This window comes from Mycolicibacterium fallax (assembly GCF_010726955.1).
Taxonomy (GTDB): Bacteria; Actinomycetota; Actinomycetes; order Mycobacteriales; family Mycobacteriaceae; genus Mycobacterium; species Mycobacterium fallax.
Window position 1 is genome coordinate 3,131,464 of sequence record NZ_AP022603.1, and the last position, 115,343, is coordinate 3,246,806.

Genomic DNA, 115,343 nt, shown 5'->3' on the forward strand with positions numbered 1-115,343 from the left:
CGAACAGCTGCCCGAGCGCGTCGCGCAGATTCACCTGATCGGGGTCGGCGCCCTCGGTGATCTCGGTCCACGGCGGGGCGTCGATCTGCTCGGCGGCGGCCCGGCCGTCGTCGGTCAGCGCGAACAGCTTCCTCTTGCCGTGCGCCTCGACCGCAGCGATCAGGCCTTCGTCCTCAAGCATCGACAGGGTCGGGTAGACCGAGCCGGGGCTGGGCTTCCACAGCCCGTTGCTGCGCCCGGCGATCTCCTGGATCATCTCGTAGCCGTGCATGGGACGCTCGGCCAGCAGGCTCAGGATGGCGACGCGGACGTCGCCGCGCCGGCCCGGTCCGCGCCGGCCGCGATGCCCGCGGTGCGGTCCGCGACCGCCGCCGGGGCCGAAGCCGAAACCCGGACCGAAGCCCGGACCAAAGCCGGGACCGAAGCCGCCGCCCGGACCAAAGCCCGGACCAAATCCTCCGCCGCGGTGTTCGCGCAGGTGCTCGCGCATCTCGCGGCGCAGCTGGTGGCGGGCGTGCCGGTCGGCCGGGTCATGCCCGGGGCCGAAACCGAAGGGGGCGGGCCCGTCGAGCGGGCGGCCCGGGGGGTTGCAGGGGGTGTTCATTCGTGATTCTCATTTCTCGAAGGGAGGCGCCGACGCGCTCTCGATACTCCGACGATATATCGAGAAGTATCGTTGCGCAACCGTTGATTGCGACAAACCTCGCGGGCTGCGACGCCGCGGCGTGCTATTTCTAGCGGGTGACTCTGCGGGCGGGCCGGTGATGGCGGGCTTCGACTTCGGCACCCTGGCGCTGGTCGCGTTCATCGGGCTGGCCGGCCCGCTGCTGGCCGCACCGAAGCGGCTGCGGATCCCGGTGGTGGTCGGCGAACTGGCCGTCGGGCTGGCCGTCGGCCGCACCGGCCTGGGCATTCTCGACCCCGCCGACCCGACCTTCGCGCTGCTCGCCGACGTCGGGTTCGCGCTGGTGATGTTCGTCGTCGGCACCCACATCCCGATCCGGGACGGCACCCTGCGCTCCTCGCTGCCGGGCGCCGCGGCCCGCGCGGTGCTGGTCGGCGCGGTCGCGACGGCGCTGGCCGTCGTCATCACCGCAGCCTTTGGCACCGGGCACACGCCGCTGTTCGCGGTGCTGATCGCGTCGTCCTCCGCGGCGCTGGCGCTGCCGATGATCGACAACATCGCCGGCCGCGGACCGGCGGTGCTGTCGGTGACGGCGCAGATCGCCATCGCCGACACCGCCTCAATCGTGTTGCTGCCGCTGGTGATCGACCCGCCGCGGGCCGGCCGCGCGGCGCTGGGCGCGCTGGTCATCGGAGCCTGCGCGGTGCTGCTCTACTACCTGCTGCGCCACCTCGCCCACAACGGCAGGCGCAAGCGGCTGCACCGCTACTCCGAACGCCGCCGGCTGGCCCTGGAACTGCGGATCAGCCTGATCCTGCTGTTCGCGCTGGCCGCTCTGGCGGTCAGCACGCACGTCTCGGTCATGCTGGCCGGGTTTGCCCTCGGGCTGGTGCTCTCCGCGGTGGGCCAACCGCGCCGGCTGGGCCGCCAGCTGTTCGGCATCACCGAGGGCTTCTTCGGCCCGCTGTTCTTCGTCTGGCTGGGCGCCTCGCTGCAGGTCCGCGAGCTGGGCGCGGATCCGCGGCTGATCCTGCTCGGGCTGGCGCTGGGCGGCGCCGCGGTGCTGGCGCACCTGGTCGGGGCGCTGACCCGGCAGCCGGCGGCGCTGGCGGTGCTGTCCTCGGCGCAGCTCGGCGTGCCGGTGGCCGCGGCCGCGCTGGGCACCGAGACCGGACTGCTGGCTCCCGGCGAGCCGTCGGCGTTGATCCTCGGCGCGCTGGTGACGGTGGTCGCCACCGCCGTCGCGGCCGCTGCCCTGGAGCGGGCCCGGCCGGCCGATCAGTCCGGCGGGGTGAACCCGCCCGGGTCGGGCTGAGCCGGACGGGCGGACGCCGGCCGCTGCCACTGCGGCGCCGGAGCCGGCGGCATGGGCGCCGGCATCGGAGCGGGGGGCATCGGCGCCGGCATCGGGGCCGGAGGCCAGGCCTGGCCGGGGTGGCCGGCCGTCGGGACCGGGCCGACGGGCGTGACGCGCAGCCGGGCGAGTTCGCGACGGTGCCGCTCGGCCAGCACCGCGGCCAGCAGATACTGCGGCGGGGTCCCCGGCGGAGGCGGCGGCGAGATCCGGGCGGCCACCTCGGCGGCGATCCGGTTCGCCATGTCCTCGCGCACCCACGGCTGCAGGCTCGGCGCCCGGGACAGGAACTGCCGGGCCATCTCGGCCTGCTCGGGCCCCAGCCCGGACAACTGCAGCGATGAGGCCCAGCCGGCCAGCTGCGGCGGCATCGGCGGCGGCGGGGACAGCTTCGGGCCGCGTTCGCTGATCACCATGGTGCCGGCGAAGATGTCGCCGAGCCGCTTGCCCTTGGCCGACAGCAGGCTGGTGATCACCGCCGGGCTGCCGGTCAGCGACCAGATCTCCACGATCGAGGCCAGCCCGCGAAACAGTGCCTGGCGGAACCGTTCCGGGCTGCCGTCGTCAGACACCACCCGCAGGCCCATCGCCAGCTTGCCCAGGCTGCGGCCCCGGGTCGCGGTCTCGAAGATCACCGGATAGCCGACGATCACCAGCGCGGTGAAGATGATCAGCACCGCGGCGCTGAACGCCGGATCCAGCCGCGACAGCGTCAGCGCCCACAGCAGGGTGCCGAGTATCAGACCCAGCCCCATCACCACGATGTCGATCAACGCGCTGACCGCGCGCACCGGCAGCTGGGCGATCTGCACGTCGAGCACCACGGCGTCGCCGGTGACGATGGAACCGGTGGGCGGCGCGGACATAGCGCGAACGGTACTAAACGACGGCGCCGCCCGCGATTAGGGTGGACGCGTGGATGTCGACGCTTTCGTGCTCGCCCACCGCGACACCTGGGACCGGCTGGAGGATCTGATCCGGCGCCGGCGCCGGCTGACGGGGGCGGAGGCCGACGAACTCGTCGACCTCTACCAGCGGGTCTCCACCCACCTGTCGATGGTGCGCAGCTCGGCCGGGGACTCGGCGCTGGTGGGACGGCTGTCCACGCTGGTGGCGCGGGCCCGGGCCGCGGTGACCGGCGCGCACGCCCCGCTGCGGCGCGAATTCGTTCGGTTCTGGACGGTGTCCTTCCCGGTGGTGGCCTACCGCGCCCGGTACTGGTGGCTGGGCACGACGGCGGCGTTCTTCGCGGTGGCGATCCTGATCGCGGTGTGGGTCTCGCACAATCCTGACGTGCAGGCCGCCATCGGCACCCCCGCCGAGATCGCCCAGATCGTCGACCACGACTTCGAGAGCTACTACTCCGACCATCCGGCCGGGCTGTTCGCGCTGCAGGTGTGGACGAACAACGCCTGGCTGGCGGTGATCTGCGTGGCGTTCTCGGTGCTGCTGGGCCTGCCGATTCCCTACGTGTTGTTCCTCAACGCGGCGAACCTCGGGGTGATGGCCGGGCTGATGGCCGGGGCGGGCAAGACGTCGTTCATGCTCGGGTTGCTGATTCCGCACGGTCTGCTGGAACTGTCGGCGGTGTTCCTGGCCGCCGCGGTCGGGATGCGGTTGGGCTGGTCGGTGATCGCCCCCGGCGACCGGCCGCGCGTTCAGGTGCTCGCCGAGCAGGGCCGCGCGGTGGTGGCGGTGGCCGCCGGGCTGGTGGTGATGCTGTTCATCTCCGGCCTGCTGGAGGCGCTGGTCACCCCGTCGCCGTTGCCGACGGCGATGCGCATCGCGATCGGCGTCGCCGCGGAGGCGTTGTTCATCGGCTACATCTGGCATTTCGGCCGGCGGGCCGAGCGGGCCGGGGACAGCGGGGACCTGGCCGACGCGCCGGACGTGGTTCCGACGGGCTGACGCAGGGGCGGTTCAGAGCCGGCCGGCGGCCTTCATCCCCAGGTACCGGTCGGCCAGCGCCGGGGCCAGCTCCTCCGGCGGCGCGTCGACGACCTCGACGCCCATCATCCGCAGCCGCGAGGCGATGCCGCGCCGCTCGTTGCGGGCCCGCTCGGCCGCGGCGGCGTCGTACACCGCGGCGGCGTCGGCCCGGCCGGCGGCCAGTTCCTGCACCCGGGGGTCGGCCACCGAGGCGATCAGCACCTGATGCCGCGCGCACAGCCGCGGCAGCACCGGCAGCAGGCCCTCCTCCAGCGCGGAGGCGTTCAGCTCGGTCAGCAGCACCACCAGCGCCCGGCCCCGGGTGCGGCGCAACACCGCCGAGACCGTGGCCGCCGCATCGCTTTCCAGCAGCGCCGGCTCCAGCGGGGCCATCGCGTCGACCACCCGGGACAGCAGCTCGGTGCGTCCGGCGCCGAACACCGCCGCCCGGGTCTCCCGGTCGTGGGCCAGGAAATCGACGTGGTCGCCGGCCCGGGCGGCCAGCGCGGCCAGCAGCAGCGCGGCGTCCATCGACCAGTCCAGTCGCGGCCAGCCGCCGGCGGCCGGCGAGTTGGAGATCGGATCGAGCCCGACCCGGCCGGCCGAGGTGCGGCCGGTGTCGAGCACCAGCACCACCCGCCGGTCGCGTTCCGGACGCCAGGTCCGCACCACCACGTCGTTGCGCCGGGCCGAGGCCCGCCAGTCGATGGAGCGGACGTCGTCGCCGACGACATACTCGCGCAGCGAATCGAATTCGGTGCCCTCACCGCGGACCAGTACCGGGATGGACCCGTCGATCTGGCGCAGCCGGGCCAGCCGCGACGGCAGGTGCTTGCGAGACAGGAAGGGCGGCAACACCCGAAGCTCGGCCGGCACCGGGCGGGATCGTTGCCGGCCGGCCAGCCCCAGCGGGCCGAGGCAGCGGGCGGTCACCGCCGCGGCGTGCTGATCCCCGCGGCGCACCGGATTCAGTTGCGTCACCAGGGTTTCCGACGCGCCGGGGGCAAGGGTCAGCCGGTGCTCGCGGGGCCGGGCCACCGCACTGGGCGCCCAGGCGTCGCGGATCAGCCCGCGGGCGGTTCGCGGGCCGTCGTTGCGGACCGTGAGGGTGAGCTCGGCGGTCTGGCCCAGCCGGATCGACGACGGCCCGGATCGGCGGTAGGACAACGCATCCGGGTGTGCGGCCAGGGTCAGGTCGGCCAGGATCGCGCACCCCAGCGCCGCCAGCAGCACCGCGAAGGTCGTCGCCGGCCACGGTGACACCGCGATGGGTGCCACCCCCAGCAGGGCGAGCAGCGCGGCCCGCGCGGTGAGCACCACTAGCGTGGCACCGGCACCGAGGCCAGGATCCCGTCGAGCACCGCGTCGGGCACCGCACCCTCCAGCTCGGCCTCCGGCCGCAGCGCGATCCGGTGCCGCAGGGTCGGTTTGGCCATCGCCTTCACGTCGTCGGGGGTGACGTAGTTGCGCCCCGACAGCCAGGCCCAGGCCCGCGCGGTGCCCAGCAGCGCGGTGGTGCCGCGCGGCGAAACGCCGAGGCTCAGGGCGGGTGAATGCCTTGTCGCGGTGGCGATTTCGACGATGTAGCCGAGGATCTCGTCGGCCACCATGACCCGGGCCACCGCCGCGCGGCCGGCAGCCAGCTCGGCCGGTCCGGCCACCGCGCGAATCGCGGACAGGTCGCGCGGGTCGAAGCCGTGCGCGTGCCGGCCCAGGATCGCGATCTCCTGATCCCGCGGCGGCAGCGGCACGTTCAGCTTCAGCAGGAACCGGTCGAGTTGGGCCTCGGGCAGCTGATAGGTGCCCTCGTACTCGATGGGGTTCTGGGTGGCCGCGACGATGAATGGGTCCGGCAGCGCCTTGGGCTCACCGTCGACGCTGACCTGGCGCTCCTCCATCGCCTCCAGCAGTGCGGCCTGGGTCTTGGGCGGGGTGCGGTTGATCTCGTCGGCCAGCAGCAGGTTGGTGAACACCGGGCCGGGCCGGAACTCGAAGGCGGCGGTCCGGGCGTCATAGACCAGCGAGCCGGTCACGTCGCCGGGCATCAGGTCCGGGGTGAACTGCACCCGCTTGAACTCCAGGTCCAGCGCGGCGGCCAGGGTGCGCACCAGCAGCGTCTTGGCCACCCCGGGCACGCCCTCGAGCAGCACGTGCCCGCGGCACAGCAGGGCGACGACGAGACCGCTGACCACCGCGTCCTGGCCGACGACGGCCTTGCCGATCTCGGCGCGCAGGGCGCGCAGCGCGTCGCGGGCGGCCTGCCCGGGGTCGGCCTGCGGGGGTGCCTGCGGGGGTGCCGGGTGCTGCGGGGTCTGCTCGGGGGAGAAGTGCGTCACGGGTGCGCGACCTTTCTTTCGATGTCGTCGAGTGCGTGGGCGAGCGCCTGCAGGTCCTCGTCGCCGGACGGAACCGGACCGTACAGCAGGTGTTCCAGGTGTCCGGGCGGCATTGCGGTCTGCGCGGCCAGCGCGCCGAGGATCTGGTCGGGGCCGGCAGTTCGGGTCAGCCCGAGTCGCGGTAGCAGGCGCTGGCGGGCGGCGGCGCGCAGCGCGTCGGCGGCCCGGTCCCGGGCCCGTCGTGACCGGTAGAGCCGGCCGCGGCCTTCCACCGTCTCCGAGGCCCGGACCACCACCGGAAGCCGCTCGGCGACCAGCGGCCCGAGCCGGCGGCCCTGCCACAGCGCCAGCAGCGCCACCACCACGATCAGCTGCCCGACGATCCAGTACACCCGCTGCGGGATCATCTGGAACACCGTCGCCGAGCCGGCGCCATCGTCCTCCGGCCGCTGCGGGGCGTACCACACCAGCCGGGGCTGCTCGCCGGCCAGATTCATTGCCAGCGCGGCGTTTCCGGCGTCGGTCAGGGCGCCGTTCTGCAGAAACTCCGAGGCCCCGACCACCGTGATGACCCGGTCGCCGTCGTGATAGCGGACGACCGCGCCGCCGTAGCAGGAGCTGAAGTCCCGCGGATCGTCCAGCGCCCGGAACGTGGTCGCCGACCTCAGGTCGATGGTGCCGGCCTGCCGGGCGGCCCGCAGCTCGCAGTTGGGCTGCGTCCGGGCCGGCCGGTGATCGCGCTGGACGCCGGGGGCGAGCAGCTCGCGGGTGGGGCTCGACGGCTGGATCAGCAGCAGGTCGGCGTCGACGTCGGCCAGCCTTGCCAGCAGGTCAGCGGCGGGCAGATACCGGGTCTGGGCGACCACCAGCAGGGTGTCGGGGCCGGCCGCGTCGGCGGCTTCGGCGACGGTGCCGGCGAGGTGCACCTGCACCCCCTGCTCGCGCAGCAGGCTGACCAGCGCGTGGGCCCCGTCGGCGGAGGTGGAGTCGCCGTCCAGCAATCCGCCGCTGCGCGGACTAGTCAGCAGGGCGGTCAGCGCGGCGGCGCCGAGGATGGCCAGCAGCGCGATTCCCACCGTGACCCAGGTGCGGGTGCGGCGGCGCCGGGGTTTGGCCGGTGCGGTCATCGGATGGCCGACCAGCCTTCGGCCGGCGCCGGCCCGGGTGGCCCGCCGACCGGTGCGCCGAGCAGGTGGTCGTCGAGGCCGGCGACCAGCCGGTAGCCGCCCTCGTCACCGGGCCGCTCGCCGTAGGTGACGTCGTTGAAAACCGCTGCCGCGGAATGGAATTCCCCGGACAGGCCGGGGAACGGCGCCGACGCGGCCTCGGCCAGCTCGGAGGCGGTGCGGCCCGGGACCAGCGCGAGCACCCCGGATTCCTCCAGCGCTCGGGCGACCGCGCGCAGCCGGTGCCGGATCGCCGCGGCCCAGTCGCCGCGGGCCGCACAGTCCTCCGCGCGACGGCGATGCTGCTCGGCGCTGAGCTCGGCGCCGGCGTAGAGCGGCGCCGCGGCGTCCTCGGTGTGCATGGTGCGCCGGATCAGCCGGACCGTCAGCACCACCGCGACCACCAGCAAGACCGTCAGGACCAGAATCGTCAGCCAACCGCCGGGCACGTCGGAGGCCTTCATCACGATCCGATCCAGCACGTCGGAAAGCCACTCGTTGAGCCGGTCGGTCAGGGTGGCGCGCGGGTAGCGGGGGTCGGCGAGTTCCTGGCGGGCCAGCTCGCGGGCCTGCTCGGCGCCGATGTCTACCGCCGGGTCAGCCACAGCAGATCCGTCGGGTCGGCGGACGGGTCGATCTGCGGGTGTTGGGCCCGCTGGGCGGCGCCGGTGCGCAGCACCAGGTCGAACGCCTCGGCGCGCATCCGGCGGTCGGTGTAGAGCAGCACGCTGACCCCGGCGCTGAACGGCGACGCGACGATCTGGCCGATCGACCCGCCGGCGGCGGTCAGCACCGCGCCCAGCACCATCAGGCCGGGCTGGTCGGCCATCGTGGTCACGAGGCCGCCGGCGAAGGTGAACGGGAAGCCCAACGCCGAGGCGATCATCCCGGTGATGATTCCGGTCAGCACCAGGATGCCCAGGATCCGCCAGAAGTCACCGCGCACCAGGGTGAGCGAGCGCCGGATGGCCGTCATGACCGGCAGCCGCTCCAGCACGATCGCGGTCGGGGCGAACGCCAGTTGCACCCACAGGAAGCCCAGCCCGACCAGCACCGCGAGCGCCAGCGGCAGGCCGACGGCCACGGCGACGACGGTGTTTGCCGCCGCGAGCGCGGTGATCAGGGCGATGACGACGGCCAGCACCAGCAGCACGCCGAAGAACTCCAGCGCGGCCAGCCCGATCAGCGCGGGCAGCCGGGGTCGGATGCGTTCCCAGGCTTCGGCAATGGTGATCGACGAGCCGAACACCGCCCGCCCGATCACCACCGTGAGCATGCCGCCGAGCAGGACGCCGGCCAGCAGTCCGGCCAGGGCGGCCGGGACCTGCAGCAGCGAGGAGACCACCAGGTCGACGTCGGGGTCCTGGAGCAGATCGAGTTTGCCGAGCAGCGCCAGCGGGCCCAGCTGCAGCACCAGCGCGAGCAGCTGGGTGCCGACGATCACGATGGTGGTGAGCCCCAGGGTTGCCTTGGGGCTGCGCCGGATGTAGCCGATCGCGCCGTTGTACAGCTCCGACAGGGTCAGCGGCCGCAGCGGGATGATGCCCGGCACGCCCTCGGGAACGAACGTCGGCAGCGGGGCGGGCGCGGGGTAGCCGGTCCGGCCGTACCCGGGCAGCGGGCCCGGTGCACCGCGGTACCCGGGAGGTGGACCGTAGCCGGGGGGCGGGCCTTGGGGAGGGCCGTAGCCGGGGGGCGGACCTTGGGGAGGTGGACCCTGGGGGTAACCCGGCGGCGGGCCGTACCCAGGCGGCGGGCCCTGGGGAGGTGGGCCCGCGGGGTACCCGGGCGGCGGGCTCTGAGGCGGCAGGCCATAGCCGGGGGGCGGGCCGGCGGGGGCGGTGTACCCGGGGGCGTTGTACGCGGGGGGCGGGCCGGCGGGAGCGGTGGGCCCGGGGGCGCTGTACCCCGGGGGCGCGTCGTATCCCGGCGGCGGGCCGGCGGCATCGTGTGCTGCTCCGGCAGGATCGGTCGGCGGGACCGGGGGGCCGTCGTATCCCGGCGCGGGCCCGGTGGCCGGATCGACCGGACCCGGGGGACCCGGCAGCGGGTGGTCCGGTGGTGTGGTCACCGGAGCCGGATCCGGTCGATGCTGAGCATGCCCCCTATCCTGTCGGTGGCTGCGGTTCTTGACAACGCGGCACCCCGTGCGGCCGCCGGATCGGCGGCGCATCCGCGGGTTCGGCGACCGCCCGCCGGTGACCGCGTACGGTGCTCTCATGAGCGAACTCAAGGACCGGTTGCGGTCGGATCTGACCGCGGCGATGAAGGCTCAGGACAAGCTCCGCGTCGCGACCTTGCGGATGCTGCTGGCGGCCCTGCAGGCCGAGGAGACCTCGGGCAAGGAACCCATCGAGCTGGACGATTCCGACGTGCTGCGGGTGCTGGCCCGCGAGGCCCGCAAGCGCGGCGAGGCGGCGCAGATCTACATCACCAACGGCCGCGGCGAACTGGCCGCCACCGAGCGCGCCGAGGCCAGCGTCATCGAGGAGTATCTGCCCTCGCCGCTGTCCGCCGACGAGATCGCCAGCATCGTCAACACCGCGATCGCCAATGTCGCCGAGGAGATCGGCGAGCGGCCGGGCCCGCGCAACATGGGCCGGGTGATGGCGATCGCCAAGGAGATCGCCGGCGACAAGGCCGACGGCGCCCGACTGTCCGCCGCGATCAAGGACCGACTGTAGGACGGCCCCGGAACGCCCGGATCACCACCGCGACGGCGATCAGCGTGAGCGCGATCGCGATGCCGGCCATCGGGGCGATACCCGAGTCGAACGCGGTGCGTGCCGAGTCCAGCAGTCGGGCAGCCATTTCCGGTGGCACCTCGTTCGCGACGGCCGTCGCGCCGCCGATGCTCTCGCCCGCCTGGGCGGCCGCCGGCTCGGAAAGTCCGTGCGGCAGTTCGATGTTCGAGCGGTACGACGCGGTCAGCACGGTGCCCAGGGTGGCGGTGCCGATCACCGCGCCCAGCTCGTAGGCGGTCTCCGACACCGCGGCGGCGGCCCCGGCCTTGGCCGGTGGTACCGCGGCGACGATGGTGTCGTTGGACACCGTCTGGGAAATCCCGACGCCGATCTCCAGGGTGACCAGCGACGCGATCACCGCGGCCACCGTCAGGTCGTTTCGGAACAGCAGGACCAGCGCGAAACCCGCTGCCACCAGAAGTAATCCGATGACGATCAGGCTGTGCGGGGCATACCGCTGGGCCAGCCGGACCACCGCGAGGCCGCCGATCACCGAGCACACCGCGCCCGGCAGCGTGACCAGTCCGGCCATCAGCGGCGGCAGACCGAGCACCAACTGCAGGTGCTGGGCGAGGAAGAACAGCAACCCGATCAGCCCGACCACCGACAGGAAGTTGGCCAGCACCGACGAACTGAACGGGGCGTAGCGGAACAGTCGCATCTCCAGCATCGGGGTCTCACTGCGGTTCTGCCGCCAGACGAACAGCGTCGTGGCGACCACACCGAGTCCGAAGGCGGCCAGTGCGATGCCGGTAAACCCTTCGTGGGCAACTGATTTGATCGCCCAGACGGATGGGGCCATGGCCAGCAGCGCCAGGGCGATGCTGATCGGGTCCAGCGGGCCCGGGTTCGGGTCGCGGGATTCGGGCACCAGCCGCGGCGCCAGCAGCAGCAGCGGCAGCAGGATCGGCACCGCCACCAGGAACACCGCACCCCAGTGGAAATGCTCCAGCAGGGCGCCGCCGGTGATCGGACCCAGTGCCGCACCCGCGGTGAAGCAGGACGCCCAGATGGCGATCGCCAACCGGCGGGCGGAGTCGTCGGTGAAGATGTTGCGGATCAGCGACAGCGTGGCGGGCATCAGCATCGCGCCGAATACCCCGAGCAGGGCCCGGGCGCCGACCAGCGCGCCCGCGGTGGGGGCGAACGCGGCGGCGGCCGAGACCGCGGCGAAGCCGGTCGCGCCGATCAGCAGCAACCGGCGGCGGCCGACGCGGTCGCCGAGGGCGCCCATCGGCACCAGCAGCGCGGCCAGCACCAGCGAGTAGGCGTCGACGATCCACAGCTGGGTGGTCGCCGACGGCCGGAAGTCCTCGGCGATCAGCGGCAGCGCGAACGCCAGCACGGTGTTGTCGATGGCGATCAACAGCACCGGCAGCATCAGCACCGCCAGGGCCAGCCAGGCTCTGGCGGGGGTTGTGGTGGGGGTTGAGCTGGTCGCCACGGAGTCGAGGCGGGGGGACATACAGAAATCCTCTGAACGGGCGCGCCGGGTGGTGCGCTTGAAAAAGCTGATCGGGCCGCAACGGGCGCTGGGTGGTTTGAGTGGGGCGGGGTCGAGCTAGGTGGGGTTGATGAGGCCCTCCGTGAGGGTCGTCATGATGGCGTCGACCACCTCATGACGCGGGGTGCCGTCCTGGCGGGCGGCCTCGAAACCGGCTTCCAGCAGAGCCCAGAAGACTCGTCGCGCCCAGCCCGACGGGACCTTGGTGCGGCCCTCGGCGGCCCGGTGCAGGGCCTCGATGATGGCGTCGTCACCGGTGTCGAGGTGGGTCATCAGCTCGGCGTCCGACAGCACCAGCGGGTCGCCGTAGATGTGCGACACGACCGGGCCCAGGTCGAGCTGGGACTCCACCACCCGGCGCAGTGCGGCGACCGGCGGGCCGTTGGTCGGATCGGCGGCGTCGACGGCGGCGGTGCTGATCGCGTGCACGTGCACCGCGAGTGCGCGGATCAGGTCCGCGCGCTCCGGGAAGTAGCGGTGCAGGGTGCTGCGGCCGACGTGCGCGGCGGCGGCGATGTCGGCCAGCGGAGCGGCCGGATCTGCCGACAGTGCGGACATCGCGGCGTCGAGGATCGCCCGCCTGGTCCGCCCACGGGCACCGGTCTCCGGAAAGTTCACGTATCGAAAAGTAGCACAACGTTGCTAAAATGGGACAGTAATACCCCATTATGACGGTGGCGTGGGTCACTATGCCGCCGTCCCCTCCCGGGGCCCGCCGCCCTTTCTGCGCCCAGCGCTCACCCTGGTACGCCGTCACCGGTGTGTCGTGTACGCAATTGCGCGCTGGGCGCGGGGTGGTTCGGCCAGCGCGCACTTCTGTACGCCGTCACCGGTGTGTCGTGTACGCAATTGCGCGCTGGGCACAGAAGGGGGCCCCACAAGGGGGGCGGGCGCAGAAGGGGGCCCACAAGGGGGGGCGGGCGCAGAAGACAGGGGCCGCAGGGGGCCGCAATACGGGTGCGGGAGGGGTCAGTGCGCGGCGCGCCTGGCCCGGGCGGCCTCGTGCTGCAGCACGCTGGAGTTGTCCAGCATGATCTCCAGCATCCGCCGGAAGAACCGGGCCGGGTCCAGTTCGGCGGGCACCAGGTCGTGGCGCAGCGTCACCACCGGCAGCGCGGCCAGCTCGGCGTCGACGTCGACGGCGTGCGCGGCGTGCACGTCCTCGATCTCCGGCAGGTCGAACAGCCCGCCCGAGCCCCAGCCGTCGGGCTCGGCGTCGGGAGCCTGGGGGACCTCGGGAACAGCGGTGGCCTCCGGCGCGTCGTCGTCCCACTCCGGGACGATCAGCGCGCAGGCATCGTAGGCGTCGTCCTCGCGGCCGAGCTTGACCAGCAGGTCGGTGATCCAGTCGAACTGCCGGCGTTCCTCGGTGTAGGCCGTCGAGCGCAGCGCGTAGACGAAGCCGAGCGCGGCCAGCGGGTGCCGCAGCGCCAGGTTCTTGGCGTCGCCGTAGGACTCCTCCACACGGTTGGCGGCGTTCTTGCCGAACGACGAGTCCATCCGCTTGGTCGAGATCAGCAGCTCGGGGCCGGTCTGCCAGCTCGACACGATCACGTCGACCTGCTTGAGGTAGTTCTTCCCGGCGATGCTCGCCGACGCCGTGCCGACCCCGCCGCTGCCGTCGCGCAGCCGGGCCAGCAGCTCGTCGCGGCCCATCCCCTTGGGGATGGCGCGGATGAACGCCAGCACGTCGCGGTCCACCACCCGGGGCGGTTCGGCGCGCGGCCACACCGCATCGGGGTCCAGGCCGGCGCGGCGCAGCTCGTGGGCCACCCAGACGTCGACGGCCAGCGCGGGCACCCCGGAGCGGGATTCGGCGCCGAGCCGGAGCGGGACCGCCAGCAGCCGGGCCAGCGTCGGGTAGTCGGGGGCGAAGCCGCCGTCGGGCTGCCACGGGTTGACCTCCCGCAACGTCGCGCGGGCCACGATGGCGTCGAACAGCGGCCAGGCCGCCGCCTTGGCGCTCGGTCTAGCCGCCACGGGACCGCCCGCGTGCCACCCGGCGGGCGGTCAGGTCGGCGTGGTCGGCGCGGATGGCCGCCAGCTGCCCCGCCGGCACCGCCGCCAGCAGCACCTCGTCGACGACGGCGACGGCCTCCAGTAGCCGGCCGGCCCGCAGCCGCGCGGCGACCCCGGGGCGCACCCGACGCAGCCCGGCGGCGTGCGCGCGCACCAACTCCGGGCCCGGAACCGGCAGGTGATCGGCCTCCCGCGGCTCGATCTTGAGCAGCCCGCCGCCGTAGGCCCGGCCGGCGGTCTCGGCGCCCAGCAGGGTGACCGAGTTCAGCGCGGCCAGCGGCAGCAGGTCTATCCCGTCGGCGCGCAGCTCGTCGCGCAAATACACCCCGTGCACCGAGTTGAGGTGATGGGCCCGCGCCCGGTTGCTGGTCAGCCGGGGGGTGTCGGCGTTCATGTAGGTCAGGAACAGGTCGGCCGGGCGCAGGTAGGGCACCCGCCACCACGGGCTGCGGACCCGGCACTTGTAGGCCCGGTGCACGTCGAGGTTCTCCCCGGCCCGGATGTACGACCGCGCCGCCGCCGACGGCTCCCCGGCGGGCCGGAACAGGTAGCCGGCCGCGCCGCCGTCGCCGAGCTCGCGCCACGTTCCCGCGGTCAGCGACAGTCCGCGCAGGTGCCGGGAGCCCGGCGGGGACAGCGCGACGACGTCGTCGTCGGCCAGCCCGAGCGCGTCGACGCGGTCCGGGGACAGCGCGAAGAACCGGTTGTTGCCGGTGACCATGCCCAGGGTGGTCTCGCCCCAGTGCTGCAGCGGCGCGAACCCGGCGCCCACCGCGTCGTCGAACGCCGCCTGCCCGGCCGCCGACATCAGCCCGCCCGACCACTTCGCGCCGCCGGCCGGCGGGGTCCAGCGCCGCGCGTCGCTGAGCCCGGTCAGGCCGTCGGCGTCGCGCACCTGCCACAGGTCCATGTGTCCGGCGCCGGGGCCGGCGGGGGTGTAGCCGTCGGCCAGCAGCAGCACGACCTCCTCCAACACGCCGGGGAACACCCGCTCCTGGAACAGCACCAGGCCGACCGCGGCGAAGTTGTCCATCAGAAACTGCCGCACCCCGGCGGCGTAGTTGACGCTGAGCAGCTCGGCTGGCAGCACCAGCGCCAACCGCCCGCCCGGCCGCAGCTGCCCGGCGGCGTGCACGGTGAACGCCGCCCACGACGACGCCAGCCGGGGCAGCGCCACCCCGGCGCGCAGCGCGGCCTCGCGGGACCGCGCCCGAGCCTCCCCGGTGAAGTCCTGGTAGCGGATATACGGCGGGTTGCCGACGACCGCGTCGTAGTCGCCGAATTCGTTGTGGCAGAAGAAGTCCCGGGCGACCACGGTGGCCGTTATGCCGGCGTCGCGCAGGCCGCGCTGGGCCCGTCGGGCCGAGGCCGGATGGATCTCCACCCCGGTCAGCCGGCCGGTGTGCCCGGGCCGGGCCTGGTGCAGGAACACCGCCTCCCCGCAGGACGGCTCCAGCACGTCGTCGCCGGGGCGGCGCACCGCCCAGTCAAACAGGAAGCGGGCCACCGGTTCCGGGGTGAAGAACGCGCCGCGGGCCTTGCGGCGGGCGTCGTCATCTCCGGTGGGCATGGCCAATATGGTGCCCGACGGGTGTGACAACCCCGCGTCGCCCCGCCGCCGGTTACTCCCGCGGACCGCGGCGGCGCTCCCAGCCGATCCAGACGATGCAGTAGAGCACCAGCCCGATGTTGATGACGATCCACAGCAGGTTGGATTGCAGCACCGCGGCGGTGAGCATGACCAGCACGGCGATCAGCGTGAACCCGGGAATCGCGTAGCGCAGCACGCCCCGGATCATACGAGACCGCGCTCGGTGGTCGTTCATCCCGAAATCTGCGCGCCCTCTCAGATCCAGCAAATGATCGGCGCGCAGCATCGTGGTTGATCGGCCGGTACCAGCCGGCCAGTCCCCCGGGGGTAGTGCGAAAGCTGACGAGATGTTTCTGGATGAACGGCCCGTCACGGTCGGCGACGGCGCGGGGGCCCCGCCGCGACGGCCGGATCGCCGGCCGCCGGAGGCCCGGGGCCGGATTGATCTGGGCAGCTTCGGCGGCGGCATCGCGCAGGTGCCGGCCCGGCTGCCGGCGCTGCGGCTGCGGCGGCGCTGGTTCGGCGCGCTGTGGCTGGTCGTGGCCGCGGTGATCGGGCTGCTGGTGCTGGTGCTGGTCGCCCGGCAGCTGCGCGACTACGCCTGGATGCAGGACTTCATCCGCCGCTATCCCGGCACCTCGACCAGCTACGCGCCCGCGGTGACGACCGGCTTCCCGGCCTGGCTGCGCTGGCAGCACTTCTTCAACGGGGTGCTGCTGATGTTCATCGTCCGCTCCGGGCTGCAGATCCTGGCCGACCATCCCCGGCTGTATCTGAACGCCGGCTGCCGCCCGGGCACCGAATGGCTGCGGCTGCGCGGGCCGGTGCCCGCGGACCGGATGGACAAGACCGACCCGGCGCGGGTGTGGACGTCCAAGGACGACGCCGTCGCGCTGCCGGGCTGGCTGGGCGTCCCGGGATTCCGGCATTCCATCGGCCTGGCCCGATGGTGGCATTTCACCTTCGACCTGCTGTGGCTGCTCAACGGCGCGGTGTTCTACGTGCTGCTGTTCGCCACCGGCCAGTGGCAGCGCATCGTCCCGCAGTCCTGGACCGTGCTGCCGAACGCGGCCTCGACGCTGGTGCAGTACGCGTCGCTGCAATTCCCGGTCAACGCCGGGTTCACCAACTACAACGGGCTGCAATTGCTGGGCTACTTCAGCACGGTGTTCATCGCGGCCCCGCTGGCGCTGATCACCGGGCTGCTGCAGGCCCCGGCCGTCGCCGCCCGGTTCGGCACCGCCCGCGGGCCGTTGAACCGGCAGGTGGCGCGCAGCGTGCACTTCGGGGTGCTGGTGTGGATGGTGGCCTTCGTCGCCGGCCACGTGACGATGGTGCTGTGCACCGGGGTGGTCGGCAACCTCAACCACATCGTGCTGGGCACCGACACCCAGGAGTACCGGGCGGTGATGCTGGCGGTGGCCGGGATCTGCACGGTGGCGCTGCTGTGGCTGCTGGCCACCCCGCTGACCGTGCGCTACCCGCGGCTGGTGCAGCGCACCGGCCGCGCCGTCGTCGGCCCGATCAAGGAGTGGATGGAGCGGATCCACCCGCGGGCGACCTACCGGGAGCGCGACATCACGCCCTACCACTGGTCCAACGGCCGGCTGCCGGACAGCCCGCACTACCGCAGGCTGCGGGCCGGCGGCTGGGCCGACTACCGGCTGACGGTCGGCGGCCTGGTCGCCCACCCGGTGCAGCTGTCCTACCGGGAACTGCTGGCACTGCCCAAGCACGAGCAGGTCACCGGCCACTACTGCATCCAGGGCTGGTCGGGCATCGCCAAGTGGGGCGGGGTGGCGATGGCCGACGTGCTGGACATCGTGCGGCCGTTGCCGACGGCGCGCTGGGTGGTGTTCACCTCGTTCGCCGACGGCGCCGAACCCGACACCGGCCGCTACTACGCCTGCCACCGCATCGCGCACATGCGCGAGCCGACCACGCTGCTGGCCTACGAGATGAACGGCGCCCCGCTCAGCGAGGTGCACGGCGCGCCGCTGCGGCTGCGCAACGAGCTGGAGCTCGGTTTCAAGATGGTGAAGTGGATCGAGTCGATCGAGTTCGTGGCGTCCATCGACGACGTCGGCTGGGGCCACGGCGGCTACAACGAGGACCACGAGTACTTCGGGTACCGGATGCCGATCTGACCGGGCGCCGGCGCGGGGATCCCGGGATGTGGGCCCAGAAACGAAAGAACCCGCCCTGTCCTGTTTGACCAGTTCAGAGCGGGTTCTTCACTGTCGGGGTGGCGGGATTCGAACCCACGACCTCTTCGTCCCGAACCACGCCACCTGGGGTTTTGATGACGTTGGGTACGTTGGCCCGCGTAAGTTTTCCCAGCTCAGCTGCATTGGGTGGGTTGGCGCGCGCAGGAGTCGCGAAAATCTACTGCGGACTGCCTGCGGACTGAGACACCTTGGTGGTCAAGGCCGCCTTTGATTTACCGAGAGCGGGAACCTTGAAATCAGGATGTCAGTTTGGACGCTTACTCGACGGGCTTGCAACACCAGATCACGACGGATCCGCAACCAAAGATCACGTCTGCGAATGGACCTCGCGTTCCTCGCATTCCTCGCTTCCACTAGTAGTGCGTTGCTCCTTATTTCTGCGTGGCGGTGTCAGCTACTGGGGTCCGCGTTGCTTTGGAAGGCCACCAGCTGGCTTCGCGTAGAAGTGTGGCGATGGCGGGCACGGTGAGGGTGCGCACGAGGAAGGTATCGAGCAGCAATCCGAAGCCGATGATGAGGCCGGCTTGGATCATGATGGCGACTGAGCCGACCATGAGGCCGAACATGCTGGCGGCGAATATCAGACCAGCTGAGGTGATGACGGCTCCGGTGTTTGCCACGGTGCGCAGGACGCCGACGCGGATGTTGGTCCCGGATTCTTCGCGGAGCCGTGAGACGAGCAGCATGTTGTAGTCGGCGCCGACGGCGACGAGGATGATGAATGCCAGTAATGGTACGGGCCAAGCGATTTCGTAGCCCAGTCCCCATTGGAATACCACAACGCCGATGCCGAGCGAGGCGAGGTAGTTGAGCACGACGGTGCCTAAGAGGTAGAGCGGCGCCAGGAGTGCGCGCAGCAGTAGGACCAGGATGACGCCGACGATGATTATGGTGGCGACGGCCAGTTGTGCGAAGTCGGCCCATAGGAATCGTTGGATATCGGAGTTGACGGCGGGGAAGCCGGCGACGGATACGGTGGCGTCGGCGAGCGACGTGTTGGGTCGTGCGGTGTTGGCGGTGTCGGTGATGCGGCTGGCGAGCTCCATGGCTTCGACGCTGTAAGGGTCGTGGCTGCTTTCGATCATGAACCGCGCGGTCTTGCCGTCCGGTGAGAGGAATTGCTTGGCAACATCGGTGAATTGCCGGTTCTCGAATGCATTAGCGGGCAAGTAGAAACCGCTCGAGGAGTCGGAGTCCGCCGCTGCGCGTGAGGAATTCTGTAGTTGGGTGGCGATCTGGCTCATACCGGACAGCATTTCGATGTTGCTGTCGGCGAGGGTGCGGACACCGGTCGCGAGTGCTTGAGCGCCGGAGGCCAGCTGTCCGATTCCCTCCTGTAGTCGGCGGAGGTTGGTGGCCAGGTCGTCGGGATCACCCAGGGCTCCGAATGCCTTGTCCAGCGAGGCGACTGCGTTCTGGACGTTGGCGAGGGTGCCACCAACGGTGGCATTGGTCGCGGGATCGTAGCGGTCCCCGAGGTCGGCGATCTGGTCGAAGAATCCGCTGTCGCGCAGGCTGACCAAAATCTTCACCTGGTCACGAATTTGGGCGCACTGCGGGGTGGCGGCACACCACGGTGAGGTGTTGAGCGCGCCCACGAGTGGATCGAGCTGGGTGATCGCGTTCTGCGCCTGGTTGGCCAGCGGTCGCAGTCCTGGGCCGGATTGGATGGCTTGGTCGACGGCGGGGGCGGTGGCGGAAAGTTGTTGCAGCAGCGGGCGGAACTGGTTGACCTGAGTTCCCGCGGATTGAGCTTGGGTGAGGATTCCGGCCAGTGGCGCGAGGGCGGTGCGCACCGTGCCATCGAGTTGGGCGAGGCCGTCGGCGAGCTGGTCGGCGCCGCCTGTGAGTTTGGCGAGGTCGTCTTTGCGTGAGTTGCCCTCGGCGACCGCGCCGGCCATTTTGTCGCCGATCTGGCCGTTCTGCCAGGCCAGTTCTGCTTGGTCGAGGCGCTCCCCGGTGGGGCGGGTGACTCCGGACACCCTGGTGACGCCGGGGATCTGGGAGACGCGAGAGGCCATCTCGTCGAGATCGGCCAGCCCCCTCCCGGTCCGCATGTCGGTCGGGTTCTCTACGACGAGGAACTCGCTGATGACGACGTCCTTGCGGAAGTGGCGGTCCAGAAGTTGGTAGCCCTGGTTGCTGGCCGTGGTGTCTGGTTGTCCCTTGCGGTCGTCGTAGCTGATTTTGATGGTCGCAGCGGCTGCCGATAGGGCGAGCAGGATGGCCAGGCTGACGATCAGCAGTGGCACCGGACGGCGGACCACGGCGACGGCGACGCTGTTCCAGTAGCGGCGGGTGCGATCGGATTTGGGTTCACCGATGCCGCGTTTGGCGGCTAGCGACAGCACGGGTGGCAGCAGGGTGACGGTCGCCAGAAATCCGAACAGCACGGCGATGGCGCACGCGGGGCCCAGGGCGGCGAAGACGCTGAGCCGCGCGAAGACCATGGCCAAGAACGCGAGTGCCACGGTGGCGGCGGACGCCAGGATGACGCGCCCGATGCTGGCGGTGGCGTGGATGATCGCCTGATCGGCGGGTACTTGGGCGCGGCGCTGCTCGTGGTACCGGCTGATCAGAAAAACTGTGTAATCAGTTCCGGCGCCGAGCAGGATCGCCGTCATGAATGCGACGGTGAACTGGGAGACCGGCATGCCCATCTCGCCGAGGGCGGATAGCACGCCGCGCCCAACCGCCAGGCTCAACCCGATTACCAGCAGTGGCAACAGCGCGGTGAACACTGACCGGTAGACGATCAGCAAGATCAGGGCGATCACGCCGGCGGTAGCGATCGAGATCAACAGCAGGTCGTGCTCGGCGGAGGCGATCATGTCGCTGAAGGTCGCCGGTGGTCCCGTCACTTGGACGGTCGTGGTCGATCCGGTGAACACCTCCGCGGCGATGTCGCGCACCGCGTTCAAGGATTCGGCTGCCGTGGGGTCTCCGAGGGTGCCGGTGACACCGACGGGCAGATACCAGGCTTTGCGGTCGGCGCTGACTGCCTGAGCTTCGGTAATCGGATCGGCCAGCAGGTCCTGCACCAGCAGGACGTGGTCGCCCTCGGCCTGCAACCGGCGCACGAGTTCGCCGTAGCGCTGCCGTGCAGTTGGAGTCAAGCCAGTGGGGTCTTCCATGGCGACGAACACCATGGTTTTCGAGCCTTCTTCGCCGAACGCGGCGCTCATGCGGTCAACCGTCTGCAAGGACGGGGCGTCGCGAGGAATGAGGTCCACCGACTGTTGGCGCACCACGGTTTCCAGCTGTGGGAACAGCAGCGCGAGAACCACCGCGGCGCCTAGCCATACCCCGATGACGAGCGCTTTGTGTCGGAGGGTGAACCGGGCCAGGGTCGCCAACCGTTCGCTGTACTCGCGAGTGTCGGCCGGATCGGTGGATCCGTTGGCGCGCCGACCAGGCCGCTTGGCCTGGCTTGGGGCATCTGCACTGCCGTCGGTCACTTGGCCTCCACTGGTAGCGATACTGCCGGTATCGGTACGCTACCGCACGTAGTGCAAGTGGTGACGGCGACCGGTGGGGGCCTCGCTCAAGAGCGTCATGAGTCGACTCCCTACGGGATTGCGGCGGGCCAGTCGGCCGCGAATACCTGCACGGCGTGCAGGGCGCCTCCTACCGCCACCGTCGCCAGTGCCGCACGATCACTGCTGGGGGCGGGAATGACGACAGCCGCTGCCACGTCTCTGAGAACTCGAAGTTTGAGCGTTCTGATCGTCAATCGCTGCCCTCCGCGGAGTCCTATGGTGGCACGCGCCCCCATTGGGGGCGGATGCTACCAAAGTGTTGCGACCTACTGTGGTTTGCCAAGATGGACATGTGCGGACGCGGTCGAAGAGATGGGGCGGGCGTACCGGTGCTGAACGCCGGGCGGAGCGCCGTCAGCGCCTCATTGATGCCGCGACGGAAATCTGGAGTGAAAGCGGTTGGGCAGCAGTCACGATGAGAGGAGTGTGCGCCAAAACCGGCCTGAACGACCGTTACTTCTACGAAGACTTCAAGACCCGCGACGAGTTACTTGTCGCTGCATGGGACGGCGTGCGCAACGAGATGCTCGGTGAGGTTTCTGCGACGCTCGCAGAACGCATCGGGCAGCCGCCGATGGAGACCATCCGCGTGACCATCGCCGCGGTGGTCGACCGGATTGCAGAGGATCCGGGCAGGGCGAAGATTCTACTGGCTCAACACGTGGGCAGTTCCCCGCTTCAGGATCGGCGCGCTGTCGCACTGCAGGAGGCGACACACCTGGTGATCGCAGCCAGTGAGCCACACCTGAGGCCGGAAGCCGATGAAACCGCCCTTCGGATGGACACACTGGTGGCCGTTGGTGGCTTCGTCGAATTGATCACCGCATGGCATGCAGGTTTGCTTGACGTCATCCAGGGGGAGATCGTGGAGCACACGAGTCGGCTTGCCGAGACGCTCGCCGAACGTTATTTGGTCGACGACGCTGGCCTCTAATGTTGTACAGCGGCGTTCATGTGTTCAGTCCGGAATGAAGCAAGCGGAGGCACCTCGACATTCGCGAAGCGCGGCCGGGAGGCGCCAGAAGCTAACTCTGAGGTTTGGCTTTGGTCGTGGCCGACTCGACTGCGTTCTGCAGCAGCACATAGCTGCCGAGGCTGCCCAGGAAACCTGCGCAGTGCTGAACGAGTTCATCGGTGGTGAACTCGAGTTCTCCGTCGAGCCAGCGGCGCAAGACTTCGAATAACCCACCCACACCCAATGTCGAGGCCAAATGGGCAACGCCCACTGCGGAGTCGGCGATGTCAAGGTGAAGTCTGGCCTCACGCAATACGAGGTCGGTGAAACCGGTCATCATGTCGCTGCGTAACTCCCGAAGCAGCGGCTCCGTTGCAGATTCCACGAACAAGATCCGACCCAGTCGAGGATCATTGTTGATCATGCTGACCAGCCCGCGGATCGGCGCGTACGCGAGCACCTCGCGTGGGGCGCCGGCATCGGGGATCGCGTCAACTATCACCTCCTGGAAGGTTGCGTAGAGCTGCTGGTAGACAGCTCGCAAGAGGGCGTCTCTGTCAGGGAAATGCTGATAGAAGTAGCGTGACGTCACGCCGGACTCAGCGCATACGGCAGTCACCGTGGCGGCGGCAACGCCGTGCGTGCCGATCAACTCCATCGCGGCCTCGATGAGACGCGTGCGCCTGTTCCGGTGACGCTCCTCGGCGGACATCCCGCTGTACACCCGCACCGATCGCACAACGCATAGCTTGCCATCTAATTCTGACTAGGCGTAAAGTCAGATCATCAGTGCCCATGACAACAGGAGAACAACATGAGCGACGATTCGTCCACACGGCCCACCACGCGGGTCGTCCCGAAGCCCCGCCGTGTCCGATTCGACATGCCTGCTGAGACCAGTCGGCAGCACTTCGTCGATGGCGACTTGGTGATGAGCCACTTTGTGTCCACCTTGTCGGCCACGTTCCCCGAAGGCGAAGACTTCTTCATCCGGTCAGTCCGCGAGTACCGGGACCACATCAGCGACGCTGACCTGAAGGAGGCGGTCAAGGGATTCATCGCTCAAGAGGCCACCCACCGGCACCAGCATCGGCTGCTCAACGATCGCCTTCAAGCGATGGGCTATCCCACCGAGGGGATCGATCGGCATATCAAGAAGTTGGTTGGCCGACTCGAGAAGCGTTTTTCTCCCAAGATGCGCCTGGCTGTGACGGCAGCCCTCGAGCACTACACGGCGACATTCGCCGAGATCATTCTCACCAGCGACGAAGCTCAAGAACTGATCGGCTACACCGAGGTGCGGCCGATTCTGCTTTGGCACGCACTGGAGGAATGCGAGCACAAGGCCGTCGCTTTCGATGTCTACGAGACGGTCGGTGGAAGCGAACGCACCAGGGTCTGGGGAATGCGGATCGCCAGTCTCCTATTGTTCACCGAGTTGGTCATCCAGACCACCCGCTCTCTGGCCGGCGATCGTGCCGCCTACAACCCGGTGCGGTTGCTGCGCAGCCTTCGAGCCTTCCGTCATAACCCGCTGTTCAGCCGAGCAGCGATTGAGCGCTTCCGTTCCTACACCCACGCCGGGTTCCATCCCGACGACTGGGATAGCGCAGAAATCCTCGAACGTTGGACCAAGGAACTCTTCGACGCCGATGGCGGCCAACAGCTACGGAGTAACGTGTAGGTCGACAAGTACTTTTGTGGTGAAAGCCGCCATATGGAACGACCTCTTCACGAAGAAGTGCGTTGCGCCGTGGCCGCATCGCGCGTTCAGGCATTCCGCTGATGCGGGCGGAAGGGCCATTACCGCCGTCCCGTCAGCGTCCGAAGACGTCCCGGCAAATCTGCACACAAGTTGGCGCCGTGTCAGCGAGCGCGCATGTCTTCTACGAATTGCTGTCCGGAGTTGCGATGCCGTTCGCGTCGGTGATTGGTCCGGTGCCGGCAGCGACGGGTTGGGGCATGAGCACCGCAGTAGTACTTCGCATGGCGGAACGTGCCGATAAGCGTCACGAGGCTGTCCTCGGTGTTGTGAACGGCCTGTTCCTGACGACCGTGTTGGCTCACTTCATACACTGGCCGAAGCGCTGGAGATTTGGTGTGCCAAGCCTGTCCGAGTGCGAAGGACTATGCGGCCCAATCCTGGTGCCTTACAACGGTATTCTTTACATTTCGGGGCTCAGTGCTGTAGCCGGATTGCTGGAGAATGGTCGCCGAGGTGCGGTCCGTGGTGCGATCGTCCCGCTGCTGGGTGTTCCAGTTCTCCTTCGACTGCAGCGGATGGAATTCCGTCGGCTCAGTCTTCAGGCCCGGCGCAATCCTCGGTGGTGGAATCGCCGTCTGCAGATGCAACCGCCCGACCGTTCGACATCGTCAGATCCCGACCAACAGGTGCTAGGGGCAGAGTCATAGCACGGAGTCGACATGGCGAGCCGATCACCCTTCAGTCAACGGAGGGTCGAACTCCGTCAGGGGGCCATCCTTCGAGGCCGTCTTCTAGCGGCACGTGCAAGGACCGCAGCAGCGCTGAGAACAATCTCCAATTCCCGATCGCGGCGACGAGTTCGACGAGGACGGCCGGGTCCCCGTGCAACGCGCGCTGACACTCAGCCCAGGTTTCATCCGAGATGGTGCCGTCACGCAACGTCTCGTCTGTCGCCGCCAGTACCGCCCGCTCGGCTTCGCCGAAGTGGCCGGCGTTCTGCCAGTCGCGCACCCCGAGCAGGTCGCGTTCGGGCACATCGAGCAAGCGGGCAACCCTCCAGTGTTGCGTCCACTCATAGACCGAATCAGTGACCCAGCCGATTCGCATGATGATCAGCTCCCGTAGCCGCGCATCCAGCGCGCCTTTCCACAGCAACGCCTCCAGCATTCCATGCAATGCGACGGCTACAGGGGGCTGATGAAGCGCGATCCTGAAAACAGACAGTTCAGCCATGGCGTCCGGAATCCCGCATTGAGCGGCGCGCTCGCGGGCATCTGTCAGGGCAAGCATGTCAACCCGGCTTTGGCTGCTCACGGTGGATCCTTCCGGTTGGGCGCTAGTTGGCGCTGTCAGGCGATCGGCACAAAGACGTTGTGCAGAGCGGGGACCCGGTCCGGCTCGTTGCCGGCCAGAAGGTCGAGCAGCCCGGGCAGGCCGGCGAAACCGGTGATCTCGCGGTGCAATTCTTCGAAGGGCCAACGCCTAGAGACCAGCAGCTCGATGGCGCTCTGGTAGGCGGGGTAGTCGACCCCCAACGAACCGAAGATGCGTAGTTCCTTGAATACGAGCAGGTCTGGCTCGAAGCCCGGCGCTCCGCCGCCGCCGCGTGTGCCCGCGACCACCACGCGTCCGCCGGGCTGCGCGAGTGCGACGGCGTCCGCGAATGCGGCTGGCGCCTTCGCGGTGACGTCGACGACGACATCTGCGAGCCGGCCGGTCGCCATTTGCAGGGCCTGCGCCGGGTCGTCTTCGGTGACGTCGATGGTCAGGTCCACGCCGAACTGGTGGGCTGCGGCTAGCCGAGTTCGGTCGCGAGGGCCGACCCCGGTCATCGCGACGAATGCCGCTCCGGCCTCCTTGGCGGCTACGGCAGCACAAATCCCGCGGATCCCTGGTCCGAGGACCGCGACGACGTCGCCCGGGCTTGTCTCGGGCAACATGGCAGCCCATTTGATCCCTGCCCCAAGCGGATTGAACAACGTCGCGACGATCGGGTCGAGTCCGTCCGGGACCGGCAACGGCATGGAATCGAACGGCAGATGCAGGTGGGTTGCATAGCCTCCCCACAGGCCGGGCGGGATGTTCACGTCGACGAAGCCGAACATGGTGGCGAGGCCGTTGCTCGAGCACCTGCGATACTCGCCGCGGCCGCACGAGTCGCACTCCCGACACGATCGGAACACCTCGACGGCGACTCGCTGACCCACCGAGACGCCCCAACGCTCGCGCGCGGCGTCACCGATTCCCTCGATGACGCCGATGATCTCGTGTCCGGGGATGAAGGCGAACCCCGTCGGCAGGTGTCCGCTGAACTGCTCGTGGTCGGTTCCGCAGAGCCCGCACGCCTCGATCCGCAGGAGACCGGACTCGTCGTCGATGCGCGGCACCGGAAGATGCCGCCGTTCAAGGGTGCGCGGCTTGGTCAGCACGAGCGCGTCGGCGTTCACGACAGTTCGAATTCGACGTGTCCGTCCGCCTGCCGCACGGCGACTTGGTGTCCGACGCACATGTCTCGTGACATTGCCACCGCCACCTCGGCATCGTCACTGCGCGCCGCGACGCGGCGGCCGTCGGTCATGCGCGCGAAAATCGGCACCCAGGAGGGGCCTTGGTCACGGTCGTGCACGACGGTGTATCCATCTATGGTCGCCTCTCCGGATGCGTCGGCGGGAGAAGCGACCGGGAGGGAGGTGCCGTCGATCGCAGACTGCGCATCGGCCATGTCCGGAGTCTGCCATCCCGTTGGCGGTGGAGTCGCCGACCACAGACCCAGCGAGTGCTTTGTGATGTACCAGCCCAGTCCGGACACGAGCCCGACGGCGTCCGGGTCGCTCCTGCAGCGTCGCACCATCTCGACGATCGAATGGCTGACATAGTTGTTACCCGGCCCTCCGTGGTAGGGCAGTCCGCCGGTCACCGTGAACCCGCGGTCATCCGCCGGGTCGAGATCCAAGGCGTCGATCGCCGCCTCGACCGCGGAAGGAAAGCAAGAGTAGAAATCAAACCATCTAATGTCGTCGATGTGAAGTCCACTGGCCGCCAATACCGCCTTGCCGGCGGCCCTTATTCCGGCGGAACGACCCAGATCAGGCCGCTGAACCGGGAAATACACGTCGTTGCATGTGGCCGACGACCACGGGAAGACCCAACGATCACTGGGCACTCCGAGTTCCTCGGCGACTTCGGCGGCCATGATCACGAAAGCGGCAGCCATATCCACGGCGATGATGCTGTTGAGCAGCTTCGGGTACGGCTCGCACACCATCCGGTTAGCCGGGGAGACCGTGCTGAGCTCGTCTGCGCTACGGGCACGCGGAAACCAGGCCTGCTCGAGATGTCGGGACGCCTCAACCGTGAACGGAGCCATCAAGTCACCCAGCCAGCGGCGCTGTTCGTCGAATGTGCGGCCTGATCGGGCCGCGATCGCGGATTCGAAGATCGGGTACACCTCGTGCGGCCAATGTAACCCGGCGCCCACCTCGGCTTCGCTCAGTCCCGGGCGGGTGTCACCGAGTGACTCGTCCTGTGCTGCGATGGGTTTGGGCTCCAAAAGTGCGCTACCGGATGCGACTTTGCGTGCTGACGCGCCGCTTTCCGCTCCGACGATCAGAGCCGCGTCGCTGACGCCGCGCCAAATGCGGCGGCCGAGGACCTCGACCAGATACTGGGGGGTGTTGCCGCCGACCGGACAACTGATGCGATGATCCGGCGTCAGCCCAGTCGCTTCGGCAATCCTCGACGCGGGGTTGTCGCGTGGGATCATCAAGATTCCGGGCGTCGCCACGGTATCGATGCGATGCCCGATCGCGGCCGAAGCATCATGCAGCGCTCGACGCGCGGCCTCGGCGGCCAAATCGATGGGATCGACGGTGCCTTCACCGCGATGTGTGAGTTCACCGACGCCGACGACAACCGGAGTGCGTGGTGGGATGGCCAACGGTCAGATCACGCTCATCGTCGAGGTCTTCTATGCGACACGACTGCGATATTGTCACATCCGTTTCCATGCGACAACCGCGGGTGTTCGACAGAGCGAGTCCCTTGACAGGGCATACTCGTACCCGTGACGAAGAGATCGTTGCGGCGGGGCGACGCGACTCCTGGGCGAAACCGCGATATGGCGCGCGATCGCCTACTCGACGCCGCCGAAACGTGCCTGCAAGGCAAGGGGCTGTCGGGCACCACGATGGAGGATATCGCCAGGCATGCGGGCGTATCGCGCGCCACGGTCTATCGCTACTTCGCTAGTCGCGAATCCGTCGTATCCGGTGTCATCGTCCGCGCAGCGGAACGCTACCTGCACCGCACCAGCGGACGGATCTTGGCGCACACCGACTTGGGCTCTGCCATATTGGACTTCGTTGCAGTCACGGTGCGCGCGGCACGCCGCGAACCGATAATCGGCATGCTCTTCGCCAGCGACGATGAACTCGCCGGCGTGGGACTGGCCGAGGGAACGTCGGTGGCGCTGTTCGAACTCGTCGCCGAGTTTCTGCGACCCGTGTTCGCCGCACACTGGCATCAACTCGAAGCCGGCGTTTCGGTCGATGACGCCGCCGAATGGATTTTGCGCATCATCCTCAGCTTGCTCGCGGTTCGCGGCCCCCGGCACCGCAGCCCCGAAGGAATCGATGCTTTCTTGCGCCGATTCCTGCTTCCCGCGCTACTGGCCGACACTCACAGTTGCATTGCTGCGACAACTGCGGAGTAGTGTCTCAGCGATGGCATCGGTATCGCTGAACGAAACGAGGCGCTGACCATGGACTTCCCCCAGTTCAACAAGCAAATAGCCGAGGAGCTCCAGCACGCGGGGGGAACCTCGGGAGGGCTCGCCAAGTACTTGGACTTCCGCCACATCGAGTTCTCCGCCGGGAGACTGGTAGTGGAAATGGACGCCCGAGCCGATTTGTTGACTCCTTTCGGCACTCTGCATGGCGGATGCCTGTCAGCGATGGTCGACCACTGCTTGGGCGTGGTGTTCTATCCGGTGATCCCACCTGGGTCATGGGTGGCCACAACCGAATTCAAACTGAACCTCCTACGTCCGGTGTCCAGTGGAGTCTGCGTTGCGGTCGCCGACATCATCGCGCTGGGGAAGCGTAGCGGCGTCGCCAGGATCGACATCACCAATACGGGACGCCCGGTATGCGCCGCACAGGGAACAGTGACCGTCGTCGCCCAGAGCGCCTCGTGATCCGGTCGCGGAACGAGAACGCTGCCCAAGGCGACCATCGAGGACACAGCAAATGACCTCAACGTTCGAGCGCGTCCGCAACGAAGACGGAACCGCCCTTGCAGCCGATGTCTACCGACACGAATCCGCCCGCGCGGTCGTCATACTGCTGCACGGCGGTGGACAGAACCGCCATGCCTGGGCGACTACGGCGCGCCGCTTACACGCGCGCGGGTATACCGTCGTCGCTTACGACGCCCGCGGTCACGGCGACAGCGAGTGGGACCCCGATGGTCGATACGATCTCGACCGACTTGCATCCGACCTGCTGTCGATTCGCCGATATGCCAGCGATGGCCGCCCGCCAGCTGTCGTTGGCGCATCCTTGGGCGGCATGACGGTGTTGGGAACGCATTTGGTGGCGCCTGCCGATCTGTGGGGAGCCGTCGTACTGGTCGACATAACTCCGCGAATGGAGTTTCACGGAGCACGCCGCGTCGTGTCTTTCATGGGCGCCCATCCCGACGGATTCGATACGCTCGACGCGGCCGCGGACGTCATTGCCCAGTACAACCGGCATCGCGCTCGGCCCAAGAACTTGGACGGTCTCCGAAAGGTCTTGCAGCAGCGCGACGACGGTCGGTGGATCTGGCGATGGGATCCGGCGTTCATAGCTTCCAACTTCGAGTTCCTGCAGGGCGACCCAGCAACTGGTGCCAAAGAATTCGGCGCCATAAGCGACCTTCTCATCGAAGGGGCCCGCCGCGTGCGAGCACCAACGCTTCTCATTCGCGGCGTTCACTCCGACGTGACGTCGCAGCAGTCGGTCGAGGAGTTCCTCGAAGTCGTACCGCACGCCGAGGCTGTCGACGTTTCGGGCACGGGCCACATGGTTGCGGGCGACGACAACGACGCCTTCACTTCGGCAGTCGCAGATTTTCTCGACCGCACGCTGAACGACTCGTCGGACTGAGCGTCTTTCAGGGCCTTGCGATGGCCGCGGCCCGGCGACGTCAGGTTGTCAAGGCCTCACGAACCGCTTCCGTGAACGCATTCCTCGGGGGGGTTGCACATCCGCGGGTACGAAGGCCTCGATGCCAAACGAAAATACCGACAACGCCAGACCGAGCAACGGCCAGACCGACGAAGATGAGCTTCCACGTCCACACCTCCAGCGGGGCCCGGAGCACAAGACGCCGACCACGGAACTCGACGCTGCACACCCGGATCCCAACACCCCGCGGCTGTCATATCCGGCCGAAAGGCGAGGAGGTAGTTCCGGGATGAGTTCTATCAACGTCGCAACTGGCCGGGTTTTCAACCGTCGTCAACATCGACAATGAGATCGGCTTGGGGAGACGAAGGCGAAGGCCTTGCTGGGCTCAGTGGCACGCTCTTTACGCGCTCAAAGCTGGCCCGAGGAACCGCTCAATGATCTCACGTTCTGTGCCAGGAACGCTTGCCGGCCAGTGCCACAGCGCAAGCACTGCGCGTACGAACCACTGGGCGGCGGCCTCGTCGTGACGGTCTGAGCCGATCATGCTTGTCGCGATGCCGGTGACGATGGGCGAGGTCTCGATCCATCGCCGGTTCTTCGGATTGGATCACCGAAGCAGTTGTTGGACAATGTGTTCCGTGCGGAGGTGGTGTAGGGCCACGCTGACGGCGACGACGATCCGCTCATGCCCTGTCAAATCGCAGATTGCGTCGTCCACGGCGTTTACGATGCGCGACGACAGCCTCACCACGACCGCTTCGCAAATCGCGGCTTTCCCACCCGCGTGACGGTAGATCGTTGCCGGCGAACAGTGGACCGACGCGGCGAGTTCGTGGATGGAGAAATCATCGAAGCCTCGGCGTCCGATCAAACTCGCGGCCGCCTGGAGAATCCTTTCAGTCGCAGCGGCCGCTCTGGGCTGCTCGAGTAGCCAGTCGTTGCCTGTCACTTCCAAGGCCTTCCGATGTTCGACACCCCTGGTCGGCTTGGGAGAATTCTCGGAATGAGAATTAATAGACTCTCCCAATCGCAGTATTAGCATTTCACAGCTCTATAGTGATAATCCAGACCCGCCGAGGGCAGACGATTTCCTATCAACTGTTGCCGCACCATTGACGCGGTGGATCGCCGTTGGCCAGCCTTGATGCCATGACATACTGCGCAGCGCGCTCAGGCACCAACCGTCCGGCGACCTTAGCGGGGACTACCGATGAGTAGATGGCGCTCGGATAGCGCGGTGCGGCAAATCGGGGCACCGGTGGTGGCGGCTGTCGGAATGAACATTGCTGCGGCCGTACGGGTCCGGCGCCGTGGCTATGCAGGATGGACCGGTGCGGTAAACACCGATTACGATCCACTCGATCCAGCGACCGCGGCGCAGCCATTCGATGCCTATCGCGCGCTGCACGCCGGAGGGCGGGTGCACTACAACCCCAAACGTGCGACCTTCATTCTGAGCCGACACGAAGACATCCGAGCAGCCCTACGCGACACCGACGCCGTCACAAGTAGCCAGGGCGTCACCCGAATGAAGATCTCGGCACCGATCTTGGTGCTCACCGACGGCGATGACCACACCCGGCTTCGCAAACAGGTTCAACCCGGGTTCACCAGGGGAGCTATGAGCGACTGGCAGGGGATGGCAGACCAACTCGCCAAAGAACTCGTCGCCGACGTCGTCGCCAACCCCGGTTGCGACGTTATGGAGCGCCTCGCCGTGCCTTTGCCCATCCGAATGATCGCGCACATAATCGGGATTCCGCCCGAAGATGTCCAGAACTTCCGATCATGGTCCGAAGACGGTGTCGGCGTCATCAATGCCGGCGTGAGCCCCGCCGGGCTGCGGCAGGGGCTCAAGGGGGTTCGGGCGATTGCGGCACTGCGCCGGTACTTCAAGGATCAGTTGGCCTCGGGCAAGCTCAAGGGGTCAGATACCGTACTGGGTCGGCTCGTCGATAACAACGAGGACGGCAAGCTCTCCGACGACGAGCTCTTCTTCATCGCGATGCTCCTGTTATTCGCTGGGAATGAAACCACCACCAACCTCATCGGCGGGATGTTCGACACCCTTGCCCACGCCCCCGATCAGTTCGCCATGATCCGAGACGATCCCGACCTGATCCCCAGCGCTGTCGAGGAACAGCTGCGGTACTCGGCGCCCATCCAAAACCTGTACCGCTACACTCGCACCGACTACAGGGTCGGCGAGGTGACTATCCCGAGCGGGTCGCGGCTCTTGTTGGCATTCGGCGCGGCCAATCGCGACCCTGAGGTCTTCGAGGATCCCGATACCTACCGCGCTGACCGAAATCCGCGCAATCACATCGCATTCGGCTACGGCGTTCACATGTGCATCGGAGCAACCCTCAGTCGCATGGAGGGCCAGGCGGTGCTCCGCGAACTCACTTCCCAAGCCTCGGCCATCGCAGCGGCCGGTTCGGCCACCTGGTCAACCAACAGCTCACTTCGGGGCACCACTTATCTGGCTCTTCCTGATTCAGAGTGCGTTGATCCGATCCTGAAGTTGGCCGGAGTGGATCAGGGCTCGGATGATGTAGTGGTTGAGGTTGCGGAATCCCAGGGCGATGCCGCGTAGGTGTTCCAGGCGGCCGTTGATGGCTTCGACGGGGCCGTTGGAGACGCCGACGTCGAAGTAGGCCAGGATCTCGCGACGGCGTTTCCATAGGCTGCGGCCCAGCTGCGCCAACTCCTCCAGACCCTTGGGTAGCCCGGATCGGATCCGTTTGAGGCACTTGAACATCGCCAACTTGCCCGCCCGCCGGTCGGGGTCGGCGTAGGCGCCGATCAAGTCCTGGTAGTAGCAGGCGGTGACCTCCACCGCTGCGTGCGCATCATGGGCGGCAAGGGCCTTGTCCAGCTTGGCTTTCTGCTTGTCGGTGAGCAGCTCAGTTCGGGTGAGCAGAATCCTCCGGATTCCGAACAGCGGGTCACCGGTGCGGCCGCGATGACCGCAGGTGTCCTGCTGGATGCGCTGGCGGCATACAGTGAGTTTGTCTGCTGCTAAGTGGATTACGTGAAATGGATCCATGACGGCCCGTGCTGCGGGCAGGGCATCGGCGGTGGCGGTGCGGTAGCCGGCGAACCCGTCCATCGCCACCACCGTGACTCGGCTGCGGAAGTTCGCCTCGCGGGCGTTGAGCCAGCCCGAGGACCTCGGCGGAGCGCCCTGCGACCATGTCGAGCAGCCGGGCGGGGCCGGTGCCGTCGATGACCGGGGTCAGATCGACCAGCACGGTCACGAAGTCCGGGTCGCCCTGGCCGCGGCGGTGTTTCCACTTGTGCTCATCGACCCCGAGGTAGCGGACTCCGGCGAGATGGGCCGGGGAGCCGAACACCAGCTCACGCGCCAACTCCGCTGCCACGATGTTGACGGTGTTCCAGCTCAAGCCCAGGGCTTTGGCGATCGCTGCCACTGACATCTTGTCGATCGCCAGCCGCTGCACAATCCAGCGGGCGCAGCGGCGGGTCGTCGACGCTTTCGGTGCGGCGACCCGGTCGGTGCGCTGCCGGAAGATCGTCACCGCGCAGCCGTCGTTGCCGCAGGTGAACCTCGGTACGCGGACCCGCAACCGGGTCGGATGCCCGACGACGGGTAGGTCGGTCAGGACTCGTTCAACGTGATCACGCAACCCACCGGGCTGGCCGCATTTCGGGCAGGTCGGATCGTGTTCGACCGGCCGGCAATCGATCCAGGTCAGCTCCTTGGCGATCGCCGCGCCGGTGATCGCCACCCCCAACTCGACCGTTCGGCAGATGGTGTCAGCAACAAGGCACGTAGGCTCAGACATTGGGTCCTGTGGGTGGTCGATAAGTGTGTAGGAACTCTCATCCTCACACCCCAGGGCCCGCCTACATCCCCAGCCTCACCGCGTCAGCGCCACACCCCGCCACGCACTCCCAAACCGGAAGAGCCACTTATCTGCCGATTCGGCTGACACCCGCGCGGTGATGAACGAGGACTGTCCGAGAAACCGATGCGTGAATCAACGCGTAATCGGTGACGGTGGATCTCAGCTGGGTGCGCCACGCCAGAGCGTGGGCTTGGCCGCAGTCGACCGCGGTACTCCTCGCAGCGTAGTAACACCGGTAGTCTCGGACGGATGGGTGTGGTGACCGACGGCGATCCGGATGTCTCGGGCCTCGTGGTCCGAGTCCGATTCATGTTTCGACGCTGCCACCGGGCTCTACTGCGGGAAGGCTGATCGGGTGGAGTCGTCGGTCGCCGCCGTACGACACTGAAGCACCCCCCTTTCGCCGAAGCTCATGGGCGTCAGGGACGCTCAAGCACCTATCGCAAGGTGACAGGCGAGCGCATGGCAAGACCCACCCGCAACACATGCCGGATGTCGTGTTCCTCCCGGTTGTCTCGGCCGACAAGTCCCAACCCTGCGCCTCTAAACGTTAGCGACAAATAACATCTTCAGCTATTTGCAGCGGTGACCTTGGCTACTCGTCGCGACAACACTTCCCAAACCCGAGCTCCGCCTCCGGTGTCGTGCCTCAGCGCTGGACGACGCCGCCCTCGACACCGGTGAATCGCCTGCGCAGCTCGGTCTTGAGGAGCTTGCCGGTGGCGTTGCGGGGCAGCTCGGCAAGGAAGTGCACCTCGCGCGGGCACTTGAAATGCGCCAGCCGTTCGCGGCACCAGGCGATCAGTTCGTCGGCGCCGGGTACCTGTTCGGCGGCTGGGTCGGCCACCACCACGGCGACGACGCGCTCACCCCACTTGTCGTCCGGACCGCCGACGACCGCGGCGTCGAGCACACCGGGGTGACGGAACAGCACCTGCTCGACCTCGATGGGGTAGACATTTTCCCCGCCCGAGATGACCATGTCCTTCTTGCGGTCGACGAGCGTGATGTAGCCGTCGACGTCGATCCGGCCGAGATCGCCGGTGTGGAACCAGCCGCCCCGGAAGGCCTCGGCGGTGGTCGCCGGCTTCATCCAGTACCCGACGAACACGTTGGGTCCGCGCACCAGGAGCTCGCCGACGGTGTCGGCCGGGACGTCCCGGTCGTCGGCGTCGACGATTCGGGCATCGACGTGCATGGCGACCCGGCCGATCGACCCGGCCCGCGTGGTGATGTTGGCGGCGTCCAAGACCGAGACCATGGGGGCGGTCTCGGTCATCCCGAATCCCTCGGTGAAGGGGACTCCGCGTTGGTGCATGAAGTCGATGACAGTCAGCGGCATCGGTGCGCCGCCGCCCATGGCCAGACGCAGCGCGGAGAGGTCGTAGGAGTCGAAGTCGGGCACCTGGGTCAGCGCCGACCACATCGCCGGCACCATGAACTGGACGGTGGCCCGGCTCTCGGCCATCGCCTTGAGCGTGCCCACCGGGTCGAACGACGGCAGGATCACGCTGGTCCCGCCGACGTAGAGCAACGGCAACGTATGTACCCCGAGCCCGCCGATGTGGAACATCGGGGCGACTGCGACAGTCACGTCGCTGCCGGTCAGGCCTTGTTCGGCGCCCAGCACGTTGATGGCGTTCCACAGTAGGTTGTCGTGGTTGAGGATGGCGCCCTTCGGGCGGCCGGTGGTGCCCGAGGTGTACATGATGAACGCGGGGTCGCGGCCCTCGACGTCGCTGTCGAGTGGCGCGGGCGCACCGTCGGAGAGCAGGTCGGTGTAGGGGATCTCGCCGTCGGCCGGGGCGCCCCCGGCCCGGAGGGTGTGGCGGACCCGGACCCCAGGCTCGGTCAGCGCGCTGACCGCCGCCGCTGCTAGCGGCGCGTGGAACACGAACACGTCGGCGCCGGAGTCGGCGAGGATGTAGCCGATCTCCGGGCCGGCGAGCCGGACGTTGATCGGGATGGTGATGGCGCCGATCTTCGCGCAGCCGAGGAGGACCTCCAGGAACTCGACCGAGTTCACCAGCAGTATGGCCACCCGGTCCCCCTTACGGACACCGAGACGCAACAGGCTCGAGGCCACCTGGTTGGTGCGCCGATCGAAGTCGGAGTACGTGAAGCTGGTGTCACCTTGGACGAGCGCTGTGCGCTGCCCGTTGAGGAAGGCCCGTTTGGTGACCCACTGACCGATACCGCGATCCATGTTGATTTGCCTCCTCGGCAGTTTTGGTTGACAAATGCTCGTTAAGGCAGGACCCGGCCCCGGCGGGCGACCGATCACCACTGTCCGTCTTGGTAGACGGAAGCGGACAGGAACGGATGAAGGATGCTCAGTACGATCGTGGCAGGTTGAGGCTGTGCTGTGCCACGTAGTTGAGGATCATCTCTCGGCTGATCGGCGCGGTCCGCATCAGCCGTGCCGGGCCCCAGAGAGTGGCCAGCCCGTACTCGGTGGCCAACCCGTTGCCGCCGTGGGTCTGGATCGCCTGGTCGAGGGCGAGGATGCCCGCCTCGGCCGCAGCGTATTTGGCCATGTTCGACGCCTCCGCGGAACCGGGATCGGCGGCGTCGTGCAATGAGGCCGCCCGCTGGGTCATCAGCCGGGCCAGCTCCAGCTGGATTTTAGCGTGCGCAAGCGGGTGGGACAGGCCCTGGTGGGCTCCGATCGGCACGTCCCAGACCTTGCGCTCGCGCGCGTAGGCAGAGGCCTTGTCCAGCGCGTAGCGGCCGATGCCGTTTCCCAGGGCGGCGCCCATGATGCGTTCGGGGTTGAGGCCCATGAATACCTGACGCAAACCGTCGTTTTCCGCGCCGATCAGGTTCTCGGCCGGCACCCGCACGTCGTCGAAGAACAGCGTGAACTGCTTTTCAGGTGTCACCGCCTGCACCGGGATGAGGGTCTTGGTCAGCCCGGGCGCGTCGGTCGGGACCACGAGCAGGCTCAGCCGTCCGCGTCCGCGGTCGTCGGTCGCGGTGCGGGTGACGACCAGGATGGCCTCCGCCTCGTCGACGCCGGAAATGTAGTACTTGGTGCCGTTGAGTATCCAATCCCCGCCGACGCGCTTGGCGTAGGTGGAGATGTTGTGCGAGTTCGAGCCCGCATCCGGCTCGGTGATCGCGAACGCCATGATGACCTCGCCGCTGGCGATGCCCGGCAGCCAGCGTGCCTTGAGTTCGTCGCTGCCGAAAGCCTGGATGATCGTGCCGCAGATGGTGGGGGAGACCACCGTCATCAGCAGCGGGCAGCCGGCCGCGGCCAGTTCCTCACCGACGATCTGCATGTCGTAGATGCCGCCGCCACCGCCGCCGTACTCCTCGGCGATGTTGATCCCGAGGAACCCCTGTTCCCCGACGGCGTGCCAGAGTTCCGAACTCTTTTCCCCGCCGAGCGACTTGGCCACGTAGTAGTCGTGCCCGAAGTCCTTGGCGATCTCGGACACGGCCTTGCGCAGCGCTCGCCGCTCCTCGGTCTCGTGCAGTTCCATACCGCTCTCCTACTTCGATGTCACCGGCCACCGGGGCCGGTGACGGGTCCGATGGTGCTCAATCCTGATCTGCACCGGCGGCCGCTCCGACCACCGCGAGGGCATCGCCGGTGGACACTTGCTGACCCACCTCGACCGAAAGCTCGGCGACGATCCCGTCGATTGGGCTGACGATGGTGTGTTCCATCTTCATCGCCTCCACCACCACCAGCGCCTGCCCGGCCGTCACGACGTCGCCCGCGGCGACGGGCAGCCGGATCACCGAACCCGGCATAGGCGCCGTCAGCGAGCCCGCCGGCTTTAGCGCGCTCGGGTCCAGGAACCGTGGTACCTGCGTAAACGCAGTGGACCCGGCAGGGCTGTCGACATAGGCAATGTCGGCGTCGAGGACGACGTCGTAGCCGCGCCGCACCCCGCCGGTCTCCAGGACCACCCGGTCCGGCCGCTGCACGAGCACGCTGACGTCTTCGACGGGCTTGCCGTCGACTTCGACCTCGACGCCGTCGCGGAGCAGCGCATAGCCCACCCGACGCTCGCGGCCGTCGGCGGTCAGCCATCCGGTGGACTGCAGTTGGGACGGGTTGTTGCGCCACCCGGCAGGCAGCGTCGGCTGGACGGGGGCCGCCGCGCGGCGTCCCGCGACCTGGGCGAGTGTGGCCGCGATGGCGTGCAAGCCCTCCCCGTCGCGGTCGATGAGGGCTGCGCCGAGGTCGGCCACGTCGTGGCGGTCGAGGAACCCGGTGTCGGTGCCGCGTCCGGCGAACTCGTCGTGGCGCAGAACGCGAACCAGCAGATCCCGGTTGGTGGTGAGTCCGTGGATCCGGGCGCCGGCGAGCGCGGCGGACAGCGCGCCGAGCGCCTCGGCGCGGGTGGGCGCCCAGGCGATCACCTTGGCCAGCATGGCGTCATAGTGGTGGCTGACCACCGAGCCGTCGCGCACGCCGGAGTCCACCCGGACCCCGACGTGGTCGGGGATCTGCATCGTGCGCAGCGTTCCGGTCTGCGGCAGGTAGCCCTTCGTGGGGTCCTCGGCGTAGAGCCGGGCCTCGACCGCGTGGCCGGTGATCCGCGGCTTGCTCACCTCGGCAGGCAGTGGCCGACCCATCGCCACCAGCAACTGCAGGCGCACGAGGTCGAGCCCGGTGACGAGTTCGGTGACCGGGTGCTCGACCTGCAGCCGGGTGTTCATCTCCAGGAAGGCGAACGTCCCGTCGTCATCGCCGCCGTTCGCGTCGAGGACGAACTCGACCGTTCCGGCCCCGACGTAACCCACGGCCTGTGCCGCCGCGACCGCCGCCGCGCCCATCCGGGCGCGCAGGTCGTCGTCGACGACGGGCGAGGGCGCCTCCTCGATGACCTTTTGGTGGCGGCGCTGCACCGAGCACTCCCGCTCGAACAGCGAGACAACCGTGCCGTGCATGTCGGCCAACAGCTGGATCTCAACGTGGCGGGGACGCTGCACGTACCGCTCGAGGAACACCGTGCCGTCCGAGAACGCCGACATCGCCTCGCGCGAGGCCGAGGCCACGGCTCCGTCGAGGTCGTCGGCCGACTCGACAACCCGCATGCCGCGCCCGCCGCCACCCGCGCTCGCCTTGACCAGCAGCGGGTAGCCGATCTCGGCGCCGAGCTTGCGCAGCTTGTCGGGGTCCAGGCCGGTCGCGTCGCCGCCCGGGAGAACCGGCACGCCCGCATCGGCCATCATCGCCTTGGCCGTCAGCTTGGAACCCATCGCGTCGATGGCATCCGGCGGCGGGCCGACGAACACGAGCCCGGCGTCGGCGCAGGCCCGCGCGAAGCCGGCGTTCTCCGACATGAAGCCGTAGCCGGGATGCACGGCGTCGGCGCCGGTGAGGAGGGCGGCGGCGATCACCCGGTCACCGTCGAGGTAGGTCTCCGCCGGCGAGGAACCCGGTAGCCGGACGGCCTCGTCGGCATCGTCCACGTGCCAGGCGTCGGCGTCGGCGTCGGAGTACACGGCGACGGTCGCGATGCCGAGTTCGCGACAGGTGCGAAACACGCGTCGGGCGATCTCTCCCCGGTTGGCCACCAGCAGCTTCTTGATCACGGGCATCGCCATCACATCCGGAACACGCCGTAGCCACGCTGGCCACGGATCTCGCTGTTGTGGACCACGGAAAGGCAGAACCCGAGAACGGTACGGGTGTCGCGCGGGTCGATGATCCCGTCGTCGTAGAGCCTGCCGCTGTTGGCCAGCGCCAACGACTCACGCTCGATCTGGCCCTCGACGGCAGCGCGCATCTGGGCGTCGGCCTCCTCGTCGAACGGGAGCCCCCGGTCGGCGGCCGACTCGCGGGCCACGATCGACAGCACGCCCGCGAGCTGGGCCGGGCCCATGACGGCCGAACGCGAGTTGGGCCAGGTGAACAGGAAGCGGGGAGAGTAGGACCGCCCGCACATCCCGTAATTGCCCGCACCGTAGGACGCGCCCATCACGATCGTCAGGTGTGGGACAGCGCTGTTGGAGACGGCGTTGATCATCTTCGCGCCGTCCTTGATGATGCCACCCTGCTCGTACTCCGCGCCGACCATGTAGCCGGTGGTGTTCTGCAGAAACACCAGTGGCGTGTCGATCTGGTTCGCCAGCTGAATAAACTGGGCGGCCTTCTCCGCCTCCTCGCTGAACAGGATTCCGCGCGCGTTGGCAAGGATCCCTACCGGGTATCCGTGGATCGAGGCCCAACCGGTGACCAGCGAGGTGCCGTATAGCGGCTTGAACTCGTCGAAGGCGGACCCGTCCACGATTCGGGCGATGACATCACGTGGGTCGAAGGGAACCTTCGGGTCCACCGAAGCGATCCCGAGGAGTTGGTCGGGGTCTCGCAGCGGGGGGGTCGGTGGCTGTGTCGGGCCGGGCCCGAGCTTGCGCCAGTTCAGTCTGGCCATGATGCGCCGCCCGATCCGGATGGCGTCCTGCTCGTCCTCGGCCATGTAGTCGGCCAGCCCGGAGGTGCGGGCGTGCATGTCGGCGCCGCCGAGCGACTCGTCGTCGGACACTTCGCCGGTCGCCATCTTCACCAGCGGCGGACCACCGAGGAAGACCTTGGACCGGTTGCGGACCATCACCACGTAATCACACATGCCGGGGATGTACGCGCCGCCTGCCGTCGAGTTACCGAATACCAGCGCCAGTGTCGGCAGGCCCTGCGCGCTGTGCTGGGTGAGGTCGTTGAATAGCTGGCCCCCGGGCACGAAGATCTCGGCCTGCGTGGGCAGGTCCGCCCCGCCCGACTCGACGACGTTGATGATGGGCAGCCGGTTCTCGCGGGCGACTGCCATGCCCCGGAACACTTTTCGGAAGGTGTAGGGGTTCGAGGCTCCGCCGCGCACGGTCGGGTCGTGCGCGATGATCATCGACTCGACGCCTTCGACGATGCCGATGCCGACCACAACGCTGCCGCCCACCGGAAACTTCGTGCCCCACGCCGCGAACGGACAGAGTTCCAGGAAGGCCGTGTCGGGGTCGATGAGCAGCTCGACGCGCTCCCGAGCCAGCATCTTGCCGCGGCTACGGTGCCGGGCGACGTACTTCTCGCCGCCGCCACCGTTGGCCAGCGCCAGCTGTTCGGCGAGCGCATGGAGCTGCGCGATGAGTCCCTCGCGATTCTCGAGGTATACCGGCGCGCGGGTGTCGACCCGGTCGGGCAGGACGTCAATCAACTTTCCTCCAGGTGACATCAACGTCGATCTCCTGACACGCTACGTTATCGGTCATTAACATTCGACGACAATGGGGTCGACGTGGCAATCGTGCCGTCCCCGAGTGATCACAGCAGGAGCAACTCACATGAAACAGCCGGATCAGCGGGAAGCGGAGGCGGCCGCAGCCGACCCGTGGATGACGCCCGAGCGCATCTCGTTGCGCAACCTCGCGATGTCGTTCACCCAGAAGGAGATCGTTCCTCACCTGCAAGACTGGGAGGACGCCGGAGAGCTCCCTAGAGAACTCCACCGCCGCGCAGCCGCAGCGGGGTTGCTGGGCGTCGGGTTCGCCGAAGAGATCGGTGGCTCCGGCGGTGACCTGCGCGACCTGGTGCTGCTCACCGAGGCCGTGATGGAGGCCGGCGGCTCGTCGGGCTTACTGGCCAGCCTACTTACGCATCACATCGCAGTGCCCCATATGGCCGCGCAGGGCGATCCCGAGCAGATCCGCAGCTTCGTGGCGCCGACCCTGGCCGGGGAGAAGATCGGCAGCCTTGGCATCACCGAACCCGACACCGGTTCTGACGTCGCCGGCATCCGCACTACCGCACGGCGCGACGGCGACCACTACGTGGTCAACGGTGCAAAGCTGTTCATCACCTCGGGTGTCCGCGCCGATTTCGTGACCACCGCCGTGCGTACCGGCGGCCCGGGCCCGTCGGGGATTTCTCTGCTCGTGGTGGAGCGTGGCGCCACGGGTTTCTTGGTCTCGCGGGCACTGAAGAAGATGGGCTGGCTGTGCTCCGATACCGCCGAACTCGGATTCACCGACGTGCGCGTGCCGGTGGTCAATCTGGTTGGCCCCGAAGGCAGCGGATTCCTGCAGATCATGCAACAGTTCCAGGTCGAACGTGCTTTCATCGCCGTCCAGTGCTACGCCACGGCCCAGCGCTGCCTCGACCTGACGCTGGATTGGGTGAAGAAGCGCGAAACCTTCGGTCGACCGCTATCCACCCGACAGGTGGTGCGGCACAAGATCGTCGATATCGCGACGGCCGTCGACGTCGCCCGTACGTACACCCGTGCCGCTGTGGACCGCATCGTCGCCGGAGACACCGACGTGCGGATGGTCTCGATGGCCAAGAACCAAGCCGTAGAGGCCTGCGCGCTCGCCGTTGACACGGCCGTCCAACTATACGGTGGCATGGGCTACCTACGCGAGACCGAGGTCGAAAGGCACTATCGCGATTCGCGCATCCTGGGTATCGGGGGCGGCACCACCGAAATCATGAAGGAGATCATCGCCAAGCAGATTGGCCTCTGAGTGAAGCCGCCATTCGACAGCAGGAGCGTCGGCTTGGCAGGTCGACGAGACGGACCTTCCACCGTTTCTAAGGTAAGTCAACGGTGTGTCACGACCCCTGCGGCCAATGCAGCCTCCGCCACCGGGAAATTGCATCCGGAGTACCAGCTAGCCAAACTTATCAACCACGTAGCGGCGAGCCAGCGTCTCAGCAAGTCTACTCGTATGTTCGACGATGTCGACCTGACTTACATCGACCAGTAGTCCTGCGTGCCAAGCGCTGATCAGTTCGACGAAGCCGCCGACCGCTACAAACGTGTCCATACGCAGAGCCATTTCGTCTGCGTCAGGCTTCAGATGCGGCTTGCTGGCGGCCATGACGAGCTGGGTTGCTTCCTGCAAGGCCACCGCTCGGCGATCTTGCAATGTTGAACTGCCGACGTGCTGTGTCAGCAGGATCTGTGCTCGCCCGGCATCCTGCGCGATGCGGAGAACAACGATCGAGATTGCGGCGCGAATGGTTTCGATCGGTGGTTGACCGACGCGTTCGGCAAATGTTGCCGAAACCTCGCCGAGCATCTCGTCCCGCACGTTGTCCCACGCTGCTACGAGCAACTCATCGCGCGTCTTGAACTCCTCGTAGAAATATCGGTCGTTCAGCGCGGCTCTGGAGCAGACCCCACGCATTGTCACGGCAGCCCATCCGCTTTCCGTCCAGATCTCCGTCGCCGCGTTCACTAGGCGCCGCCGCCGGTCAGCCCGTCGTTCGGCGCCAGTACGCCCGCCCCACCTTGCTGCCTTTGTCCGCACGAATACATCTTGACAAAGGCAGGAGCGCCGCATCAAACTGGTGGCAGGCGACCACAATTGTGTTCGCCGCCACCAGATGGCTGCAGGCCGGCTTGTCTCACAGGTCAGGCGTCGCCGTAATCTGCAAAGGATTCAGTAGTGATGGATATCTTGAGGTGGGACAGACCGCCTCGCCTGAGCCGCCGCGCCAACGCGGTCGTAACGGGAGCGGGCAGCGGAATTGGCCGTGCCTTCGCGGTGGAGCTCGCCCGTAGAGGTGGACGAGTGGTGTGTGCCGACATCGACCCGGTGCGTGCCAAGGAGACGGTCGGGCTCGTCGTCCAAGCCGGCGGCGAGGGGCTCGACATCGCATGCGATGTCACGGACGAAGAGCAGGTCCGCGAACTCGCCGACAGCGCCGAGAAGTGGTTCGGCGCGGCAGCCAGCCTGGTGATCAACAACGCGGGCATCGGAATCGGTGGCAATGTCATCGGCGCGACGCCCAAGCGGGACTGGGAAGCGACACTTTCAGTCAACTTGTGGGGAGTGATTTACGGCTGCGAGATCTTCGTACCGCGACTTCGTGCGAAGGGCAGCGGGGGAATTATCAACGTCGCATCGGCTGCAAGTTTTGGAGCAGCGCCCCGGATGGGTGCCTATAACGTCAGCAAGGCCGGCGTGCTCTCGCTATCCGAGACTTTGGCGGCCGAGCTGAGTGGTACTGGTGTGGCGGTGACTGTACTGTGCCCGACATTTGTCAAGACCAACATCGTCGATAACCCTGGTATTGAGGAGTCGGCCGCCAAGCTGGCAACGAATTTGATGAAGTGGACCGGCGTGTCGGCGGAATCGGTGGCGCGCAAAACGTTGGACGCGAACGATCGCGGTCAGTTGCACGTCCTACCCCAAGTCGACGCGAAGATTCTCTGGTTATTTAAGCGGGCAGTGCCTGCCACGTATACCCGTGCGCTCGGTTTGGTTGAGCGAATCGCGCGCTAAGTCATTCCAGACAAAGACAAAGGAGACTCCAATGGCATTCAAATACAGCGATATGCTCGAGACGATCAAGAATCGGCAGTGGGCGCTGGCCGACATCGATTGGGATGCGCCGGGCGCCGATAAAATCACTGATGAGCAGCGGCCCGAACTGAAGCAGTTCATGGCTGACGTGGTGTGGATAGAACACGTCGGTGCACGCGCGTTCGCCGCCATGGCGCCGAAAGCGCCGTTCGAGGCTCTAGGTGACATCTACCGGTATTTCCATGCCGAGGAGCAGCGGCACGCCAACGCGGAGCTGGCGCTCATGCAGCGGTGGGGGATGCTCGAGGAAGGGGAAATCCCGGTGCCGAACAAGAATATTCGACTGGTCATCGAGTGGATCGACCGATACGCCGAGGCCCTCCCGCTGACGGTGATCGGAGCGGCGATCCCAGCCTTGGAGACTGCGCTCGACGGAGCATTGCTCAAGTTCCTTCTCGACGAGGTGCAGGATCCGCTCTGCGCCGAGGTCTTCAACAAGGTCAACAACGACGAATCGCGGCACTTGGCAGTGGGATTCCAGGTTCTGAACGACCTCGGCGCCAGCCCCATGCGCATTCATGCGACTCAGACGATGGGGGCGCTCATCGACCCGAGAATCCTTCTCGGCGGCGTCCTCTACGTGCCGTTGCTCACCAGGATGTTGACCAATCTCAACGCCATGGGATTGTCGGAGGAGAAGCTCTACAACGCGGTGATGCGGTACGAGAACGTCGGAGATCGTAGTGAGTTCACGCGCCGCGTTCCGGGCTACCACATCTTGAAGGCTCACATGTCCGCCAGCATCAAGCGTTCTCAGCCATTGCATTTCATTTCGCAGCGGCTGGGTACCGCGATCGACCACTTCCCCACCGAGGTGCTCGGTAAGTCACCGACGTGGACAGAAGAGCTGACCTACGAACCGGTGGCCAGATGAGCGACACCACGACCGTCTTGATCGTCGGTGCGGGTTTCGCCGGCCTGGGAACCGCAATCCGGTTGCTACAACAGGGTATCGACGATTTCGTTGTCCTTGAACGTGCCGACGAGGTGGGTGGTACCTGGCGGGACAACACCTATCCCGGCGCGGCGTGCGACATCCCGTCGCTGCTCTATTCCTACGGGTTCGAGCAAAATCCGGACTGGTCCCGCGCGTATTCGGGCAGCGCCGAGATCCTCGGCTACATCAAGACGATGGTGGACAAGTACTCGCTGTCGCGTTTCATCCGGTTCGGAGTGAACGTCACCGGTCTGGAGTTCGACGAGGAAAGCGCACTGTGGACGGCGCAGACAGCTGACGGCTCGCAGTTCACGGCGCGCACCGCAGTGATGGCCAGTGGGCCGCTGGCGAATGCGAGCCTGCCGGACATCCGCGGACTGGACACCTTCGATGGTCACAAGATCCACAGTGCGCGTTGGGATCACGACTACGACATGAGCGACAAACGTGTCGCCGTGATCGGCACCGGAGCCAGCGCTGTTCAGATCATTCCCGAACTGGTGAAGACTGCGCGGTCGGTCAAGGTCTTCCAACGCACCCCCGGCTGGGTCCTCCCTCGGCCCGACTTCTCCCATCCGCAGTGGGTGCGGACGGCGTTTCGTCGCTTGCCTCGCGTGCAGAACGTCGGACGGCAGGCGTGGTTTTGGGGCCACGAGCTCATGGCCGTCGGCATGGTCTGGGATACCCCGGTCACCACTGGCATCCAGCTACTGGCGAAGGCGAATTTGCGGAGGCAGGTATCGGATACTTGGCTCAGGCGCCAGCTGACGCCGAACTTCCGTGCCGGCTGCAAACGGATGCTGATGAGCAGCGATTACTACCCCGCTCTTCAGCGCGACAACTGCAAGCTCGTCTCATGGCCGATCGCGACCCTGTCGCCGAATGGCATACGGACCGCAGATGGCATCGAACACGAACTGGACTGCATCGTCTTCGCCACCGGCTTCGATGTATGCAAGGCTGGCACACCTTTTCCCATCCGAGGCGCGCATGGTCGTGAGCTCTCCGACGAGTGGTCCCAGGGCGCCTATGCGTACCGGAGCGTCACCGTCGCAGGCTATCCCAATCTTTTCTTCACCTTCGGACCAAATTCAGGGCCCGGCCATAACTCGGCCCTCGTGTACATGGAGGCCGAGATCAACTACATCGTCAAAGCCATCGGCGCGATCATCGCGAATGATCTCAGTACGCTCGAGGTCCGCGAAGATCGGCAAAATAATTACCACGGCGAGGTACAGCAGCGGTTGGGAAGTACGACTTGGAATTCGGGTTGCAAGAGCTGGTACCTCACGAATGACGGATACAACGGCACCATGTACCCCGGTTTCGCCACCCAGTTCAAGCGCGCACTGTCCAAGGTCGACATGGGTGATTATGTAACGACCCCGACAACCGCACGAACTGAGCACCACCCAACCGAACACGCCCAAAACGGCTCGAATGTGGCCAAGGTTGCCCAGGGCCGCAAGGCCAAGGTAGCCCAGGGCCGAAAAAGCGCAGGCGCCCTGCCAACGCGGTCTGACGTCAAAGCCGACATCCTGGACGTGGGCGTCGGGAAGGTACCGCCTAAGCGCGCAGCCTCGAGAGTGAGGAAAGACGCTTGAGTGTCCATGTTGCGGGCGACGAGAATGCCCCCACCTCCGGAGCCCCTACGTACGAGGTCCCCACCCACGAGATATTGGTCATCGGAGCTGGATTCTCCGGGATCGGAGTGGGCATCAAGCTGCTGAAGGAAGGTTTCTCGGACTTCCTCATCGTTGATGAGGCCCAAGGGGTGGGTGGAACCTGGTACTGGAATACCTACCCGGGGATTGCAGTAGACATTCCGTCATATAGTTACCAATTCTCCTTTGAGAAACGCCCGTCGTGGTCCCGTACCTATGCGCCGGGGATCGGACTGAAGAACTACGCGAAGCATTGCGTGAAAAAATATGGCCTCGCGTCGCGCATCCGCTTCGGAGTCACGGTTGTGAGGGCTGAGTTCGACGAAGAATCGACATTGTGGCGTTTGTTTACCTCGACGGACGAGGAACTGACAGCGAGGTTCGTCATCAATGCCTCCGGGGTTCTCACGCGACCAAAATCGCCGGACATACCGGGGGTCGGGGACTTCGGCGGGGTCACGATGCACACGTCGCGCTGGGACCACCAGCAGACCCTCACCGGAAAGAGGGTCGCCGTCATCGGGACGGGCGCCTCGGCGGTGCAACTGATCCCCTCGATAGCCAAGGACGTGGACACACTCACCGTCTTTCAGCGCACCCCGATATGGTGTCTGCCGAAATTCGACTTCGCGGTGCCCCGCCCGCTGAGTGCTCTTCTCCGGCTCGCACCCGGAGCGCAGATCGCCGCGCGGGGAGCCAGCCAGGCCTTTGTCGAACTCACCTTTCCCGTCGCAGCGCACTTCCATACCGCCATACCGCTGGCGTCGGCGATCGAGCGTGCAGCGATCAGCTATATGCGTCGGCAGGTCACCGACCCGGTCGTTCGGGAGAAGCTGACGCCGCGTTACGCGCTGGGCTGCAAGCGACCAAGCTTTCACAACGAATATTTGAAGACGTTCAACCGCGAGAACGTCCTTCTTGAAACCAACCCCATCACCCGGGTGGATGAGACCGCGGTAATTACGGCCGATGGCGTCAGACACGAGATCGACGTGCTCGCCCTGGCAACGGGATTCAAGGTCATGGAATCGGACAGCATGCCCACCTACTCGCTCAGAGGTGTCGCCGGCCGAGACCAGGCACAGTGGTGGGACGAGAACCGACTCCAGGCATATGAGGGAGTCAGCGTGCCAGGATTCCCGAACCATTTCTCAGTGTTTGGCCCGTACGGATACAACGGGTCGTCCTACTTCGCACTCATCGAGGCACAGGCGGGTCACATTCTCCGTTGCCTCCGGCATGCCAGGACGGCCGACTCGAACTACGTCGAGGTACGCGAGGAGGCGAATCAACGCTTCTTCGCGGAGATGCTGGCACGGCGGCATACGCAGGTCTTCTGGCAGGACAGCTGCGCGGGCGCGAACAGCTATTACTTCGACAAGCATGGGGACGTGCCTCTGCGTCCCACGACGACGGTCGAGTCGATCTGGCGCAGTCGACGATTCGACTTGGCCGACTACCGTTTCGAACGGCGACCGGCGAAAAAGGCGGACACTGCCCCACAGAAGGTGGACACCGCCGGATGAGTTCACCTGCCAGGCCGAATCCGAGCATGGCGAGCCACCTGGTCGCGGCAACGGCGCGAGGCGTTCTTCGACCTCTCACGCAAGTGATTCCGGCCAACGACCATGGCTTCGCGGTCATGGACCGCGTGCTACGGGGAACACTCGTGGTGTCGCGGCCAAGGCGCGCAATCAGTGTCGAGAAGGTAGACACGCCCTTCGCCGGTGAACGTGTGCGAGGCGACTGGGTCAAGGCGGCCAACGTGGCCTCGGATGCTCCGCCGATTCTTTATATACACGGCGGCGCATTTTCTATGTGCTCTCCCGAGACCCACCGTGGCCTCATCAGCGAACTGTCCGCGGCCGCCCGCAGGCCGGTATTTGCCGTGCGCTATCGATTGGTCCCGAAATATCCCTTCCCGGCGGCCGCAGATGATGCACTGATCGCCTATCGATGGTTGACAGAGGGAAGCGCGATCACCGCGTCTTCTGGCACGGTGGCGCTCGCCGGCGATTCCGCAGGCGGCCAGCTTGCTGCGGCGACGGCGCTTGGCGCTCGGGAACATCGACTGCCGACGCCGGATGCCATGCTGCTGATGTCGCCGGTGCTGGATTTGACATGCCAACTCGCGATGGACCGTGATCTGCGCAGACGGGACCCCTTTGCGTCCGCCATCTCTGCGTCGAGAACAATTGGTCTGTACGTGGCGGGCGCCGATCCAGCCGACCCGAGGATAAGCGTGCTCGATGCTGATCTCACGGACATGCCACCAACTTTGATTCAGGTCGGCGGACGAGAGATGTTGCTCGACGACTCCAGAGTCTTTGCCAAACGTCTGCAAACTGCAGGGGTCTCCTCGCAGTTGCAAGTTTTCCGCGGCCAGATCCATGTCTTCCAGGCGATGTTTCGCCTACTGCCAGAAGCACGTGAGGCCCTCAGGCTCGGTGGCGAGTTCTTGGCTACTTCGGCCACCGTCCGTTGACAGCGTCCCTGCGCACGCCTTGACCACGAGGCGCCCCAGCACGAAGGTTGTATGAGCTAACGATGAAACCCGTGAAACGTGAACCAACCCAGGACAATCCCCCTGGTAACCCCTCGATCGTCATCATCGGCGCTGGCTTCGCCGGAATTACCCTTGCACTTCGCCTCAAACGCGCAGGGTTCGACAGGGTCCTCATTGTCGAAAAGGGCGATGGTGTCGGGGGAGTCTGGCGGGAGAACACCTACCCAGGGGCGGCCTGTGACGTCCCGTCGCAGTTGTACTCGATCTCCTCGGCGCCGAATCCCAGGTGGGGTCGGCGTTACGCAGAACAAGGCGATATCCTCGCCTACCTTCGCCGCGTCGCCGACGAAAGTGGTTTGCTGTCCCTCCTTCGGACCAAAACCGAAATCGCTAAGGCGGCCTTCGATGAGCGCACGAACACATGGCGTCTGACCACGACTACGAGTCAGGAATTGGAGTGCGATGTCGTCATTTCGGCCGTGGGCCAGCTGTCCCGACCCTCAGTTCCTGATATTCCTGGAATCTCGGGCTTCGCGGGCCCGTCGTTTCATTCCGCGAATTGGGACCACGATCTGAATCTCAGCGGCAAGCGGCTTGCGGTCGTCGGCACCGGCGCTAGTTCGGTGCAGTTCGTCCCGGTGGTCGCCGCAGGCGCTGAGCACTTGGACGTTTTCCAACGGTCAGCCCCATGGGTGCTGCCCAAATTCGACCGTCAGTACGGTGGGCGGCATCACCAACTGCTGCGCAAGTTGCCCATTCTGCGGCTCAGCGAACGTCTGATGATTTGGACGATATTCGAGTTGTTGGCGTTGGCACTCGTCGACGCGAAGCCAGTAGCGCGAGTCTTGGGAGTCATCGCCCTCCGGCACCTAGGTCGCCAGGTGTCGGATGCCCGGCTGCGTTCCCACCTGACGCCGGACTATGCGCCCGGGTGCAAGAGGATTCTGTTCTCCAGCGACTATTACCCCGCGCTCGCACGTCCCAACGTTTCATTGGTCACCGACGATATCCGGGCAGTAGAACCTGGCGGAATCCGCACGGTGAACGGCGACTTCCACGCCGCCGACGTGATCATCTACGGCACTGGCTTCAGTGCCACCGAGTTTCTTTCCCCGATGGAGGTCTACGGCCGCTCGGACCGAAAATTGTCGGACGTGTGGGCGGATGGCGCGCACGCCTACTACGGCCTATCGGTGCCAGAGTTTCCGAATTTCCTCATGATGTACGGGCCCAACACCAACGTGGGATCCGGGTCCATCGTCTACATGCTCGAATCGCAGGCCCGACACATCGTCAGGTTGATGAAGGTTCTCCGTGCCCATCCAGGAAGTGTTATCGAGGTCCGTGCCGATGTGGAGAAGCGCTTCAACGACCGGTTGAGTCGCCGCCTGGACAGATCCGTGTGGACTATGTGCACGAGCTGGTATCGCTCGGCGCGCGGGTCGATCTCTACCAACTGGCCCAGCCCGACCTTCTTGTATCGCCTTCGTGCGCGCAGGCCGAAGCGGCGCGCTTACGTCCTGTCGCGTCCCGCGCCCGCGAACTCGTCGCGCAGGGGGACACCCGAGCCGGCCAACACCCATCTGGCCGACATGCCCTATGCCCCAAGCGGGGCCGATAGCGTCGGCTAGTGGCGGCTCTGTTCAGTGACGGGTATCCGAGGACGGCGGGGAGTCGCCGACATTCGAGCGGCAACTGTGACCGCCGTTGACAGGGTGGTCACCGGTGTAAACGATGGGTGAAATCCTTCCGATAATGCGAGAAACAACATCAAGGGGGCACTCGATGACCAAATCGCCGTCCGGTTCGGCAAGCAAGTCCCGTGACCGGCTGTTGTCGGTACTACTGAATCCCCTCCCGCAGCGCGTCGAGCGCGCTATCCAGGAGTGAGTCGACGATGGCCGGTTCGCGAACTCGCCGCGCCGCCGACAGGTAGCGGATTGAAGCCAGTTATCGGCGATCAGGGATTGCCTCTCGTTGGCCTTCGCCCGGAACTTACCGGCGGCACGCTCGGGGCAGAATGGTGATTTACTCGCCGCGCTATGTGAGGCGCGCGCCGAGGACGGCGAACGCTTCACTGATGCGGACATCATAAATCAAATGATCTTTCTGATGATGGCCGCTCATGACACGTCAACGATCACCACTGCCGCTGTGGCGTACTTCTTGGCGAAGAATCCTGAATGGCAGGATCGACTTCGTGCTGAGTCTGACCGTCTAGGCGACGATCTGCCGGACATTGAGGACCTGGAGGGGCTTACGGCGATGGACTTGGTCATCAAGGAGTCGCTCAGACTAGTTGCACCGGTACCGTTGGTTATGCGTAAGACGGTGACCGACACCGTAATTGATGGCTACTACGTCCCCTCCGGAGTGCTCGTCGCCATCACGCCTGCGGTCAACCACTTTGCGCCCACAGTGTCGACCGAGCCGGACCGGTTTGACCCAACGCGACTCGAGCCGCCACGGCGCGAGGATCAGGCCCACCGCTTCGCCTGGCTTCCGTTCGGAGGAGGCGCGCACAAGCGCATCGGGATGCACTTCGGCACCTTGGAGGTGAAGGCAATACTGCACGAGATGCTGCGGGAATTCACCTGGAGTCTGGATGACGGCTACCGCGTTCGGTGGGACAATACGTCCCTGCCTGTTCCCTGTCGACGGCCTACCTATTACGTTGTGTCGCCGATGATATCTAGGTCATTCCACGAGACTTTTGAGTGCTTAGCCGAGCACATCGCCCTCACAGGGCGCCGGCGGAATCGACGCAGTCCTCCAAGTGGCCTCGGAGATCCTCAACAAACCCCGGCGAACCGTAGTCGGCAAACCTACGCAAACTGCCGGAAAGGATGGTCATGCTAGAACCATCAACAGCCGTCGTCACAGGAGCAGGTCGAGGGATTGGTCTGGAGATCGCGAGACAACTCGCCGCTGCCGGTCACAAGGTTTTGCTCACGGATGTGGATGGCGACGCAGCGGAGCGCGCTGCCACCGAGGTCGGCGGTGGCGCTTGGAGCGCCACGCACGACGTACGAGATCCGTCGGGTCATCGGGAAGTCGCTGCTCAGGCTTTAGCCGCTGGCCCTCTGGCGGTGTGGGTAAACAACGCTGGGATCCTACTCGCGGGTAACAGCTGGAGTCACAGCGATGCCGAGATTGCGTCGATCCTCGATGTCAATGTACGAGGTGTCGTTGCCGGCTCACACGCGGCAGTTGTCGCTATGGGCGCGGGTGGGGGCGCGATCCTCAACATCGCGTCCCTCTCGGCTCTGGCGCCCATCCCTGGATTAGCGATGTACGCAGCAACCAAAGCGGCCGTATTGTCGTTCACCACATCGCTGCAGGGCGACCTTGACCATGCGGGATTGCCAATCCACGCACGGGCGCTATGCCCTGACGTGGTAAGTACGAAAATGGTCACCGACCGAGTTGCCGACCCTGGGGCGGCGCTTCTGTTCGCCGGACCGCGTCCAATGGATGCTGCGGCCGTGGCCCGCGCGGGACTCGAGTTGCTGGAGAGTCGCCAGATATTCCGGGTAGTTCCTAGGTGGCGTGGCGTAGTTGCGCGCACTAGCGATGCTGCGCCGTCGCTTGGATTGAAAGCTTTCGCGTTGATGCGCGGCGTCGGTGAGCGGCGCCAACGCAATCATCGTTGATGGCGGTGGGGACTGCCCCGACTTCGGTTGACTCCGCGGGTGTGAACATCAGGCCGCGGGTGCGGCAGGTGTGTGGAGCAATTCGAACTCTATCGGGGTGAGTCTGCCGAGGGCCCGTTGGCGGCGGCGACGGTGGTAGGTGCGCTCGATCCAGGTCACGATGGCCAGCCGGAGTTCAGCCCGCGTCGGCCATCGCTTACGGTCGAGCACGTTGCGCTGCAGGAGTGCGAAGAATGATTCCATCGCCGCGTTGTCTCCGCATGCGCCCACCCGGCCCATGGAGCCATGTAATCCGTTGCGCAACAGTGCATGGACGAACTTTCGTGACCTGAATTGACTGCCCCTGTCCGAATCGGAATTTGTCAAGATGTTTGAGTCCAACGGGTGTTATGCGGCTGCCGTCTGGTCCTCCTGTTCGGTTGGTTTGGGTGGGTTGATCGCGGCCGCCTCGGGTAGGTCGATGATCTTGGGTGCGTGATCGCGACCGAACCGCTGCGGGTGGCGTGCTCGGGCGTCGGCGAGGAGCAATGATCAGAACCTGTGGATGAGCCTCGGGATGGGGGCGTGAAAGTGGGCGCACCTTCCCGAGGATGATCTGAAAGTCAGTAGGTCCGATCATGAGCCGGCGTTGGCGCGCTGGTTCGGGAAGGTACGCCCATGCTCACCGTAGTTCACGACGCCGAGGACGCCAACGGCCACGAGGCCTCTGGGCGCTCGTTGTTGGACGAGATCGTCCGCGACGGTGCCCGGCAAATGCTGGCCGCGGCGTTGCAGGCCGAGGTCGCCGCGTATGTGGCCCAGTACGCCGATCAGCTCGACGACAACGGGCACCGGCTGGTGGTGCGCAACGGCTACCACCAGCCACGTGAGGTGTTGACCGCAGCCGGTGCGGTGCAGGTGAAAGCTCCACGAGTCAACGACAAACGCGTCGACCCCGACACTGGTGAGCGGAAACGGTTTTCCTCGGCGATCCTGCCGGCGTGGGCGCGCAAGTCACCGCAGATGAGCGAGGTGCTGCCGCTTTGTATCTGCACGGGCTGTCGACCAGTGATTTCGGGCCGGCCCTGGAGCAGTTTCTGGGCTCGGGTGCCGGGTTGTCGGCCACCACGATCACCCGGCTGACCAGTCAGTGGCAAGATGAGGCCCGCGCGTTCGCCGCCCGGGACCTGTCGGGCACCGATTACGTCTACCTGTGGGTGGACGGCATCCACCTCAAGGTCCGCCTGGACCAGGAAAAGCTGTGCTTGCTGGTGATGCTGGGTGTGCGCGCTGACGGCCGCAAAGAACTGGTGGCGATCACCGACGGCTACCGCGAATCGACCGAGTCGTGGGCTGATCTGCTGCGCGACTGCAAGCGACGCGGCATGACCGCCCCGTGCTCGCGGTCGGCGATGGCGCACTCGGGTTCTGGAACGCGGTGCGTGAGGTGTTCCCGGCCACCAAAGAGCAGCGGTGCTGGTTTCATAAGCAGGCTAATGTTCTTGCCGCGCTGCCGAAATCAGCGCACCCGTCGGCGTTGGCGGCGATCAAGGAGATCTACAACGCCGAGGATATCGACAAGGCCCAGCTCGCGGTCAAAGCCTTCGAGGTCGACTTCGGGGCCAAGTATCCTAAAGCGGTCGCCAAGATCACCGACGATCTGGACACCCTGCTGGAGTTCTACCACTACCCGGCCGAACATTGGATTCACCTACGCACCACGAATCCGATCGAAAGCACCTTCGCCACAGTGCGTTTGCGCACCAAGGTCACCAAAGGCCCGGGATCACGCGCGGCCGGACTGGCTATGGCCTACAAGCTCATCGACGCCGCCGCGGCCCGCTGGCGCGCCGTCAACGCCCCACACCTGGTCGCTTTGGTCCGCGCCGGCGCGGTCTTCCACAAGGGAAAGCTGCTCGAACGCCCCACCGAGATCACCCCAACACAGCCGCCCACCGACGGCGCCGAACAACCCGGAACGGAGGTCGCCTGAACAACCCGATCCACAGGTATTGACAATTTCTCGTCGGCGAGCACGATCCGTCGCTGGGTGTCCTTGACGGCGGCCAGGCCGTAGAACACGTCTGCGGGGGTGTGTAGACCGATGCTGCTGTGATGGTGTTCGTGGTTGTACCAGGCCACGAAGGAGTCCATGAAATCTCTTGCGTGGTGGATGGATTCAAAGCGATCTGGGAATGTCGGCGCGTACTTAAGGGTCTTGAACCACGACTCGCTGTAGGGATTGTCATTGGAGACCTTGGGTCGCGAATGCGAACGGGTCACTCCCAGCTCCGCGAGCAGGCCGGCGACGCTGTTGCTGGTCATCGAGGTGCCCCGGTCGGCGTGCACGACGTGCGGGATGCCGTAGGTGCCGAAGATCTGCTCCATCAGCTCCTTGGCCAGCACCCCGCATTCGCGGGCATGCACGTGCACGCCGACGATGTAACGCGAGTAGATGTCGATCATCACGTAGGCGTCGTAGTAGACGCCTTTGACCGGGCCGGCCAGTTTGGTGATGTCCCATGAGTACACCTGCCGCGGTGCAGTCGCCACCAACTCCGGGCAGACCGCCTTGCGGTGGCGAGCCAGCCGACGTCGCTCTTTGACCTGCTTGTGGGCGCCCAGAATGCGATACATCGTCGAGATCGAGCACAGGTAGGTGTCCTCGTCGAGCAGCGTGGCCCACACCTGCATCGGGGTGGTGTCGACGAACCGGGCGCTGTTGAGCTCGTCGAGGACCCGCGCGCATTCAGCGGTCGTGAGCTTGTTGACCGGCACCCGCGCCACCGGATCGCGCGGCGCCGGAGCCGGCTTGGCCCGCCGCAACGCCGTCGAGCGGTGCATGCCGGTCAACACCGCCGCAACCCGGGTGCTGACCCCGTGGGTGCGTAGCTCATTCCAGGCGTCCATCAGCGCTTCGTCGGCTTGTTGTCCGGCTCCGCGCTCTCGGAGAGACTCTCCAAGAGCGCGTGTGCTTTTCCCATGATCTCCAAGGCCGCCTCGGTGGTCGTCAGCCGCTTGTTCGTCTTATCGAGTTCGCGTTTGAGCCGGGCGATCTCAACCTGCTCGGCAGTGAGTCGCCCGACCTTCGCCCCGGCCGGCTTGCCGTCCAGGACGCCGGCATCGCGCTGTTTGCGCCATTCGCTGATCAGCGAGGAGTACAGGCCCTCACGGCGCAGGTAACCACCGCCATCATTGGTCTCGCAGGCCTGTTCGTAGGCGGCCAGGTGCGCGAGCTTGTCGGCCGGGCTAAACGAGCGCCGCCGCTGCGGGCCACCAGCACGTGGACGTGTTGAATCCATGTGCGCATTCTCCCCGGCGGAAGCCAGGCTGGAAATCGTCATCTTCGGGTTGATCCGTATCTCGCCCTGCAGGCGGGTTGCTATGAACCACTGGACTCAACTCACCTTGACATGCAGGGAATGGACAATCGTCGCGACGGGTGAGCGCAGTGCCACGGCATGATCTAGGGCGGCCACCGCCAGCGATGATTTCATGCGCGAGTCGATCGAGTAGCCCACGATCCGGTTGGAGTAGAGGTCCTTGATGGCGCAGAGGTAGAGCTTGCCTTCATCGGTGTGGTGCTCGGTGATGTCGGTCAGCCATATCTGGTTGGCGGCCTCGGCGTTGAACTTCCGGTCGACGAGATCGTCGTGGACCGGCGGTCCGGACCGGCGGTTCAGTCCTCGCTTCTTCGCGAAGACCGACCAGATGCGCTCTTGCGAGCACAGTCGGGCGACGCGGTTCTCGCCGGCAGTGATCCCACGGCCGGGCAGTTCGTCGGCGATGAATCGGTACCCGAATGCGGGGTCGTCGGCGTGGATGTCGCGGGCGGCATTGATCAGGTGCGCATCATCCCAATCCCGCTGCGTCAAAGGCGCTTTGCGCCACTTGTAGAAAGCTTGGGTGGAGAACCCTAGAACCCGGCAGGTCACCGTGACGGGAACACCGTCGTCGGCAAGGTCGAGGACCAGCGGGTACATCATTTTGGGTTGACGCCCTGGGACAGGTAGCCCACCGCGCGGCGCATCACTTCGGCTTCCTGTTCGAGAAGCTTGATCCGTTTGTGCGCTTCACGTAGCTGCGCGGCTACGTCCCCGCCGGCCGCCACCGATGTCGCGGCCCGGCCGACACCGTCCTCGCGGTCAGCGATCTTGAGCCAACGATGCAGGCAGGCCTCGGAAACACCGAAGTCCTTCGCGATCTGCCGCAGCGGCACCTCGCCCTTGCGGGCGACAGCGATCACGTCAGCGCGGAACTCAGCGGGAAATGCTTTCGGCACGGGTTGATCCTTCCAGCAAGGACGAATCCTCACAGGTCAGGAGTCAACCAAACTGGGGGCAGTCCCGTCCCACAGGTTCACCACGTCGTCGGCGGTCTTCGATGATGAGCATCTCGTGTCGTGCGCCGGGCTGGTGCCGGTGATGACCTTGGCTCAACAGAGCCGCCTTTCGGTGCTGTTGGAGCAGAAGGTTCGTTTCACCTGCGAGCGGATCAAATCTGGTGCGGCCAATCCGTCCCCGAAGCTGACCACCCTGATCGCCGGCATGTGTGCCGGCGCGGACAGCATCGATGACCTCGATATCGTGCGCTCGGGCGGGATGAAGACCCTCTTCGACGGCGTGTACGCATCATCGACGATCGGAACCCTGTTGCGGGAGTTCACCTTCGGGCACACCCGCCAACTCGAATCAGTGCTGCGCGAGCACCTGGCCGCGCTGTGCTCGCGCGTCGATCTGATCCCCGGCGCCGACGTGCGGGCCTTCGTCGACATCGACTCGCTACTGCGCCCGGTCTTTGGTCACGCCAAACAAGGGGCCTCGTATGGGCACACCAAGATCGCCGGGAAGCAGATCCTGCGCAAGGGCCTGTCGCCGTTGGTTGCCACGATCAGCACCGACAGCGGTGCGCCGGTGATCGCCGGTGCGCGGTTGCGGGCAGGCAAGACCAACTCCGGTAAGGGCGCAGCCCAGATGATCGCTCAGGCCGTGGCGACCGCACGTGCCGCTGGTGTTACCGGGCAGATTCTGGTGCGCGGCGACTCGGCGTACGGCAACAGCACCGTGGCGACTGCCTGCCGCCGCGCCGGAGCCCGATTCTCGCTGGTGCTGACCAAGTCAACCGCCGTGGCCGCGGCCATCGACTCCATCGATAACAACGCCTGGATTCCGGTCAACTACCCCGGCGCAGTGCGCGACCCGACACCGGCGGATGGATCTCCGACGCCGAAGTCGCCGAAACCACCTACACCGCTTTCAGTTCCACCGATCACCCGGTCACTGCACGGTTGATCGTGCGCCGCGTCAAAGACGCCCGCTACCCAGACGCCCTGTTCCCGGTGTGGCGGTACCACCCGTTCTTCACCGACACCGACGAACCGATCGATGCCGCCGACATCACCCACCGCCGCCACGCCATCATCGAAACCGTGTTCGCCGACCTCATCGACGGACCCCTGGCGCACATGCCTTCGGGGCGGTTCGGGGCCAACTCGGCTTGGATCCTGTGCGCCGCGATCGCCCACAATCTGTTGCGCGCGGCCGGTGTCCTGGCCGGCGCGACGAACGCCGTCGCGCGAGGATCCACACTGCGCCGCCGCATCGTCAACATTCCGGCCCGACTTGCCCGACCCCAACGGCGGCCGACACTGCACCTACCCAGCCACTGGCCTTGGGCATCAACGTGGACCACCCTGTGGCGCAACACCATCGGATACAGCCCACCAGCGGCAATCCCCACCTGACCACCCGCCGAAAGGCCCGACCGGAGCACACAGGAAAAGCTGGACAGACCAGCAGCTACACGCTGCCCACCACCCACAGCACCGCAAAAATCAGGCTCTACTGCCATGAATGTGGTTCCGGTGGAGTGTGTTATGTCTCGCGTGGCGTAGGGGTCTGGGCGCACGGGCAGCCCCTAGATTCGAAAGCTCCTACACCCCGACTCAAGGAGCTTGCCCGTGCGCGCGTCCACCCTACTCAATCGTGTCCTGAACCTGCCGGATACCACGGTCGCCGACGTCGAGATCGGCGACGAGGTGACGGTCTCGGTACGCCTACGACGGCGGGTGATGTGTTGTCCGCATTGCGATTTCCGTACCCGGCGCTGCTACGACACGCGGGGGGTGGATTCGAGGTGGCGACACCTGGATCTGGGTGGGCGGGTCTGCGTACTGACGCTGCGCCGACGCCGGTTACGGTGCCCCTCCCATGGTGTCCTCGCCGAGTCGGTGCCCTTCGCCCGGCCGGGGTCAGGGTTCACCCGCGACTTCGAGGACCTCGCGGTCTGGCTGGTCTCCAAGTGTGACAAGACGACGGTCTCGCGGTTCTGCCGCGTCACGTGGCGCACCGTCGGGGCGATGTGTGCCCGCGTCGTGACCGAGAAACTGGACCCCGACCGACTTCGCGGGCTGGTCGATATCGGCGTCGATGAGATCTCCTGGCGCAAGCACCACAAGTACCTGACGCTGGTCTCTGACCACGACACCGGCACCATCGTCTGGGGTGCCCCGGGCAAGACCGCGGCCACCCTCGATGGGTTCTTCACCGCCGCCCTGCCCGAGGGCGGGGCGGCCTCGATCGAGGCCGTCTCGATGGACCTCGGGCCGGCGTACGCGAAATCGGTTCGCGCCCATGCCCCGCAGGCAATGATCTGCTTCGACCCGTTCCACGTCGTCAAGCTCGCCAACGACGCCCTCGACGACGTCCGCCGCCAGGTATGGCAGTCCGCGCGCAAGCTCTCGAACAAACAGATCGCCCGAACCTACAAAGGGGCCCGCTGGGCGTTGCTGAAGAACCCCGACTCCCTGACCGCGACGCAGAAGGCCACCCTCGCCCAGCTCAAACGTGAAGGCGGAGCATTGGTTCGCGCCTACGAACTCAAGGAATCGCTGCGCGCGGTGTTCGCCGGCGACCTCGACACCGACACCGTCACCCACATGCTCGCCAAGTGGTGCTCCTGGGCGCAGCGCTGCCGGATACCGCAATTCATCAAGGTCGGCACAACCATCAAGAAACACCTCGACGGCATCCACGCCGCCGTCGAACACGGCCTGGCCAACGGCCGCCACGAAGGCCTGAACAACAAAGTCCGATTGATCATCCGCAGGGCCTACGGCTTCCACACCGCCGAACACGCCCTCGCCATGATCATGCTCGCCTGCGGACCCGTCACCCTCGAGCTCCCGTACCACACAACACTGCGACCACATTCACGGCAGTAGAGCCAAAAATCAATCCCCAGACACCTCAACCGGGTCGATCCACGGATCGAGGCTTAGTGCTGCGGCGTACCGGGACGCGGACAGGATGGTTCAGTGTTCACGCCGCGCACCTGGTGACTCGACGCGGGGACGCCGAGCACGGCGTGACCCATCGCAACGAGCAGCGCAGAGGTCTGTTCGGGAGCCAGGCCAGTGCCGCGGTAGTGCAAGATCGATTGAATGGCTCCGATCGCTCCATGAACCATCGCCCGAAGTTCAATCTCATCGACCGCGGGCCGCAATTCTCCGACGAGGTGTACCCACTCTTCTAGATAGAGTCGCTGCTTTCGGCGCAACCGGCTCTGGTGCTGATCCGACAGATTGTGCACTTCGCGGTAATACACCATTGCCAGCTCGCGTTGATCCATTACCAAGGCGACTTGGTCTGACACCAGCAGGGTCAGCGCCTCCGCCTCGTCGCGGGACTGCTCGACGATCGCCGTCGCACGCTTAAGGAGTTTGTCCACCACTCGCTCGAAGAGGGCCGCCAGTAGATCGCTCTTACTGTTGAAATGGCGATAGATGGCCGGCCCGACAACCCCTGATGCAACGCCGATGTCGGCCATGGAGACAGCGTGGTAGCCCCGCTCGGCAATCAACTCGGTGGCAGAGGCGAGAATCCGTTCCCGACGTTCGCCGCCGACCCGGGTACGTCCGGCAACGACCACCTTGTTCACTACTACCTTCCTTCGCTCGCAACCAGGGCTCGCGCAGCACTGCAGCGCCGGGAGCTACACTACGAACGTTAACACCTGCTCACAATCCCAGGTTGAGTTGAAATGTAGACGCCCAGTGGCAGGTGGCTGGCGCCTGCGCGTGTGATCCCCATTCGTGGATGTGCCCGCTCATTGGCCAAGATCGGCAACCGCGTGGGCAGATCGCTGCGCCCTCTTTGGATGTCCAGTTCGGCAAGGAACTGGACAAAGCCATCTCTCCGTCTGCCGGACGCTGTTGGCGTCATCCGATCGTCATCACATCGTTCGGCAACACGGCTTTGGCAAAGGGGCTACGTCAAGCAGCAGGCAGAGGACGGCGACTTGATTGGCGATACGTCGACAGAGTGGCCCGGCTACTCCAAATTCGGGATTTGTCAGGTCGCGCCGACAAGGGATTGCGGTATGTCCACGATGCGGGAGCGCAGGTACTCGCACAAGCCCTTCGCCTGGGCATCCGGCCGGGTCGAGGATGCCACGCCTTCCCCCAGCAGCCCGTGCACCACAACGTTGAGCGCACGCAGGTTGGGCAGCTCGAATCGCTCTATGCGCAGCTGCGCAGCCTCCGGGCCGAGCAGCCCGCGCAGTCGCTCGACGGTTAAGTGCTCGCGCACCCAGGCATAGCCGGCGTCGTCGCGGGCCCAGAGACCAATATTGGCGTTGCCGCCCTTGTCGCCGGACCGCGCGCCCAGAACCGCGCCCAGCGGCGCGCGGCATGTCGGCTCGGTCGGCGGCGCGGCTGCCGCGCTGCCCCGGACCTTCGCGGCCGGCACGCTACCGGTCGGCGGATCGGCGATCCTCCGGCGCTCACCGTTGGGCAGCACCACGACCTGCGTCACGCTCGACCGGGGCACGGTCGCTGGGCGATACACGCCGAACACTGACTCCGACGTGGGTGGCGTGGTGGTGTGGAAGCCGGCATACCCGGCCAGAGCGATCTCCATGATTGCGCTCGAGAACGCCCGGCCGACCTTGCGCGGGTCGGTGTCCTTGACCGTGATCCGCAAGTGCGCGCACGCCTGGTCGTTGGTGGGGGCGTCCGGTGTGTCGAAACGCAGAAACCGGACGTCGACCTCGGCGAAGGATCCCCGGCCGCCGAGGATGTCGAACAGCTGCTGCTGCGCGAACGCGGCTTTCGCCTCCAGGTCCAAGCCGGTGAGCACCATCGTCATGGTGTTCCGGTAGCCCCCGACCTCGTTCAGCGCCACCTTGAGCGTCTCCGGTGGCGGGCTGCCGGTGACACCCGTGATCGCCACCCGGTGCTCGGCCTGCTGGGCCAGCGAGATCGTGTCGAAGTGAGTCACCACGTCGGGCCCCAGATAGGCCGGCTCGGCGATCTCGTAGAGCAGCTGGGCGGTGACCGTACCGACCGACACCAGCCCCCCGGTGTCGGCGTGCTTGGTGATCACCGACGAGCCGTCGGCCGCCACCTCCGCGATCGGGAAGCCCGGGTAGCGACGGTCGGTGATCTCGTCGAGGAAGGCGTAGTTGCCGCCCGTGGCCTGTGGTCCGCATTCGATGACGTGGCCGGCCACGACGGCACCGGCGAGCCGGTCCCAGTCGGTGCGCTCCCACCCGTGCCACCAGGCGGCCGGGCCGACGACCAGCGAGGCGTCTGTCACCCGTCCGGTGACGACGACGTCGGCGCCCGCACCCAGCGCTTCGGCGATACCCCAACCCCCGAGGTAGGCGTTGGCCGAGACCGGCTTGACCTCACCGACCGCAGGGGTGATCGCGGAGAGGTTCCCGCGCAAGTCGTCACCTTCGATGTGGGCGATCCGGACGGTGATACCGAGCCGGTCCGCAAGCTCGCGCAATCTGACGGCCAGCCCGGCCGGGTTGAGCCCACCGGCGTTGGCCACGATCTTGATACCGCGGTCGGAACAGGTGCCCAACACCTGCTCCATCTGGGTCAGGAACGTGCGCGCGTAACCGCCCGCCGGATCCTTCGCCTGGGCCTTCGCCAGGATGAGCATCGTCAGTTCAGCGAGGTAGTCCCCGCACAGCACGTCGATGCTCTGCTCGCCCGTCCCGCCCTCGACCATCTCCCGCGCCGCGGCGATCCGGTCGCCGTAGAAGCCCGAGCAATTTCCGATGCGTACCGGGTCCCTCACGACACACCTCCGTCGAACTGTCCTGCGGTGCGCCCGCCACCGGGAGGTCCGGCGAAGGCCTGCGCGATGGAGAGCCACTGGTCGGCGAGCGGACCGGTGACGTGCAGTGCGGTGTCGTCGCGATGCCTGCGCTGGGTGACGAGCAGGCAGAAGTCGTGCGCAGTGCCGGTGACCCGGTTGGGCACGCCGTCGGGGCCCCAGGTCCACAGCGTGCCCCCCGGTGCGGTGAGCTCGACACGGACGGGTTCCTCGGGCACCTCCAGGCCGTTGGCCATGTAGCTGAACGCCCGCGCTCCCACGCCGATGTGGGCGACGTGGCGCAACCGGGCCGAGGGCACACGGGTCACTCCCAGCGCGTCGGCGATGTCCTGACCGTGCGCCCAGGTCTCCATGATCCGCGCGGTCAGCGAGGAAGCCGCGCTCATAGGGAGGCCGAACCACGGCACCCGCATCGAGGGGTCGATCGCTGCGAAGGCAGCGACGAGGGCGCGGCGCGCGCCGTCGAACCAGGACAGCAGCTCCGCTGTCGGCATCGGCCGGTAGCGCTCGGCGATGGTGTCCGGGGAGATCCGGCCGTCGGCGAGCATGGGCAGCACCTCGGCCGTGAACCCTTCGGGGTCGGTGGCTGAGCGCACCGCGGCGTCGTCGAAGAACGCAAGATGGCTGATCTGATCGCGGACCGCCCAGCCTGCCGCGGGGGTGGGCGCGTCCCACCCGGCTTGCCCCTCGGGCAGCTCGGCGATCAGTGACCACAGCTCGGCCGTTTCCGCCCCGATGTCGGTGATCAAGGACTCCATCGGCACGGCCACGTCTAACGTCCCTTCCAAACCGGTGTGCGCTTCTCGCGGAACGCGGCGGGACCCTCTAGCGCGTCGGCGCTGAGGTACACCGGCTCCCATATCTGGTCGGCGTGGGCGTAGGCCTCCGTCAGGTGGTGCGCTGCGGAGAGGTATACGGTCTTTTTTGCCGCGAGTACGGACAGCGGTGCGTTGGAAGCGATCCGCAGGGCGATCTCCTGAACTCGTACCCGCAGCTCCGCTGCGGGCACGACCTCGTTCACCATGCCTACCTCGCGGGCGCGCTCGGCAGTGATCGGGTCGCCGGTCATCAAAATCTGCAGCGCAATCCGCGGCGGCAGCAGCCACGACAGCGGGACAGCCCATGGCGAGCCGCGGCCTACCTTGACCTCGCTGACCGCGAACCTGGCGTGCTCGGCTGCGATGACGAGGTCGCACTGCTGGGCCAGTAGGAATCCGCCGGCGAAGGCGACGCCGTTCACCGCGGCGATGGTCGGCTTGGCGACCTGGATGTTGCGCCCGAATTGCGGCGCGAAGTCTGGCGGCGGAACCGTGAGCGCCGTCTCCGCCATCTCTTTAAGGTCCCCTCCGGCGCAGAACGCCTTATCGCCTGCCCCGGTCAGCACCAGAACCTTGGCGGAGTCGTCGGCGTTGAAGCGGTGAACGCTGTGGAACAGTCCCTGCCGGACCGCCCCGTTGAGCGCGTTCCGTGCCTCGGGGCGATTGATCGTCAACCAGGCCACCCCGTCGACGACCTCGTAGGTGATCGCTTCCTCGCTCATCAATCCCCGTCCTGATCGGCACCCGCCCTCCCGATGTGAGGGCTCGTTCACTCGCAGTACGTTACCCGGCAGAATGTCGCGAGGACCAGTTGGTGAGCGAACGCGTTGCGTCCGGCGGCGCAACCCGACCGGCGTGGCCAGCTCCGTAAATGTTGGGTTCGCCACCTCGTCGGCCGCATTCGGTTCGAGCGATTGACGAGATCGGATCCCAAGGCCGCAACACGGGGTTGCATTCGTACGTCAAGTCCTCGGCAAGAATGTGGCCCTCTTCGGCCTTTTGGGATTGGCACGCCGGAGGTGCTCCTTGCCACCGTTTCACCCTTGGCTCCCAGAAACAATCGGTGCCAAATGCTGTGAACGCATGCGTCGCCGCGGGGAACCGCTCGTCAGCGTCCGAGGACTTGAAAACCGGCTCTACTGCCGTGAATGTGGTCGCAGTGTTGTGTGGTACGGGAGCTCGAGGGTGACGGGTCCGCAGGCGAGCATGATCATGGCGAGGGCGTGTTCGGCGGTGTGGAAGCCGTAGGCCCTGCGGATGATCAATCGGACTTTGTTGTTCAGGCCTTCGTGGCGGCCGTTGGCCAGGCCGTGTTCGACGGCGGCGTGGATGCCGTCGAGGTGTTTCTTGATGGTTGTGCCGACCTTGATGAATTGCGGTATCCGGCAGCGCTGCGCCCAGGAGCACCACTTGGCGAGCATGTGGGTGACGGTGTCGGTGTCGAGGTCGCCGGCGAACACCGCGCGCAGCGATTCCTTGAGTTCGTAGGCGCGAACCAATGCTCCGCCTTCACGTTTGAGCTGGGCGAGGGTGGCCTTCTGCGTCGCGGTCAGGGAGTCGGGGTTCTTCAGCAACGCCCAGCGGGCCCTTTGTAGGTTCGGGCGATCTGTTTGTTCGAGAGCTTGCGCGCGGACTGCCATACCTGGCGGCGGACGTCGTCGAGGGCGTCGTTGGCGAGCTTGACGACGTGGAACGGGTCGAAGCAGATCATTGCCTGCGGGGCATGGGCGCGAACCGATTTCGCGTACGCCGGCCCGAGGTCCATCGAGACGGCCTCGATCGAGGCCGCCCGCCCTCGGGCAGGGCGGCGGTGAAGAACCCATCGAGGGTGGCCGCGGTCTTGCCCGGGGCACCCCAGACGATGGTGCCGGTGTCGTGGTCAGAGACCAGCGTCAGGTACTTGTGGTGCTTGCGCCAGGAGATCTCATCGACGCCGATATCGACCAGCCCGCGAAGTCGGTCGGGGTCCAGTTTCTCGGTCACGACGCGGGCACACATCGCCCCGACGGTGCGCCACGTGACGCGGCAGAACCGCGAGACCGTCGTCTTGTCACACTTGGAGACCAGCCAGACCGCGAGGTCCTCGAAGTCGCGGGTGAACCCTGACCCCGGCCGGGCGAAGGGCACCGACTCGGCGAGGACACCATGGGAGGGCACCGTAACCGGCGTCGGCGCAGCGTCAGTACGCAGACCCGCCCACCCAGATCCAGGTGTCGCCACCTCGAATCCACCCCCCGCGTGTCGTAGCAGCGCCGGGTACGGAAATCGCAATGCGGACAACACATCACCCGCCGTCGTAGGCGTACCGAGACCGTCACCTCGTCGCCGATCTCGACGTCGGCGACCGTGGTATCCGGCAGGTTCAGGACACGATTGAGTAGGGTGGACGCGCGCACGGGCAAGCTCCTTGAGTCGGGGTGTAGGAGCTTTCGAATCTAGGGGCTGCCCGTGCGCCCAGACCCCTACGCCACGCGAGACATAACACACTCCACCGGAACCACATTCATGGCAGTAGAGCCTGAAAACCTTCCCATGCTTTCCGGCGGTCGGCGTGGGGGTCGTTGTCCACTCGCGAAGCGCGATCGAAGACGAGGACCGGACGGGCGTCGCTGGTGTAGCGCGGCCAGCCGTCTCCTGGAACTCCGGTGCGTGCGAAAGCATCCCAGCGCCCTTGCATGTCGTCGCTCACGCGTAGGGCCGAGCGGCGATCGGCTCCGGCGCTGAGTAGCCGACCGAGCGGCGTGCGGTAGGCGTCGAACACCGCAAGAAGCTCCGTCGCATGGGTGGCACCCAGCCCGGCCCATTGCAGAGTTCGCGGGGCGAAGTCATAGCGGTACAGATATGTGGGGGCGTGCCGACTGTGGGAATCCGCGAGCTGCCACAGTGTCGATCCGAATGTGAAGTCGGCCCCCAGTCGGATACAGGCATCGGGGGCCGGATATTCGGGATAGGCAGCAGTAATTCGCTCGCGACAGGTGGGTTCCGCTCCCGCTAGTAACGCTTCGATCTTGGCTTCGTTCGTCGGGAGGAGTTTGAGGAAGCGAGTGAACAACCGGCCCTCGTCGGCGTTCGTACCGACGATCAGCGGCACACGGTACGCCTTGCCGTCGCGCATCGCTTGAATGGGCTCGGACGGTAGATAGTCGGTTCCGAATGTGCATCCCACCGGGTAACCGCCAGCAAGGTCCGATGCACTCGTGGTGAGCAAGCGATCGAATGCATTCACCAGTTGAGCCGGACGCGCCGCCAACAGGAGGCGGGCGGGCTCCCGCTCGTCGGCGCAGAGAATGGATGCGAACTTGGCGGCGAACTCCGCGGCCAGCTCCTGGGAGCGGGATAGCGCGCCGGCCGGACTTTGTGAGATAGCCTGTGCGAAAAGCCCTTTAGCCGCTGGCACGGCCAGCAAAGTGGTAACGGCGTGCGCGCCCGCGCTCTCTCCGAAGATCGTCACGTTATCGGGATCGCCGCCGAATGCCGCGATGTTCTCGCGTACCCACCTGAGCGCCGACACGAGGTCACGCAAGTAGAGGTTGTCGTCAATATGGATGTCTGCGGTGGACAGCGACGACAGGTCGACAGCCCCTAGCGCGCCGAGGCGGTAGTTTGTCGATACGTACACGCAACCGCTGCGGGCAAGCGACGCGCCATCATAGATCGGTGTCGCGGAACTGCCCAGGAAGTACGCCCCGCCGTGAATGAAGAACATCACGGGCAGAGGTCGGTCCGAGCCGCCGTCGGGTGCAACGACATTGAGGGTGAGGCAGTCCTCGCTCATGGGCTGGAACTTGCCCGGACCGACGATGGTGTATCGGCGGGGCTGTGGAGCGCAGTAGCGGAATCGGTGGCAGGGTCGGACGCCGTCCCACGCTTCGACCGGCTGGGGAGCCTTGAACCGCAGCGCGCCGACTGGTGGCTTGGCGTAGGGAATGGAACGCCAGCGATTGACGCCGTCCCGCGTGAATCCTTCGATGGCGCCCGAGGTGAGTTCGGTGCGGACTGTCTTCGCTGGCATGTATCGACAATAGCGAATGACTATTCACACCAGCGCCCGGCTCTGCCGTTCAGTCGCCGTGTCGGGCACGGTTTGGCCTGCTACTGATGACTCACTCGACTTCGGTCAGCGGCCTCCACGGCCGTTCGGTGACGTCGTGGCTGATTCTTAAGCACCGGTTACATCTTTTCAGAAGAAGAAGCTACCCATGACCGGCTATCTCCGGGCGTGCGGGGACATCCTCAGCGTTGTGAGCGTCGGTACTCGCTCGGAGAGCGGCCGGTCCATCGCTTGAAGGCGTGTGAGAAGTTAGCAAGATCGCCGTATCCGAGCTCGGTCGCGATCTGGCTTGCCGACATTGATCGGGTGATTAACAGCATCATCGCGCTCTCCCGCAGACACGACTGGCGCAACTCGCGAAAGGTGGTGCCCTCTTCGGCGAGCCGGCGTTTGAGTGTGCTGGTGGATACCGAGAGTTCGTCTGCGACCCGCTGGCAACTTCGCTGTCCGGGATCCTCGTCCAACAACCGTCTCACCTTCTTGGAGAAGGACGTGGCTCCGCTCTGCTCGTCGAGGGTCCGCCTCAGCTCGGCGACGGCGAGTCGATACGCAAGGGGATCGGAGAACCGGCACACTTCATTGAGCGCGTTGACGGGAACATGAAGGTAGGACATCGGTGCGTCAAAGAACAGGCGCCCGGCTAGTACCATCTCTGCCGCGAGTTTGTTCAGGGAGACCGGCGCTGACCAACTCAAGTGGAGCGTGACGGTCAGCGCGTCACTGACGAGCATGTCCAGCAGTCGTAACAACGCCGAGCCGGTATATGTGACTGCTAAGCAGTCCAGGGCCCGATCGCCTGTGTGCCCCCAGAGCCCGACGGTGAGACCTTGGTCGTTTGGACGGAATTGTGCATTGATCGCCGTGGTGATCAACGGTAGATAGGTGAGCAGCTCGACGATCTCGGCTACCGAGCCCGCGCTGACCAGCGGGACGCTCAACGGGCCGAAGGATGTCAACTGTGTCTGTCCGGCGAACGCGAAGCCGAGCAGGGTTGCCTGGTCGACGTCGAGATCGGGGTAGACCTCCCGGAACCACCGTAACGGGGCCTGGACATCGTGCTGCATCAGCGTCGCCTCGTCGGTTCCCTCGCGCGCCATGATGGTGCGAAGCCGCGCGACGGCGTCCGGGTCGAGTGCCTGGCTCTCCAGCATTTGCACGAACGCGACCGGAGGCACACCGGCGTTGCTGAACTTCACCGATCGTGCCCCCTGAGCCCAATCCACAAGTTCCTGATCCGCGCAAACATAGCGGAAGCGCTCGGATTGGACAATCCTGTTAACAAGTATTCACATTCAGGGCAACTTAAGAGGAGTCGGTAATGGCCGTTGTCACTTTTGTCTCCCACGACGGCGACAAGCACCAGGTGCCTCTCGATGAAGGCCAGTCACTCATGCAGGTCGCGACCAACAATGCAGTGCCTGGCATCGACGGCGACTGCGGAGGCGAAGCGGCGTGCGGTACCTGCCATGTGATCGTCGATCCGCAGTGGTCCGATCGGGTCGGCCTCTCCGGCGCCGTTGAAGAGGAGATGCTCGCGATGAACCCCGAGCGTCAGCCGACCTCTCGGCTGTCCTGCCAGATGCAGGTCTCTGAGGCGTGGGACGGCTTGATCGTCCATCTGCCCGAGTTCCAACTGTAGCGACGAGAGAGACGGATAAGACGTAATGAAGGTTTCTGAAGCAATCACCGAGAAAGTTCAGGCGACCATCCCGATGGACCTGCAGATTCAAGGCGCACACCTGTATGACAAGACCCGGCGTTTGGTGACCGGAACGAACGGGAAAAGGCTCTTCGCCGAGAGCCCCATCCCACCGGTCGAGGACGTCGAACTCGCCGACATCGATCTCAGCAATCCTTTCCTCTATCGTCAGGGGCGCTGGCAGTCATACTACGAGCGCCTGCGCAACGAAGCTCCGGTCCACTATCAGCCCAACAGTCCGTTCGGTCCGTTCTGGTCCGTCATGCGGCATGCCGACATCGTGGCCGTCGAGAAGAACCATGAGGTCTTCTCCTCCGAGCCCTTCATCATCATCGGGGCCCCGCCTCGTTTCCTTGATGTCGCGATGTTCATCGCGATGGATCCGCCACGCCACGACAGGCAGCGGGCCGCTGTCCAAGGGGTGGTCGCGCCCAAGAACCTGCGTGAGATGGAGGGTCTGATTCGATCACGCGTGCAGGAGGTGCTGGACAACCTGCCCGTGGATCGGCCGTTCGACTGGGTGCAGAATGTCTCGATCGAGTTGACCGCGCGGATGCTTGCAACCCTCCTGGACTTCCCGTACGAGCAGCGTCGCAAACTCGTCGAGTGGTCAGATCTGGCAACCTCGATGGAGCAAGCCAATGGCGGTCCCTCGGACCTTGACGAGACGTTCGCAGGCATGCGCGACATGGCGCGAGGTCTCAGCGAGCACTGGCACGACAAGGCGGCCCGGACAGCTGCCGGAGAGGAAACCGGCTTCGATCTGATCACCATGCTGCAGAGCAACGAGAGCACCAAGGATCTGATCAAACGACCGATGGAGTTCTTGGGCAACCTTGTGCTGCTGATCGTCGGAGGCAACGACACCACCCGGAACTCGATGAGCGGCGGTGTTCTCGCGTTGAACCGGTACCCAGATCAGTTCGAGAAGCTGAAGGCAAACCCCGACCTGATCCCCAACATGGTCTCGGAGGTCATCCGGTGGCAGACACCGTTGGCCTATATGCGCCGGATCGCCAAGGCGGACACTATGCTGAACGGGCAGTTCATTCGCAAGGGCGACAAGGTCGTGATGTGGTACGCGTCGGGCAACCGCGACGAGCGCGTGTTCGATCGACCCGACGACTTGATCATCGACCGGGCCAACGCCCGCAACCACATCTCCTTCGGCTTTGGCATCCACCGCTGTATGGGCAACCGGCTGGCCGAGATGCAGCTGCGGATTCTCTGGGAGGAGCTGCTTCCGCGCTTCGACAACATCGAGGTCGTCGGCGAACCCGAGTACGTGCAGTCCAACTTCGTGAGGGGTATCAGCAAGATGATGGTCCGACTCACCCCGAAATCCGCCACATGACGTTGGAGCGGACGCTCATCGTCGGGGCCAGCCATGCCGGGGCCCAACTCGCGGCCAGTCTGCGCCAGGAAGGGTGGACCGGTGAGATCGTCCTCATCGGCGACGAGGCGGCGCTGCCCTACCAACGCCCTCCGCTGTCGAAGGCATATCTGGCCGGGAAGTGCACAGTCGACGAGCTCGCGATCCGCAACGCCGAGTTCTACACCAAGCAGCGAATCCAACTCCTGGATGCGACGGTGGAGGCGATCGACCGCTCGGCGGGTCAGCTCTCGCTGAACACCGGCGACGCATTGCCCTACGACAAGCTCGCGCTGTGCACTGGCGCCCGCCCTCGTCGGCTCCCTACCCCGGGAGCCGACCTGGCCGGAGTCTTCTACCTACGCACCGCCGCGGACGTCGAGATGATCCGCGAGGCCACCAGCCCCGGGAGTCGGGCTGTGATCGTCGGCGGCGGCTACATCGGACTGGAGACGGCCGCCTCGTTGCGTGCACTGGGTCTGGAGGTCACCGTGATTGAGGCGACCGAGCGCGTCCTCGAACGGGTCACCGCGCCCGAGGTATCGGCGTTCTTCGACCGGATCCACCGGGAGGAGGGCGTCAACATCCGGACGGGCGCGCTGGTCAAGGCATTGTCTGGCGACGGCAGGATCATCCGCGAAGTAATCCTGGCCGGTGGCGAATCGATTCCTGCCGACCTCGTCATTGTCGGCATCGGCGTTGAGCCGAACACCGAGCTCGCCGCTGCCGCGGGCTTGGTCGTCGACAACGGCGTCGTGATCGACGACCAAGCCCAGACCAGCGACTCCGCCATCGTGGCCGCCGGGGACTGCGTCAGCCACGACATGGCTCGTTACGGCCGCCGTATACGTCTGGAGTCCGTGCCCAGTGCGGCCGAGCAGGCCAAAGTCGCGGCGGCGACTTTGTGCGGGAAGTCCAAGAAGATATCAGCGCTGCCTTGGTTTTGGTCAGATCAATACGACCTCAAGCTCCAGATCGCGGGTCTCAACACCGGGTACGACGAGGTGGTCCTCAGCGGCGACCCGACCCGCGACCGCGACTTCACCTGCTTCTACCTGCGTGCCGGCGAGCTCATCGCCGCCGACTGCATCAATCGCCCCCGCGACTTCATGTTCAGCAAGCGGGTCATTACGCAGCAGGTCCCCGTCGAACGGGCCGAACTCATGCTCGCCGGCTCGGTCTGAGGTCATGGCTGCATGGGCGATGGGACGGCGACTGCGATTGCGACGCGTGTCTCGGAGACGAACGTCAGCGAGAACCGCCATCCAACTCCGCTGGCCGCGGGGACTGGCTAGCGGATGCCGCCGGGCACCTCGGCGGTGTTACCGCAGCGCATCAGAAGCTAGTGGAGGTCGCCAACAGGCGTGACGATTTTTGCGGAGGGAGCATCGTCTTGAGTCGATGCTCGCGACTGTTCTGTTCTGACAACGAGATTGGTGGAGATTGACGGTGGCGGTATTCAAGGACGAGGACGAGGTCTATGCCTTCTTGGGTGGGATCTTTCAACGGGGCTTGGAGAAGGAGGGACTGGCGGACAAGCTCGCAAATTCGGGTGTGGTGTTACGGGTGCACTACACCGATCCGGACGCGGTGGTAACGGTGGACATGCCGAAGAAGGTGGTGGAGACCGGAGCGGCCAGTACCGCGGTGCCCAACGTGGAGTTGTTCATGTCGGCGGACACTGGAAACAAGTTCTGGCTGGGCAAGGTGAACCTGACGATGGCGATGGCCAAGGGGACGGTGCGCGCAAAGGGCCCGGTGCCGAAGTTGATCAAGTTGATTCCGCAGGCCAAGAATCTGTTCCCCGAGTACCGGTTGATGCTGCAGAGTCAGGATCGGCAGGACCTCATCGATGCGTGACCGTCGCCTCATCAAGGGTTGTCGGGCGGGCTCTCGATGAGGAGCACGATGCAGGACGTTGCGTTGACGGTGCCCGCGATCGTGGCCCATGCTGCGGCAGTCCATGGCGATCGCGAGGTGTTGACCGCACGCGGACCCCAACAGATCTCTGGGGTGTCGTATCATGAGTTGGGGCAGCGTGCGGCGCGGTTGGCGAATGCGTTGCGCGAGATAGGCATTTGTGGAGACGAGCGTGTCGCGACGCTGCAGTGGAGCAACCAGGAGCACCTGGACTGTTACGCGGCGGTGCCGTCGATGGGTGCGGTGCTACATACGTTGAATCTGCGGCTGCCACCTGAACAGCTGACGTGGATCGCCAATCATGCCGAAGATCAGGTGATCATCGTCGACGGTACGGTGCTGAACCTGTTGGCGGCGGCGTTGCCGTCGATGACCTCGGTGCGCACGGTGCTGGTGACCGGCACGGGTGATCTTACCGCAGTGCAGGGCTGCGGAAAGGACGTCCTTCGCTACGACGATGTGGTGGCAGCCCAGCCGAGCACGTTCGACTGGCCCGACGTCGACGAGCAGTCGGCCGCAGCGATGTGCTACACGAGCGGTACTACCGGGCACCCGAAAGGCGTTGTCTACAGCCACCGTTCGACGTGGTTGCACTCTCAATCGGCGTGCACCTCGAACGCCTTGGGCATCGGTCATGACGACACGGTGTTGGCGATCGTTCCGATGTTCCACGCTAATGCCTGGGGGTTGCCGTATGCGGCGATGATGGCGGGGGCGCAGCTTCTGCTGCCTGACCGTTTCCTGCAGGCGGGGCCATTGGTGGAGATGATCGAGGCGGCCCGGCCCACGATGGCGGGCGCTGTGCCGACGATCTGGACCGATGTCTTGCACTACCTGCGCGACAATCCCGGCCACGACGTGAGTTCGCTGGAGATGGTGGCGTGCGGTGGTTCGGCGGTTCCGAGGTCGTTGATGACTGCCTATGACGAACTGGGCATCCGAATCGTGCAGGCCTGGGGGATGACTGAGACCTCCCCGCTGGCTGCGGTCGCTCTGCCGCGGAACACCGACACCCCGGAGAGGTCCCTTTACCTGCGGGGAACCCAAGGCAGGGTAGTGGCCGGTGTGCAGGCGCGCATCGTTGATGACAGCGGTGCAGAACAACCTTGGGACGGACTGTCGGTGGGGGAGATTCAGATCCGCGGCCCGTGGATCACTCAGTCCTATTACGAGCATGACAGTCCGGCGGTGTCGCCGGACGGTTGGTTATGCACCGGGGATGTCGGGACCATCAGCGCCGATGCGTTCATCACTCTCACCGACCGCGCCAAAGACGTGATCAAGTCTGGAGGGGAGTGGATCTCCTCGGTGGAATTGGAGAACGAGTTGGCCGCTCACCCTGCAGTACGCACCGCCACGGTGATTGGAGTGCCCGACGACAAGTGGCAGGAACGGCCGCTGGCAGTGGTGGTCCTGGCCGCTGACTGCACCGCCACCGCTGCGGAGTTGACTGAGTTCCTGCGTGCACGGGTGGCCAAGTGGTGGCTACCGGAACGGTGGGCGTTCGTCGCCGACGTTCCGTTGACGTCTACTGGCAAGTTCGACAAGAAGAAGCTGCGCCGCCAGCATGCCGACGGTGAGCTCGCCGTCGAGACGCTGGCGTGAACCATCCACTGCTACGGAAGCACCGACGTTGAGGAGAGGACACACATGAAAACACGCGCTGCCGTGCTCTGGGGCTTGGGAGAGAAGTGGGAGGTTGATGAGATCGAGCTGGATCCGCCCGGTGCGGATGAAGTGCTGGTCCGGTTGACCGCCAGCGGGTTGTGCCATTCAGACGAACACCTGGTGACCGGTGATCTGCCGTTTCCGCTGCCCGTCGTCGGTGGTCATGAAGGCGCCGGCACCGTGGTCGAGGTGGGTGCAGGTGTCGAGGACCTGGCCGAGGGCGATTCGGTCATCCTGACGTTCCTGCCGTCTTGCGGGCACTGCTCTTACTGCGCGCGCGGGATGGGAAACCTGTGCGACATGGGTGCGGCGATTATGATGGGACCCCAGATCGACGGCACCTACCGCTTCCATGCCCGCGGCGAGGATGTCGGCCAGATGTGCTTGCTGGGCACGTTCTCGGAATACACCGTGGTGCCGAAGGCCTCCTTGGTCAAGGTTGACCACGGGACACCGTTGGACAAGGCGGCCTTGATCGGTTGCGGTGTCACGACCGGTTACGGCTCGGCGGTACGCACCGGTGACGTGCGCGCCGGGGACACCGTGGTCGTGATCGGCGCCGGCGGCATCGGCATGAATGCGATCCAAGGCGCCCGCATCGCTGGCGCGTTGACCATCGTGGCTGTCGACCCAGTGGAGTTCAAGCGCGAACAAGCTGGCGGTTTCGGCGCGACGCATGCCGTTGCCACCATCGATGACGCCTGGTCACTGATCAGCGACATCACCCGTGGCAAACTCGCCGACGTCTGCGTCTTGACCACCGACGTCGCCGAGGGGTCCTACATCGGCGAGGCGCTGTCATTGGTCGGTAAACGCGGCCGTGTGGTCATTACCGCGATCGGGCACCCCGAAGACACATCGATGTCGGGTTCACTGCTGGAATTAACGCTGTATGAAAAGCAGATCCGCGGCGCCCTCTACGGCTCGTCCAACGCCGCCCACGACATCCCGCGGCTCGTCGAACTCTACAACTCCGGACACCTCAAACTCGACGAGCTGATCACCCGTGAGTACACCCTCGATCAGATCAACGAGGGCTACGACGACATGCGGTCAGGCCGCAACATCCGAGGACTCATCCGATTCTGACAGAGCACCCAAAGCAGGGAAGCGCAAAACGGCACCAAGCGAGCTCAGTACAACGATGGCGATGCTGCGGGTCAGGGGCTCTCACCGTTGACGCTTCGATGCGGGATAGCGATCGAAAGCAATGTTTCCCATAGTCATAGGCGCTCGAGCTGCGCGGGTGAGATTGGCTGCGGTCGAACAGTTCTGGCACCTACCGCCAGCCGGGACGCCTTGATGGTATGTAGCTTTCGATGAGTGTTAACAGTGCTATTGGATAAGAGAGGAAGCGGCGATGGCGAGGATTGAAATTCCCTATCTCCATAGGAGAGGAGGGCACTGTGGTTCCGGTGCGCTGCGTGACCTTACTGAATGGGCACAACTAGGATGGGGGACAGAAACACTCAGTGAAGGATTGGTCTTCACCCTCGGCGGAGCCTTGGACTTCTCGTACGTCCGCTCTACGCAATTGTTTCCCCAGATCTACCTGGTAGGACGAGGAAGCGACCTGGAAAAAGACTACCTCTCCCGAGTTGGTGCAAACTGCGTCGTGCGATCGACCGATGACGCAGACGTGGGATGGTCATTTGTTACCGACGAAGTCGACAAGGGCCGACCCGTCATGGTCTGGGCTGACATCGGCGAACTTCCTTACCTGCGCGTCCGATTGCACATGAGCCGTCACGACATCGTCATCACCGGATATGATGACGAACAAGGGGTTGCCTATGTGGTCGATAATGACCGCGAGACCACCCAAACGGTGGCTTATGATGACCTGCGCCGGGCGCGGTCCTCGGTAGGGTTCCCTACACCGACCCGGCACACCACATATCACGTCGACTGGCCGGAGCGAGTGCCCGACCTTGGGCCGATTGCCGCCACTGCATTAGCCGCGAGCGCAGCTTTCATGCGCGGCGGTGCCGTAGGTGCGCCGCTACTGCGCATCGAGGCAGCTGAAGTCGAGGCTTCCGGTTTGAAGGGTGTGCAGGAGTTCGCCGATGACGTACGGCATTGGCCAACGGTGTTTGATGACGACGCCCTGACCGCGGCATTGTTCGGGCTCGGGGCGTTCATCGAGAAAGCCGGAACCGGTGGCGGGCTCTTTCGTATGCTGCAAGCACAAGGTTGCCAGAATATCGCCGATCTCCTCGGGGACGCCGCCGCAGCCGAAGCGGCGGCCGCGGCCCGACACGCTTCCCAAGCGTGGTCTGAGCTTGCGGCCGCAGCCACCGATGCCGGCACATCGCTACGGAGTCGTAGTCTCGCTGCGGCCAAAATCGCCGCGACGATCCCGGACTCCGAAACACGCCTCGTCGAAGCCCTCGAAACGGCCAGTCGATCCGTTGGCACTGTCGATACCGGCCTCGAGGCTTATCTGAAAGGCTATCTGTGAGCGACACTTCAAACGAATCGAGTTTCCTGGAGACAACTGGGTTCCTCGATTGGCAGCACGACGATGTACAGCGCTTCACCGAGGACGCGGTCGGTGACGTTCGTGACCCTGTGCAGAAGGCGAGGTTGATCTTCACCGCTGTGCGGGACAGGATTTGGTACGATCCCTATAGCACCGACGACGATCCCGAGCATTATCGGGCGAGCTATGTAGCGACAGCGTCGAGGGCGTATTGCATACCGAAGGCGGTGCTGCTGACCGCGGCAGCTCGTGCGGCGGGCATTCCGGCCCGGCTCGGATTCGCGGACGTGCGCAACCATCTGCAGACCACCACATTGCGTGCCCGGATGGGAGGTACCGACGTGTTCGTCTACCACGGATATAGCGAATTACAACTCAACAACCGCTGGGTGAAGGCTACTCCGGCGTTCAATGCCGAGCTCTGCGCGCGATTCGGTGTACCTCCGATCGACTTCGACGGCCACACCGATGCGCTCCTCCATGCCTACGACGGTGGGGGAAGCCAACACATGGAGTACCTCAACGACCGCGGTTGGTACCACGATCTCCCCTTCACCGACATCGTTACAGAGTTGCATCACCGGTACGGCCCGCTCATGGCTGGTGCTGGAGCCCAGCGTGACGCCTTCTCCCAGGAGTTGTGAGGCGCTGCGGACTGTGTGCCAGTTCATTGTGACGCGATCTGGCCGGCTATGAATACACTGCAGTCCAAGGGATTACGGGCAGGACCAGATAGCCGACAGTGTCCTAATCGGAAGGTGTGTCGCAGCGATGATCTCGGCGGGCTAACGAGTCCTACATACATATCTACCGGCGATCAGCCCAGTCGACGCCGGCGCAATTCTTCAGTCGTGTGGTGAACCACGCGCTACGAGGGTCTATTTAGGAGGGTTTCGTCATCGAAGAGCAAGCGGAAGAAGATTCGGCCATCGCATGGTGGCATAGCTTTCAGGATCGTGCTGTCGCCGCCGACGGCGACTACCTTGATGCGCACCACCCGTGGTGCCTTGGTTGCGGCACAGACAATCCGCACGGTCATCGCCTGCGAGCGCGTCGGCATGGCGACGGGGTGGGTGCCAGGCATATCTTCGACGGCAGACATCGCGGCGCACCCGGTATCGCACATGGCGGCGCAGTCATGACCGTACTCGACGACATGGTGGGCATGTTGCTGTACGTCGTCGGTGAGATGGCCGTCACCCGCAGGTTCGATACCGAGTTCTACGCGCCGGTGTTGCTGGGGGTCCCCTACGAGGTCAGCGCGGAGCTGGTGTCCAAGACCGGCCGGAAACTCGAAGTCCGGACAGAATTGCGCGAGGAGACTACCGGTCAGCTAGTCGCGTCCGCCTCAGGGTTATTCGTCGTCGTCACGATGGCGCACTTCACTAGTTCCATACAGAAGGCGACTTCGACACCCTGCATTGTGCGGTCACCCAGGGAGGGAAGATGCTGAGCACCAGCCTTGGAGGTGGCGCACGGCTGGCCGCGCGCGTTCCACGTCTCTTACCCCGCTCGACGCAAACATCATCAACGCACTCATGTACCTGGTCGCCGAGGATCACCTCCACCAGACGGCGGCCACGGGTCAGCGCCGTCGTATTCGACGGCCCGCGCCCGCGCACAGGAGACCGGTCATGAGCACCTACGGCCTGTCGGTTCTCGGCGCGGATTTGAAGTCACTGGCCCAGACCGCACACGCCGCCGATGCGGCCGGGTTCGACGCCGTATGGGCCTCGGAGTTCTACTCCCGGTCGGGTTCGATCTCCATGGCCGCGATGGCCAACTGCACACAGAACTGCCGGATCGGTTCCTCCATTCTCTACGGCGTCGGCCGAAGCCCCCTGGTGCTGGCCACCGAGGCGCGTGATCTCGACGAACTCTCCAACGGACGGCTGGTGCTGGGCATCGGCAACGGCACCAAGCGGATGATGAGCGACTGGCACGGCGTGCCCGACACCTCCGCGCCCGCGCTGCGGATGGAAGAACTCGTGATGCTGCTGCGCCGGATATGGAACCTGCATGAAGGCCCGATCCATCACGAGGGTCGTTTTTACAGAATGAATCTCACGCCGACCGGCGACGTGGGACCCTCCAGCCGGCCGATCCCGATCGTCACCGCCGGTGTCCGGCCTCGGATGTGCGAGGCGGCCGGGCGGGTGGCCGACGGGCTGGCCGGACATCCCCTGTTCACCACCACCTACGTCGAGGAGATCGTCCGGCCCGCTATCGCCAGGGGTGCCGCGCACACCGGCCGCGACCCCAATGACGTGGAAATTATTTCCATGGTGATGTGCGCCATCCACGACGACGCCGAGGTCGCCAGGCGCGAACTGGCGCAGCAGATTGCGTTCTACTCCTCGGTCAAATCCTACGAGACGGTACTTGATGTGAACGGCTTCGCCAGCGAAGGCCGAACCATCCGGGAAGCATTCGCCCAGCGCGATTTCCCGGCGATGTTCGCCGCGGTGTCCGAGGAGATGATCGACACCATGGGCGTCGCGGGGACGGCACACGAGGTCCGTGAACAGCTGAGACGCTACGACGGCGTCCTCGACCACATCATGCTGTATTCACCATCGGTTGGCATCGCTCCCGAGCGCGTGCAGCAAAACCTCGACAGCATCATTCGGGAATGCTCGCCCGCCTCGATGTCGCCAGGGCAGTCCGGTCCACGTTCAATCTGATCCACGCATTGCCGCCGAAGTTGACCCGCCGAGGTGAATGAGTGAGCGACAGTCAGCCAGCGCCGGTCCCTGACGATGACGTGGACCCGCGGCGAATCCGGTCTCGAAATCGACTGCTGGATGCAGCCGCGACCCTTCTGAGCACTGGCGGCGTGGAAGCCGTCACGATCGATGCCGTCACCAAAGCGTCCAAAGTGGCCAGAACCACGCTTTACCGCCATTTCCAAAGTTCGTCGCACCTGCTCGCAGCCACGTTCGAACGCTTGCTTCCCCAGGTGACGACTCCGGTACCGACCAGCGGCCCTCTGCGTGACCAGTTGATCGAATTGCTAAGCCGCCAAGCCGCTCTTTTCAACGACGCGCCACTGCATGTCACGACGCTGGCATGGCTGTCCCTTGGTCCCACCGGCCCGACGAACGAAGCCGATGATCGACACACATCCGGCGCGTTGCGGGCCCGAGTCGTCGACCAGTACCGGCAACCGTTCGACGCCAACTCTCTAGCCCGACGGCGCAAGCCGAGTTGGAGAACTTCGACCGAGAACTGGCGCTGTGCCAACTGGTCGGCCCACTGGCGTTTGCCCGGATGACCGGCATTCGCGCCATCACTCACGACGACTGCGTGAACCTCGTCGATGGCTTTCTCGCCGCCCACTGCAAGAGCGACGATGGCGAGACCAAGCGCGTGAAGGCCGCCAGTCTGCATGCAGGGCGACCGCTCGCATAGCCCTCTAGCACAACGAGTTTCACTGCGCCCAGTCTGGCTGGTCTTCGAACTTTCCTCTGCACTCCAGTCACGTCGGCGATGGCACCGGCGAAATGTTCGCCGTCACTCGCTAGGGGCCGTGCACGCAGATCGCAGGCATGCCCACGACGACTATGTCGGGCCAGGCGACGTGAACCGCCTCAGCGTTCGCAGTGCGGTTGCTCGCGTTGAGACCCCGTAGCACTTTCGTCAATGGCATTGCGGATCGATGCGTGTTTATCGTCCGACGAAAAGTGATCGTGCTGGCCCCAGAGTGCAAGAGGTGTGTCGGAATTGGAGGAACTGGCTGGCAGGGATGGCTTGGTGGCAAGCGGGGCGGGTTACTCGGCAGTGACGACAGCGGCCGGGGCGCGCCATCGGAAGTGACGCTGAGCGACGCGCGGAACTGAGACGAATGTGGCTGTGGTCGTGGACCAAACCTCGTGTTGCTTCGTAGGTTGTCGACATGACTGCTGTGTCGAAACTGGAGGCGCGTCGTCGCGCCGTCGAGGCGCAACGCCGAGCGAACGAAGTGCGAGCGCAGCAGGACCGTGCCAACGCCGATGACGCGACCGCCGTTCGGGCGTTGATCGGACGCCTGCAGGATGTGGACGAATGGCAGGCCCGTCGCGTCGCGCAGTCTCGCCAGCAAGCGGAGGCGGAGGCGCAGCGCAGGCGCAGCCGCTATTACGCGGAAGCCTGTGCATCGATCAAGGACATGCGGGAACGTGGCGCGACGTTGGCGGCTATCGCCGAGCTGGTCGGTGTTGATGTCAGAGAGATACGCGCGCTGCTGCGCAGCAAGGCGGCGAAAACCGTTAAGAAGCAACCGGCTGCGCGCGCTGATGCATGGCGCGACGCTCGTGTGGACACGGAGTGGCCGCGGTGCGTGCGATGCGATGTGTTGATGATGGATCCTGAAGACAGGCCACGTCGCGGACGCCGCCGGCTCTACTGCTCGGACACGTGTCGGCGCGACTCATCTGCTGCACGCATGGCTGCCGAGCGCCACGGAACGCCGATCCGCGTCGTCGAGGTGCCGAGGGCCGGTTCCGCGACCGACCTCGCCCTGACGCCTGAAGATTCACCGGCTCCTGTCCCTGTCAGCGCGCTCGACGCCGCAGACATTGCCTCCCGGGACGAGCGGGCGCTGTGCACGCTGCTAGCGAGGCTCACGGAACGGGCACGGCACAAGGACCTCGACCGAGCGACTCTGACGGCGGCGCGTGATCTCGCCAAAGCTGTTTATCCGTATCGCGCCTGAACGGCTCAGCAACCGTATCGATCATCTGGTCGTCAACGCCCGTTGTGCCCGCGTGATGCGCGCTGCGTAACCTGGGTCACGTGGCAGATAACCCGCCAGGCAATCGATGTGCGTCCTGCGCAACATCGGCATCGGCGTTGCCGAGCGCCCTAGGGCGGATCCGTCGCCAGTGAGCGCAGTCGCTCGTAACCTGCCTTCTGACTCCGCGATCCGGCCGGGAGCGGACCGCGGCGTGCTTCGATAGGTACGTGGGGCCACCCTGTCCGAAATCAGCTGTGCGATTGGTGAGGCGGACACCCCGAGTGGGTCTATGCAAACCGTCCGCGCTCGAGAGTCGGCGCTTCGATGGGTACCGACGCGCGATAGAGTCGCACGGGGCATTTGTCGACCGTGAGGAAATGGATTGGTTCCCAAGTAATCCCGGCGGCGTTCAATGACTTCCGATGGGACTTCCATTCGTCGCGAAGCGGTTTCTTCTCCGACGGTCCGAAGCGGACGTCTGTCAGCACGAGTAGTCGCACACGCTTCGGATACAGTGTGGTCCCCTCGACGATCTCCAAACGAAGCTGTTCGACGTCATCGCACCAGTCCTGCGACTTCTTCGCCTTCGAAATGAGTTTGCGCAGAGCTTCGAATACCGGACCGGCAAGCGCATCGTGCACAGCAGGCCGGCCAAGTTTGCTGGCAAGGCGCTGTCCGAGAATGAGCTCGTCCTCAATCGAGGCGAACCCCACGACCGGTTCCTGCGCAGCGAGCAAACCCTTGCTGACCGGAACGATCGCGCGCAGGTCCACGGCCGAAACCGCTCCAGGAACCGGAGGCTCACTTAGCCAGACGTAGTCGGAGAGCTGATGGTCTTTGATCTGCTGGACCTTCTCCGTCGAAAAGACTGAGATGTCGCGTACCGGGCATGCCTGCACCAGCGGATGCCGCATCCCGGGACCGCCCGCAATGTCGCAGGTCTGTGACACCACCGCGGCATACCCGCTGTCGCTCAATGGTGCTGACCGAGCACGCACCTCACCCAACGCTCCATCGGCAGCGGGTTCTCCGGTTACAGGGTCATCTACCCACGCTGGGACGATCCATGCGCCGCGATCCATCGGGAGAAGATGCCCTTGCCGCCACCGCTCCAGAGCGAGAAGCGTGTGCGGGGGCCATCGCTCCGGCAGGAGTCGATCAATAGTCACCGGGCGAATCCGTCCTCGACGTTCTCGGTCACCACCGGACCACCGGTTCGAATGATCGGTGTCTCGACGTGTTCGGCGATCCCCTCGTATACCGAAGTGCCGATCTCTCGCCGAGGGAACGGCGTCCGATCCACAGCCAGGTCAACGAGGTCGTCGAACCGGCCGTCGAGTAGTGCGGAGGCTCGCTTCTTGTCGGCACGCAGCCACCTGTTCATCGGCTGGTCCAGTGTGCTGCGGAGGTCGTCGACGGCGTCCGCCAACTCCCACAGTCCACCCAAGCTGGCTACACGGGGCCGGCTGGCGGGGGGCTTTGCCGCCCACGAGTGGAACGTGCGCTTGTTGATGCCGGTGGCCTTGAACATCTCCTTCTGCGTTAGGCCCAGTTCGGCTCGGATTCGTTCGAAGGCATCAAGAACGTCGACCGTCTCGTCGACCTGTTGCTCGTCGGACAGCACCGTATCGATGAATGTATACGGCATCGTCAACCACAGCGCCGAGCCCGGAAGGTTCATCTGCCCGTCGAGACTCTTGAAAACTTCGACGCGAACCTGATCCCATCCGCACGGGTCGAGGGCTCCAGAGAAATGCGCGACGACATCCCGCAACCCCGGCGATGAACTCATCTCCACGAACGTGCTGGACCAGAGTCCGTCCTCGCAAGGGGCCGGGTACAGGCCCTTTTGTGCTCGGGCCCAGGAAGGTGACCGGAGCACGCGGGAGCCGGTCGGCTGCTGCTCCATGATCGTCATTTCGCGCTCCCTTCTCGAAGCTCTTTCAGGTAGGTATCGGTAACCGACGCCTGAAAAAGTGACAACGAAGTGCGGTTCAGCCGCTCCGCTGAGATGACGACCTCTCGCACGTCGAACGTGAATGAGGAGTGGCGGAACACGTCCGTATCGAGTAGATACTGCACGCACTTGCCCGAATCATCGCGAACTGGTCCATGCCGCAGCAACGCGCCGTGATGATCATCAAGCCGGATCTCCACCTGCTGTTGAGCACCTCGAACACTGCCGCCGAACACTGGGTTAAGCACAGGGCCCAGAAGGGTGTCGTCGATCCGGCCACGCCAAGCCTCTGCAGAGTTGAACCCACTGTCATGGAAGCGGTCGACGTACCGCAGACCGATGCGGTGCACCAACGATGGCTTGACTAACCGTCCGAGAGATTCGACCAGAACGGTTAGCGGAGCCTTCATGCTGGTACGCCACCGCTCGTAGCGGTTGACCTGCATGATCAGGATGTCGGGCATGAGCGTGACGTGTGCTCCGTCCGCGGAAGCAATTTGCCACCCACTGGACTCCGCTGCCACCTGGGCAACGCCGTTGGCCCCGAAGTCGATCCTCATCTGCTGTTGAACGGTGGGTTGAATGCTCGGGAAGTCCACCCCCGTGTTCTCCACAAGGTCGTCCCGGAAAGCAGCGGCGACCTCCGGTGTGATCTCGTCGGTACGGGCGGTATACCGGATCTCGATCACTGCGACTTCGAGGGGAGCGTTTCCGAGCAGGGTCGGATCGGCCGAGGGCAGCCCCCCCAATGGAACGTCCTCAGCTGGGCGAAGTGTGTGTGGATCGATGGTCATACTGTCCTGTCCATAGAGATGCACCTTAGATGCACCTACCGACAAGTGTAGGCGCTATCGTCAGAGATGAGGAGCAGGAGAGGCAGCGCCCCCGGTCCGGAAATAGCGAACGCGGCTTCAAGGGATCTATGCGCCGCTCGATCGCATCTCGTCTGTCGACACGGGAGTGCGAAAGGCCATTTCGAAGCGGATGGTGCCGCCGCAAAACGGAACCTACCTAAGAACGGCTTAGGCGCAGTGTGCTGCTCTGCCGCCGTTGGGCCGGCCCGCACGCCGTCAGAGAGCCATTTGCCCTTCCAACACCGTGGGCTGTCAACGCGGCGATCTCGGCAGGTAGGCCAGCCGCGAACCGGAGCTCCAGCTCGTCGAGCACGTCCCGACGCGCCGCTGTAAGTAACAGAGCTGAATCGTCACGATGGGGGAGAACTCCGTGATCGCGCACATAGCAATCTGTGACGGTATCGATGAGGTCGTCCAGTGAGCTGGTGAGAAGGAGCGCGTCGTCGCCGGCGTGGCTCTCTGCGAACTCCTCGCAACGGTCGCTGGACCATGTTGCCGGATAAGTAAGTTCTGACAGATACAGCTGCTTGATGGCCGCCTCCAATCGGCCGGACCACCCGTAGTCAGGCCAGTCGTGGATGACCGCCTGGGCGATCGCCTCGAATTGCGCGCTCACGGACACCAACTCCTCACGTAGAGGGACGTGGTGCTGATTGTGCCCGAAAGGTCCGGCGCAGCCGTGACGACGAGCGCGGTCATGAGGCCTCGACGTCGAGATTGTCGCCCGAATGCTTGTTCGGGATGGTCTGGCGGGGCGCCGGCAGATCTTGAACAAAGGACGACAGCTCACGCGGAGCCGAAATGCGCGAGGGACGCGAGGATTGCGAGGGTTGTTTGGCCGACACATCTTTGTAGGGCGGATAGATGGTCCACAGCAGCACGTTCCGATGATTTCGAGCGCCATCGTCTTCGATCGCCCAACCCAGACTCCGGAGCGCAGGTGCGTGCCGTCGCAGGACGGCTGTGACATCCCGGCCGTTCCGAGGCCACTCCTTTGGTCTGCGCCAGGTGTCGCCGGTCGGCGTGACTGTCGCCAGCAGGTCGCCGCCGGACTTTCCGATGAGTGGTTCCCGGATGTGCAGCCTTAGCTGTTCGATGAACGGGTCGGCGGACAGGCTGTCCTCGGAGAGTTGACTGGCGCGTGACAAGTAACGCCGGAAGCCATGGGTCGACAGAATCTCGTCAACGGCCGCCAGCGTGCGACTGAAGTCCGCCATCCGTGGCGACACGTCGACCGAAATGGTTTCCAGCCGTTGATGAACCACGGCGGCCAGATCAAGAAGCCCGCCCAAAATGCCTGGTAGAGCCGTGCGCCACTGTTGTCGCATCGTGGCTTCCGGTTGTCGCATGTGGCGATCAATGCGTCGCAGGTCGACTGTCGCCAGTCGCTCCGCGAGGTCGGGTCGCACTGCGCCGACGTCGATGCCGTTGATGATGACGCACCGCCGGAATTTGATCACCGCGAGATCGGAGTCCGTGTACAACGCCCGTTTGACGTTGCCGTCGCCTGTGGCGGCACGGCACAGGGAATCCGACAACCAGGGCGGAATCGTCGACAGATTGTCCAAGGCAACAACCCACGACCCGGACGCCGCAGTGACCCACGAATCGGAATCACGCGGTGCCTGCCGTAGGGGAACCGGTGACGGGTCGATGAGATCGACCAGCATGCGTGTGGTTGTGCTCTTGGCGCTGCCCTGCTCGGCGAACAGCGCCAAGATCGGGTGTGGGACGTCGGTCTGGACAAGAGCGGCAATGAGGGCAGCGAGGAGGACCGGTCGGTCTTCGAAGTCGACGTTGACGAAATCCCAGAGCTTCTCGATATCCCCGCCCTGAGCCGGCAGCGGCATCGCTCCGGTCAACTTGGTGCGTAGAAAGCGCACAGGTGCCCGCTCGGTCAGCGTCCACCGGCCCTGTCGGATACGAATCACCTGGCCGTTGGGTAGTCCGGTATCGATGTAGATCGTGCCGTCATCGTCAGCGACGCGGAGGTTCAGGCGTTCGGGCGGCTTCGTGGCAGCCAATCCTTCAAGGATCAGCGTGGCGTCAGTCAGGGCCTGGCCGCCGGCGACCGCGCCGGTCTCGGCGAAGTACCGTGCGGCTAGGTCGGCGCGTAGACCGGCCTTGCCGGCGCGGAGGAGCATGACCAAGTGCGGGCGATCGCGGTCAGCTCCGAACGGCTCACCCTCATCGGAGAGTCCGAGCAGGTAGCGTTCCTGTGCCATGCCGACCAAGCGCGCGGCCACCGACTTCTTGTCCGTCTCGGTGTTGTCGCTCATAGGATTTCCTGCACACCGTGCTTATGCAGGCTGCGTTGACGAGCTATTCTCATGTGGAACTTCCGTGTCGGATGATCAGGTGGTTCGAACAAAGACCTCGGCTAGGCCCCGGGGTCTTTTTCGTGGGCGCGGTTCACGCGGCGTCTCCGCCTCCCCGCCGGGTCGCGGTTTCTTGTTCCGCGATCCATCGCAGTACCTCGTCGCGCCGGTACACGACCCGGCGGCCCAAGGTGAAACTGGCCGGCCCGATATCGCAGTGGCGCCAGTAGCGGAGAGTTCCAACGGGGACGCCGATGATGTCCGAAACCTGTTTGGCGCTCAGTAGATCCATGTAGCTGCTCCTCAATGGTGGGTTCTGTCAACGAATCCAACGGTGGTGGTGGCGCCCTGCATTTGTCCACCAGTACCCTCAACTTCGCCTACAAATTGACTTCAGCCGAACGCTTTCGTCGGCTGTCGGTGGTCGGTGTGAAACTGGCGGTAGAGGAGGTGGTCGACTTGCAGCGACGAAACCGTCGGGCTGGTGTCGAGGACCGGTGGCGTCGATCAGACGGGAGCCCCACCGCACGTAGCGGTATGGGCCGCCGCTGGTTGGCCCGTTACGTCGACGATCAAGGCGGGGAGAACACGCGTTCGTTCGACCGCAAGGTGGACGCTCAGGCCTTTCTCAATGAGATCACGGCCGCTCAGACGATCGGCACCTATGTCGCGCCGAAAGCCGGGCGCATCACCGTCCGTGAGCTGCATGGGAAATGGCTTGGCACACAGGGTCATTTGAAGGAGACGACGGTTGCGACACGCGCATTCGCCTGGTCGGGCTACGTCGAAGGCCGGTGGGCCGCGGTCGCTGTAGCCGACGTGCAATCGTCGGATATCAGGGCGTGGGTGCAGCAATTGGCGGCGGGCGGAGCCAAACCGGCCACCATCGAGAACGCGCTCAGCGTCCTGAGGCAGATCTTGGAGATGGCCGTCGACGATCGACGGATCCCCCGCAATCCGTGCACAGGAGTGAAGTCGCCGCGACGACAGCACCGAGCGCGGGGCTACCTGACACACCAGCAGGTGGAGCTTCTGGCCCGCGAGGTCGGCGAGTACGCCGTTGTTGTTCGATTCCTGGCCTACACCGGGCTGCGCTGGGGCGAGATGGCAGCGCTACGGGTGGAGTCCTTCGACATGCTCCGCCGGAGGGTAAATATCCGTGAGGCGGTCGCCGAGGTCAAGGGACGTGTGGTGTGGTCGTCACCCAAATCCCACGAGCGTCGCTCGGTGCCCTTCCCTGCGTTCCTTGCTGATCCGCTGGCCGCGATCATGATCGGCAAGCGACGAGACGATTTGGTGTTCACGTCACCCGGCGGAGCATTGTTGCGAGTGTCGACGTGGCGGCCGCGGGTGTTCAACATGGCTGTCCAACGGCTTCAGGAAGCAGACCCGGCGTATCCCACCGTCACGCCTCACGACCTTCGTCATACGGCAGCGTCCTTGTCGATCAGCGCCGGGGCCAACGTCAAGGCTGTTCAGACGATGCTGGGACACGCTTCTGCGGTCTTGACCCTGGATACGTATGCCGACCTGTTCCCCGACGACCTGGAGCAAGTTTCAGTTGCACTAGATGCCGCGCGAATGCGGTCTCTGGCAGCCACTGCGGACCAGCTGCGGACTGGGAAGTAAGAAGGCCCCGACCGGAATTCCCGGTCAGGGCCTTCTACCTGCAGTCACACGAGTCGGGGTGGCGGGATTCGAACCCACGACCTCTTCGTCCCGAACGAACGGGACTATAGGCTATCCTGGCACTTTACGGATAAGTATTCTATACACACTGTGTATAAACACCAGGTAGGAACGGTTTCAGTTAGCCGTCTCGTACTATCCATCCAATGAGTGATAAAGCTCCTGACACTCATGTGACACTCAGACACACGGCGGGGTACCAGCGTCCCGCTGCTGTTCAGACGGGGTAAGCATATTCGCCACGGCGCGGTCGAACGCGGCGGCGACACCGTCCAGGTCGGCGGGGAACAGGTCGGAGTAGGTGTCCAACGTGAGCGCCGCTGACTTGTGTCCCAACATCGTCTGCACCGCTTTCACGTTCGCGTTCTCACTGATAGCCAGAGATGCGGCGGTGTGCCTCATGTCGTGAGGGGTCGCCACGGGGAAGTCCGCATGTGCCACACCCTCGGCGTCCACATCCCGCAATCTGTCGATAGCGGTGTTCCACGTCCGCTTCCGCCAGGAGTTGAGACGCAAGGTTCCGCCCTTCGGCGCTTGGAACACCTGTTCGTCGCGCTTCTTGTCCACACACAACAACGACAGATCATCCACCAGGAACTTCGGGAACGGCACCGAACGACGCCGCTTGCCCTTGGTCGGTGTCCACACCAACCGCCCCTTGACCTCGGTCACCTGCTGCCTCACCTCAATGCGCCGCCGTAAAAAGTCAAGGTCTCGCACCTCCAGCGCCGCCACCTCACCGAACCGCAACCCGGTGTAGGCAAGGAACAACACGAGAACGCGGTAGCGGGGGTCGATGGTCGCTGCCAACTCCCAGACCTGCTCATGGGTCAGATACGCACGGGGTCGATGGTCACGCGGCGGGAGTTTCACACCAACAGCGGGGTTCACCGACAGGCGTTTATCCTCAACTGCCAGAGCCAGCACCATCCGAAGTACACCGACAGCGTTCTCGATGGTCGCCGCGCGCGCACCATCCTCCACCATCTCGGTAACCCAGGTTCGGACAGCGCTCTTCTTCACGTCCCGCACTGCCCGCTTACGCCACTTCGGGGACACCCAGGTCTCCCAAGTGATTTCGCGGGTGTTTTGGGTTGAGTCAGCGATACCAGCCTGTTGGGTCAGCCAGTCCTCATACACCGCTTCCACGGTCACCAGTCCCGCTTTTTCGGTCACGTAGTCGCCCTGCAGCAGCTTCGCGTTCACCGCGTCACGATGGTTCTCGGCGTCCACCTTCCGCTCGAAATAGCCGCCGCCGCCCGCACGTTCACCGTCCAGGTTCACGACGACGACACGCCAGCGTTTGCCAGTTCCGTTGCGCGACTTGGGCTGCTTGTCCTTGCGGTACCAGGTGTCCTCGACACGGGCTCCAGGCTTGCGCGCTATATCACTCATCAGGATCACCCTTGGTCGGATGGATGACAACGGACGCGGCGGTGTTCGTCAGGGCTTCCCTGACAGCGGGGATGAGGTCAGCGTCCGCCTTCAGTCCGATGAAGGCGGGTTGGCTGCGCTTCAGCCAATCCACCAGGTCATCGGCGTTGTCCAGGAACTCATCATCGGACACCGCCGCGCCATGCTCTGATTCCTCCAATGCCACAACAGCATCCAGGAAACCCTGTCCGTAATCGTGTAGGGCTGCGTACGCCGCGTCTCGGCGGGCTTCGGCTCGCGTCACCATCTCTTCAGGGGACACGGGAGCCATATCCCGTAGCAACTCATCAGCGGACAGTCCCAGCGCGGTGGCGATGTCGCGTAGCTCGATTGCCCGAACTGCTCGTGTGCCCAGCTCGATGCGTCCGTACACCACCTGCGCCAAGCCCAGGCGCTCGGACATGTCCTTCTGAGACATACCAGCCGCTGCGCGGCGGCGTCGGATGATCGCGCCCAGAGCTTTGTCGTCAGCTTCCACAATTCTCACCGTACCTGATGCGTACAAGGTATCCAATTCCTACTAACTATGATACACTAATCGTGAAGGATAAATGCACCGTGCATAATCCCAGCTTAGAGGAGGTGCCGAATGGCACGAAGGAAGAGCGACACCGCTGCGGCACCCGCCGTGGACGTTGACGCTGAGTTTTTGACACCCGTCCAGGTGTCCCAACGTCTGAAGGTCAGCCGCCAGACGCTGAGCTACTGGAGGAGCCGAAACACGGGACCGCTGAGCTTCGCGCTCGGACACACCGTCCGCTACCCCGCCGCCGAACTGGAGCAGTGGATATCGGATCAGATGAGGGAAACCGCACGCGGCGGTGTGAGCGCGTAACAACAGAATTTCCCCACAAAGGGGAAAACCCCGTTCGCAGCGGGGGTTCAACCAAAGAATGAATCAAGAGAAAGAGTAACACAGAATGTCCGATGAATTCACGAAAGAGCAACTGGCACTTCATGAGCGCCAGGCTGCGGTAGTCGCCGCCGCCGAGGTCATCGAGGCGGTGTCCGAGCATGAGTAAAGCCCTCACCGCCGCGATAACTAAACGCGATCTGATGACGAGAACGGGAGCATCCGCCGCGTCCATCGAGGTCATGGACAGGCGCATCGCCCGCCTCCAGCCCAAGGGGAAAGCTGAACAGCCCAAGGGGAAAGAGAAGGGCATGGCGCAAGCAGCCGAGCCCGAGCCCAACAGCTTCGACGCCGCGTTGTCGTCCAGCACCGCTGCCGCTCATCGGCACCTCTGCACACGGTGCCTGCACACGGCGATGGTGCTGGACGCTGCGGGAATCGAGTACGAGATAGCGTCCTGATCAGCCCCTGCAACAACGGAGAGCCCCTCGTCCATATCGGACGGGGGGTTTCTCTGTTCCAGGGGCCGGACAGCCACACGCTGCGGGACGGTGTTCAGGGACGGTTAACAGGATGCCGCTGCGCTGCCTATGCCCCTGGGAAATACCTCTCTAGTCAGTCCCAGGGGCATAACTCATACACCCCACACCAACCCAAAAACCCAATCTGACCTGCATGTATCATGTCCCTCCCGCTGAATGTTGTTGTGGGACTAGGGATATGCGTAAGCCCCTGGGAAAGACTATGTGGTCAGTCCCAGGGGCTTACGGGTGTCTAGGTCAGTGGGATTACGCTGCGCCCTCGGTGTTGAGCGCTGCTTTCTCGTCCCCCTGCCGCAACCAGCCAGCTATGTCCTCGTGCCTCTTCGACCACTCATCAACGCTGCGGGGTGGGACACGGCGGGAAGTCCAGTTGATGCTGCGGTTATCCCGCTTGCGACTCTTCGGTGACTCATACCCCGCTGCCACCGACAGCCGCGCATCGGTGGTTTTGAAACCGCTCAGCTCCATACCGATGCTCATCGCTCCAATCGCTGCCAGTATCGCCGTAGACACACGGTATTTGTCGTGTGTCCCTTGGACATTCATGGTGAGCCTCGTACGGGCTTCCTCGTCCAGTTCGGGCAGCATTCCACCAGCTTTTCCAGCTCCTGATCCCGTTGCCCAGCGCAGCGCCGTGGGAAGGGGGAACTCGGTGACGGGCACTCTTAGTCGATGAAGCTCTGCCAGCAACATCGTGTGTACCGCAGCGCGACGGGCTGCGGATGGGTCGGTCTTCATGTCTCTCCACATGAATTTGCTGCACACGGCTAACGCGGGAAGCGTGCCGTTCTCGGTGATCTGCTTAACCACTTGGGACACCGCCGCCGATACGTGATGATGCGTGTTATAGAGGCTGTACGGTGGCTGCGTAGTCACTGAAAAGCTGTAGCCATCAACGGTATCGGGCGCGGCGCTGTGGATGACAGCTAAGTGAATCATGCTGCTCGTCACGTCGATTCCGATGACGCGGGGGTTGTCGTAGTCGGTCAACATGGTTATTCAAAACCTTCCATTCTTCTTCTCTTTGGCTTATCCGTTTCCGGTGTTTCCGGTGCCGCTGCGGGGGTTTCATCATCAGGCTTCAGGTAGCCGAGTCGGATAGCTTCTTCACGTACCTGCTCGGGGGTGAGACGCGGCTTTTCAGCTTGCCCCTGGGAATCCCTAGAAGTGTGCGCCGTAGGCGCATCGGGGCTGCTCGATGGGGCTGATGGTGTATCGAATTCCATGACACCGCCGCGTGAAACGCTGCGCTTCCCAACGAAGCTCGGGCTCCACGGGTCGAACCGCTCCATTCCAGGAAGCACATCCCCGTCACGATCAGTGAGCGGGACAGTCGGTGTCGCTGCTACCTGATCCAAATCGGGCTTCTTCCCATCGTCGCCCGTCGCCCAGAACTCGTCCTCGGCTCGGATGCCCAAGCGGGGCATGAGTGCTCGTGTCGCGGCGCTGACGGGCTCCCACTGCTCCCATAGGCTGCGTACCTCATCGGTCGGGGGACGCACTTTACGGTCGGCGTCGGGGTCGAGGCTTGTGGTGCCAGGGCTCCATGTGTAGACGGACTGAAATTCAATGAGGTCGCTGCCTGTGGTCACCATGCCTCGCCCTTTTTTGCCCGCAATCCTGCTGCCCAACACCTCGGCGCGGGCGCGAGTCGCGGTGTTGAAAACGCCAGGGTTGTTGAGGGTTTCCGCTTCGGGCTGCCCAAGAGAAACGGTCAGTCCGAGGTTCGCTTGCCAGCTACCCGGAACAGCGCCAGCGCCTGTTTTCCTGATGGTTTGCGACAGCAGCGCCACGTGTGCTCGGGCTTCACGCGCCAGGCGCAAGATCAGGTCAACGTCGGACTCGAACGGCGCGGCGCTCTTGTAGGCAGCTCCCAACGTGATGCTTGTCGCGCCCCACTCATCCAACAGCAACAGGATCGGCGGGAAGTCGAACGCGCGTCCGTCGCCGTTCAGCTTCGCCTCCGTCGCGGCTTCGAATCTCCGCTCCACCTCTTCCCTCACGGTTCGAACCATGACGGCTGTTTGCGCTGCGTCGCGCGCCACCATTGCCACACCGGGTGCGGTGTGAAGCGTTGCGAAGTCGGAAGGTTTACCGCTGCTGATGAACGCGGTGAATCCGCCAGCGGTGTCTTTGCCCGTGTCAGGGTCGCGGTAACCCGTGCGGAACATCTCGATGATGCTGCGTGCCCACACACTCTTTCCCGCGCCGGTTCCACCAGCCACCAGCACGTGTGGGAAATCGTCTAATGGGTACTTCACGGTTTTACCCCGTGAGTCCAGTCCGAGCATCCAGCAAGCCCCCTCGTAACGCTTCGATGCCTGTTGGGCTGACGCCACAATCTCACGCGGCGGTTCAAGGCAAACAGCGGCGGGGAAAGCGCTCGGTGCGTCATCGAAAATCAACAGCGGCGCTCCTGAACTCGTCTCTCCAACACGAAGGTTTCCCGCTGACATCCCCGCTGCTTTGAAGCCGGCTCGGAGGGTGTCCACCGATGCCTGCCACCGCTTCGGCGGCACATTAACGTCCAGCTCCACCGTCAACCGAAGTCCATCTTCGGCAACCTGCACACGGGAAATCCTCGGTACAGAAACCGTCGTCAGCTTCCTAGTCCCACTTGCATATTGCCCCGTCCACGGCTCATCGGTCGTAGTCGCGTGAGTGAGTCCCGCTGCGATGGTTAACTCCCGCCACCAGGTCTCGTCACGTAGGCGCGACAGCACATTGAGGTACCTCTTTTTGATATCCGTCCAGACAGCCAGGGTCTCCCTAGCCTTTTCGCGCCAGGTTTCATCCCGCATGAGGTCACCGTTTCGGGATCGCATGAAACCGGGTCCGAACACCACCGCCTTCTGGTCGGGGGACTCGGGATGAGGGAGGAACGCAAGGGGCAACGGAGCGGCGTGATGCGACACTCGCATCGGCTTCAGCGCGGCGTTGTTGCCACCGACATATTCCGTGCGCGGCGCTGAATACCAGCTCTTTTCCTGATCCTGATACCCACGGATGAGCTGCTGGTTTTCCCGCTGCCGTGCGGTGACGGCGGCGGCTGCTGCCCGCTGCTCACGGTCTAACGCTCGGTCAGCGGCGCGCCGAGCTTCGCGCCGATCAGCAGCGTGATCCCTGTAGTCCTGCCTGTACCTCCAGCGACGGTCTGCTGGGTCTTCCAACCACCTACCGATGAATCCCATCGTCAGAATCCATCCTCGTCAGATATGTCATCGAACGAGTTGTTCACATTCCCCTGGGACTGCCCATTCGGGGCATTCCCAGGGGTTGATGGGTTACGGGAAGCGATGTCCTCGTACCGATCACGGGGGATAACCCTGCCGTCAGGAAGGGTGACGTATTCCGTGTGCGCGCTTGGCGGTGTAGCTGGGAGCTGCGAGCGCAGCTCGTCCGCCGCGTTGCTCAACTCCCCGCCCTCGCGCGCCAGCCACACGCCCATGCCGATGCCAAAAGCTGCGATCACCAGGCTTATCGGACGGTCGATAACCACCATCACAATGCCGAAAACGATGCTTGCGCCGATGGTGATCAAGGCTTGCATCCCCTTCTGCTCAGACGCCTCATCCAGTCGCTGTATCTCGGCAACCAGCTCGTCGTAATCACTCGTCGGGTTCACGGGCTGCTGCATGTATGCGGGGTCGTAGTTTCCGTGGTTGTTCATCTCTAAAAATCCTCATCATCGAAGGCGTCAAATGACGCGCCAGGGGTCGGACGCGGCGGTGTCGTCGTGCCCGTCGCGGGCTGCTGTTGCCCACCAGCAACGCCAGCATCGAAGCTCGGAGCTGCTGGTGCGTCGGGCAAATCGGGGTCGCCAGCAAACTCGGGGCTGCTGGTGTAGGTGTCCTCGCGGCGTCCCATACCGCCGATGAGAAGCACAACCGAAAGCAGTCCGAACGGGATGAATCCCCAGAACCACATCGGTCGCGCTTCGCTGCAAACCTCGCCCTTGCTGTTGGGAACAACACCAGGCTTCACCGATCCCACGGGCGGGGTGCCCGCTGCCGTGAAGCTGCCCGTGTTGATGAGGCATGAGCTTTCCGCTTGGGTCAGCATCGCTGTTCTACCGAGGGCGACGTTGCAGCTCTTGTAGGCACTGTTGGTGTCGCCGAACGAAGCGCTCGCTGCCCTCTTCACATCGAAGGTTGACGGGGATGCGGGACTGGACGGCTTCGGTGCGCGGGTCTCCAGGGGTTTCAGCTCATCCAGTACCAGACCATCCGTGCCGTCCACGATCTTGTCCAGCAGGCTGCGGGTGTCGGTCTGCTCCACCTTCGGGGCTGGTTTGCACACGGTGTCGCCCGCGAAGGTGCCGCCCACGAAACAGACCAGCGCCGCGCCTGCTGCGACAGCGGCGGGGATGCTCATCAGGACTCATCCCCTGTGATGGTGTGTGCGGGACGTGACGCATCGCGGCGGGACTGAACGAACCGATATCCAGCGAAACCGACAGCCACCAGGACGAGGGTCGCGGCGGCGGTCACCCCTACGGTCTCCCACGGGAAGCCAGGATCGGGCTGCGCGAGTGCGTCACGGAAGCTCTTCTCCATGATCTGCTCGATGACGCTGTTCGGGTCGGGATGATCAGCGGGGATCAGGATGGACGGAAGCGTGTCGTTGCAGACGGTCTCTTCTGCTCCAGGCTGATGGGTCAGGGTTCCGCCGCCCTCGGGGATGGGTTCCATCACCTCATAGGTTGGAAATCCCCTGTCCTCTACAAAAACAGGGCTCGGGGTCGGGGTTGGTGTGGTTGTCATTTTGGTGCTCCTCTATATAGGGGGAGCGCCGTTCTCGTAACGGGAGCGATGCTCCGTGTCGATTGGCTGTAAATTAATGCTCAATTAGCGGCGGCTGAACGTAGTGAATGCCGCTGTAAAGCATTAAATAACCAATTAGTAGAATGGTAGCATCCATTTCCAAATAATGTCCAGTAGCTAGCAAAACTTCTTTTGCACTTCTTTTCCCTATCCCATTCTCCTATCAAAACCACCTCCTATCAGCACATATGGTGTTATCCACTCATTAACACAATTGGGCTGCGGAATGGTGATAGCTAATAAGGATTAATAGTGTCCTTGTAACAATCCCCGTAACGAAAATAGGATATGAGAATTAGCGGTGTGAGTGTGTCTATAGGCGGGTTTGCACAGGTCAGAACACCCAAAACACATACGGTTCTGTTACGGGGACAAACGGGGACAATCGTCCTTGTAAGGGTGCCGCTGTAACGGGATGCGGGCAAGAGAAAACCCCGCTGCGGGAGAGAGTCGCAACGGGGTTTTCTGATCAGGGATGGTGCCGTTAGACGGCTACCAGCTCACGGTGAGCTTCCGAATGCCGTGAGTCACGGATCTGACGAACGGTGCGCTCGCCCATGCCCAGCGTCGAGGCGATGGCGAGCACAGGGGTGTCATCGTCCAGCTGACGGAGAACCTCAGCCACGGTCGCGGCGGGGGTGCGCTTGCCCGTGCGCTTCAGCAGCGCCCGTGCCTCGGTCAGGTGCTCATCGGTCACACGGTCAGTCACAGGATCGTTCACAGGATCGTTCACAGGCGCGGTCGCAGCCACATGAGGAACGGTCACGGGACGGTCGTTCACACGGTCGTTCATAGGTGCGGAAACGGTCACAGGACGGTCGTTCACACGGGCGGTCGGACAGTCAACCACACGGTCGTTCACACGGTCAGCCGCAACTACCTGCGGTGACGCTGCTGAACGTGCGGTACGAAGGTCAGCGTCAGATGCGGGACGGAGCGCGAACCACGCGGCGGTGCATACCAGGAGTACGGCGTCGATGGTCGCGGGGAAAGCGTAGGACGCCCATCCAGACATACCGCCCATGATCGCCACTGCCCGTAGGTGCTCATAGGAGACACCGAGCGAAACACCGAACACCGCAGCGCCAACCATCACAGCCACACGGAACAACCAGGGGCTGTTACGCAACCGAACCACGTTCGCGCGAGTGACGGCTCCCACGGACGACAGGGTGTAGATAATGTGCAGCGCCCACGCTGCCATCACAGGCGCGAGGCTGAAGACGATGATGCTCAGCACACGTCCAGCTGCCGAGGGGATGGTCGCCGTGACGTTGCCCGCCACGGTCAACAGCAGCCCCGCAGCGATGCCCAGCAGCATGATCTTGCGAGCGTGCGCTCGGTCGCGCTCGGCGTCCAGCTCTACGGTGACGTGAAGCTGTTCAGCTTCACGGTCAGCCTTCGACAACTTCTTCTTCGGGGGTGATGCTGTTCCGTTCATTTCTCTCTCCTGATCTATCTAGCAAACGTGCGATGAAGCTAGCTCGACGTACTGACTAACGCGCGAGCTGGTTTCCTACCTGATGCCAAGCTGCGCACAACACTCCAGTCCATGCCCAAAACTTCGGGATCGGACAAGCTGTATTCCCCTCCCCGTACAGGGCTGCCGACGAGGGTGAACGCTCCCTTCGACACGCCCATCTCCAGCGCAGCGCTGGTGTGCTGACGAAGGCGGCTGCGTACCCGCTCACGCAAAACGTGACGGGTAGCGGGCTGCAAGACACTCATCAAAACCGCCAACTCGCGAGCGCAATCGAGCACGGGCGAGTCGCCTACGGGGGTGATGGGGATCATCGGGCTCCCCGCTTGGTCAGCGAGCATCTCCAACGCTGCAACAGCCCGTTGGAGGAGGGCGGGATCGGCGGTGATACTGCCGCCGGCCACTGCCCCTTGGAATGCCGTAGGGCTTGTCCCAGGGGCTTGTGGCTTGCGGTATGCAACGGGAGCGTGCAAGCCCTCGTCCATCTGGTCATACGGGCGGGGCTGCGGCTGCACACGTTCAATCCCAGGGGCTGTTTGCCCAGGGGTCGGAACGGGTGCGGGTGCTGACTTAGGTGTCCACCATCCGATCCCACAACGGGCTACACCACCATCCACCACCAGGAGGTGAGTGTCGGTGAGGAACTTCAGCGCGGCGGGGTCGAGGTCGGTGACGGGGACGACAGCGGCTCGGTCGGTGAACTTGGACAGGATGCCCGCAGCGTTGGTGACGAGGGTGTTGGGGAGGTTCAGCACGACATCCTCGGTGTCGGTGTAGACCCACCAGTTCTTCTGCATACCGAGCTTCAGCGCGGCGGTGCGGACGGTGCTCGGGATAGCCGTGATCATCCGAGGGGAATAGCTCCGTGGATGGTGAGTGACGCAGTTCCAGAGGATGATCGCGGCGGCGTCCTCGACGGTTGGTGTGGTGCTCATGGTCTGCTCTCTCCTTACTTGGGTTGTTGGGTTGCTACGGGGACTGCTCGGGGTTGGCGGCGCTCCTGCTCTTGGTCAAAAACTCGGTGATGGCTTCTTTTGTCGAATCGCGGATCACGCGTTCAAAATCCACATATGCGATCTGCCAGCACTTGCTTTCGAGCCAGTCCCGAAACACATCGGTGACGGCTTCCTCCACATCAACAGCGGGTGAGATGCTCACGTACTTACGGAAGCGTTCGAACTCCGCTTCGGATGCGACTGTCAGACGGTCGCCACACATCACAAGAGGGCGTCCGAGTTTGTCCCAAGCGATGACAGGGCGGCGAATGTCGTAGTTGTTGGAGTCCTCCTCTTCAGGCGAGAGGACGTAGCGGGCGGTAGCCCCCGCAAGCTCGGGAGTGTGTGGAATTGCCATTTTCTTTCTTCCTTACTTCTTGTTTTTGGACTGACAGTTATGAGCCTGTGTAGGCGTCGATGCCCGTAGCACCGTCCGCTACCCAATAACGGGTCTTCCCAGCGGGATCGGTAGTGGCGGTGATGTCCCCTGCGGCGACATGAACGTCGATGAAGCTCTGGGTTTGCTTGCGTTGCTTTGCGGGCATGTTCCGAGCTATGTCGCTCGGCAGCGCTCCGAATTGCGGTGTCCGAGATCCGACTTTCCACTTGTCGGTCTTCAGAATTTCCAACACACGATCCAGTGCCGCCTGCTGCGCGGCGTCGGAAGCCTTCTCCAGGAATCCCTCACGGGCAAGCCACCGCTCGCCGTCCAGGATGCCCTTGTCGCGTGCCTCCGCCATCTTCTTCTTGTCTGCCGAGATGATGCAGTAGGCGCGGGCGCGGCGGCTGTATTCCAGAAGGCACTCCGCCCACCACCAAGCCTCACGGTCGATGACGGCGGGGTTCCCGAGTCCAGCCCGCCATCCCGCGAAGATCGCGGCGAGACGGACACAGAGGTTGTCGGCGTGTGCGTCGAGCGGGTTGCCCAACTTTCCCTTCAAGACGCGAGCGCGCCGCACTTCGAGCTCCTGGAGGACTTCATCGTCCACGGTGAGCCCGTTGGTCGGACCCCACACAACGAGCGTCGGTGCCTGAAGCTGAAGACTCATGGCGGGTACGCCGAGCGCCTTCTCGACTTTGCGTTTGTACCCACGGATAGCGGGTGAGGTGTCTGGTGCGTCCACGTCAGGCAAGGGGAACCACAACAGCCGCTGCAAGGTGCCACCAGTAGCGTCCTCCAAGAGCACACCAGCGTGATCAGGCTGCGCTCCCACGAACATCACGAAGCGGTAGGTTCCCGCTTCGACCTTGCATCCGAATCCGGACTTCAAACGGGTGATGGACTCATCGCCCGCGTTCTCGCCAGTGAACAGTGACCGCATGGTCGCATCGAGGGTCGAGTTTGCGTTCGCGCTCTTCGCGGCCAACTGATCAATTTCCCCCCAGTTAGCCCAGACAGGCTCATCGTGGCGAACGGTTTCGCTTCCCTTACCGTCAGCGGCGGGGACGGTCTCAAAGAAAGCGTTGATAAGCGCCTCTCCCGATGCGGGGGTGTGCGCGCGGTACCCGCCCAGGGGGTTGGCGGTGACCATCGGAGCATCGAGGGTGACGCCCTTACCGAGCCCCGATGCGCCCACGAGGCACACCATCAGGTTCAGGGGAATAGCCCGCCCGCTGACTCCCGTGCCCACCGACACCTTCGATGCATCACAGCACCCCACACCGAGCGCCTTGCTCAGCAGCGCGACAGGGTTGCCTTTCTGGTACCCGCGCGCCACCAGCTCGATGATGGAGATAAGGGGGACGCCGCACTCCATGACTTCGGAATACAGCTCGTCGTCAGCGAGCTTATTAAGGGGCAAGCCTTCGTTAATGGACTGAAACTTGGGTGTGGACGGCTTCATGTAGGAGTGCGTCTGCAACCGAGGGTCAGCGGGAGCGCTTATTGCGGTATCCGAATTTGGTGATATAGTCACAATTAGTTCCTTCCGAAAAACCGTCCCGGTGCCTACCAAAGCGGGGGCGGTTTTTTGTTGTCTATTACTTGGTTCTCGTCGTCAGTCGCCAGCCCCACAAACGGAGCGCGTCGCGTGGGTCAATAGCCCAAGTGTTTCCCACCTTCAGAGCGGGAAGCCTGCCCGATTCCACGGCAGTAATTACGCCGCGTCGAGTCAATCCGAAGAGGTCGGCTATCCAGGTAACGCCCACCTTCTCGGGGAGTTCGCCCTGAATCGGTACGGGAAACTCGAGAGTGACGGTTGTCATTTCTTGTCGCCTTTCTAGCTGCATTTGTGCGTCTGTATATAGCCTAACTCGTATTTGCGCTTTTCAGTTCCCAGCTAGCAACGAAATTTATTACCATTCACAGAGGGTGTTAATGCCACATAAACACAGGTCAGAAGTATTTTTCGGAGCCCGCGAAGTGGTGAATTGGAGAAGATGCAGGTCAGATAGCAAATTCACCAAAGAACGCGTTGAATTCCGTTATTGGCTGTAATCAGCGCAGCGCACACCGTTTATCTATTAGTGTGACGAAGGTCACATGCGTGAATGGCTGAATGGCTTATATCCGCCGCCTAGAGACACCGATCAGCTTCACTCACTAATGTCCGCCGCGTCCTATAGGAACCGAGGAACCGAGGAACCGAGGAACCGAGGAACCGAGGAACTGGCTTCTCTAATGTCCGCAGCCTAGAGACACCGAGGAGCTTGTTAATATCGCGCGAGACTCGCGAGACTCGCGAGACCGCTTTTCGCGAGAGTGAGTCCGCAGCTCTCTTCATAACGTGAAGTGATGATTTTTTATTATTAATATATATACTCTGAGCTGCGGAAATGCTGAATTTTGACACCCGCCGCGCTCATTCTGAAGAGAGCCCCGCCGCGCCCCCACACACCCCGAAAAACAGTCTCGCGCGTCTCGCGAGTCTCGCGCCATATTAACAACGTCTTGAAAACCACCCACCAACGCTGCGCTAAAACCGCCGCGTGATCCCACCCATAGACCCCTGGGACAAGCCCTACGGGCAATTCCACGGGGCAGTGGCCGGACAGCCCACACAAGCCCTACGAACCACCCACAAGCCCCCTGGGCACCAACACCCCACCCCTGCCCTACGAGCCGTCCTAGAGGTAGTCACTACCTGTTTTCGTCCCACGCCGCGTGTCCACGGCGCGTCAGCTTCCCCCACCTGTAGCGTCGCGGCGCATGGGAATCCTTGATGAGCGAGTGACAGAGGCAGCCGAACCTCAATGGGAGATTGTTCGTGTTGTCCTCCCGCCGCAGCCGAGCGGGATTGAGATGTGGACGAGACCCACGCTTACCGACATAGCCGAGTATGTCGAGGGGTTAGACCTTTTTGGGATCGTCCAGCAGAGGAATGTCCACACTGGCGAACTGCGGTGGCGTCCTGCGACTATAAGTGGTGGCGGGGATGTGACCGTTATAGATGAGCCGCGAACCGACACGCAATACACGAAGGTGTGGTGGTGCAGGTCCATTGGCAGTAAAGACCCTGAACTATACGACTGGGGGCAACGTGGGGGCGGATTCCCTGAGGTTGAACGTATCCGTGAGCGCTAATCCCGTATTATCAATTTCTCCGTATTCGCGTACCTGAAAATTGATAATGAACTAGTAACACTAATTGCCTCCAATTTCAACATAACTGGTGTTATAGTTATTTTATGACCGCAGCTATTTCAATTCCTTATCGGGAATTGCGCGCAGCTCAGCGTCGCGCTATACGGGCGGAAGAATGCGCCGCCGCCGCCCGCCGTGAGCGTGACGACCTCACCGCCGCGTTGTACGAGCAGGGCGTCCCGCAGACCCATCTGGCACAGGCGCTCGGCATCACTCAGTCTTACGTGTCTCAGCGCATCGCGCAGCGCCGTAAGGAACTGGCGCACGGCACCCTCCCCGCACCGAGGCACAATGAGGACAACGCAGCGCCTCACCAGCGCGGCGAAGGAGGGGAAGTCTGATGCAGCGCACCGACGCGCACCTGGAGCTGTTCAGTGGATGGGACAGCTCCCTTTCCGAGCTGACCGACAGTCCCTGGACTCCCGCACTCGACGGTGATGCCTGGCAGGGAGCGCCCGCCGACGCGGGAGCTCAACGGGCTCAGCAAGAGCAGGTGTGGGTAGAGAAACTGTCCACCGCAGCGGGGGCCATGGTGCCTGTCCTGGAAGCTCAGCAGATCGCCGCCGCCAACTACGAGGCGGCTCCCACCGAAAACGAGGTGCTCCAGGCGAAGGCAGCCGCCGCGCTGGCGAAGAACAGTGACCTTCCGAACGCGCCCGCGCTGGAAAAGGAATACCTCCGTCTGAAAGACGAGCGGGATGCGGCTGTACGCGCGCTGGAGCTGGCGTGTGCGGACACACAGGCAGCGCTCGACAAGCTCGACCTCCCCGACATCACCGATGACACCTGTAGCGCCGAGGATGAGACCACCGATCCCGAGTCCGATGAGGATGAGGATGAAGACGACCCTGGAATGCAGGGCGGGGATGAAGACGAGGACGAAGACGACCCTGGAATGCAGGGCGATCCCACCACCGAACCGTCCCCGACCGACACCACCTCACCGACTCCGAGCCCGCAGCGCGCCGATGGCGACACGTCCCCGCCCGCGCAGCCAAGCCCGAACGCCAGTGATAGCGCTCCCCGCATCGTGATGGATGCACCACCGCGCACCGAGCTGTCGTCTAGCTCATCGGATACCGGCAGCGCCGCGAGTCCGAAGGTGTATCCGAACCCGAACGTTGGACAGCAGCCCACCTACACGCCACAGGCACAGCCGCCGCCCGTGATGGCAACCCCGTCCAGCACGGCTACCGCAGCGCCCGCACAGCAGCAGGCATACCGCCCCGCACCGACCCCATCCCACACGCAGCGGGAGACCAAGGTAGACGGCAGCGATCCGATTAGCCTCGTTGGCGCAGCGCCCGTTGCGACACCTGTTCCCGCTCATGCGCCGATGCCGTCCAGCACGGTGTCGTCTCCGAGCACCAGCTTGTCCAGCAGCAGCAGCGCACCTACAGCGCCTACGGCAGCGGCTCCGAGCGCAGCCCCTGGAGCGGCACCGGTTGGCGGAGCACCAGCCCCTATCGGTGCGGGGAGCAAGCCGACGACCAGCCACACCAAGATCATTGCCGCCGATCAGCCCACCGACCCCGAGCCCGACAAGGGGGTCAAGAAGATGACCACAGCGGAGCTGTACAGCGCCGTTGCCGCGCTGATGACAGAGATTGACGAGCGCGATGCAGCCCCGAAGCCCCCCGCATCGGAGAAGGTATGAGATTCAGATACGTTGCCGCAGCGGCACTTTCAGTAACTCTCCTCGCTGGTTGCAGCGCGACCACAAGCGGAACAGCGCAGCCCGCCCGTGTTAACGACGCCTCAACACCATCACGCAGCGTCACCACGACTACCGCCACGACAACAGCCGAACCCGCCCGTGTCCCCGTCACCATCGAGGGGAGCACGGGGGACTACTTGGACACGCTGGCGCAGAACACGCTCAGCGCGCTGGTCACCTTCTGGGATAAGAGCGGAGCCGTCACGAAGCCGATGCGCTATACCTATTGGGAATCCAGCGCAGGCGAGCAGTCCCCGATGTGTGCGAGTAGGCACCAGCCCGAAGGTGTGTTTTGTGACCGAACACGCGGCGAGATTGACGAACTTGCTTGGGATAAAACCCATTTTGGCGAGCTAGTGAACAACTCCGAAGTTGGCGCGAAGGCTGCTTCCGTCATGCTCCTCGCACATGAGTATGGACATGCGGTGCAGGAGGCGCAGGGCAACCTCCGTGACAACAAGCATCGCGAGCTTCAAGCTGACTGTCTGGCAGGTGTTTTCGCGGCGGACTACGCTCCCGAGATCACCGACGAGCGCTGGGGCATCGCTTCGAACCACGTCTATGGATTCACCCGCGCCACGGCGGACAAGGTTCGCAACCGCATCGTCGCCTTCTCCGAGGGCTGGTACAAGAAGTCAGCCGCGCACTGCAACAGCTACACGGGATCGTAAGTCCTGATCATTCCCATGCCCCAGCGGCTGTTCATACCGAACCGGCCGCTGGGGCTTATCTTCGCTTAACCCCTGGGACGTAGATAGGTGCAGGTCAGATGAGGTATAGCCCCGTGGATTTCCCGTGTGGGATTTCCCAGGGGCATACACGTAGACACGCAGCCCGCGCCTGTTAACCGCGTCTGTACACCGTCACGCGGTGGGTAGCCATCAGAGCCAGAGTCTTCGTGTACCAGTCAGGTTTAGCGCCAGCGCCGAGGACACGGACAACAACACCAGCTAGGTCTCCGATGTCGTCGGGGTCGGACAGCGCAGCCCGTTCCCGTCGCGCTTGGTCGATGAGGTCGCCGTCTCCCATCCAGAAGCCCTCGACACCGACAGCGAAAGGATCGCCTATCTGAACCCACGCCAGAAACTTGCGGTCTCGGGTGTATCCCGTGAGCAGCTCCCCCTCGACATGCACAGGCGGCGGGGACAACGGCGGTTCAGGTACGGGGTCTAGCTCATCCAGGTTGTCCAGGTCGGTTGGTGTCCACCTCGCAGCGTCCGTCCAGGGGTAGCAGTCCTCGGGGTCGGTGAAGATGAGATTCATCGGTGAACTTCGACGGTGAGTGTCCAGGTAGCGGTCGTCACGCTCACGGACACCGAACGCGGTACCAGGAAGTTCAGGTCAGCCAGGTCTACGTATGTGGGCAAGTCCAGGGCAGCCCGCAGCTTGGGCATGTCCATCGTTCCGTCCTCGCGCAGGAACCTCCCCCTCACGCTCAGAACTCGGTTATAGGTCACGGTGACAGGCGGCGGGGTCATCGGTTCGGCTCCGTCAGCTCGATGTGAATGGTCAGCTCGGGACAGCGCAGACGGGCGAACGGCCGCCAGCTCAGGTCGCGGTCAACCCACTCGCAGATGGTGACGTACTTGTCGGTGTCGGCTAGTAGGCGCTCCAGTCCCAGCTCGTCGGCGGCTTCTTCGATCCCGCAACGCATAACGGGGTAGCCCTCCAGGTTCAGGTAGTTGCCCGTTGCTGTTCGGGTCGTCCCATCGGGCAGGGTGATGGTCACGCGGCACCAGACGGTCTCTTCGTCGGCATCGGTGAACGGGGTCGGGTCATACGGGTTCGCCACGTCCTCGGCTGTCCACGTCCAGGGGAAGCCCTCAAGCGGCACGGCGCACCACCAGCTCGCCTACACCGTCCACGCTGACTTCGGCTCGCCCGTGAGTCAGAACCTGGTAGGTCAGGCTGTACAGCAGCCGAACCAGGAACAGGTCGCTGAAGATGCTGTAGTCCATGTCGGCATTCGCGGCGGCGTCTAACAGCCCGTCAGGAGTGAGGTCACGCAGCGGGACGGTCACATGCTCGTCCCCGTAGCGCCAGGTGAGTTCATACATGCCCAGCAGCTTCGCTCGATGGTCGGACATGCGCCAGGTGTCACGTCCCCGCCCGTTGGCGCAGCGGGATGAGGGGGTTGTAGGGCTTGGTTCCCGTGAGAAACGGCGCTCACACGAAGGAATAAACACCGAATGCGGGGACTGTTCGGTGAGGGGTCGAACTTTTTTCCTGACACTCCACTGACACTCAAACCGTTCTGACACTCAAATAGAGAAACCCGCTCTGTCCTGTTTTACCAGGTCAGAGCGGGTTTCTTTCTGTCGGGGTGGCGGGATTCGAACCCACGACCTCTTCGTCCCGAACGAAGCACGCTACCAAGCTGCGCCACACCCCGTGTTCCGCGATCACAATACGGTATGGCCGGTCAGGGCACATAATCGGTATCCCTGGACGGTCTGCACGGGTCACTGGCTGACCACCGGGGTCACAGCGGGGTCACAAGCCAGGTCAGCCGCGCGCTGGGCGTCCACTGCGGCCGACACCCGATCCAGGTCGTCGGGCAGCAGCGAGGCGTACACGTCGGCGGTGACCGCTCCGCTGGCGTGACCTGCCAGCAGCTGGACCGCCTTCAACGATGCGCCCGCCGAGATCGCCAGGCTGACCGCCGTGGCCCGCGCATCGTGCACGGTCAGCGTCGGGATCGAGTCGTCGAGCTTGCGCGCGGCAGCCAGGGCCGGATGCCACACCCGACGCCGCCAGTTGTTGACCCGGATCGGCGTGGTGCCGTTGCCGAACAGCAGATCGTCCCGGGCGCGGCCGGTGGCCTGGACGCTCAACGGCTGCAGCAGGTGCGCCGGGATCGGCACCGACCTGGCCTCGTAGGTCTTGGTCGCGCTCCACACCAGACCCTCGCCGCGCACGTCGGTGACCGACCGGTTGACGTTCACTCGCCGACGCAGGAAGTCCACATCCTCGACCCGCAGCGCGAACAGCTCCCCGGCGCGCAGTCCGAAGTAGCACAGGCACTCGGTGATCAGGGTGTCCTCGGGAGTGGAGCAAGCCTCGGCGACCAGCGCCACCTGCCGGTGGGTCAGGTACCGCTTGACCTTCGGGGTGCGTCGAGGTGCTCGGACTCCGGTCGCCGGGTTCGACTCGATCAGCCGATCCTGGACCGCCACTGCCAGGATGCCTCGCAGCACCACCAGCGCGTTCTCGATGGTGGCCGGTCCGGCTCCGTCTGCCGACATCTGCCCGACCCAGGTCCGGATCTGGCTCGGCCGGATCTTGCCGACCTCGGCCGACTCCCAGCGTGGTTTGACCTGTACCTTCCAGGCACCTTTGCGGGTCGCGCGGGTGGTGGCTTTGATGTGAGCCAGTCCGGCCAGGTAGTCCGGCCACAGCGTGCCAACCGTGATCTGGCCGGAACGCGGGTCGATCCACTGACCGGAGGCGACCTTGACCTCCAGCTGCGCAGCAGCCAGCTTGGCCTCCTTCATAGTGCGGTAGCCCTTGCGCTGGTGCTGGCGGCCGTCCGGGTCGCGATATCGGACCTTGTACCGCAGCTGGCCGCTGCTCAGGGTGTACTTCTCGATGCTGCTCATGGTGTCTCCTTGAATGGGTGGGCAACTAAAGCGACCCCCGGTCGAATGACCGAGGGTCGCTGTGGGATCAGGTGGGATCCGGTGGGTAGTGGGTTGGATTCCGGCGCGAGTCCGGCCAGTCGGCGATGTGCTCGGCGAGCTGGGCGCGCAGCTCGGCGGTCACGTCACCCGGCGAGCGGTGCTGCACCTCGGCGAGGTGGTCGCGGATCTCGCTGAAGGTGCGGCCGGTCTCCAGCAGCGTGTGGGTGACCGCGTTCAGCACGTTCTCATCGAGATCGAGCGCGCGTGCCGTCCGGCGCTCGGTCAACCCAGACCGCAGGCTCATCGCGTACAGGGTGTCGGCCGGGACCCCCAGGGTGGTTGCCATCTGGTCGGCGCTGGCCCAGCCGCTGAACGCTGCCCACTCGTCCGGCGTCATCGGGTCGCTGGGCTCAAGCGATGGCACCGGACCGAACAACCCGGCCAGGTCGGCAGTGGCCACGGTGACCTCTCCCAGATCCACGCGCTCGGCGTCGGTCTGCAGCAGCTCGGAGATCTCGCACTCCAGCACCCTCGCCAGCGCCAGCACGGTGGACAGCTTGGGGTCGCGTTCCCCACGCTGAATCGCGCTGACCCGGCTACCGGACCAACCGAACCCGAGTTGGCGCGCGGTGACGGCTACGTCATCCAGACTCAGCTCACGGTCGGCGCGTAGTCGCCGGACGTTGCGGCCGACCACCCGGCCGAGGCTCTCAACCTTCGGACCTGCCATCAGAGGAAGTCATGGGTAGACGGGCACATCATCAGCTTGGACGGGAGCACCCCCATGGTGTTCCGCCGCCGCGCCGCGCGAGCGTGCACGGAGTCGACGTCATCGCTGTAACGGATGAACTCGGTCTTTAACCGCTCAAACGCTGTGGAGAGAGTGACGTCACACGCCTCTGCGATGAGAAGGCTCGCCAACGCTGCCAAATCAGCTCCGGCGGAATAGATTTCGGATTCTGTCTCCGTGAGCGAAGCTTGCCAGGGGTGACCCGACGTGTCGTCGGCCAGCTCAATCATGCGACGCCGCGTGGTTTGGATCGAAGTCTCGGTCATTTGGGGTGTCCTCTCAGTCGGTCGGTGCGTGGGATCTCCGCGCCAGGCCAGTGTAGCACGCTATGGTACTACCTGTCGTACCGTCTGAAACAACACCGCTGGCCAAAGCGGGCTCACGATCGGTGTGGCTGGTTGCGGTCCGCTTAAATCGTATGGTCGACTGGTGTCGCACCAAACGGTGCGACACACCGCCGACGAGAGGAACACCCCAAGTGAAACCGCACACCGACCCCCGACTGACCACCCCCGAGGCCGCCGAGTACATGGGTCTGGCCCAGCGGACGCTCGAGTACTGGCGCAGGACCGACCGGGGACCGCGCTACCTGCGCTTTGGACACAAGGTGGTCTACCGCCAGTCCGACCTGGACGAGTTCACCCAGCAGTGCGCGGTGGACACCTCCGAGACGCGCGCGGTCAGTTGACGGCAGCGCCCGACCTCCAAATAGCCGAATGGCCGGGGTCGGGGATCACCCAACACCGGCCACTCAAACCGTCCGCGCAAGAGGACTGAGAAGGAGACACCCCAAGATGCCTCACAACCAGGAAACCATGCAGCTTAACGAGCTGCCAAACACGCGCGGAGTGTTCGCGCGGATCGCGCCCACACTGGCGGCCGAGGGCTGGCAGGTCTTCCCGCTCGTGCCGGGTACCAAGACCCCCTACGCCGGGTCGCACGGGCACCTGGACGCCACCGACGACCCCGCCGTGGTGTCCCGCTGGGCACGGGAGACGCCAGAGGCCAACGCCGGGGTGAGACCACCCGAGAGCGTTGTTGTGTTGGACGTAGACGACCCGGTGACATTCGAGTCCTGGTGTGCAGCAAGGCGACTCGCGACGCCGGACACGCGGACAGTCCACACCCGGCGCGGGGTCCACCTGTACTACCGGCTACCGCAGCCGGTGGACCTGCGCGCTCAGCTGGTCGGGGTCAAGGTGGACCTCAAGAGTCACCGAGGGTTCGTGCTGGCACCCGGGTCGGTGGTCGGCGGCCACACCTACCGCCTGTCTCGGGAAACCCCCCCTGCTGACCTGCCGACCCTGCCGTCGCAGTGGCTGCCGCTGGTGACCCGGCCGCAGCGTCAGGCGTCCCCGCCGTCCGGCCCACAGAGGGGGCTTCCCTCCGGCGCGGACCCCACCCGGCTGGCGCGTCTGCTGAGCGTCAAACGACCCGGTGACGGTCGGCGCGGGTTCCTGCGCTGGGCGCTGTGTGAGGCGCACCGGACGTTCACCGGCGCGGAACTGCAGCACGCGGTCGGCGCTCTGGTCGAGGCGGCCGGGCACGTCGGCCTCGACCCCGCCAACACCGCCGAACTGGCGGAGTGGGCCAACCAGGAGTTCACCCAGGAGACTAGCTCGTGACCCGTTACACCGACCTCGAACTACGCCACCACGACGGTCGCCTGCGGCTGGACGATTCGCCGGTGTCGGCGTACCTGGCGCAACGGATGCGCCCGCTTTACCGGTGCGTGTCCGGTCTGGGTTGGCACCACTACGACGGCCGAGTGTGGCGACCTGTCACCGACGACGAGCTAACCACCGAAGTTCAAACCCAGCTGACTGACTTGTTCGCCGAAGAGGCACCGCACGCCGAGTCGGACCGCCGAAAGCGGCTCGCCGGTCTGCTGTCGGGTGGCCGCATCCGAGCAGTTAAGGGTCTCCTACGCGGCTTGCTGCACGAGGACGCCAGCCGGTTTGACTCACGCGAGCACGCACACCTGCTCAACACCCCAAACGGCGTGGTCGATCTGCGCACCGGCGAGCTGGGACCACACAACCCGGACTTGCTGCTGACCAAGATGACCACCGTCGAGTACCGGCCCGACGCGCGACACCCGGACTGGGATAAGGCGTTACAGGCGTTGCCGCCGGAGGTAGTCACGTGGGTGCAGGTCCGACTCGGTCAGGCGTTGACCGGCGTACCGCCGGGTGACGACCTGCTCATGGTCTGGCACGGCGGAGGGGAGAACGGTAAGTCGACCTTGCTGGCGTTCCGGTTCGCACTGGGTGACTACTCCGGCGACATCAGCGACCGAGTGCTGACCGCACGAGCGGGCGACCACCCGACCGAGCTCACCGACCTACGCGGGTTGCGTTGCGCGGTCCTGGAAGAGCTGCCACCCGGCCCGCTGTCAGAGAACCGGCTCAAGCGGGTGGTCGGCACCGACAAGATCACCGCGCGCCGGATCCGCGAGGACACCATCTCGTGGTTGCCGACTCACACTCCGATCATCGTGACCAACCACCTGCCACGAGTGGCCGAGACCGACCACGGCACCTGGCGACGACTGGTCTTGGTGACCTTCCCGTTTCGGTACCTCAAGCCGGGCCAGCCGAAGCGGCTCAAGACCGAATTGCGTGGCGCACCTGGGCTGCGCGAGCGGGTTCGCGACAACACCGACAAGCAACACGAGGCAGCGCTTGCCTGGTTGGTGGCCGGAGCGGTCCGCCTGTACGGAGGCACCGACTCCCAACACCTGCCGCCAGTGCCCGACCAGGTCCAAGCCGACACCGAAGAGTGGCGACACGGCGTGGACTTGCTGGCGCTGTTCGCCGACGACGAGTTGGTGTTCGACCGGGCGTGGTCGGTCAAGTCCACAGACGTGTTCGGCGAGTTTCAGAAGTGGCTGGCCAACCACGGGCAAGCGGAGTGGTCTGACCAGACGTTCACCGAGCGGCTGCAGACCCACCGGTTGGCACAACAACACGGGCTGACCAAGACCCGAGTGCGACCCAAGCAGCTGTCGTTTCCACGCTGGCAGAAAGCACCGAAAACACCTAGCGCCAAGGTCTCTCAGTGGCACGGCGTGAGGTTCCGCACGGCCGACGACGACCAGGGAGAGTCGTGAGCGGGCAGGGTCGGGCAGTAGTCGGATGGGCGTTCTCACGAGGGGACCAGATCCTAAGACCGCCTACCGACTATTGCCCGCCCCTGACCACCCCCTCTGACCTGCGGCGGAGCAGCCACCCCGGGCAGAAGGGTAACCCCCTCTCCGGACCCGGCACGCGAGTCAGCAGGGGGGGCCATCCTCCCGGAAGAGCCCCCCTGCCTACTGTCTGCCCGACTGCCTGGCAGCAGGCCACGAACTGTGCCCGATCGGGCACATATGTGCCGCACACCCCCCGTCCAGCACTGTGCCGACTGTGCCGCCCCCTTAGGGGGCACAGTGGGCACAGTGCACAGGGACCGGGCGCAATTGTGCCGAAACACCCTGACCCCCAACAACATCGACAGACAGGAGAACTCGTGGCGCCCATCGGCCGTGACAGGCAAGCCTCGACCACTCACCCACTGAGTCAGGCAATCGGGATCGTGCACGCGTGGCTGGACCGTGGCCCACTGACCGACACCGAGCTGTACCGACTGGCTGCAGATCGCGGCCTGTCCGCCAGCCGAGTAGGTCCGGCGCTCAATGCGATGACGCAGCGCAAGGAGATCGAACGAAGTGCCGACCGGATGTACCGGCTGGCCACCATCCCGACCCAACCGAAGGAGAGCTAGAAGTGACCGACAACCGACCTGAACTCGACCCGCATCAGTGGTCGATCGCTGGCGGACTGACCGCCGTCGCCATCGTGCGCGCTGTCGCAGAGGGCGACTACGTCCACGCCGAGGAACTGTGGCAGACCGAGCGGATCCACGATGGCCAAGGCCAACACGTGGTCGCGGCACTGGCCATCATCGCGACCAACGCACTGACCAACCTCGCCACGTTCGACCAGCCGCCGACGACGCTGAACAAACTGCTCGACCGCCTCAACGACCACTACGCGGCCGAGATCCGCGCCCAGTTCAACTACCACAAGGAGACCAAGTGACCACCGACAACGACCGACCCACCGACGCCCAGATGTACGAAGGCGTGGTCCGCGCGGCAGCGGTGATCGCGGCCGCGATGGCGGGGCAGATGAACTTGGTCAACCGGACGATCTCGTACGCCGAATCGACCGGCCACGGTCCGGCGCTGGTTAACGGCATGGTCACCATCGCGGCCGAGGCGCTGGTGGCCGCCGTCGCCTACGCCGCCGAGGATCCGGTCGAGGGCGTGACCACGGACCGGCTGCTGTACACGATCTGTGAGACAGCGCGCACGGGTGCGCAGATGGCCCGCGACATCCAACAGCTCACCGAAGGGACCGACCAGTGACCACCAAGCCCAAGACCGACCCGGCCGACGACGACCAGACCGACGGAAAGCCCACGGAGACACCGGGAACCCCGGACGGGGCCGACACCCCGGAGCAGCCTTCCGAGGCCGACGACGGGCAAGCGGAGGGCCAGGAGGACACCACCGGAGACGACGAGCCGGTGCGTAAGCTGCGCCGGGAGGCCCAGAACCTGCGCCAGCGTGCCAAAGACGCCGAGGCCAAGGTGACCGAGTTGACCGACCGCCTTGCCGCCGTTGACCAGTCGATGGTTGCCGCTGCACTCGACCCGACCGGGGTGTCGCCAGCGGTGTTCAACCGCGCCGGACCGCCGCTGGACGAACTGCGCGACGAGTCTGGGGTGATCGACCTGGGCAAGGTGACCGCAGCCGCCGAGGCTCTCAAAGCGGAGTTTGGGATCCGACCCGGACCACAGCCAAATCCGCAGCAGGGCACGCCATCTCAGCGCAGAGCCGCGAACACACTCGCCGAGGCGTTCACCGGCCGCCGACGCTGATGGTTGAATGGGAGGTGGAGCTGCGACCCCGGTGGTCAACGCTCCACCTCCACAGCGCCAGGTGCGCTCACGGCCGTGGCCCCGGTGGTCCCGGCCGGTCCTCAAATCGACGCACCTGACTAGCCTCTGGAGGCAAACATGACCGCTGAAGCTCACTCAAGCCAGACCACCGCGAAGCCGTTCCATCCGGACTCGACCCTGATCGAGGCCGACCAGGTGGTCGCCGACGCGCTGTACCTCACCTCAGCGCAGAACCGTGGCGAGCTGACCAACGACGAAGCGTCCCTGCGCATCGGCCTGGTGAATGACGATGACGCCAGCACCGTGCGCGAGCTCGAAACCATCCCGCTGTCGGAGGCCGGGACCGCCGAGGTAACCGTCCAGACCACGACCGTCGCGGCGTACCAGGAGGTCTCGCGCGCCCAGTACGAGACCGAGGGTTTCGGTGGCGTGCTGGCCGCCAGCATCGCGCGCTCGATCACCCGTCGCGCCGACCGGGTGCTGCTGACCGACGTGGACGCCAGCACCGGCATCCTGGCCGCCGCTGGCGCGACCGAGGCCACCGTGGGCGACGACCTGTTCGCGCTGAGCGACCTGGCCGCCGACCTGGAGACCCTCGGCGCAGACCCGGACCATTGGTTGATGGCACCTCGCACCTGGGCAGCCCTGCAGCGCGTGGTCCGCGCCTCGGGGTCGAATGAGTCCCTGCTCGGCCTCGGCACCAGCGACACCCAGCGGCTGCTGCTCGGTCGCGAGGTCCGCACCAACAAGGCTGTGCCCGAGGGTGTCGGCCTGCTGGTCGATCCCAAGGTCGTGGCCGCCGTCTACAGCCCACTGCGCGCCGACGTGAGTTACGACGCCGGGTTCCAGAAGATCGCGGTGGCGGTCCGGTCGGATTGGCGGGTCGGTCACGTGCTGACCCGGCCGGAGCGCCTGGGTCGGTTCTACGTCGACGGGGTGACCGGCAGCTCGATCCTGGACCTCGGTGGGGCGACCGATGGCACCTACAGCCTGACCTTCCGTGGTCGCACGACCGCAGCCATCGCGCACAACGCCAACGCTGGCGCGGTCAAGACCGCACTGGTCGCACTCGATGACGGACTGCTGGCTGACGCGTGGACCGTGACGAGCGCAGACGGCAAGTTCACCATCGGTCACCCGGCAGGCGTGCTGTCCGGATCCGGTGAGCTGCTGGTGGGTGGTACAGGGCTGGTGGTCAGCTAGTAAGACCCGCGCTCGCGGGTCGGTGCCAGGTCGACTCCTTTCACGACCCGGCGCTGGCCCACGCTTGAGCGCGACGACCGGTCCCGGCGCTGTGCGGGTGCTGCCGCAGGCGTCGGGGCCGGTCAACACCAACAGGCGAGGTGGCACCCGCAACGCGGGTCGGGGTCGGCAACCCGACAGCCACCTCGCCTGACCTGTACCCAGGGGGGAATAACCTCCTTCCCCCTACTCCGCAATCCATATGGGCAATGGCGGCTTGTGTACTCAAAGTGCCGGAGAATCAGGGGTAACCCCATCTCTCGGGTACCGCCTGGGCGCTCCGCTGGCGTCGTCCGGGTGTCTCCGTTGTCCTCCGTCGCACTCGGACCACTGTCCCGGTACCTCTGCCGGGGTGCGGGGTCGCCAGACAGCAGGAGGGCTCCCCGGGTCTGTCCGGAGAGCCCTCCTGTCGGCGCGCTGGCTCAGCTGGCACGCTTGGCCAGCTTCGTGCGGTGGTTGACCGCGACTCGAATCGCCTTACGGATCAGGGCATCTGAGCATCCGACCATGTGGCGGCTGACCTCGGCGTCCAGCCAAGGTGTGTCGGCGGTGATCGGCGCGGTCTCGGCAACTCGGCGACCCACGATCCCCGCGTACCGCGCGTCGTGACCCTGTGCGAACAGGCTCCGGGTGGTCGCTCCACAGCCGCAGTGGCAGGCGTTCAGGTCGGCAGGCTTGCGGGTCCGCTTGGCCTTGACCGGCTTGGCGTCGGCGAGCTCGTCGGCGGCCATGTCCTCGATCTCGGTCTGCGCGTCGGCCTCGGCCTGGTCGGCGTCCAGGGTCTCCCGCAGCACCTGCTGGCCGGTGACGGTCAGCGTGCCGTCTGCCTCGATCAGACCCAGCTTGGCG

At 65.0% G+C, this 115,343-nt stretch carries 103 protein-coding genes, 1 tRNA gene and 9 pseudogenes (2 of these 113 only partly in view); 49 read left to right on the forward strand and 64 right to left on the reverse strand.

What is annotated here, in order from left to right:
* Window positions 1-604: the 5' portion of a PadR family transcriptional regulator gene (locus G6N10_RS14970; RefSeq protein ID WP_085092716.1), read on the reverse strand. The gene continues 110 nt to the left of window position 1, outside the view; 604 of the gene's 714 nt are visible here — the first part of the coding sequence; it begins with the start codon at window positions 602-604; its stop codon lies off the left edge, out of view.
* Between the two features lie 160 nt (window positions 605-764).
* On the opposite strand from G6N10_RS14970, the gene G6N10_RS14975 reads away from it, so the two are divergent.
* On the forward strand, window positions 765-1,940 hold the full coding sequence (locus G6N10_RS14975; protein WP_085092717.1) for a cation:proton antiporter: 1,176 nt from the start codon (window positions 765-767) through the stop codon (window positions 1,938-1,940).
* On the opposite strand, the gene G6N10_RS14980 is transcribed toward G6N10_RS14975, so the two are convergent.
* Window positions 1,904-2,845: an RDD family protein gene (locus G6N10_RS14980; RefSeq protein ID WP_085092718.1), complete on the reverse strand. Its 942-nt coding sequence runs from the start codon at window positions 2,843-2,845 to the stop codon at window positions 1,904-1,906. The two genes, G6N10_RS14975 and G6N10_RS14980, sit on opposite strands and share 37 nt — an antisense overlap.
* A gap of 49 nt (window positions 2,846-2,894) precedes the next feature.
* Between G6N10_RS14980 and G6N10_RS14985 the strand changes: the two genes are divergently transcribed.
* The gene (locus G6N10_RS14985) at window positions 2,895-3,887 is read left to right on the forward strand and encodes a stage II sporulation protein M (RefSeq protein WP_085092719.1); all 993 of its coding nucleotides are present in this window, start codon (window positions 2,895-2,897) and stop codon (window positions 3,885-3,887) included.
* A gap of 12 nt (window positions 3,888-3,899) precedes the next feature.
* On the opposite strand, the gene G6N10_RS14990 is transcribed toward G6N10_RS14985, so the two are convergent.
* Genes G6N10_RS14990 through G6N10_RS20475 form a run of 5 tightly spaced genes read right to left on the reverse strand, consistent with a single transcriptional unit; the run spans window position 3,900 to window position 9,220 of the window.
* Complete coding sequence (locus G6N10_RS14990; protein ID WP_085092720.1) at window positions 3,900-5,228, reverse strand: DUF58 domain-containing protein; 1,329 nt, start codon at window positions 5,226-5,228, stop codon at window positions 3,900-3,902.
* Entirely contained in the window at window positions 5,228-6,244 is a 1,017-nt protein-coding gene (locus tag G6N10_RS14995; protein ID WP_085092722.1) for an AAA family ATPase, read from the reverse strand. The genes G6N10_RS14990 and G6N10_RS14995 overlap by 1 nt, the downstream gene beginning before the upstream one ends.
* On the reverse strand, window positions 6,241-7,371 hold the full coding sequence (locus G6N10_RS15000) for a DUF4350 domain-containing protein (RefSeq protein ID WP_085092724.1): 1,131 nt from the start codon (window positions 7,369-7,371) through the stop codon (window positions 6,241-6,243). Before G6N10_RS15000 ends, G6N10_RS14995 begins: the two co-directional genes overlap by 4 nt.
* Entirely contained in the window at window positions 7,368-8,015 is a 648-nt protein-coding gene (locus G6N10_RS15005; RefSeq protein WP_085092726.1) for a DUF4129 domain-containing protein, read from the reverse strand. Before G6N10_RS15005 ends, G6N10_RS15000 begins: the two co-directional genes overlap by 4 nt.
* Complete coding sequence (locus G6N10_RS20475; RefSeq protein WP_407664031.1) at window positions 7,997-9,220, reverse strand: DUF7847 domain-containing protein; 1,224 nt, start codon at window positions 9,218-9,220, stop codon at window positions 7,997-7,999. Before G6N10_RS20475 ends, G6N10_RS15005 begins: the two co-directional genes overlap by 19 nt.
* Before the next feature lie 409 nt (window positions 9,221-9,629).
* Here G6N10_RS20475 and G6N10_RS15015 point away from each other — a divergent pair, with 409 nt between their 5' ends.
* On the forward strand, window positions 9,630-10,094 hold the full coding sequence (locus tag G6N10_RS15015) for a GatB/YqeY domain-containing protein (protein WP_085100132.1): 465 nt from the start codon (window positions 9,630-9,632) through the stop codon (window positions 10,092-10,094).
* Here G6N10_RS15015 and lfrA read toward each other — a convergent pair.
* The 5 genes from lfrA to G6N10_RS15040 form a co-directional block, all read right to left on the reverse strand.
* On the reverse strand, window positions 10,078-11,619 hold the full coding sequence (gene lfrA / locus G6N10_RS15020) for an efflux MFS transporter LfrA (RefSeq protein ID WP_085100126.1): 1,542 nt from the start codon (window positions 11,617-11,619) through the stop codon (window positions 10,078-10,080). The genes G6N10_RS15015 and lfrA overlap by 17 nt on opposite strands.
* A 96-nt stretch (window positions 11,620-11,715) precedes the next feature.
* Window positions 11,716-12,276 (reverse strand): TetR/AcrR family transcriptional regulator, encoded by a 561-nt coding sequence (locus tag G6N10_RS15025; protein ID WP_234810681.1) that lies wholly within the window; start codon window positions 12,274-12,276, stop codon window positions 11,716-11,718.
* 351 nt (window positions 12,277-12,627) lie between these two features.
* Entirely contained in the window at window positions 12,628-13,638 is a 1,011-nt protein-coding gene (locus tag G6N10_RS15030) for a hypothetical protein (RefSeq protein WP_085097440.1), read from the reverse strand.
* The gene (locus tag G6N10_RS15035) at window positions 13,628-15,247 is read right to left on the reverse strand and encodes an N-6 DNA methylase (RefSeq protein WP_179962842.1); all 1,620 of its coding nucleotides are present in this window, start codon (window positions 15,245-15,247) and stop codon (window positions 13,628-13,630) included. The genes G6N10_RS15030 and G6N10_RS15035 overlap by 11 nt, the downstream gene beginning before the upstream one ends.
* A gap of 52 nt (window positions 15,248-15,299) precedes the next feature.
* Window positions 15,300-15,464, reverse strand: coding sequence for a hypothetical protein (locus tag G6N10_RS15040; protein ID WP_163742501.1), 165 nt, complete (start codon window positions 15,462-15,464; stop codon window positions 15,300-15,302).
* 151 nt (window positions 15,465-15,615) lie between these two features.
* Between G6N10_RS15040 and G6N10_RS15045 the strand changes: the two genes are divergently transcribed.
* Entirely contained in the window at window positions 15,616-17,415 is a 1,800-nt protein-coding gene (locus tag G6N10_RS15045; RefSeq protein WP_085097443.1) for a molybdopterin-dependent oxidoreductase, read from the forward strand.
* 452 nt (window positions 17,416-17,867) lie between these two features.
* On the opposite strand, the gene G6N10_RS15050 is transcribed toward G6N10_RS15045, so the two are convergent.
* On the reverse strand, window positions 17,868-20,954 hold the full coding sequence (locus G6N10_RS15050; protein WP_052544279.1) for an MMPL/RND family transporter: 3,087 nt from the start codon (window positions 20,952-20,954) through the stop codon (window positions 17,868-17,870).
* Between the two features lie 373 nt (window positions 20,955-21,327).
* On the opposite strand from G6N10_RS15050, the gene G6N10_RS15055 reads away from it, so the two are divergent.
* Window positions 21,328-21,969: a TetR/AcrR family transcriptional regulator gene (locus G6N10_RS15055; RefSeq protein ID WP_085981140.1), complete on the forward strand. Its 642-nt coding sequence runs from the start codon at window positions 21,328-21,330 to the stop codon at window positions 21,967-21,969.
* A 91-nt stretch (window positions 21,970-22,060) separates the two neighbouring features.
* Here the strand turns inward: G6N10_RS15055 and G6N10_RS15060 are convergent, their stop codons facing one another.
* A complete protein-coding gene (locus tag G6N10_RS15060) occupies window positions 22,061-22,729 on the reverse strand; it encodes a TetR/AcrR family transcriptional regulator (protein WP_456152506.1) in 669 nt (222 codons plus the stop codon).
* Between the two features lie 75 nt (window positions 22,730-22,804).
* On the opposite strand from G6N10_RS15060, the gene G6N10_RS15065 reads away from it, so the two are divergent.
* Together G6N10_RS15065 and G6N10_RS15070 are read left to right on the forward strand one after the other, a co-directional pair.
* Window positions 22,805-23,674: a metal-dependent hydrolase gene (locus tag G6N10_RS15065; protein WP_011895469.1), complete on the forward strand. Its 870-nt coding sequence runs from the start codon at window positions 22,805-22,807 to the stop codon at window positions 23,672-23,674.
* A gap of 179 nt (window positions 23,675-23,853) precedes the next feature.
* Window positions 23,854-24,402, forward strand: coding sequence for a hypothetical protein (locus G6N10_RS15070; RefSeq protein ID WP_052537336.1), 549 nt, complete (start codon window positions 23,854-23,856; stop codon window positions 24,400-24,402).
* A gap of 31 nt (window positions 24,403-24,433) precedes the next feature.
* Here the strand turns inward: G6N10_RS15070 and G6N10_RS15075 are convergent, their stop codons facing one another.
* From G6N10_RS15075 to G6N10_RS15085, 3 genes are read right to left on the reverse strand one after another with little or no spacing between them, the layout of a single operon-like run.
* Complete coding sequence (locus G6N10_RS15075; RefSeq protein WP_041800308.1) at window positions 24,434-25,009, reverse strand: carboxymuconolactone decarboxylase family protein; 576 nt, start codon at window positions 25,007-25,009, stop codon at window positions 24,434-24,436.
* Between the two features lie 35 nt (window positions 25,010-25,044).
* Window positions 25,045-26,142, reverse strand: a complete 1,098-nt coding sequence (locus G6N10_RS15080; RefSeq protein ID WP_043985022.1) for a zinc-dependent alcohol dehydrogenase — start codon at window positions 26,140-26,142, stop codon at window positions 25,045-25,047.
* The gene (locus G6N10_RS15085; RefSeq protein ID WP_041800306.1) at window positions 26,139-27,632 is read right to left on the reverse strand and encodes an acetyl-CoA acetyltransferase; all 1,494 of its coding nucleotides are present in this window, start codon (window positions 27,630-27,632) and stop codon (window positions 26,139-26,141) included. Before G6N10_RS15085 ends, G6N10_RS15080 begins: the two co-directional genes overlap by 4 nt.
* Window positions 27,633-27,812: 180 nt before the next feature.
* On the opposite strand from G6N10_RS15085, the gene G6N10_RS15090 reads away from it, so the two are divergent.
* The 3 genes from G6N10_RS15090 to G6N10_RS15100 are packed head-to-tail and all read left to right on the forward strand — an operon-like array spanning window position 27,813 to window position 29,841.
* Window positions 27,813-28,406 (forward strand): TetR/AcrR family transcriptional regulator, encoded by a 594-nt coding sequence (locus tag G6N10_RS15090; RefSeq protein ID WP_011895464.1) that lies wholly within the window; start codon window positions 27,813-27,815, stop codon window positions 28,404-28,406.
* Window positions 28,407-28,454: 48 nt separating this feature from the next.
* Window positions 28,455-28,889, forward strand: a complete 435-nt coding sequence (locus G6N10_RS15095) for a PaaI family thioesterase (RefSeq protein ID WP_011895463.1) — start codon at window positions 28,455-28,457, stop codon at window positions 28,887-28,889.
* Between the two features lie 52 nt (window positions 28,890-28,941).
* Window positions 28,942-29,841 carry an alpha/beta fold hydrolase gene (locus G6N10_RS15100; protein ID WP_011895462.1) on the forward strand — a complete coding sequence of 300 codons (900 nt, stop codon included), beginning with the start codon at window positions 28,942-28,944 and terminating at the stop codon, window positions 29,839-29,841.
* Between the two features lie 631 nt (window positions 29,842-30,472).
* On the opposite strand, the gene G6N10_RS15105 is transcribed toward G6N10_RS15100, so the two are convergent.
* Window positions 30,473-30,814 carry a TetR/AcrR family transcriptional regulator gene (locus G6N10_RS15105; RefSeq protein ID WP_163742504.1) on the reverse strand — a complete coding sequence of 114 codons (342 nt, stop codon included), beginning with the start codon at window positions 30,812-30,814 and terminating at the stop codon, window positions 30,473-30,475.
* 327 nt (window positions 30,815-31,141) lie between these two features.
* On the opposite strand from G6N10_RS15105, the gene G6N10_RS15110 reads away from it, so the two are divergent.
* Window positions 31,142-32,461 carry a cytochrome P450 gene (locus tag G6N10_RS15110; RefSeq protein WP_163742507.1) on the forward strand — a complete coding sequence of 440 codons (1,320 nt, stop codon included), beginning with the start codon at window positions 31,142-31,144 and terminating at the stop codon, window positions 32,459-32,461.
* Here G6N10_RS15110 and G6N10_RS15115 read toward each other — a convergent pair.
* The 5 genes and pseudogenes from G6N10_RS15115 to G6N10_RS15135 all read right to left on the reverse strand — a co-directional run bounded on the left by G6N10_RS15115 (window position 32,363) and on the right by G6N10_RS15135 (window position 40,906).
* A pseudogene (locus G6N10_RS15115) lies at window positions 32,363-33,674 on the reverse strand (ISL3 family transposase). The gene G6N10_RS15110 and the pseudogene G6N10_RS15115 overlap by 99 nt on opposite strands.
* A 712-nt stretch (window positions 33,675-34,386) precedes the next feature.
* On the reverse strand, window positions 34,387-35,943 hold the full coding sequence (locus G6N10_RS15120; protein WP_085094723.1) for an acyl-CoA synthetase: 1,557 nt from the start codon (window positions 35,941-35,943) through the stop codon (window positions 34,387-34,389).
* A gap of 127 nt (window positions 35,944-36,070) precedes the next feature.
* On the reverse strand, window positions 36,071-37,225 hold the full coding sequence (locus G6N10_RS15125; protein WP_085094725.1) for an acyl-CoA dehydrogenase family protein: 1,155 nt from the start codon (window positions 37,223-37,225) through the stop codon (window positions 36,071-36,073).
* Window positions 37,226-37,283: 58 nt separating this feature from the next.
* On the reverse strand, window positions 37,284-39,299 hold the full coding sequence (locus G6N10_RS15130; RefSeq protein WP_011895456.1) for an ATP-binding protein: 2,016 nt from the start codon (window positions 39,297-39,299) through the stop codon (window positions 37,284-37,286).
* 5 nt (window positions 39,300-39,304) lie between these two features.
* Window positions 39,305-40,906 carry an acyl-CoA carboxylase subunit beta gene (locus G6N10_RS15135; RefSeq protein ID WP_043985027.1) on the reverse strand — a complete coding sequence of 534 codons (1,602 nt, stop codon included), beginning with the start codon at window positions 40,904-40,906 and terminating at the stop codon, window positions 39,305-39,307.
* A 106-nt stretch (window positions 40,907-41,012) separates the two neighbouring features.
* Here G6N10_RS15135 and G6N10_RS15140 point away from each other — a divergent pair, with 106 nt between their 5' ends.
* Window positions 41,013-42,212 carry an acyl-CoA dehydrogenase family protein gene (locus tag G6N10_RS15140; RefSeq protein ID WP_407664032.1) on the forward strand — a complete coding sequence of 400 codons (1,200 nt, stop codon included), beginning with the start codon at window positions 41,013-41,015 and terminating at the stop codon, window positions 42,210-42,212.
* A gap of 147 nt (window positions 42,213-42,359) precedes the next feature.
* On the opposite strand, the gene G6N10_RS15145 is transcribed toward G6N10_RS15140, so the two are convergent.
* Window positions 42,360-43,034, reverse strand: a complete 675-nt coding sequence (locus tag G6N10_RS15145) for a TetR/AcrR family transcriptional regulator (protein ID WP_011895453.1) — start codon at window positions 43,032-43,034, stop codon at window positions 42,360-42,362.
* Window positions 43,035-43,142: 108 nt separating this feature from the next.
* On the opposite strand from G6N10_RS15145, the gene G6N10_RS15150 reads away from it, so the two are divergent.
* The 8 genes and pseudogenes from G6N10_RS15150 (at window position 43,143) to G6N10_RS15185 (ending at window position 52,820) form a co-directional block, all read left to right on the forward strand.
* The gene (locus G6N10_RS15150) at window positions 43,143-43,979 is read left to right on the forward strand and encodes an SDR family NAD(P)-dependent oxidoreductase (protein ID WP_011895452.1); all 837 of its coding nucleotides are present in this window, start codon (window positions 43,143-43,145) and stop codon (window positions 43,977-43,979) included.
* A gap of 31 nt (window positions 43,980-44,010) precedes the next feature.
* Window positions 44,011-44,934, forward strand: a complete 924-nt coding sequence (locus tag G6N10_RS15155) for a hypothetical protein (RefSeq protein WP_011895451.1) — start codon at window positions 44,011-44,013, stop codon at window positions 44,932-44,934.
* Complete coding sequence (locus G6N10_RS15160; protein WP_011895450.1) at window positions 44,931-46,601, forward strand: flavin-containing monooxygenase; 1,671 nt, start codon at window positions 44,931-44,933, stop codon at window positions 46,599-46,601. The genes G6N10_RS15155 and G6N10_RS15160 overlap by 4 nt, the downstream gene beginning before the upstream one ends.
* A gap of 71 nt (window positions 46,602-46,672) precedes the next feature.
* Complete coding sequence (locus G6N10_RS15165; protein WP_085094731.1) at window positions 46,673-48,187, forward strand: flavin-containing monooxygenase; 1,515 nt, start codon at window positions 46,673-46,675, stop codon at window positions 48,185-48,187.
* Entirely contained in the window at window positions 48,184-49,146 is a 963-nt protein-coding gene (locus tag G6N10_RS15170) for an alpha/beta hydrolase (RefSeq protein ID WP_067992185.1), read from the forward strand. The genes G6N10_RS15165 and G6N10_RS15170 overlap by 4 nt, the downstream gene beginning before the upstream one ends.
* A gap of 62 nt (window positions 49,147-49,208) precedes the next feature.
* Window positions 49,209-50,798 carry a flavin-containing monooxygenase gene (locus tag G6N10_RS15175; RefSeq protein WP_085094733.1) on the forward strand — a complete coding sequence of 530 codons (1,590 nt, stop codon included), beginning with the start codon at window positions 49,209-49,211 and terminating at the stop codon, window positions 50,796-50,798.
* Window positions 50,799-51,150: 352 nt separating this feature from the next.
* Window positions 51,151-51,856: pseudogene (locus G6N10_RS15180) on the forward strand (cytochrome P450); the annotation flags it as partial.
* 163 nt (window positions 51,857-52,019) lie between these two features.
* Entirely contained in the window at window positions 52,020-52,820 is an 801-nt protein-coding gene (locus G6N10_RS15185; RefSeq protein ID WP_109558230.1) for an SDR family NAD(P)-dependent oxidoreductase, read from the forward strand.
* A 48-nt stretch (window positions 52,821-52,868) separates the two neighbouring features.
* Here G6N10_RS15185 and G6N10_RS15190 read toward each other — a convergent pair.
* Window positions 52,869-53,171: pseudogene (locus G6N10_RS15190) on the reverse strand (integrase core domain-containing protein); the annotation flags it as partial.
* A 306-nt stretch (window positions 53,172-53,477) separates the two neighbouring features.
* Here G6N10_RS15190 and G6N10_RS15195 point away from each other — a divergent pair.
* Window positions 53,478-54,792, forward strand: a pseudogene (locus tag G6N10_RS15195) (IS256 family transposase).
* Between the two features lie 107 nt (window positions 54,793-54,899).
* On the opposite strand, the pseudogene G6N10_RS20610 reads toward G6N10_RS15195, so the two are convergent.
* The 3 genes and pseudogenes from G6N10_RS20610 to G6N10_RS15210 form a co-directional block, all read right to left on the reverse strand.
* Window positions 54,900-55,709 (reverse strand): annotated as a pseudogene (locus G6N10_RS20610) (transposase); the annotation flags it as partial.
* Window positions 55,709-56,143, reverse strand: a complete 435-nt coding sequence (locus tag G6N10_RS15205; RefSeq protein ID WP_085100849.1) for a hypothetical protein — start codon at window positions 56,141-56,143, stop codon at window positions 55,709-55,711. The pseudogene G6N10_RS20610 and the gene G6N10_RS15205, both read right to left, overlap by 1 nt.
* A gap of 75 nt (window positions 56,144-56,218) precedes the next feature.
* Window positions 56,219-57,081, reverse strand: a pseudogene (locus G6N10_RS15210) (IS3 family transposase); the annotation flags it as partial.
* A gap of 52 nt (window positions 57,082-57,133) precedes the next feature.
* Here G6N10_RS15210 and G6N10_RS15215 point away from each other — a divergent pair.
* Together G6N10_RS15215 and G6N10_RS15220 are read left to right on the forward strand one after the other, a co-directional pair.
* Window positions 57,134-58,542, forward strand: a pseudogene (locus tag G6N10_RS15215) (IS1380 family transposase).
* 294 nt (window positions 58,543-58,836) lie between these two features.
* Complete coding sequence (locus G6N10_RS15220) at window positions 58,837-60,021, forward strand: ISL3 family transposase (RefSeq protein WP_272937775.1); 1,185 nt, start codon at window positions 58,837-58,839, stop codon at window positions 60,019-60,021.
* A gap of 53 nt (window positions 60,022-60,074) precedes the next feature.
* On the opposite strand, the gene G6N10_RS15225 is transcribed toward G6N10_RS15220, so the two are convergent.
* The 10 genes and pseudogenes from G6N10_RS15225 to G6N10_RS15265 all read right to left on the reverse strand — a co-directional run bounded on the left by G6N10_RS15225 (window position 60,075) and on the right by G6N10_RS15265 (window position 68,991).
* Window positions 60,075-60,737: a TetR/AcrR family transcriptional regulator gene (locus G6N10_RS15225; RefSeq protein ID WP_011895441.1), complete on the reverse strand. Its 663-nt coding sequence runs from the start codon at window positions 60,735-60,737 to the stop codon at window positions 60,075-60,077.
* A 413-nt stretch (window positions 60,738-61,150) separates the two neighbouring features.
* Window positions 61,151-62,887, reverse strand: coding sequence for an acyclic terpene utilization AtuA family protein (locus G6N10_RS15230; RefSeq protein ID WP_011895440.1), 1,737 nt, complete (start codon window positions 62,885-62,887; stop codon window positions 61,151-61,153).
* Entirely contained in the window at window positions 62,884-63,696 is an 813-nt protein-coding gene (locus tag G6N10_RS15235; RefSeq protein WP_011895439.1) for a TIGR03084 family metal-binding protein, read from the reverse strand. The genes G6N10_RS15230 and G6N10_RS15235 overlap by 4 nt, the downstream gene beginning before the upstream one ends.
* A gap of 2 nt (window positions 63,697-63,698) precedes the next feature.
* Window positions 63,699-64,466, reverse strand: a complete 768-nt coding sequence (locus G6N10_RS15240) for an enoyl-CoA hydratase/isomerase family protein (protein WP_011895438.1) — start codon at window positions 64,464-64,466, stop codon at window positions 63,699-63,701.
* Window positions 64,467-64,880: 414 nt separating this feature from the next.
* The gene (locus G6N10_RS15245) at window positions 64,881-65,384 is read right to left on the reverse strand and encodes a transposase (RefSeq protein ID WP_163742513.1); all 504 of its coding nucleotides are present in this window, start codon (window positions 65,382-65,384) and stop codon (window positions 64,881-64,883) included.
* Window positions 65,312-65,509 carry a transposase gene (locus G6N10_RS20750; protein WP_407663986.1) on the reverse strand — a complete coding sequence of 66 codons (198 nt, stop codon included), beginning with the start codon at window positions 65,507-65,509 and terminating at the stop codon, window positions 65,312-65,314. The genes G6N10_RS15245 and G6N10_RS20750 overlap by 73 nt, the downstream gene beginning before the upstream one ends.
* On the reverse strand, window positions 65,452-65,901 hold the full coding sequence (locus G6N10_RS15250; protein ID WP_163742515.1) for a helix-turn-helix domain-containing protein: 450 nt from the start codon (window positions 65,899-65,901) through the stop codon (window positions 65,452-65,454). Before G6N10_RS15250 ends, G6N10_RS20750 begins: the two co-directional genes overlap by 58 nt.
* A 53-nt stretch (window positions 65,902-65,954) precedes the next feature.
* Window positions 65,955-66,029, reverse strand: a pseudogene (locus G6N10_RS20755) (hypothetical protein); the annotation flags it as partial.
* Between the two features lie 218 nt (window positions 66,030-66,247).
* Window positions 66,248-67,756 (reverse strand): carboxylesterase/lipase family protein, encoded by a 1,509-nt coding sequence (locus tag G6N10_RS15260; protein ID WP_085095082.1) that lies wholly within the window; start codon window positions 67,754-67,756, stop codon window positions 66,248-66,250.
* A 221-nt stretch (window positions 67,757-67,977) separates the two neighbouring features.
* Window positions 67,978-68,991: a helix-turn-helix domain-containing protein gene (locus tag G6N10_RS15265; RefSeq protein ID WP_197745644.1), complete on the reverse strand. Its 1,014-nt coding sequence runs from the start codon at window positions 68,989-68,991 to the stop codon at window positions 67,978-67,980.
* 122 nt (window positions 68,992-69,113) lie between these two features.
* On the opposite strand from G6N10_RS15265, the gene G6N10_RS15270 reads away from it, so the two are divergent.
* The 8 genes from G6N10_RS15270 to G6N10_RS15305 all read left to right on the forward strand — a co-directional run bounded on the left by G6N10_RS15270 (window position 69,114) and on the right by G6N10_RS15305 (window position 77,580).
* On the forward strand, window positions 69,114-69,434 hold the full coding sequence (locus G6N10_RS15270) for a 2Fe-2S iron-sulfur cluster-binding protein (protein WP_079626716.1): 321 nt from the start codon (window positions 69,114-69,116) through the stop codon (window positions 69,432-69,434).
* A gap of 25 nt (window positions 69,435-69,459) precedes the next feature.
* Entirely contained in the window at window positions 69,460-70,848 is a 1,389-nt protein-coding gene (locus tag G6N10_RS15275; protein WP_085095080.1) for a cytochrome P450, read from the forward strand.
* Window positions 70,845-72,050 (forward strand): NAD(P)/FAD-dependent oxidoreductase, encoded by a 1,206-nt coding sequence (locus tag G6N10_RS15280; protein ID WP_085095078.1) that lies wholly within the window; start codon window positions 70,845-70,847, stop codon window positions 72,048-72,050. Before G6N10_RS15275 ends, G6N10_RS15280 begins: the two co-directional genes overlap by 4 nt.
* Before the next feature lie 265 nt (window positions 72,051-72,315).
* The gene (locus tag G6N10_RS15285; protein ID WP_067992196.1) at window positions 72,316-72,726 is read left to right on the forward strand and encodes an SCP2 sterol-binding domain-containing protein; all 411 of its coding nucleotides are present in this window, start codon (window positions 72,316-72,318) and stop codon (window positions 72,724-72,726) included.
* A 48-nt stretch (window positions 72,727-72,774) separates the two neighbouring features.
* Window positions 72,775-74,391 carry a fatty acid--CoA ligase gene (locus tag G6N10_RS15290; RefSeq protein ID WP_078290122.1) on the forward strand — a complete coding sequence of 539 codons (1,617 nt, stop codon included), beginning with the start codon at window positions 72,775-72,777 and terminating at the stop codon, window positions 74,389-74,391.
* A gap of 45 nt (window positions 74,392-74,436) precedes the next feature.
* A complete protein-coding gene (locus G6N10_RS15295; RefSeq protein ID WP_083000311.1) occupies window positions 74,437-75,543 on the forward strand; it encodes an NDMA-dependent alcohol dehydrogenase in 1,107 nt (368 codons plus the stop codon).
* A gap of 271 nt (window positions 75,544-75,814) precedes the next feature.
* Window positions 75,815-76,915, forward strand: a complete 1,101-nt coding sequence (locus tag G6N10_RS15300; protein WP_043985049.1) for a BtrH N-terminal domain-containing protein — start codon at window positions 75,815-75,817, stop codon at window positions 76,913-76,915.
* Entirely contained in the window at window positions 76,912-77,580 is a 669-nt protein-coding gene (locus G6N10_RS15305; protein WP_043985051.1) for a transglutaminase-like domain-containing protein, read from the forward strand. Before G6N10_RS15300 ends, G6N10_RS15305 begins: the two co-directional genes overlap by 4 nt.
* Window positions 77,581-77,804: 224 nt before the next feature.
* On the opposite strand, the gene G6N10_RS15310 is transcribed toward G6N10_RS15305, so the two are convergent.
* Complete coding sequence (locus G6N10_RS15310) at window positions 77,805-78,038, reverse strand: hypothetical protein (RefSeq protein ID WP_162291742.1); 234 nt, start codon at window positions 78,036-78,038, stop codon at window positions 77,805-77,807.
* Between G6N10_RS15310 and G6N10_RS15315 the strand changes: the two genes are divergently transcribed.
* The 4 genes and pseudogenes from G6N10_RS15315 (at window position 78,006) to G6N10_RS15330 (ending at window position 81,629) form a co-directional block, all read left to right on the forward strand.
* Complete coding sequence (locus G6N10_RS15315; RefSeq protein WP_078281697.1) at window positions 78,006-78,389, forward strand: PaaI family thioesterase; 384 nt, start codon at window positions 78,006-78,008, stop codon at window positions 78,387-78,389. The two genes, G6N10_RS15310 and G6N10_RS15315, sit on opposite strands and share 33 nt — an antisense overlap.
* 181 nt (window positions 78,390-78,570) lie before the next feature.
* Complete coding sequence (locus G6N10_RS15320) at window positions 78,571-79,620, forward strand: LLM class flavin-dependent oxidoreductase (RefSeq protein ID WP_062655119.1); 1,050 nt, start codon at window positions 78,571-78,573, stop codon at window positions 79,618-79,620.
* Between the two features lie 41 nt (window positions 79,621-79,661).
* Window positions 79,662-80,347, forward strand: a pseudogene (locus G6N10_RS15325) (TetR/AcrR family transcriptional regulator).
* 484 nt (window positions 80,348-80,831) lie between these two features.
* Window positions 80,832-81,629, forward strand: coding sequence for a hypothetical protein (locus G6N10_RS15330; RefSeq protein ID WP_043985058.1), 798 nt, complete (start codon window positions 80,832-80,834; stop codon window positions 81,627-81,629).
* A gap of 308 nt (window positions 81,630-81,937) precedes the next feature.
* Here G6N10_RS15330 and G6N10_RS15335 read toward each other — a convergent pair whose 3' ends face one another.
* The 6 genes from G6N10_RS15335 to G6N10_RS15360 form a co-directional block, all read right to left on the reverse strand.
* Complete coding sequence (locus G6N10_RS15335; protein WP_163742521.1) at window positions 81,938-82,732, reverse strand: hypothetical protein; 795 nt, start codon at window positions 82,730-82,732, stop codon at window positions 81,938-81,940.
* An 83-nt stretch (window positions 82,733-82,815) separates the two neighbouring features.
* Window positions 82,816-83,568 (reverse strand): helix-turn-helix domain-containing protein, encoded by a 753-nt coding sequence (locus tag G6N10_RS15340; protein ID WP_043985060.1) that lies wholly within the window; start codon window positions 83,566-83,568, stop codon window positions 82,816-82,818.
* Entirely contained in the window at window positions 83,565-84,425 is an 861-nt protein-coding gene (locus G6N10_RS15345; protein WP_082067868.1) for a TIGR04255 family protein, read from the reverse strand. The genes G6N10_RS15340 and G6N10_RS15345 overlap by 4 nt, the downstream gene beginning before the upstream one ends.
* Window positions 84,426-84,618: 193 nt before the next feature.
* The gene (locus G6N10_RS15350; RefSeq protein WP_085095074.1) at window positions 84,619-85,077 is read right to left on the reverse strand and encodes a hypothetical protein; all 459 of its coding nucleotides are present in this window, start codon (window positions 85,075-85,077) and stop codon (window positions 84,619-84,621) included.
* Window positions 85,078-85,156: 79 nt separating this feature from the next.
* The gene (locus tag G6N10_RS15355; RefSeq protein ID WP_043985063.1) at window positions 85,157-86,740 is read right to left on the reverse strand and encodes an AICE element replication initiation protein; all 1,584 of its coding nucleotides are present in this window, start codon (window positions 86,738-86,740) and stop codon (window positions 85,157-85,159) included.
* A 133-nt stretch (window positions 86,741-86,873) separates the two neighbouring features.
* A complete protein-coding gene (locus tag G6N10_RS15360; RefSeq protein ID WP_043985064.1) occupies window positions 86,874-87,071 on the reverse strand; it encodes a helix-turn-helix transcriptional regulator in 198 nt (65 codons plus the stop codon).
* A 14-nt stretch (window positions 87,072-87,085) separates the two neighbouring features.
* Here G6N10_RS15360 and G6N10_RS15365 point away from each other — a divergent pair, with 14 nt between their 5' ends.
* Window positions 87,086-88,408, forward strand: coding sequence for a tyrosine-type recombinase/integrase (locus G6N10_RS15365; RefSeq protein WP_109749372.1), 1,323 nt, complete (start codon window positions 87,086-87,088; stop codon window positions 88,406-88,408).
* Between the two features lie 240 nt (window positions 88,409-88,648).
* Here the strand turns inward: G6N10_RS15365 and G6N10_RS15370 are convergent, their stop codons facing one another.
* Together G6N10_RS15370 and G6N10_RS15375 are read right to left on the reverse strand one after the other, a co-directional pair.
* A complete protein-coding gene (locus tag G6N10_RS15370; RefSeq protein ID WP_085095106.1) occupies window positions 88,649-89,863 on the reverse strand; it encodes a tyrosine-type recombinase/integrase in 1,215 nt (404 codons plus the stop codon).
* Complete coding sequence (locus tag G6N10_RS15375; protein WP_133055125.1) at window positions 89,856-90,380, reverse strand: helix-turn-helix domain-containing protein; 525 nt, start codon at window positions 90,378-90,380, stop codon at window positions 89,856-89,858. Before G6N10_RS15375 ends, G6N10_RS15370 begins: the two co-directional genes overlap by 8 nt.
* 111 nt (window positions 90,381-90,491) lie before the next feature.
* Between G6N10_RS15375 and G6N10_RS15380 the strand changes: the two genes are divergently transcribed.
* Together G6N10_RS15380 and G6N10_RS15385 are read left to right on the forward strand one after the other, a co-directional pair.
* Window positions 90,492-90,737, forward strand: coding sequence for a helix-turn-helix transcriptional regulator (locus tag G6N10_RS15380; RefSeq protein WP_085095070.1), 246 nt, complete (start codon window positions 90,492-90,494; stop codon window positions 90,735-90,737).
* A gap of 179 nt (window positions 90,738-90,916) precedes the next feature.
* Window positions 90,917-91,216 carry a hypothetical protein gene (locus G6N10_RS15385; protein WP_133055124.1) on the forward strand — a complete coding sequence of 100 codons (300 nt, stop codon included), beginning with the start codon at window positions 90,917-90,919 and terminating at the stop codon, window positions 91,214-91,216.
* A 327-nt stretch (window positions 91,217-91,543) separates the two neighbouring features.
* Here G6N10_RS15385 and G6N10_RS15390 read toward each other — a convergent pair whose 3' ends face one another.
* The 9 genes from G6N10_RS15390 to G6N10_RS15430 form a co-directional block, all read right to left on the reverse strand.
* Entirely contained in the window at window positions 91,544-92,290 is a 747-nt protein-coding gene (locus G6N10_RS15390; protein WP_133055123.1) for a hypothetical protein, read from the reverse strand.
* 2 nt (window positions 92,291-92,292) lie between these two features.
* Window positions 92,293-94,488: a cell division protein FtsK gene (locus tag G6N10_RS15395; RefSeq protein WP_133055122.1), complete on the reverse strand. Its 2,196-nt coding sequence runs from the start codon at window positions 94,486-94,488 to the stop codon at window positions 92,293-92,295.
* 2 nt (window positions 94,489-94,490) lie between these two features.
* Window positions 94,491-94,967 carry a hypothetical protein gene (locus G6N10_RS15400; RefSeq protein ID WP_085095065.1) on the reverse strand — a complete coding sequence of 159 codons (477 nt, stop codon included), beginning with the start codon at window positions 94,965-94,967 and terminating at the stop codon, window positions 94,491-94,493.
* Between the two features lie 2 nt (window positions 94,968-94,969).
* Complete coding sequence (locus G6N10_RS15405; RefSeq protein WP_133055121.1) at window positions 94,970-95,671, reverse strand: hypothetical protein; 702 nt, start codon at window positions 95,669-95,671, stop codon at window positions 94,970-94,972.
* A complete protein-coding gene (locus G6N10_RS15410) occupies window positions 95,671-95,988 on the reverse strand; it encodes a hypothetical protein (RefSeq protein ID WP_133055120.1) in 318 nt (105 codons plus the stop codon). The genes G6N10_RS15405 and G6N10_RS15410 overlap by 1 nt, the downstream gene beginning before the upstream one ends.
* Before the next feature lie 616 nt (window positions 95,989-96,604).
* Window positions 96,605-97,561 carry a DUF2637 domain-containing protein gene (locus G6N10_RS15415; RefSeq protein ID WP_085095061.1) on the reverse strand — a complete coding sequence of 319 codons (957 nt, stop codon included), beginning with the start codon at window positions 97,559-97,561 and terminating at the stop codon, window positions 96,605-96,607.
* Between the two features lie 38 nt (window positions 97,562-97,599).
* Window positions 97,600-98,535: a hypothetical protein gene (locus G6N10_RS15420; protein ID WP_133055119.1), complete on the reverse strand. Its 936-nt coding sequence runs from the start codon at window positions 98,533-98,535 to the stop codon at window positions 97,600-97,602.
* A 34-nt stretch (window positions 98,536-98,569) separates the two neighbouring features.
* Window positions 98,570-98,953, reverse strand: coding sequence for a hypothetical protein (locus tag G6N10_RS15425; RefSeq protein WP_133055118.1), 384 nt, complete (start codon window positions 98,951-98,953; stop codon window positions 98,570-98,572).
* A gap of 37 nt (window positions 98,954-98,990) precedes the next feature.
* Window positions 98,991-100,439 carry a hypothetical protein gene (locus tag G6N10_RS15430; RefSeq protein WP_133055117.1) on the reverse strand — a complete coding sequence of 483 codons (1,449 nt, stop codon included), beginning with the start codon at window positions 100,437-100,439 and terminating at the stop codon, window positions 98,991-98,993.
* Between the two features lie 1,783 nt (window positions 100,440-102,222).
* On the opposite strand from G6N10_RS15430, the gene G6N10_RS15435 reads away from it, so the two are divergent.
* The 3 genes from G6N10_RS15435 (at window position 102,223) to G6N10_RS15445 (ending at window position 104,566) form a co-directional block, all read left to right on the forward strand.
* A complete protein-coding gene (locus G6N10_RS15435) occupies window positions 102,223-102,519 on the forward strand; it encodes a hypothetical protein (protein WP_133055116.1) in 297 nt (98 codons plus the stop codon).
* Window positions 102,519-103,835 carry a hypothetical protein gene (locus tag G6N10_RS15440; protein ID WP_109750472.1) on the forward strand — a complete coding sequence of 439 codons (1,317 nt, stop codon included), beginning with the start codon at window positions 102,519-102,521 and terminating at the stop codon, window positions 103,833-103,835. Before G6N10_RS15435 ends, G6N10_RS15440 begins: the two co-directional genes overlap by 1 nt.
* A 197-nt stretch (window positions 103,836-104,032) precedes the next feature.
* Window positions 104,033-104,566 carry a hypothetical protein gene (locus tag G6N10_RS15445; RefSeq protein ID WP_133055115.1) on the forward strand — a complete coding sequence of 178 codons (534 nt, stop codon included), beginning with the start codon at window positions 104,033-104,035 and terminating at the stop codon, window positions 104,564-104,566.
* Between the two features lie 172 nt (window positions 104,567-104,738).
* Here the strand turns inward: G6N10_RS15445 and G6N10_RS15450 are convergent, their stop codons facing one another.
* From G6N10_RS15450 to G6N10_RS15480, 7 genes are all read right to left on the reverse strand, one after another.
* Window positions 104,739-105,158, reverse strand: a complete 420-nt coding sequence (locus G6N10_RS15450; RefSeq protein WP_085095047.1) for a hypothetical protein — start codon at window positions 105,156-105,158, stop codon at window positions 104,739-104,741.
* A gap of 211 nt (window positions 105,159-105,369) precedes the next feature.
* A complete protein-coding gene (locus tag G6N10_RS15455; RefSeq protein WP_085095044.1) occupies window positions 105,370-105,729 on the reverse strand; it encodes a hypothetical protein in 360 nt (119 codons plus the stop codon).
* A complete protein-coding gene (locus G6N10_RS15460; protein WP_163742525.1) occupies window positions 105,719-105,982 on the reverse strand; it encodes a hypothetical protein in 264 nt (87 codons plus the stop codon). The genes G6N10_RS15455 and G6N10_RS15460 overlap by 11 nt, the downstream gene beginning before the upstream one ends.
* A 231-nt stretch (window positions 105,983-106,213) precedes the next feature.
* Window positions 106,214-106,287: transfer RNA gene (locus tag G6N10_RS15465), tRNA-Pro, on the reverse strand.
* A 70-nt stretch (window positions 106,288-106,357) separates the two neighbouring features.
* A complete protein-coding gene (locus tag G6N10_RS15470) occupies window positions 106,358-107,494 on the reverse strand; it encodes a tyrosine-type recombinase/integrase (RefSeq protein WP_085095040.1) in 1,137 nt (378 codons plus the stop codon).
* Window positions 107,495-107,561: 67 nt separating this feature from the next.
* Entirely contained in the window at window positions 107,562-108,245 is a 684-nt protein-coding gene (locus G6N10_RS15475; RefSeq protein WP_085095038.1) for a helix-turn-helix domain-containing protein, read from the reverse strand.
* Complete coding sequence (locus G6N10_RS15480) at window positions 108,245-108,571, reverse strand: hypothetical protein (protein WP_085095036.1); 327 nt, start codon at window positions 108,569-108,571, stop codon at window positions 108,245-108,247. Before G6N10_RS15480 ends, G6N10_RS15475 begins: the two co-directional genes overlap by 1 nt.
* Window positions 108,572-108,783: 212 nt before the next feature.
* On the opposite strand from G6N10_RS15480, the gene G6N10_RS15485 reads away from it, so the two are divergent.
* The 8 genes from G6N10_RS15485 to G6N10_RS15520 all read left to right on the forward strand — a co-directional run bounded on the left by G6N10_RS15485 (window position 108,784) and on the right by G6N10_RS15520 (window position 114,455).
* Window positions 108,784-108,993, forward strand: a complete 210-nt coding sequence (locus tag G6N10_RS15485) for a helix-turn-helix transcriptional regulator (RefSeq protein WP_197745645.1) — start codon at window positions 108,784-108,786, stop codon at window positions 108,991-108,993.
* A 127-nt stretch (window positions 108,994-109,120) separates the two neighbouring features.
* On the forward strand, window positions 109,121-109,930 hold the full coding sequence (locus tag G6N10_RS15490; protein ID WP_163742527.1) for a bifunctional DNA primase/polymerase: 810 nt from the start codon (window positions 109,121-109,123) through the stop codon (window positions 109,928-109,930).
* Window positions 109,927-111,417: a DNA primase family protein gene (locus tag G6N10_RS15495; RefSeq protein ID WP_085095030.1), complete on the forward strand. Its 1,491-nt coding sequence runs from the start codon at window positions 109,927-109,929 to the stop codon at window positions 111,415-111,417. Before G6N10_RS15490 ends, G6N10_RS15495 begins: the two co-directional genes overlap by 4 nt.
* 464 nt (window positions 111,418-111,881) lie before the next feature.
* Window positions 111,882-112,070: a hypothetical protein gene (locus G6N10_RS15500; RefSeq protein ID WP_085095028.1), complete on the forward strand. Its 189-nt coding sequence runs from the start codon at window positions 111,882-111,884 to the stop codon at window positions 112,068-112,070.
* Window positions 112,071-112,072: 2 nt separating this feature from the next.
* Entirely contained in the window at window positions 112,073-112,387 is a 315-nt protein-coding gene (locus G6N10_RS15505) for a hypothetical protein (protein WP_085095026.1), read from the forward strand.
* Window positions 112,384-112,716 (forward strand): hypothetical protein, encoded by a 333-nt coding sequence (locus G6N10_RS15510; protein ID WP_085095024.1) that lies wholly within the window; start codon window positions 112,384-112,386, stop codon window positions 112,714-112,716. Before G6N10_RS15505 ends, G6N10_RS15510 begins: the two co-directional genes overlap by 4 nt.
* A complete protein-coding gene (locus tag G6N10_RS15515) occupies window positions 112,713-113,231 on the forward strand; it encodes a hypothetical protein (protein ID WP_085095022.1) in 519 nt (172 codons plus the stop codon). Before G6N10_RS15510 ends, G6N10_RS15515 begins: the two co-directional genes overlap by 4 nt.
* A gap of 138 nt (window positions 113,232-113,369) precedes the next feature.
* The gene (locus G6N10_RS15520) at window positions 113,370-114,455 is read left to right on the forward strand and encodes a phage major capsid family protein (RefSeq protein ID WP_085095020.1); all 1,086 of its coding nucleotides are present in this window, start codon (window positions 113,370-113,372) and stop codon (window positions 114,453-114,455) included.
* 461 nt (window positions 114,456-114,916) lie between these two features.
* Here the strand turns inward: G6N10_RS15520 and G6N10_RS15525 are convergent, their stop codons facing one another.
* Window positions 114,917-115,343: the 3' portion of a hypothetical protein gene (locus G6N10_RS15525; RefSeq protein ID WP_085095018.1), read on the reverse strand. 89 nt of this gene lie beyond the right edge of the window; the window shows 427 of its 516 coding nt (coding positions 90-516); the start codon falls outside the window, past its right edge — the gene reads right to left on this strand; its stop codon occupies window positions 114,917-114,919.

What these genes read in the sequence shown, in the direction of transcription:
- G6N10_RS15240 (WP_011895438.1), bottom strand. Translation starts at nt 64,466, where the DNA reads ATGAGCGAGGAAGCGATCACCTACGAGGTCGTCGACGGGGTGGCCTGG.
- G6N10_RS15280 (WP_085095078.1), top strand. Translation starts at nt 70,845, where the DNA reads ATGACGTTGGAGCGGACGCTCATCGTCGGGGCCAGCCATGCCGGGGCC.
- G6N10_RS15045 (WP_085097443.1), top strand. Translation starts at nt 15,616, where the DNA reads ATGTTTCTGGATGAACGGCCCGTCACGGTCGGCGACGGCGCGGGGGCC.
- G6N10_RS14975 (WP_085092717.1), top strand. Translation starts at nt 765, where the DNA reads ATGGCGGGCTTCGACTTCGGCACCCTGGCGCTGGTCGCGTTCATCGGG.
- G6N10_RS15205 (WP_085100849.1), bottom strand. Translation starts at nt 56,143, where the DNA reads ATGACGATTTCCAGCCTGGCTTCCGCCGGGGAGAATGCGCACATGGAT.
- G6N10_RS15290 (WP_078290122.1), top strand. Translation starts at nt 72,775, where the DNA reads ATGCAGGACGTTGCGTTGACGGTGCCCGCGATCGTGGCCCATGCTGCG.
- G6N10_RS15065 (WP_011895469.1), top strand. Translation starts at nt 22,805, where the DNA reads ATGAGCGACGATTCGTCCACACGGCCCACCACGCGGGTCGTCCCGAAG.
- G6N10_RS15450 (WP_085095047.1), bottom strand. Translation starts at nt 105,158, where the DNA reads ATGAATCTCATCTTCACCGACCCCGAGGACTGCTACCCCTGGACGGAC.
- G6N10_RS15330 (WP_043985058.1), top strand. Translation starts at nt 80,832, where the DNA reads ATGACTGCTGTGTCGAAACTGGAGGCGCGTCGTCGCGCCGTCGAGGCG.
- G6N10_RS15430 (WP_133055117.1), bottom strand. Translation starts at nt 100,439, where the DNA reads ATGAAGCCGTCCACACCCAAGTTTCAGTCCATTAACGAAGGCTTGCCC.
- G6N10_RS15355 (WP_043985063.1), bottom strand. Translation starts at nt 86,740, where the DNA reads ATGAGCGACAACACCGAGACGGACAAGAAGTCGGTGGCCGCGCGCTTG.
- G6N10_RS15245 (WP_163742513.1), bottom strand. Translation starts at nt 65,384, where the DNA reads ATGGCAGTCCGCGCGCAAGCTCTCGAACAAACAGATCGCCCGAACCTA.
- G6N10_RS15175 (WP_085094733.1), top strand. Translation starts at nt 49,209, where the DNA reads ATGAAACCCGTGAAACGTGAACCAACCCAGGACAATCCCCCTGGTAAC.
- G6N10_RS15410 (WP_133055120.1), bottom strand. Translation starts at nt 95,988, where the DNA reads ATGGAACCCATCCCCGAGGGCGGCGGAACCCTGACCCATCAGCCTGGA.
- G6N10_RS15335 (WP_163742521.1), bottom strand. Translation starts at nt 82,732, where the DNA reads ATGGATCGCGGCGCATGGATCGTCCCAGCGTGGGTAGATGACCCTGTA.
- G6N10_RS15480 (WP_085095036.1), bottom strand. Translation starts at nt 108,571, where the DNA reads ATGACCGAGACTTCGATCCAAACCACGCGGCGTCGCATGATTGAGCTG.
- G6N10_RS15420 (WP_133055119.1), bottom strand. Translation starts at nt 98,535, where the DNA reads ATGAGCACCACACCAACCGTCGAGGACGCCGCCGCGATCATCCTCTGG.
- G6N10_RS15470 (WP_085095040.1), bottom strand. Translation starts at nt 107,494, where the DNA reads ATGAGCAGCATCGAGAAGTACACCCTGAGCAGCGGCCAGCTGCGGTAC.
- G6N10_RS15440 (WP_109750472.1), top strand. Translation starts at nt 102,519, where the DNA reads ATGCAGCGCACCGACGCGCACCTGGAGCTGTTCAGTGGATGGGACAGC.
- G6N10_RS15260 (WP_085095082.1), bottom strand. Translation starts at nt 67,756, where the DNA reads ATGCCAGCGAAGACAGTCCGCACCGAACTCACCTCGGGCGCCATCGAA.
- G6N10_RS15460 (WP_163742525.1), bottom strand. Translation starts at nt 105,982, where the DNA reads ATGTCCGACCATCGAGCGAAGCTGCTGGGCATGTATGAACTCACCTGG.
- G6N10_RS15270 (WP_079626716.1), top strand. Translation starts at nt 69,114, where the DNA reads ATGGCCGTTGTCACTTTTGTCTCCCACGACGGCGACAAGCACCAGGTG.
- G6N10_RS15150 (WP_011895452.1), top strand. Translation starts at nt 43,143, where the DNA reads ATGGATATCTTGAGGTGGGACAGACCGCCTCGCCTGAGCCGCCGCGCC.
- G6N10_RS15170 (WP_067992185.1), top strand. Translation starts at nt 48,184, where the DNA reads ATGAGTTCACCTGCCAGGCCGAATCCGAGCATGGCGAGCCACCTGGTC.
- G6N10_RS15035 (WP_179962842.1), bottom strand. Translation starts at nt 15,247, where the DNA reads ATGCCCACCGGAGATGACGACGCCCGCCGCAAGGCCCGCGGCGCGTTC.
- G6N10_RS15015 (WP_085100132.1), top strand. Translation starts at nt 9,630, where the DNA reads ATGAGCGAACTCAAGGACCGGTTGCGGTCGGATCTGACCGCGGCGATG.
- lfrA (WP_085100126.1), bottom strand. Translation starts at nt 11,619, where the DNA reads ATGTCCCCCCGCCTCGACTCCGTGGCGACCAGCTCAACCCCCACCACA.
- G6N10_RS15390 (WP_133055123.1), bottom strand. Translation starts at nt 92,290, where the DNA reads ATGTTGACCGACTACGACAACCCCCGCGTCATCGGAATCGACGTGACG.
- G6N10_RS15185 (WP_109558230.1), top strand. Translation starts at nt 52,020, where the DNA reads ATGCTAGAACCATCAACAGCCGTCGTCACAGGAGCAGGTCGAGGGATT.
- G6N10_RS15405 (WP_133055121.1), bottom strand. Translation starts at nt 95,671, where the DNA reads ATGAGCATCCCCGCCGCTGTCGCAGCAGGCGCGGCGCTGGTCTGTTTC.
- G6N10_RS15400 (WP_085095065.1), bottom strand. Translation starts at nt 94,967, where the DNA reads ATGAACAACCACGGAAACTACGACCCCGCATACATGCAGCAGCCCGTG.
- G6N10_RS15300 (WP_043985049.1), top strand. Translation starts at nt 75,815, where the DNA reads ATGGCGAGGATTGAAATTCCCTATCTCCATAGGAGAGGAGGGCACTGT.
- G6N10_RS15380 (WP_085095070.1), top strand. Translation starts at nt 90,492, where the DNA reads ATGGCACGAAGGAAGAGCGACACCGCTGCGGCACCCGCCGTGGACGTT.
- G6N10_RS15385 (WP_133055124.1), top strand. Translation starts at nt 90,917, where the DNA reads ATGAGTAAAGCCCTCACCGCCGCGATAACTAAACGCGATCTGATGACG.
- G6N10_RS14980 (WP_085092718.1), bottom strand. Translation starts at nt 2,845, where the DNA reads ATGTCCGCGCCGCCCACCGGTTCCATCGTCACCGGCGACGCCGTGGTG.
- G6N10_RS15095 (WP_011895463.1), top strand. Translation starts at nt 28,455, where the DNA reads ATGGACTTCCCCCAGTTCAACAAGCAAATAGCCGAGGAGCTCCAGCAC.
- G6N10_RS15370 (WP_085095106.1), bottom strand. Translation starts at nt 89,863, where the DNA reads ATGAGTGATATAGCGCGCAAGCCTGGAGCCCGTGTCGAGGACACCTGG.
- G6N10_RS20750 (WP_407663986.1), bottom strand. Translation starts at nt 65,509, where the DNA reads ATGGACCTCGGGCCGGCGTACGCGAAATCGGTTCGCGCCCATGCCCCG.
- G6N10_RS15155 (WP_011895451.1), top strand. Translation starts at nt 44,011, where the DNA reads ATGGCATTCAAATACAGCGATATGCTCGAGACGATCAAGAATCGGCAG.
- G6N10_RS15365 (WP_109749372.1), top strand. Translation starts at nt 87,086, where the DNA reads ATGGTGGGTTCTGTCAACGAATCCAACGGTGGTGGTGGCGCCCTGCAT.
- G6N10_RS15000 (WP_085092724.1), bottom strand. Translation starts at nt 7,371, where the DNA reads ATGACCGCACCGGCCAAACCCCGGCGCCGCCGCACCCGCACCTGGGTC.
- G6N10_RS15295 (WP_083000311.1), top strand. Translation starts at nt 74,437, where the DNA reads ATGAAAACACGCGCTGCCGTGCTCTGGGGCTTGGGAGAGAAGTGGGAG.
- G6N10_RS15320 (WP_062655119.1), top strand. Translation starts at nt 78,571, where the DNA reads ATGAGCACCTACGGCCTGTCGGTTCTCGGCGCGGATTTGAAGTCACTG.
- G6N10_RS15125 (WP_085094725.1), bottom strand. Translation starts at nt 37,225, where the DNA reads ATGGAACTGCACGAGACCGAGGAGCGGCGAGCGCTGCGCAAGGCCGTG.
- G6N10_RS15415 (WP_085095061.1), bottom strand. Translation starts at nt 97,561, where the DNA reads ATGAACGGAACAGCATCACCCCCGAAGAAGAAGTTGTCGAAGGCTGAC.
- G6N10_RS15110 (WP_163742507.1), top strand. Translation starts at nt 31,142, where the DNA reads ATGAACATTGCTGCGGCCGTACGGGTCCGGCGCCGTGGCTATGCAGGA.
- G6N10_RS15395 (WP_133055122.1), bottom strand. Translation starts at nt 94,488, where the DNA reads ATGGGATTCATCGGTAGGTGGTTGGAAGACCCAGCAGACCGTCGCTGG.
- G6N10_RS15360 (WP_043985064.1), bottom strand. Translation starts at nt 87,071, where the DNA reads ATGGATCTACTGAGCGCCAAACAGGTTTCGGACATCATCGGCGTCCCC.
- G6N10_RS15160 (WP_011895450.1), top strand. Translation starts at nt 44,931, where the DNA reads ATGAGCGACACCACGACCGTCTTGATCGTCGGTGCGGGTTTCGCCGGC.
- G6N10_RS15310 (WP_162291742.1), bottom strand. Translation starts at nt 78,038, where the DNA reads ATGTCTGCCGTCGAAGATATGCCTGGCACCCACCCCGTCGCCATGCCG.
- G6N10_RS15100 (WP_011895462.1), top strand. Translation starts at nt 28,942, where the DNA reads ATGACCTCAACGTTCGAGCGCGTCCGCAACGAAGACGGAACCGCCCTT.
- G6N10_RS15425 (WP_133055118.1), bottom strand. Translation starts at nt 98,953, where the DNA reads ATGGCAATTCCACACACTCCCGAGCTTGCGGGGGCTACCGCCCGCTAC.
- G6N10_RS15130 (WP_011895456.1), bottom strand. Translation starts at nt 39,299, where the DNA reads ATGCCCGTGATCAAGAAGCTGCTGGTGGCCAACCGGGGAGAGATCGCC.
- G6N10_RS15275 (WP_085095080.1), top strand. Translation starts at nt 69,460, where the DNA reads ATGAAGGTTTCTGAAGCAATCACCGAGAAAGTTCAGGCGACCATCCCG.
- G6N10_RS15435 (WP_133055116.1), top strand. Translation starts at nt 102,223, where the DNA reads ATGACCGCAGCTATTTCAATTCCTTATCGGGAATTGCGCGCAGCTCAG.
- G6N10_RS15475 (WP_085095038.1), bottom strand. Translation starts at nt 108,245, where the DNA reads ATGGCAGGTCCGAAGGTTGAGAGCCTCGGCCGGGTGGTCGGCCGCAAC.
- G6N10_RS15090 (WP_011895464.1), top strand. Translation starts at nt 27,813, where the DNA reads ATGGCGCGCGATCGCCTACTCGACGCCGCCGAAACGTGCCTGCAAGGC.
- G6N10_RS15340 (WP_043985060.1), bottom strand. Translation starts at nt 83,568, where the DNA reads ATGACGATCATGGAGCAGCAGCCGACCGGCTCCCGCGTGCTCCGGTCA.
- G6N10_RS15490 (WP_163742527.1), top strand. Translation starts at nt 109,121, where the DNA reads ATGCAGCTTAACGAGCTGCCAAACACGCGCGGAGTGTTCGCGCGGATC.
- G6N10_RS15145 (WP_011895453.1), bottom strand. Translation starts at nt 43,034, where the DNA reads ATGCGGCGCTCCTGCCTTTGTCAAGATGTATTCGTGCGGACAAAGGCA.
- G6N10_RS15120 (WP_085094723.1), bottom strand. Translation starts at nt 35,943, where the DNA reads ATGGATCGCGGTATCGGTCAGTGGGTCACCAAACGGGCCTTCCTCAAC.
- G6N10_RS15520 (WP_085095020.1), top strand. Translation starts at nt 113,370, where the DNA reads ATGACCGCTGAAGCTCACTCAAGCCAGACCACCGCGAAGCCGTTCCAT.